Here is a 115,343-nt window from a genome sequence, read left to right as displayed (position 1 = left end):
GCGCGAAGCGTATACGCTTGCGCAGGAACAGGAACTCGACCTCGTCGAGATATCGCCAGCAGCAAATCCGCCCGTCTGCAAAATAGTCGACTGGGGTAAGTTCAATTACCAGAAGACCAAGCAGGCACAAAAAAACCGCCTGAACAACAAAATTCTTGACATGAAGCAAATGCGTTTCGGACTCAAAATTGGCGACCATGACCTTGGTGTCAAAATGAAAAAAGTTACCGGTTTTCTCGAAGCCGGACACAAAGTGAAAATCACACTTTTTTTCCGTGGACGCGAGCTAGCACACAAAGATATTGGCTTCAAACTTGCCGAACGAGTCATCGACAGCTTTGGCGACACTATTGCCGTCGACCAACAACCGCAGCTCACAGGTAAACAACTTTCATTTGTTATCCGCGGCGTCGCCGTGAAGGCTCCAAAGCCTGCAAGCGACCCAACTGATAAATCATTATTAAATTAAACGAGTCTAGGGAGATAATATGCCAAAACTCAAGTCTCATAGCGGCACTAAAGACCGCGTACGAGTAACCAAGAACGGACGTGTTCGTGTCCGTCACTCACACGCTAGCCACTTCTTGCAGAAGAAAAGCGGCGCACGCAAGCGCAAGCTGGCTGGTTTGGAGACATTGAACGCAACCAACAGCAAAATAATACGTAAGAAGCTGGGGGTCTAGCCATGCGAGTCAAACGAGGCGTGCCAGGTCACGCAAAACACGTCAAAATCCGCAAAGCTACAAAGGGCATGAGTCACCCAAACAGGGTAAGCGTAAAGCGGGGCAAGCAGGCCACAACTCGTGCCTTGCAATTTGCCTACCGCGATCGCCGCAATCGTAAGCGCACCTTCCGCTCCCTGTGGAACGTCCGTATCAATGCCGCTGCCCGCGAGAACGGTACGACATACAGCCGTCTTATCTCTGGTCTGAAGGCAGCTAATATCGAGCTAGACCGTAAGGTTCTAGCCGAGCTAGCAGTCAACGAACCAAAGGCTTTCACCGCAGTCGTCAAAGCCGCCAAACTCGAAAAATAACCTTTTGCTTGGTTAAAAATACCCCTATCTTGGGGTATTTTTTATACGTAAATATTGACTGATATGCTAATGTTTTGTATAATATGATAAATTATGCCCGATCGTTTACGCATAAGTCCCGATCTTGTACCTGCAAACCCTCTCTCGAGGTTGTCTGGTAAGGGTTTAGCTTTGGCGGGTGAAGCTGCGCTCGGAGAAACTACGTCTAAAAAAAAGCCCCTCGTACCTAAGGATTTTGTTCTGCCACCCGAAACGGTGGTACAAATCGATAAACGAGTAGCATCAATAGCCACCGGAGCCACCGGCTTGACCGAATACACCGACCCTTCTGACAGAGTTACGCCTGGCATGCTATTCGATTCACGAGACGATATGGAAAGGCGGCGACTGGTGGTAACAATACATGAAACCCCAAAAGGTAAACCTATTGTCGGTGTATGTATCGAAGGTCTGCCGGGCGTCAACAACGTTGCTCTGCCCACTCTGCATGCAAAGCTAGATAGTGGCGAATTAATCCCTACGGAACGGACATCATAAGAAATAGTATTAGCTAGGTTTAGCAAAACACCCCGCTACTCGAGCGAGGTGTTTTTATAACTGGTAGATTACCGGTAAGCCGGGTTTTGTGTCTTTCTTACGAAAGCGCTAATCATCTATCTAGGCCTGCAATTGCTTGCAGGCTCAAGCGGGGTCAAACGTGAGCATCGCGGGAACGTATTTAGCTCACTCCTTGCAGCAGACAGGGTTTACCTCTCTCGCATGTTACCATGCGCGACTACGAGCTCTTACCTCGCGCGTTTCACCTTTACCTGGTAAAACCAGGAAGTATCGTTTCTGTGGCACTTTCCCTAGGGTCACCCCCGGCCGCCGTTAGCGGCTGTCATTCCCTATGCTGCCCGGACTTTCCTCTGGCACATAAATGTACAAGCGATTAGCTAGCAATCTAACCCCTATAGTATACCACCTCTGTTATGTTCAAAGACAACCTTTTCAGCAAAGAACAGGCTCAGGGGTTATTTATCGAGTTAAAATATCGGAATCGGTAATAGTGACAGTCTGACCAGGCTGGGCTGTGCCTTCCAGTATCCGTTTAGCAACTAAGTCCTCGACACTGCGCTGCACAACGCGGCGCATTGGGCGAGCGCCGAGCCTTGGATCGTAGCCAATCGCAGCAAGGCGCTGAACCGCCTCGGGCGTGAGTTGCACCTGGATTTTTTGGGTTTTCAACGTACTATTTACCTCTGTTATCATGCGCTCAACCACCTGCCCAAGCTCCTCCTCTGTCAATGGGCGAAACACGACAATTTCGTCAAATCTGTTGAGAAATTCTGGCCGAAACTGCTGCCTGTCTATAAGCTCATCTACAATGCTGTCTTCAAATTCTTCAAGTTTTTTACCCTCGTCTATAAGCTGGCGAATCTGCTCTGCTCCGGCATTGCTCGTCGCAATCACTATTGCGTCGCGGAAGCTGACCTCGCGGTTGTTCACATCCCTAAGCACACCTTCATCAAGGAGCTGCAGAAGCGTTGTCAAAACCTGTGGATGGGCTTTTTCGACTTCATCTAGCAACACTACTGAAAACGGCTGTTTCAATATGCTCGCTGTTAGGCCATGCGGTTCGTTTGCGCCATCCGCAATTAAGCGCGAAACGTCTTCGAGCCTAACAAATTCATTGAGGTCAATGCGCACAATTCTATCTTCCCCGCCGAAATACACCGCCGCCAAAGCTTTGGCGAGCTCTGTTTTGCCAACACCTGTCGGGCCCAGAAACAGAAACGTACCTATCGGTCGCTTTTCATTTCTTACCCCTGCCCGAGCCCGCCTAAGTGCATTACTCACCGCCGTAACGGCCCGCGACTGGTTGACCATCCGCTGGTGAATCAGATCTTCCATGTTCAGTAATCTGTCGCGCTCTGCAGTGTCATTGGCGGGTGGAGCAACTTTCACACCGCTTGATAGTTCAATGGCTGCGGCCACAGACTCTGCCGTCACAAAACCATTATTGGCTTGTCGCGCTGCTTGTTCGAGCAAGCGGACAGCGCGCCCTGGCTGAGCAAGGTCATACATGTACCGCTCGCTCAGCCGATAACCTTCCTTCAAACCCTGGTGAGTAAACGTAACCTTGTGTTCGCTCTCTAGACGAATAATCTGTTCCTGCAAAACGGACATGGTGTCGGCCTCATTGCCCGAGGTCACGTTTATACGGTTAAGCGCACTCACGAGCGCAGGATTACGCTGTGAAATCCGTAAATACGCCTGTTCGTCCATAGCCATAAATATTCTTAGTCGCCCGCTCTCTATAATCGGCATGAGCGCCGAGCTAAGATCAACCGAACCATTGCTTTCTTCAAAAAACAACTGCGCATCATCAAGAAACAAAATGATGTTTTTGGCACGAAATGCCTCTACAAACAAACGTTGCACAATGTCCTCAAGCTCAGTACGATTGCGCGCAAATCGAATAAGCGTACCGGCGTCGAGTCGAATAACCTGGCTGTACCGTAGGTTTCCAGGGACATTACCGCCACCCGTCATAACATTTGTGGCAAATGCCTGTGCAATAGTCGTCTTGCCTACCCCCAGCTTGCCAACAATTGCTGCATTCTGACGCCCTTCCCCGGCAAAAACAGACTGAAGCTGTGCGGTTACAGCGTGGTGCGACTCCAGATTTGCGTTAAACATGCCGCCATGTGCTCCCTGCTGACTCATGTTAACCCCAAATCGTTCGAGTAAATTTGCGTATCCGAAGTTCCAGTCGCGAGCAATACCACCATTTTGGCGTGGCATATGAGCCTGTTTGATAATTTCCTGGATGCGACTATACCACCGCATACCAAGAATTAAATCGGCAGGCTCTAGCTGGAGGTGCGGCAGCAACTGCGCGAGACCCGGCTGTGTCACGCACAAAGCTGCTACGAGCATATCGCCCCGCAAAATATCACTCTTCAGCTGCACCCTATACTGTTCGGCTAGCTGCCAGACTGCTTCAGCATCTGCGGGTTTATCTGAGGCAAGATCGCTGAGTACTTTAGCAGAAAGCTCAAACCGTACAATCATAAACCGCGCCGCCGCCGAGTGCGGTGCAGCCAACGCAATAGCCTTTGGCGTCACATCCTGTGGCAATTTGCCAAGCACACTGCTCTCTAAAATCTGATCAATGCCCGCCCCAGTCCCTGCAGGAATATCGTTAAGGTCATACGTATCCCATACTCCGCACATAACGGGGATCGCTGCAAGCCCAACAAATAACCAACCGACTGCAATATTACTAAAGAGCAGCGCCAGACCGCACAGAACAAGTAGTACCCCTGCAGCAAACAAAACCATGACGAACACAGGACTGATAGATGCACCAAGCCGAGCTTTGCGGGCTCTAGTTGCATGTAATGTTATCTCTGCCACGGTACCCACCCCACAATGCTTACCACTCCCCCAATAACTGGGAGTAAGGGTACGACTATCCAGAGCGTAAGTTGCAGCAGACTAAGCAACCCTATGAGCACCATGCAACCTGTACCGAAAACGAGCGTCACTACGCGTACAAAAAAGCCGACAACTCGCGAAAACGTCCGATCACTCCACTGCCGAAACTGTACGGCAAGCGACCCACCATGAGCCTCGTTCCCTATCTGACGAAAAGGGGCAAAAAGTGTTCGAATTAAAATACTAAAGGAAAAATAATCTACCCAGCGAAGCCAGCGTCGAGATACCGCCTGCAGCTGCAACCGCCATCCAAGCCCATACCACCATACAACTAATGCACTTATCATAACCACTATTCTACCAGACTATGCCCCTCTTGTACTCCCAGGGGATACTTAAGACTGTAGCTCGACGTCAAGCGCTTTGTTGACCTCGGCGTCTGCTAGTTTGTTAAGCTCCCGCGGGACATGGTCAAACGTCACTTTTTCAAACTTGGGCAAAATCTGCTGGATGGCGTCATGTATCGGCCACAGGTCGCGGTTTTTTACTTTAAAAATCCGTTTCATTTGATTTACTACCAGCAAGCTATCCATGTACACATGCACCTCGCGAGCCTGGCATTTCTGAAGCGCTGCTTCCAGCCCGTGCTTGAGTGCAAGGTATTCGGCTTGATTGTTTGTTGTAATTCCAAGAAAAATGCCCTGCGAAAAAAGCACCCTTCCGCTCATATCGAGCACAACATAACCACTTGCCGAAGGCCCCGGATTACCACGAGACCCACCATCGGCATACAGCTGCACCTCTGTTACATGTGTTGTTGTTTTGTCATCATCCCCTGCCACCCCCGATTCATGACTTCCATCGGCGAGCCTATCAATTGCACGCGCAAGCTCCCAATCTTTGTCTGAAATACACTGCGTCGGTTCGTGTGTACTCAGCCAAAACTCCACAACGTTCCATTCGTTCTGCCAGCGCGGATGATGCCCTAGCCTATTCACAACCGCACTCACTTGCTCCATAAACGACCACGCTAGGCGGAAGTCAGAAAATACAAATTGCTTGTATAGGCCGTGTTTTGTTTCAGTCCACATGAACCTATGGTACCACGTAACCTCTACTGAGCAGTCTGCAAGTTTCGGGGTCGCCGTAGGTGACCGTGAGGAACGAACGGCCAAAATCACAGCACATTTGATACAATACAAACGCACACTATCGGGGTGTGGCGCAGTTGGTAGCGCGTACGGCTGGGGGCCGTGAGGTCGCAGGTTCAAGTCCTGTCACCCCGACCAGAAGAAACTTTTTCTAAATCCACCATCAAAACGTATGGTAAATTTAGCTTTATAGCCTAGAAAATTTATACGTACTTCACACATTGTTTGTAATATGTTAAAAACAATACCCTATGCTAGATAGATATTTTGTCAAGAACAACACACCAAAGGATGTATTTACAAGGCAATATAAACCCGAGCATGCTATCACTAGACGTAGGTTCGTTAATGAGAGCGGGCGCAATCTGCACGTTATTTTTCCGCCGTGGCACGGTGGTGGACAGCTTTACGAGCGGTTAATAGATGGGTTAGCCCGCAAAGGCGACGCCGTGTTGGCTTATTACTTCCACGACGAGATTCTAAAGCCCAACACAGAGCTTGTCAGGGCTTCCTATGCACACATGAGAGATACGATTTCAGCCGAATTAACACACACGGTTGAGAAACGCAGTTACGCTAAGGTGCGGCTAATTGGTATGAGTATAGGCAATACCGTGCTAGCTACGACAACCAGTAAATTCCCCGCTTTTGATAGTGCAGTACTTGTATGCACCGCAAGTAGCCTAGCCCGAAGTATGTGGGACGGGACAAGAACGCAGCACGTTAGAGCGGGTATTGAGCAGAGTGGCCAAGACTTAGCTTATGTCGAGAATGCGTGGCACGACGCTGCACCCGCTACGCACATTGGTGCTTTGGCAGGTAAAGACGTACGCATACTGGTATCTAATAGGGATGATATTATTCCTACTCGCTATCAAATGGAGTTTGTACAAGCGGCACAAGAAGCAGGGGTTAACCCAAATGTGCAAACAACACGAGTTGGACATTACGCTGCAATTGGCGGGTTCTGTCTTAACGGCAAGGTCTAAAATACTAACCCCTCTATCATCCGCGATTTAGTAGTCGGCAAAATTGACATATAATCATTAGTATGACAAAGTTAATGTATGTTCAGGACTACCCACTACATGCCTTACTGTGATAATACAACCTCTTGAGTGAAAGTGCTGTAGCCATGCCGGAAGTCACCAGCGGTCTCTCTATAACCAGCGGGCCAATGCAAGGATTGCTGGAACGTCTACTAGCTGTGCCCCAGCGATCGTCGAATGACGAGTTTGGACAGCAGGAATTCGTAGGCTCGCTAGCATTGAGTGCAACAAAACCAGAGCATTTACCAGCAATGGCCTTGCCAGTTCTAGAGTTTATGGAAGATGTAAAGCCACATATTGTTATTGCCTGTGATAGAGGTGGCCGCTTATTTGGTTTAGCTGTGCACGCTGCATGGCAGCGAACAAGGGGCGGCCAACCATTTCCAACACTTGACGGTAAGCTTCATTTTGCACGGATCAGTAAGACAGAAGACTATGATGTGCTTCAAGCAAAGATAGATATAATTATTGAGGCTAGTAGGCGCTTTGGCCAACAGCACGGAAATGAACCTGCCGATAACGAACAACTTCGAGTGCTATTTGTAGACGATTGGGTAACAGGTGGTGGCACTAAGCAATTAGCTCAGCTCTTAATGGAAAAGCACAGTGCACAAACATACTACGGTGTAATGCACGGCGAAGATGCAGATGTAACAGGAAAACGAGAACCAGATAAAAACGTTAGTTGGCGCGATAGACCTGAAGAAAGCGGCATAAATTATCTTTCAGCTATTTGGGAAAAACCAGACGGAACAATTGCTCAAACACTAACAGCAGTTGCTGTACCTGGTGTAAAAGCAAGACACAATCGTTGGCTTATACAAGAGGCAGCACGGCGATTACCTACTGCTCTCGTTCTTGGAGCTGCCATTTGCTACCCTACTTCTACCTCTCGTTGATATTCAACACCTATTAACTCTTTAGCTGACAATGACTAGATTAGTGCTGGGCGGCCACATGATTAGCCCTGAAAAAGATTCAAGGTGGGTGCTCGCACGCTGCAACCAAGGTTTCAGACAAATATTGAGCTCCCCTATGATTAGTATTCAGATAATCATATAGTGGCCACTCCGCCTGAGGCGGGGCTTACCCAGCTAGTCTATTATAACTCTCGTTGGCTTATTGTAACAGGGCTGGTAACACGTTATACTGAAAAGCATGACAATACTTTTCGTCCAAACGGGTGGCACAATAGACAAAGACTACCCCGAAAACGATAACAATCACGGATACTACTTTGAGATAGGTGATCCTAGTTTTTTACGTACACTAGAACGAGCAAACCCTGATTTTTCATACCAAACAATGTCTGTACTGAGAAAAGATAGCCTAGACATGACCGATCTAGATAGAAAACTTGTCAAAAAGGCAGTCGATAGCGTCAAAGAAGAACGTATTGTTATAACACACGGTACCGACACCATTCATAAGACCGCCAAAGAACTATCAAACATAAAAGGCAAAACAATTATACTAACCGGCGCTCGCCTACCAGAGAAATTCTACGATTCAGAAGCAGATTTTAACCTTGGTATGGCCATTGCCGGCGCCCAGGTACTGCCACACGGCATATACATTGCATTATTCGGTTTACTGATTCCTTGGGATAAATTTAATAATAAGTAACCCGGCTATTTTATACAATTGCCTGCAACACCGCTTGGTTGAGAGTACCCAGCCACCCGCCCAAACCACCCATAACAACGAGCGCCAGTATAATCACAAAACCGTAGGGCTCGATACGTTCCATAAACTCTTGTACGGGTTCTGGTGCAAATGCATAGAGCACACGCGAACCATCTAGGGGCGGAATGGGCAGAAGATTAAACACAAAAAGCCCAACATTTAAAAATAAAAATGTCGTCATGACGTCATACGCAAAACCGCTTAACGCTACTGTTTTTAGTACAAATGCCGTAACAATGGCCAATAACAGATTAGACACTGGCCCCGCGGCGGCTATCATAGCAGCTCCGTACTCTTCGTACTTTACTCTCCCGGGGTTAAACGGAACTGGCTTCGCGGCTAGAAACAATACATTAAAAATTGCCCAGGTTATGGCTGGCAATACGACTGTCATAAATGGATCAATATGACTAAGCGGGTTAAGAGACACCCTGCCCTCGTCCCGGGCGGTCGAGTCCCCTAGCTTAAAGCCAATATACGCATGCATAAACTCATGCACCGTCATAGCCCCTAGCAGGCATATAATCACGATAAACAGGTAGTAAGGAGAAAACTCTGTCATTACCCTACTAGTATAGCAGCGTTGACTTCAGGGGTGAAACTATGTACAATACCAACTTGAATCTAATCCTAACTCGGAGCAATCATGCAAAAATGTGATCTTACCGGCAAAGGCAAGCAGTACGGCAGCAATGTCAGCTTCTCGCAGCGCCACACCAAAAAAGTCTGGAAGCCAAATCTTCAGACCAAAACTGTTGAAGTTGACGGTAAAAAAGTAAAACTAAAAATCAGTACTCAAGCTATTCGCACCCTCAAGAAAAAAGGCCTCCTCGCGTAAAAGGCTGATAGTTGGTAGTTTACCCAAACTCGCCCACCTAACGTGTCAAGGCACTAAAAGTGATGCTTATTACCGAGCTGGGATTATAAAGACTATTAAAAACCAGCCTGTTAGGCTTTTTCTAGTATAACTAGTTGCGTGGTATCGGACATCTCGGCTGGCTTAAACTGATACTTTTTAGTCGTTTCCTTTGGCTCCATGCCAAAAGCCTTGAGAGCATCCTCTAGAGATTGCTGAGGAACTTCGTATTGTAGCTCACTATCCGCATAGTGTGTTGGCACAAACACCTTTGGCTCTATTTCTTTGACTACCTGCAAGGCACCCGTCGGATCCATGGTGTAGCCAGTGCCGCCAACAGGAACCAACAGTATATCTACTAAGCCAATTTTTTCGAGCTTTGATTCGCTTAGCTTTGGATAGATATGCCCAATAACAAGCACCCTGACATCACCGGCCGTAACTTTGTACATAGTTGCGTTACGCTCGGAGTCACCATCCATGTGCGCCCGAGCCTGTATACCCAGTATGTTGACACCGCTCACCTCGTATTCACCGGCCATATCTATGGTCATTTTTGTTCCTTTGACTGGCTCAGGGTGGGCTGCAGTAAATAAACAAACATCGCCTTCGCGCGACACGGGCTTTGCACCAAGCTGAACCAAGTTATCATCAAAAACCAAACGAACGTTTTTAGTAGTTATCGTAACGCAATTTGCACCGTAAAATTGTATATCCATTGTCTCTTGGCTCCAGTACTTAGAAGTTGGTAGTGAGGAGTTAGGAAATTCCAAAACCCATTACCATTACTATACCGTACCAAGGAGTATCCGCCAACCTATCCGAGTAGGTTTTGTTTGTCGAGCAACACCTGCTTTTTCGAAAGCAGGACGTTTGATATAAATCGATCCTTTATCTGAACTCGGTAACGAAAATCTTCGAGCGAAAAAACAGTATAACGCAGCTCTTTACCTTCTTTTTCTTCAAGTTCGGTTACGTACTTCTGTAAAGCATTGCGATTCACATTTCCCACAATCAATACATCTACACCACTCGTTTCGTCCCGCGTAAACTGTCCCATCAGCGCAGCAATTTCAACGTTGCCTAGTTGTTTCAACTCGGCTGGCTCATCAACTTCGACTTGTACGGGAGCCTCTGTAACTGCTTGTACCTCACCAGCTGCCTCGTCCGAAGACGGGGCTACTGCGGGGATGGCTGTCGCTTTGCGAAGCTTCCGCGGTTTTTGCCCACCAAAAATTTCTTGTAAAGGCACGTAGTACGAGTACTTTTGATTAACCTCGTAGTAAACTTTGTTATTGCTAGAGTCGCTCGTGATAATACCGATGTTCAGTAGATTAGCCAACTCGCGCCGCACCGAGTTGATTTGCTCGTCTATCTTGCGCGTGATTTCACGAACATAGAATGACCGGTTCGGGTTTTCATAAAAAAGATGTAGAAGCTTTACGCGCGTTTTTGATCCAAATAGCTGTTCAATCATGTTGCACCTCCCTTATTCAGTGCTGTTCATAGTGTAGCAGATTTTGCGCTGAACAAAAAACCTATTTGTTCAGAAATGTTGTTATAATTTCTACAGCAGAACTGGGGTCAGAAACCCACTGAATACTATTATTGCGCTTAAACCATGTCCTTTGTTTCTTTGCGAGTTGCATAGTAGAAACACATATCTGGGCAGCCGTCTCGGAAAGACTGGCCTCCCCCGCGAAATAGTACCGCCATTCGCGGTAGCCGACAGATTTCATCGACTCGCAGTCCCATTTGTACAGTGCGCTCAGTTTTTCTACTTCATTTTCAAGCCCCACTTCAAGCATGGCTGCAACTCGTTTTTCCACCTGTGATTTTAAAGTAGCGGGGTCAACTTTTAGACCAACTACACAAGTATTTATCCGCATTTTTGAACGCGTTGACTGCTCACCATTTGTTTCAATCAGGCGTATTAACCGCCTCGGGTTGGCAGTATCTACCCGCGTAATATCCAACCTCCGTTTCACGGCAAGAGAACGTAGCTCGGAAAGTGACATTGTATTTAATACATCTCTTTCACTAGTGTTAGGTGCCGAATTAAACTGATAATCATACAAGACACTATCGACGTAAAGGCCGCTTCCGCCAACCAATATCGGCAACTTTCCCTTGGACGTTATGCTAGCAATCGCCTGCTCGGCCAGTTTTTTGAACTCAGCCACAGTGAATGGCTCTGCGGCATTTGCGACGTCGAGCAAATGATGCGTTATCATAGCCTGATCTGCCTTGCTTGGTTTTGCGGAGCCTATGTCGAACCCCCTATAGACAGTGACCGAATCGGCGCAGATTATTTCACCATTAAAACGTTTTGCTATCTCCATACCAAGCGCCGACTTACCGCCGGCAGTTTCGCCAACAACCACTACCAGCGCTGGCTGAGTGATTGTTAGTTGGTCGTAGGTGGCTGGGATATACATATTGCCTACATACTAACGACTGGCCACAAAATACGCTAGCCCTCCGGCCACCACAGCAGATTTTCGACATCCACTTTCATGTCTTCAGAAACAATGACTTTTTCTCTACGCAAGTGTTCTGCGTGTGCGCGGCGACCACCCGGGTAGCCACTCGCCAAACCACCGCTTTTGTTAACCACTCTTTGCCAGGGTAAATCCGGGTCGCCAAAATGGGCGGTACCACCCACAACCCGCGCCGCCCGCGCATTACCACACAACGCCGCAATCTGCCCATATGTCATAACCCGCCCCCAAGGAATCTGCCGTACTACCGACTCCACTCGCTCCCGAAACCCAACTTCAAAATTTACGGTAAACATTTTTTCGGTACCCGACTTTTTTATAGCGAGGTTTTACTGACACGGGACTTGGCTTCGTTGGCAACGGTTCTAAAGAATTCTTCGGCCGTGTATGATTTCAAATCTTCCGACACGACAAGGTCTTTACGGATACGCGGTGTCAGCTCCCCGCCCCCAATCTCTTTCTCACCTATCACTATTGTATATGGAACCTTCCACACTTCGGCGGCACGAATCTTTTTACCAACAGATTCGTTGTTGTTGTCTGCTTCAATGCGCAGGCCAAGCGCCTTGCCTGCCTGCTGCAAACTCTCAACAAACGCAAGTGTTGCTGGCTCTTGGTTAACGCTCAGTATCCGCACCTGTTCCGGCGCGCACCACACAGGAAACTTTCCGGCGGTATGTTCTATGTAAATGCTTAAGAAACGCTCATGCGAACCCATTACGGCACAGTGCAACATGACAATACGCTCGTCTCCACCATCCTCATTGGTGCAAGTCAGATCAAACCCCTCCGGCTGATTGAAATCCAGCTGAATTGTTGCTACCTGGTGCTCTCGACCGATGGCATCATGCCCCATAAAATCAATTTTCGGACCATAAAAAGCTGCCTCTCCTACCCCAACATAGTATTTGTCGCCAACTTTAGTTTTTAGGATATTTTCTAGCTGAGTGACAGATGAATCCCATTTGTCTATTCCGCCAGCGTACTGGCTCATATCTTCTGGGTCGTGCGTTGACAGCCGATACTCCAAATCTTCAAAGCCAACCGTTTTATAGAATGTCTCAATAATATCCCATAGCTTTTGCACTTCGCCCTCAATCTGACCCGTTCGGCAAAAAACATGCGCGTCGTCCTGGGTAATCCCCCGAACCCGACTAAGCCCGCCCAGTTCCCCGCTCTGTTCGTCGCGGTAAACCATGGTGGATTCGCGGTAACGGATGGGTAAATCTCGGTAGCTCCGCGGTTGTGACGCGTAAATTTGTGTGTGATGAGGACAGTTCATGGGCTTCATGGCGAACTCGTGCCCCTCACGGGTGGTTATCCGAAATAATTCGTCTTTGAACTTTGTCCAGTGGCCACTTTTTTCATACAGTTCTTTCTTGGTAATATGCGGCACTGATATCTGCTGAAAACCTCGCTCGTCACGCAAATCTTGTACGAAACGGTCGAGTTCATTCTTGAGTACCGTGCCCCTGGGGGTCCACAGCGGCAAACCTTGACCGACGAGCTCGGAAAAGACAAAAAGATCTAGTTCCGCACCCAGCTTGCGGTGATCGCGTTTTTTGGCTTCTTCCAACATACCTAGGTAGCTGCGTAGCTCCTTTTCGGTCTCAAATGCCACACCATAAACGCGCTGCATCTGAGGATTATCCTCTTTGCCACGCCAGTACGCCCCAGCTACGCGCATGAGCTTGAACGCCCCGACTTTGTCGGTCGACTCTACGTGTGGACCCCTACAAAGGTCAGAAAAGTCGCCGTTACGGTAAAATGATACTTCAGTAACCGTTTGCGTCGCAGTCACTCCGCCTATGCCAGCCGGAAGCCCCATCATGGCACTATCTAGTTCTTTGGCCAGGGTTGTTCCCTCTCGCCGCAGATCATTGAGCAATTCTTCCTTATAAGGCTGGCCGTTGTCGCGCGCCCATAACAGAGCTTGTTCCACGGGCATCATATATTTATCAAATGGCTGCGCGTCTGCAATGATTTTGCGCATTTCATCCTCCACTCGCCCAAAATCTTCCTCGCTGAGTTTTGCCTCTGTCCCGAGGTCTATGTCGTAATAAAACCCGTTCTCGACCACCGGCCCCACGCCAAGTTTGACCTCTGGCCACAGGTGTTGAATTGCCCCTGCCATTATATGTGCCAAGCTATGCCTCATGGCATGTAGGCTATCGTTTTCTGCCGTCATATCAATACTCCTCGTTTTACAAAAATAAAAACACGCCTTCAAACGTTGGTACGTTCTGTAGCGTGCTCGGGTCCGATACTTTGACCGGAGGTTCCACCTAAGCATTTAACTCTTGCAACTGTAGTTAACGTACTCTGTTGCCACACAGACGAAGCTCAGTGGTTGGTTAATCCACGTCAGCGCTTACAGTCAGTATACACCGCTGAAACTATCAGTCACAAACATCCACGCATTTGGTGCGATATGCGTTCATAACAAAAAAACGCTTGGGTGCTCTCGCAAAGACATCCAAGCGCTTTTTAGTTCGGTAAAACCTCTCGGCAAAACCTCACCTCACAAGCTAGTATACACTGCCTAGCTGCATGATGCTAGTACTTTTTTGGGTATTTTTCTGCTGCCTGTGGAAAAGTCTATATATCAGTTTCATCCCTTTTATACTATATATGCGATAGCACTTCTAGGCCCCTGGCGTAGCTGTCACGAACCCGTGTGACGTTTGAAAAGGCTCCGGGCTTTTGTTATAGTCTTTATGTCCGGGTTCGGGCGATTAGCTCATTTGGCTAGAGCGCCACATTGACGTTGTGGAGGTGATAGGTTCGAATCCTATATCGCCCACCACGATAAGAGGTCAGCATATGCTGACCTTTTTTCGTGGTGAAACAGGCCGATTCCACGAAGTGATATCGTAAAGAGTATTGCTTTTGATACCCCTGTTATTATGCTTATGTATACAATGTATTGGCTTGACTTGCAATACTGATTTTGCTAGTATATCTGAGTTAAGCGAGGTGTGTTGGTGAGTACAAAACAACCAAGCTCATTACAGAGCTTCCAGTTGTTTTATGAAGAACTCCCGAATGTAAAACGCGTTTCACGCGTCCGTCGGGTAAGGACTGCATAGGTATAAACCTTTAGCCCTATTCATAAGGCAATGCCCCGGTCTTCGATAAGAAGGCCGGGTTTTCGTTTATCCACGGGTTTTTATAAGTTTTCCACTAGATATTTTCCCAGCGTTATGTCAACATGTTGTCATGGTATGCATATATTGCGGCAGTAAAACTGAAGTCACAAATTCTCGCTTGCAAAAACGGTTAAACCAAACGTGGCGGCGGCGAGCCTGTAGCAACTGCAATACGGTATTTACTACTCTTGAACACCCCGATCTTGCAGCAAGCATCGTAGTACGGAAACCTGACAAAACAGAGCCCTTTTGCCGTGATAAGCTGTTCATTAGTCTCGTTGCCTCTCTTGGACACCGTAGCGGCGCTGTGGTGGAGGCAGGAGCCCTCGCTGGGACAATCATCAACCAATTGCTTAGAACGCGTCCCGGCGCCCTCATCGAAGTCCGCGACATCGCACTCGAAACTTACGCTGTGCTAGAGCGCTATGATGCAGCTGCCGCCACACACTACTCCGCCTACCACAGCGGGGTTTTGGATAAGTCGAGGCTATAACTGCTTAACCGTGCTACCGTCGGCGGCTTGAGATATTACCGCTTTATCCGTTACATCGAACTTGGAGATGTACTTACCCAAAAGCAATCTGGTTTGTGAATACAGAGCAGCAAACGAGTTAAAAATCAGTGTCGTAAAAGGTAAATAAGCCCACTGAAGCACCATAAAATGTTTTTACTCCGTTTATAGCGTGCCGGTTTGGGCGGGAGCGTTCTGAGAGAAAGAAATACGGTTACAACGGCTACGACAATCGCGACCGTTTGGATCCGGCTCACTATCAGCGGTAGCTCAAGGGCTGCATAGCTCTTTGGGTGGAACAGTACCGGTATAAACCCGCCAAAAAGCACCAGTATAGGACCAACCGCCCACGTCACGTGACCCTCAAGCAAACGCCACGTTTTTTGCTATCAGGTCTCGCTTTGAAATCGTATTTTTTCGGAAAAAACCCATATGCACAACATACGCAACATCAGATACACCGTAAGTCCAGCGACGGTACTGTAAAAACTGAGCCTTCAGCGTCTTCCAGTAGGTGTCAGATAACACGGCATCTTGGTAAATAGGCAGATGCAGAGGTAGCGCTCGGTAGTTGCCCTCAAAGCGAAAATAGGAGCGCCAAAATTGATGACCGTCCTCGGCTATAGTGCGCACGCTCCAAAAATCAGTTTTTTGCAACGCAACCATAGGCTGAGCATGTGCCGAAAAGTTCCTGAGTGCATGTGACCTCAGTGAAAAAACGAGATGTGATATGGAATTGCCTGTTGCAAGTACACGCATGGGAGCAGGTGGGTCCCATATGTTATTTGAGAAAAGCGCCACGGGCTGAAATGATGAATGAACCGGATCTGGGCAAACTATATACGCGTAGCTCAGCGCAGTCAGGTAGTGTTTGTCGGGGCGGTTATCTGCGTCAAGCGTGGTGACAAGCACTCGAAGTGGATCAATCCCCTTTTTACGAAGGTACTTTTCCAGCTCACGACCCGCGTAAGTTACATTACCTCCCTTACCGATGATTTCGCCAGGTATGTTGGCTGGGTGACGAACAGCCATAGTGTCCATGAACTTGTGTTTATACGTTTGCATAAGCTCTTTGGCCTGATGCTCGGTTGTTTCACCTGCACGGCCTTCGTATGCCAAGATGCAAATGACTTGCTTCATGTTGTACTGGGAAGCCAAAACAGCTTCAATGGTCGGAGCAAGTACTTCGCGAGATTCTTTGTATGTAGCGATTATGACTGCGTGGATAACTTGGTCTGGCGGCATAAGCAACGGGCGCTCTTTTGTTTGTTCAATGGCATAATGGTGCCACCTGGGACGAGTTGAGCGAGCGGGCACGTTGCCGCTGGCAAGCTCACTGAGCATAGTTGGCCACGGCAGTTTTTGATGCTGTTTCACTGTTCGAAATCCTTGCACAGAACGCACTGCTCCCGAAATACCTCGCGAAAAATTGATAAGCACATAGACAAACATAAAGAGCGCTGCCATGCGCACATCTATAAAACTCAGGATAAACGGCAGCGCCAACATACCCCAACTGAGCGCTCCAGGCAATATCTCAAAAAATCGGTAATGCCCTTTTCTGTTTTTTTCCAGTGGTATATCTAGGCTGACCATGGATTATCGTAAGAGAAGCAAGGCATTACTTACAATTATTACCAGTAACAAAAGCGGCACGGTGAGCGAAAGAACAGCCAAGGACAGTTCTCGCTTGATCGGATATGTCCGGTAGCTGAGTATGAGGCCTATAAAAAAGAGCACGACAGCCGCCGCCATAAAGCTTGCAACATCTAATCCGGTCCCTTGAGTATAGCCGTCAAAACCCAGCGACGAACGAAACGAAACTATGTAATTTGTAGTTCCCTTGCTTGCCTCGAGCTTGAGCGCAACAAGGACAATAGCCGCGAGCGTCAAAAATGCGTTCACGCTTACCAAAAGCAGTGCGGTACGATCTTGAATAAAATGTTTTGTTGAACTCATAAATGCTCTCGATATTGTACCAGACTATAGAGAAGCCAGCGATAGCAACATGGCTGCTGTGAATCTTTATGGGATTTGGTATAATCAGTGCGTCTTAACCCTATTGCCACCTTAGCTCAGTTGGTAGAGCATCTCATTCGTAACGAGAAGGTCGCCGGTTCGATTCCGGCAGGTGGCTCCAGGATTTGCTTGAGACAAAGCATTTTTACGTGTAGTCGTTGCAAAATGATACATAAAAATTGAAAATTGTTTTTGTCTGGGCGAAACGAATAAGCGGGTGTCGTATAACGGCCATTATGTAGCCTTCCCAAGGCTGAGACGGGGGTTCGACTCCCCCCACCCGCACCACGAGTTAATTCTTGAACCCAAATACATTTCTAAATCAAGAAAAGCTGCGTTCTGATCTAGCGTTCTGATCTAATTTATATGTGAACCAGATTATTTTCAGCAATCGACATTCCATATCTGCTAAATGTGCAGAGCCGATAGTTATAACCGACCGCGCTGTTATTGATTATTCCCTAAAACATAGTTAAATTTAAGTTATGTTTCTCAACTTTGAAAATTCAGAGCTTCAGCTCGTACCGTACGACCCTAAATATCAGCCAAGTTTTGCAAGCCTGGTAAACGATAGCCATAGTGAGTTTGGGTTTGCGCTCAATCCTAGCCTCGATCAAGATTTGTCCCAACCTGAAGCATTTTATCGTAATATTTGGGTCTTGGTTTATGACGACAAAGTAGTAGGCTCAGTGGCACTCAAAAGTGACACAATTGACGAGGTTGTTCTAAAGCGGATGTACTTAAGGCCACCATTTCGTGGCAAGGGTTTCGGGAACCTACTGCTACGTACTGCTCTAGCAGAGGCCAAAGAAGCTGGCTTCCATAAAATAACATTGGATACCAATCGCAAGCAACTAAGTGCACAAAGAACATATGAAGCGGCCGGTTTTAAACTTACAAAAGAAGACGGCGAAGTAATGTTTTACGAGCTAGATTTAAGCTCAAGAGATGTGTAGATTAGAGCGTGTCTAGCTGCTAGTTACAGAGGTAATGGACTAAAATCAGATAGCAGTATCGTCCTAACCTGTTTAATGATGCTGCATCAACAAAAAACGGAGCAGTTGCGCCGTTTTTTTATAAGTCGACTAGCTAACCATTGTAGTTAGTCCTTTTTCTTATCTATACGGTCAAGTTTAGCAAGGTGAACAAGCTGGTATACCACAAAAGCTGTTGCGAGTAGTGTTATGATGGCACCCAATATAGCACCCCAGCCAAAAACAAGGTCTTCACCGCCTCGACTAAGACCGGTATTCCATTTCAGCTTAGCCAAATCGGCGCCGCCGAGAATGTATCCAACAAGTGGATTAATAAATTGGTCAACAATTTCCTTAACTGCGGTACCTGCTGCAACACCAATAGCTAGACCAACTGCCAAACCTACTACACCCTGCTCCCGTACAAAATCTGCGAATCCCTTTACGTTACTGGTTTTTCCCATTGCATGTCTCCTTCTTATTATCCCCGTTGTAATTCGAAGTATACGTTAGCACTTTTTTAAGCGCAATAAAAAGCGGCCGTTCTCGCTTTGGCTTAAGTAAACACACCGGCATTGCTGGTTATCACCGGTTCAAAACCAACAGACATACCAGAAAAATACCCCAGCTTTCGCTGAGGTATTTTTCTGGCGCGCCCGACCGGATTCGAACCGGCGATCTCCTCCGTGACAGGGAGGCGTGATAGGCCTCTTCACTACGGGCGCTTAACTCTGATTGTATCAGATTATTTGTAAAATGGTCGGAACCGACCGGATATCGCGCACCTTTGGCGCGCTCCTTCCTGCGGGACTCGCTTAAAACATGCAAGCCTATTTTCGGCTACGGGCGCTCGTCAGAGTATGCCAACACGAAGTCCGTTGTGACGAAACAAATTTGATACTTCTCTCGTCGAGCTCCAGTCCCAAATAGTTACACCTCAGCATGCGAGGCACAAGCTAACAGAGGTCAGTGTACCAAGTAGGCACAAAAAAAGCAACTATTTAAGCGGCTGAACGTTAATAAACTTCTTGGGAGGATTTTTTTTCTCGAGTGGTTGAATGTACTTATCTATGCTCGAAAAGTTTATTTGTATATGCGCAGCCTTATATTTCCCATTCTCACTGCCCACGAGTTTTACAATTTCAAAAGCGTTTGGGGTAACAATGATGTCAGAGAGCTGCCCGGGTTGCAGCTTTGCGAGCTCACGTACAACCTGCGGGGGAACCTCCTGGCTCTTCATAGTTATTGCAATGTCAGCGTAAATACCGCCGGTGGCCTTGGTAGCTGTGTCGTCCGAAACCTGTGCAGCGAGCGCGGCAAAATCTGCTCCATTTTGTAGTTGCAAAAGTACATTTTGTGCCCTTGAGTATGCAGCCGTATCAAGCTTGGCGGCAACCTTTTGTGCTAAAAGTTCTTCCTTCAGCCGACGGCTTAAGTCAGAAACAGACCAACCGAAAAATTTTTGCATGATAGCTTCAAGCTCGTCATCATCATCAGACGTAAGCTGGTTTTGTGCCTGTAACATTGTAATAGCATCGCTAACTTCTTGCTCGGTGACGGATAGTTTGTTTTTGGCTGCCAGTTCTTTTACGTAAGCCACGTCAATAACTTGCTGCAGGGCGACTGAGCGGTAAGCATCAAGCTGTGCCTTACCCTTTGTTTTGCCAGGTTCAGTGTCAGTAAAGTCAACATTTTGTTGGGTTTCGTAGTAGTGTATGGAATGCCTAAGTTCAAAAAGATAGCTTTCGTATGAAACCCACTTGCTCCCAGCCTTTGCAACCGGAAACGGTATAATCTGCGTGACTCGGTACATAAAAAGTGAAGTTGTCTTATACCTATATAGACTGAGCCCGGTGTAAATAAAAAATCCAACAACAGCGAGAATGAGTATGGTCGATGACACTGCGACAATTTTGCGTTTCGAATGCTCAAGTGGATACTTGTACTTCCGTGCGCCCTTCAGGACTTCTTCACGGTGTTCCGCTACAGTCTCGTTTGTTATGCGTGGCACCTCACTAAGCGCTGTCTCTGTTTGTTGTTGCAGCGTTGGCTTGCGAAAACGTCGTGCCACTTGCGGAACAATAGCACGAACTTTTTTTGCGTGTTTTGCTTGAGAGTAATTCCGCATTTGTAGTTTTTTCATATATCTATCCTTGACCCTGCGGCATCCCAGCCGCTGCCACCCCCTGTGTGCGCAATATTTCGAGCAGACGTTTTTGGGTTTTTGACGGGTGATGTATGTAGTGTATAAGCAGGTCGCCCACAAACGTTTGCATCATAATAGTACCATAGCCGAGCAATGTTTCTTGCAGTCCTTTCACCTGGTAATTAACCATTTGTATCTGGCTCAGGCCCATATCAACCACGCTTCGATGAAAAAAACCTTTTTGTGTAATCTGTATAAAGCGCTCGTTCGTAACAATAAACACACTAAAATGCCAGCTCATCCATGATGGGAAGAACAATAAAGCGCTAAGCGCAAGACTACCCAAGAAACTCAAGTAAAAAAACGTCATACTCGGCGGATCATTGGGCTGTGTATAGGTCAAAATAAGAGTGTACAGAGGCCCGACTAGCAAACCCAGTGAGCCCACAATGAGCCCTTTACGCATAACAATTGGGTGCTTACGAAATACATAAAGTACTTCTTCGTCATCCATCTGGTCTTCAAAATATTTTGTTTGCCCTTTTGGGGTCACGGCTGTCTGCGTATCTTTGGCCATAAGCGTATTGTAACAGATTATGTCACGCGTTGCGGCCATTTCCTACGTGCTCAGCGGCGACGGCAACGGCATGTTCAACAGAGGTTACTAGTGCTTTTTTCGCAGATACGGCCCATAAAAAGCCTGCATTAAAGGCATCGCCGGCTCCAGTAATATTTTGCGCGTATGTAACGCTACGAGCCGCAACGTGCCACACCTTGCCGTCTGCCCAATAGTGAGCACCGTTACCGCCATCTTTTACTACGGTGGTCAAGTCTTTCGCTTGACTATGAAGTCGCCGCAGTCCTTCTTCAATGGTATTTACTTGCCACATTTCAAGAAACTCTGCCTTGCTTGGAAGGTAGTAATCCGCCGCCAATACCACTGTTTGCACTTGAGAATAACGATCGGCTGGCGCTCCAGGGGAGATGCGGCCGTGATCAACCACAATTTTCGAACCTTTCAGTCTCGCAAGGCGAAGAACTTTATAAAAATCGGGCGCAAGCCCATCAAGTTTAAAAAGTGTCCCCATATAGAGAAAGGATTTTTCCGTTAGTATTTCACTTAGTGCAGGGAGAAGCATGTCAGATGTAAGCATTTGATTGGCGCTACCGAGACTAAACAGCACGTGGCTGCTCTCCTGGCCAACCATATTGAGCCCAAAGTTAGTCTGGCGACCGTCGGCTTGAAACAGTTTTACAGTAAGATTTTCGTTTGTACATTGCTGTTCCAATAATCTACCGGTGACGTCATCACCCTTTACTCCAATAAATATACCCTTGCCACCCAGTTTTTGGAGAGTTCTAAGCATGTTGATAGCCGACCCTCCAGGCTGGGCCAGATAGCTATTGCCTCGCATTTCTCGCTCCACGGGGACACCTGCTGCCTCGAAGGGCAAACCCGTAGAAATAATGTCTAGGTAGCATCCGCCAAATGCAATAACGTCATAGTGAGTTGAGTTCATAGTCGTTTTTTGGTATCCCGAGCTGGAATCGAACCAACATCTGCTCCTTAGGACGGAGTTATTCTATCCGTTGAACTATCGGGACTCGTGAGCACAAAATGTGCTCAGTTTTCAAGGTGTTATTTAGCCTTTTTGCGCGGTTGAGTAAAGAAATCGTGCACCGTTTGGTAGTCAAACAATTCGCTCTCGCTAAACCAATGTGCAATCTCTTTTTCTGCCTCCTCCGTTGTTGCCGAAGCATGCACAAGATTAGCCACACCCATTCCAGCAGATGCTGCTTGCCCATAAGTGACGTGTGCATAGTCACCGCGAATAGTGCCTGGGAGAGCTGTTTTTGGTTGCGTATCACCTACCATTTTGCGCACAAACTCGACCGATTCGACCCCCTCGAGTACCATGGCAATAACAGGCCCAACCTGCATGGCTGCTAGTTGGCTCTCAAATATTTCGTCGCCTTTGCGCGTTTTCAGCGTGCCGATTCCCTCATAATGACCGTGGAAATGTTCGTAATCCGGCTGCACCATTTTCATACCTACAACTTTAAATCCGGCTCGTTCAAAGCGCGTCAAAATTTCCCCTACTATGCCACGCATCACGGCATCTGGCTTAAAAACTACAAGCGTTTGTTCCATCAAAATCCTTTCTTTTCCTCGCATTGTAACAGATAGACACGCATATGGAAACCTCTGGATGCAGTACGCAAGGCCCAATTATTTCTAAGCACGCTGCAAACCCAAACTCAGTGTAAGCGCCAAGTTATTGACGCGTGATTGGCGTAGCCTACAGACCAACCATAACAGGAACATCCAAAAGTCAGACCTCACCCTCTGTTAACTGAGTTTACTAAATATGAAAATCGTAACAATTAGTAAACTTGTAGCCGGTTGGGGTGTGGTGCGCACTTGATACTTCCCCTCCAATACCCGATACTGTATAAGTATATGCAGTTTACAAAAGCGAAGACAGATTTTTTGGAATATCTAGAAATTGAGCAAAATCGCTCACAAAAAACTATTCGCAACTATGACCATTACCTGACTCGTCTTGCTGACTACGCGGGAGATATTACTGTGCAAGATGTAAACCAGGAACTTGTGCGCAAATGGCGACTGTGGCTCAACCGGCTCGGCACAAACGTAAACGACGAATTGCAAAAAACCACATTAAATTACCATCTTATAGCGCTCAGAAGTTTCCTCAAATTTTGCCATAAGCGCGGCATAGAGTGTATGCCACCAGACACAATCGAACTTTCCCGTACAACACGGCCGCAAGTAACTTTTTTAAATGAAGACGAGCTAGCCCGTGTTTTTGAACAGCCTGACACCAGCACAGAAGCAGGTTTACGCGACAGAGCCATACTTGAGCTACTATTTAGCTCGGGGCTACGCGTGTCGGAGCTTGTCGGGCTTGATAAAGACCACATAAATCTCAAACGACGCGAATTTATGGTGCGCGGAAAAGGTCAAAAGGACAGACCCATTTTCATCAGCACCGAAGCTGCAGAATGGCTGCAACGTTACGTCGAAAAACGAAACGATACGGTGAAGCCGCTTTTTATTCGTTACGGTGGGCGCAAAACGGTCGACCGCAGCGGCAACTTTCATCGCCTAACTGCTCGCAGTATTCAACGCCTTGTCGCCCACTACGCCTTGCTCGCAGGTATTACCAAACACGTTAGCCCTCACACCTTACGGCACTCTTTCGCTACCAACCTACTCATGAATGGTGCTGACTTGCGCTCCGTGCAGGCCATGCTTGGGCATAGCAACATAGCAACCACGCAAATCTATACTCATGTCACTGACCCACACCTAAAAGCAGTGCACGAAAAATTCCACCATAAATAACCCCGACTCGTTGGTAAAAACGATTATCAGCGCTTCGAGCTATCAAGCGAGAGCGAAGCCTTCCGGGGCCACCGAACCCGCACCACTTTAGTACTTAGTCTTTGCGTCGAGCTAGGTTCACTGACTGCTTAGGGAACCGGCGTAAATACCATACCGTAAATGTGAACGCTATTGCCATCTATCCAGTCGACACCGGTAGGAGATGCTATGGGTGCGTGCACTAACCGTAAGAATGACGTGCTATCAGTAGCCCCCGGAATTGTCACTGTACCGCTTAAACTTAACCGGCTACTACCGTCTGATCTACCGACATTATCTGGAACATCTCCTGAGGTTGCCAATGTCGCAAGTACTTGGCCGGTGCTAGTAACAGCCTGTGAATAAAAACGCTCCTCTGGCTGATGCCACACGTCACATGCACCCCTATCACCTGCGTTACACGCATTTCGAGAGCTCTCATGATTATCGTCTCCGTAAGTAATTACATAGTTATAGGTACAGCCTGCTTTCAGTGGTCCGTTTAGCGGTGCGTTAGCCGTAGCTACCCCATGCCCAGGTCCAAATACGGTTACGTCACCAGAAAATGTCCCCCTTACTGTTTCACAGGTCACAGTCGGTCCAGGTCCAGGGCCAGGACCTGGCCCCGGTCCAGGGCCAGGGCCAGGACCAGGGCCAGGGCCAGGGCCAGGTGGAACAGGTGCCGGTGCACACTCATCCCGAACAAACGAATTGTTTACCGTAAACCGCTTGCAGACTGTTGACTGTGATTGCACCCCACCTAGTGGCAAGTTCTCGGTCGCAAAGTCTCTGAGCGGTACACGTACTTTTATACGGCGCAGCGTGTCTTGTGCCTTTCCGGTTACATCAATACTTGCTTGTGCGCCGCTGAAATAAGCATTTCCGGCAGTCCCACCGTCAATCATAACTAACGGGCTATCTCTGTACATAGCACTTACTCGGGCTGTGTAGCGCGAGGGATTTTTTGCAGAGCCAGTCATATCAAGGGTGGCCGTACAGGTTTGTGCTGCCGCGTTGCAAGCAGCGGGCACAATAGTGGCTTTTGGAGCTCCAAAATTGCTAAAACTGGACGAACTCGCGCCTGATGAAACTGGCTGCATATAGAATGTTTTTGTGTTGTTAGCAGCGGATGTTGCGTCAGAAAAAGCTTCCATTTGCATCAGGTCGACGCGTAGCAGCGCATAGCCACACTGGTTGGCAGCGTTATTTGGGACAAAGTTACCGCTTGTCTGACACAGCGCAGGATCTGGGTTTGCACTGGCCGCCACCTTCCATGTAAACGTGAGGGGGACGGTTGCGGTTGGCGGTAAGTTACCGCCGGTGGAATCGGTAAGATTCAGTGGCACAACCATTGAAGCCTGGGTCGTAGCTACTGTTTCAATATTTGGTACCGTCGGGTTGACGAGCACACAGGTGTACTTTACTAGCGGGTCGTTGTTTAACGTTGCATTGGTGGAGTATGTCGTGTCATCACAGTTATCTTGGGCGAGAATCGGTGATCCGGATGCCTGGGCTGCACGTATCACCCGTATAGCGTCGTTTACACCAGATTCGGCGGCGTAAAACGCCTGCGTACTAAGCTGCCTGTCAAGCGCTTGGCGGCGATTGCGGTTTGCAACTTGTGTAAAACCAATCACAATGAGAGAAATAACCACCATCATGACAATGGTAATCATAAACGATACCAGTCCTCGTTCATCTTGTCGTTTTACTCTGCTCATGCTTATTTTCATTATACCTTCTATTTTAGCTCGGCACTACTCTTTTTTGAACACTTGCCTTCAGCCGACTGACTGCACAATACTGATTACCATTGCCCGGTTTACACGTAATATCTGGCAGATTAATAAAACTAGGGGCGGTGTAACTAGCGGTTTCCTGACATTGCTGCGGTAACGAAGGTGCGCATAGAACCGTATCGTCCCCGTACGCAACAACAACACTTACCTGGTACATATTTGGGACTCCACCCAGTGGAGCAACGCTTATAGAAGCCACCCGCATACGGTTGCCTAGTAGCTGCCTGCCTCCAGTTACAGCCTGGTCAACACAGGCATCCCCCGTCTTTGGGGTGACATAGACACCCCTTTGGCCGGGCGTATTATTGAACATAACGCCGTTAGTATCGAACAGAAAAACAGATCCTCCGGCGCAAAAAAAGTTATTGCTACCGCTTGGTGTAACTGTGGCCGAACCAAACTGAATTGATTGCGTAATCGTGTCCATAATTGACCGCGCAGCAGATTGGGTAGCCGAAGTATGCACTCCCTTGTAGTAGCGATTACTAAACGAAATAACCCCCATAGTCACCACAGTAAGAATAACCGAGAAAACCATTGTTGCAATCATCAGTTCAACAATGGTAAAGCCTCCAGAATGGCGTCGCACAGAATGTCTAGTCATTACGGTGCCACCTTATAATACACAGTTACCTTCGCAGTACGACCGCTTAACGTATCCCAGGTCACCCTCACGCTGTACTTTTCAGGTACAACCGAATCTCTGGCTACTTCAATGCTGTAGTTTACGTTGCCCACTGTAGGTCTGCAGGCTACACTAATCAGTGCCAATGTTGCCCCTGTATTCGGGTCAAAACAGCTGCTCGCTGTTGGCTTTGGGTTAGAAGCGCGCAGTAATTCAACCTGTTGTTCGGCAAGTTTCTGAGCGTAGCTTTGTTCTTGAACTTCTTGAGTGGCACGGACATTTTTATTCGTAAGAGCATAAGCAGATGTTAAAACCAAACTAACTAAAGCAATTGCAATAAGCACCTCTACAATGGTGTCGCCACGCTGATTTGTTGTATGAAATCTTGTGGCCATGAGTCGGTTTATTACGTGCATGTGATTCCTGCTTTTATCTTATAGCTAACTGCAAGCCCACTGGAAATAGTCACAATGGCGGATTGATTAGTGCCATTACTACGGAAACAATATTCAACACCATTTGGGAAAAGTGGGTACCGTCCTGGACCGGGGATTGCTTCCCTGTCGATGGCATCGGCGTCGCTGACACCAGTTGACCAGTTTGCAAACCCCCGCAGCTCAAGCCGCTGGGAGCCCCCAGTTTCCTCCCCACTACCTTCGAAATTTGCGAACCCACTTAAGAAACTAGCCGCAACTTCCCCGGAAGCCCACCCCAACCCTACCGGACGCGCAGAGACAAAGGTGAGCGCATTCGGTATAGGCTTAGTGATTTGCGTATCGGGAGAACTACCATTAGCCGAGCTAGGAGCTATTGCCGTCACCATGGCTTCTGCTGGATTACGCACCTCTGTCACACCGTCGTCCAGCACACGCCGTGCTGCCAAGGAGAAAACACTGTAGTTATCTAAATGATCAGGGCCTCCGACTACCAAAGCTTTGCCAACAAACGTGCATGCCTCGTTGCTACCCTGCTCATTCGACCCGCCGCCCTGTAGCCTAACGTTATCACCACCCCCGATAAGGCTACACCGGAAGGAAGAGCTTACCGGATAATAGCCCGTTGCGGCCTCAGTAATAATTTGCTGAAACTGCTGCTGTAGATTTCGTATACCTACTTGAAACTCTGTTTTTTGCTGGCGGCCATTTATAGCCACGGCGGTAATAACAAATAAACCACTTGTGACAGCCAAAACAATCAACGTCTCTACGACGGTAAAGCCATGGGTAGATATATTTTTGCCACCCCTTTTCATATATTTCAGTATACCACAAGCGTTATCTGCGCAAACAAAATACCTCTTGCAAAATAACCCGTAGAACCAGAACGTGATGATTATTGTCCCACAGTGATCAAAGAAGAATAAGCCCGTTGTACCATGACAGTATTCGCTCGCCGTAGAGCATTACGATAAAACAGCCCGCCAAAAGGTAAGGGCCAAACGGAATATGCTGGCGCAGGCCACCTTTTTGCTGCATGAGCAGTGGTATACTCACCAGAGTCCCTAAAAATGACGCTACAAAAAGCACCATCATTGCTTCTAGCGGACCTCCTGCTATAAACCCGAGCGCCGCTGCTAGTTTTACGTCGCCGCCGCCAATCCATTTGCCTGCCGAAACTTGGTACAACACCCAAAAAAGACCAAAAAACAGCCCAGCCCCCACTACTGGCAGCCACAGGTTGCGCCAACTCTCAGTCCAAACAGCCGTGACCACCACTTCACTGGCTGCCAGAGAAATCAGTGGGAAAACCAGTTTGTCTGGCAGTAGAAACCACTTAAAGTCATACAGCGCCAGTGCCACAAAATATACTAGATACACTAAGCCATACACAAACCAAACCAACTCAAGCCCAATGAGTGAAAATGGCCATCCCAGGTAAAACACAGCAAAAATCACTCCGGTAAGAAGCTCGACCAGCGGGTACTGCGCCGAGATTGGCTTTTGACAGTACCGGCACCTGCCGCGTAAGCTCAGCCAGCTCAGCACCGGAACAAGGTCGCGAGCCGCTAAAGTATGGTGGCACTGCGGGCACATACTTCTTCCTGTGAGGATTGAGTAATCCTCTGGCACTTGTTTGCGTGGTTTCTTGACTCCTTGCTGTTGACTCTTGATTCTCTTATTCCCTTGCTCGTGCAGACGCCAGACAAGCGCGTTTATAAAACTCCCAAAAATAAGTCCATAGCCAAACAGTATAACTAGAAGCATCATTACAGCTATAGTAGCATAAAAAAGACCCGCTCAGTTGCGGGTCTTTTCTGGCTAAACGATAATCCTAGCTATCAACACACTTGTACTGTGGTGTCGCGCTTGAGTTCTCTGTAGAGTACCAAACAGCAATTGCTCGTCCGCTTGCGGCGCCATCACATCGAAAACCAATTCGTGCGCTTATAGTACCCAGTGGTGGGGTTGTGTTGCCCGCAGAGTTTACCACCGTACCACCCTGTACTTTCGCAGATGTGTTTGTTCCGGTTCCAGAGATAGTGACAACACCAGCAGCTGCAGTAATTGAGTTAGGCACGATACCGTCGTTATTTGACTCGTATTCAGAAATGCCACCAGCTACTGCTGACGCGTCATTCTTAATGGCCGTGTTACGGGCGTTGCGCTGCAGAGCCGGTACGGCTAGCAGTACGACCAATATGATTAAACCGGCAATAGCCAGGACGATGAGGACTTCAACTATGGTGAAGCCGCTCTCTTTACGGTGTTGAAGTTTTTTTTGCATTGTGCAAGTGCCCCTTTGCTCTTATATTACTCTTATGCTTACAAATATACGATGCCTGCGCCCCAAATGCAAGCCCTAAAACGGCAGCTTATTTAATAACTGTAATATATCTCACAGTATCCTTAACCTGCCAGGTTGTCACTGCCTGCAAGCCCGTATATTGGCAGCAGGACTGCGGCAACAATCATAAACGCCACAATACCAAGCGCTACCATCATAACCGGCTCAATAAGTGCGGATATGTTATCAACCTCGGTATCGACCTCTTTTTCGTAGTAGTCTGCCACTTTTGCCATCATTTCCTCAATTGCACCCGACTGCTCACCGATGCGCAGCATGTTCGGGACAAGCGGCAAGAAATTTGGGTCACCTTCCATACTATCTGCTAGGCTTTTCCCACCTTTTACTTTGTCGGCCGCACGCATGATTGCTGCATGTATGTGCACGTTATTTACCGCTTGAGCAGTAATGTTAAGCATTTGCAGCAGTGGTACACCGCTTGCAACCAATGTCGTACCCGTACGTGCAAATCGTGCCATGTAGACCTTCATAAAAAGTGGTCCTATCGGCCATGCTTTCATTTTAATCTTATCGATTACTTGTTTACCGGGCCCAGTCCGAGCCCAACGAGTTGTAAAGAACACCATAAAACTAATCACCAGAGCAATAACCCACCAGTAGGCAATAACAGAATCAGAAACGGCCAACATTATACGTGTCAACAAAGGTAATTCAGTGCCTTGCATACCTTCGTAAATGCTCTTCACTTGCGGGAGAACTTTTACAACCATAAAGCCGATAACAAGAATCATCACTCCCAGCACCACAATGGGGTAAATCATAGCCCCACGAATCTTGCTGTTTAGGTCGGCTTCTTTTTCCTGCTGTACGGCCAGCCGGTCGAGTGCCTGGTCAAGGGTACCAGAAGATTCACCAGCTGCGATGAGGCTAAGATATACTTGGTTGAACACGCGCGGATGTTTACCCATGGCATTTGCCAGCGTGCCGCCACCTTCGACATCGCCAATCACTTGACTCAGTACTACTGTTAGAGGTTTACTGGTTGTTTGGTTATTGACGCTTCTGAGCGCTTGTAGCAGCGGTAGACCAGCATTAATAAGCGTGCTCAGCTGACGACTAAATAGCACACGGTCCTTGGCTCTCACCTTTGACTTAAACCCAAAGCCACGGCCCTCACTCTGAAGCGTCACATCTGTCGCAACCAGTCCCTGTGCGCTAATGAGCTTTGCCGCAGCGTATTCGCTATCGGCCTGCACTGTTGCCTTGACTTGCTTGCCAGTCTGCGGGTTCCGAGCTATGTAGCTGTAACTTAACATCGTGAAATCTCCGGCTTCAATGCTGTTGTCATAACTCTCATGTTAGTCCCTCATAAGCCTATCTAGTTCATCAATGTCTATGGCGTAGTTACGAGCTTCATCGTAGCTGATGGTGCCGGTATGTATAAGCTGCACCAGCTGCTTGTCCATGCTCTGCATGCCAAACTCTGCTCCGGTCTGAATAACTGCATCGAGCTGGTGTGTTTTACCTTCGCGGATAATGTTGCGCACCGCCGGGGTTGCAATGAGTATCTCGGCTGCCGCCATACGGCCGCCGCCAATGGCTGGTATAAGCCGCTGCGAACAAATTGCCATCAGAATGTTACTCAGCTGAGCACGAATTTGCGGTTGCTGGTGTGGCGGGAAAACGTCAACCATGCGGTCAATAGACTGTGCCGCGCTGTTTGTATGGAGTGTAGCAAAAACAAGGTGCCCCGTTTCGGCGATGGTAATGGCGCTGGCAATAGTTTCAAGGTCGCGCATCTCACCTATTAGCACCACGTCAGGGTCTTCACGAAGGCTTGAGCGCAGTGCGGCGCTAAAAGAATACGTGTCATAGTGCACTTCTCGCTGGACAATAATTGATTTCTTACTTTTGTGCGTGTACTCGATAGGGTCTTCGATGGTAATAATATGCTTGCCCTGTTCCATGTTTATCTTATGGATAAGTGCCGCCAAGCTTGTTGACTTACCGGAACCGGTTGGTCCCGTCACAAGCACAAGACCCCTCGGGTACTCCGAAAACTTTGAGACTATTGGTGGCAGACCCAACTGCTCAATTGTTAGCATTTCGTTCGGTATAAGACGCAGCGCGGCCGCTAGGTTTCCTCTTTCGTGGAAGGCGTTGACGCGGAACCGACCCAGATCCCCAAACGCAAAGCTAAAGTCAAATTCTTTGTCTTTGAGTAAAATCTGCTTTTGGTCTTCGTCCAAAATGGCAAAAATGAGCGTTTCAACACTTTCTTCAGTCAGAATATCTGCGGCAGCGACCGGTACGAGTGCACCGTCAACTCGGAGCATAGGAGGCAGCCCAACTTGCAGGTGAAGGTCAGAGGCTTTTTTCTTGACAACTTCCTCTAGGAGTATTTCAATTCGTGGTTGACCGCTCATTACTTCACCCCTTTCAGTCGTGGCAATATGAGATAGGAGAAAATAGACAAGAACTGGGTATTCTTATCGTCTGCGTTGTATTGATTTTGTCTCATGTCATCCACCCTTTTTTTAAAGCTTAACTCATGTCTCTTGGCTATATCCTTACGCGCTGTCCGCTGATGCAACTCGGTTTACTTCCTGGACGGTCGTTTGGCCTGCGAGTGCCTTTAGGTACCCGTCTTGGCGCATCGTTACCATGCCTTCTCTTTCTGCCTGAGCCTGAATCTCAGAGCTGGTTGACCGTTTCAAGATAAGCTGTTGAATTTCTTCACTTACCTCAAAAACTTCATACAACCCCATGCGACCTTTGTAGCCTCCAGGGGAACCAGGGCTGTCCTTGCCCTTGGTTAAAGTATAAGCGTTATCCCCCGCTAATGGCAAGGTTTCGTAACCAAAGTCCTCTGCAACTTCCGCAACGTGCTCTTTATCTTGAGGCAACAAGCCGGCGAGGGCTTCTTTGATTGCGGCCGCTTCTACAGCAGTCGACTGATATTGCTCACTGTTCTTGCCTATCCGACGTACCAGACGCTGGCCAATGACAACATGTACTGTACTTGCTATCAGAAACGGCTCGACACCCATATCAAGTAGCCGCGGCAGAATTCCAGCGGCACTATTTGTGTGCAAGGTACTAAATACAAGGTGGCCCGTTAGGCTTGCCTGCACTGCCAGTTCGGCCGTTTCTTTGTCGCGAATTTCTCCCACCATGACAATGTCGGGATCTTGGCGAAGAATCGAGCGCAGCCCACTACTAAATGTCAGTCCAACATCAGCGTTTACCTGAATCTGGTTTATACCGTCCATTTTGTACTCAACAGGGTCTTCTAGGGTAACGATGTTTACGCCGTCGTTCTTTACTTCTTGGAGGAGCGCATACAAACTGGTTGATTTACCAGAACCGGTGGGCCCAGACGTAAGAATCATGCCATTGGTACGTTCAAGGCCAGTTCGGATTGCTCTGAGGCTTCGGCCATGGTAGCCCATGTCCTCTAGCTTGAAGCTAGTGCCGCTTTTGTCGAGCAGTCGTATAACCACTTGCTCACCCCATATAACAGGGCTAATTGAAATACGCAGGTCGATGTCTTTCCCTGCTACCTGGATTGTGAACTCACCGTCTTGAGGTATGCGATGTTCATCAATTTTTAGGTTTGCCAAAATTTTTATACGTGAAACAAGTGGTGGCTCAGTCGACTTTGGTAAACTCATAATTTCCCGCAATATACCATCAATTCGGCACCGGATTTTGAGACTTTCTTTAAGTGGTTCTATATGCACATCGCTCGCTCGATTTTTTGCTGCATATTCCAAAATGGTCGAAAGCGCTTTACTAATTGGCGAGTCCTGCACAATAGTTGTGATGTTTTCGGCGGCTTTCTGCGCTCTTTTTTCATCTGACAGAGAAGTGTCAATCCGTAAGCCTTCACCCATTTTGCCTATTTCGTCGACAAGATTATTTGAAAGCTGCGCCGAATACTGATGCAAAACCTGTCGAATCCCCTCTTCGCTGGCAGCATACACCTTAAGCGGTCTACCAATACGGTTACTTAAGAAGTCGACTGCTTGTACGTTGTCGGCGTCAAGCATGGCGACAACGAGTCGGTGCTGCATTTCACCAAGTGGCACCGCCATGTAACGCTCGGCAATATCATGGGGCAACATTTCTAGTACTTTTGCCTCAATTTTTGCTTCAAGCAGATTGACGTACGGGATTTTTGCAACATGAGCAATAGTTTTTGTCAGCTCTTCATTGGATACTTTGCCACTCGCAACCAGTAGGCCAAACAAAGGCGTACCCGTGTCTTTTGACTGTGTTTTCAGTTCGGCCAAATCAGCTCGGGTTAAGGTCCCGTCTTCAACAAGTTTATCCTCGACTTGCGTCTGCGCGGAAGCAGATAGAACACTCATAACGCCCTCTACTGTTTCGTGGCATTAAACGGCGTTTGGTTCGTACTGTTCAGCTGGCTGTTCTGAGTCGGGTTAATGCTTTCCAAGTTAAAATAACGCGGATCTGGTTGCTTGAAGTCGGTCTTTATAACATCGACCACTTCGACCTGCTGCTGTCTATTCTCAGGTGTATAAAAAAGCTTGTTGGATAGCAAAAAGGAAACAATCGCACTCAAAAAAGCAACCGCTACAATGATGCCAATGTCTTTTTGTTTCATCTCACAACCTTTGTAGTTACGTTGAGCGACTTAGCTGGCTGGAAGTACGTTCGCGCTCCTACAACCATTGTCAGGCCTTCTCTGTCACCTGATATATCTAAAGTCACGAGTTCGATAGGACGAATAGATTTTTCAAAGGCCGTAATTACGCCCTGAATTTTCCCGTAGTCAGAAGAAACCGAGAGTTCAAACGGCATGCCAATCGGCACAGGGTTGGTACTTGTAATATTTGCGGCCTGAGCAATTTCATCGTCAGTACCATTGAAGCTATTTATCTTGACTCCTTCGGTCGCCACAAGCGATTCCATGCTGGTTGCAAGCGCTGGAAAATCATAGTTGCTAGGCAACGCATCGAGAACAATTTTGGTATTGTCACCGTCTTTTTTATCCAGTCCACCGCGACTTCCCCCGATAGAGTTCGGATCCGTACTAACAAAAGAATTGTATGACTTACGGAGTTTTTTGACCGCTTCTTTGTCATCCTTTAGTTGTTCGCGGGCTTCACGTTTGGCGGCAATGACACGGTTTTGATACCCAGCCTTACTTATAAATGTCTTTGTGGAAACTGCCGAAAAAACAAATAAGAACACGGCCAAGCTTACGGCTATCACAACAGTAGTGTTAGCCTTGTCTATGAGAAGTCGTTTTGTAGAAAGCACATCTGCCATAGTTATACTCCAACCTCAAATAAGTTTGCCTGGTTAGTCTGTATACCCGAAGGTACGAGGAGCTGCACCGCTTTTGTGTCGTCAAAAATGTCTGGGTTATATTTGAATGTAATGTTAAATGTTGCGCCCTTATCGTCACGACCAAATTTCTCCAAAACAACAGTACTAAACGCTTTCGGCGCGCTAACACAGTTGAAGTCTTTATCAATCATCATCCGTGCGGGAACACTTGTTTGGTCGCCTTCAATATTTGGACAAACGTCGCTTAAGGACTTTGGAGCAACGTCAGGACCTATTTTGTACGTGGTTGCTTTTAGCGTGTCCGTATATACACTAACCGCGTCGAGTGTCGGTGCCTTGCCGCCGATTGACATGGTTGTCTGCGAAAAATCTACAGTCAGCTTTGTCAAGCTGGCTTGATCTGGGGTAATTTGTGTTAGGTAACTAAAGAGCCGACTTGCAACCGGTTTCTTCTGGTGTAAGTTAGTTAGCGCACCCAGCTGATTTTGAACGGTTAAGATTTTGTCTAGGTTTTTCTCATTTTTCAAATCATTGCTGTACTGCTTAATGTCTTTCTGTAAATCGCTGAGGGTGTTTTTTTGTACGACATTCACGAACAAAAACGCAAAGATAAAGACAGAAATAGCTATTCCGCCAACCAGAAGCGACGTAACAATCATAAGGTATTTTGTGCGGCGAGCCTTAACAAACTCAAGCTTAATATCGGGTAGTAGATTAAACTGAACCATTACTCGTTCCTCTCCGCCAAGCCTACGGCTACGCCAAACAGATTTGAAACAGCCAGAAGCTCATTTTGCCGATCTGCGGCAAATGCTACGTTTCTCCAAGCATTACCAATTTCTACATTGACACCAAACTTATTTGCAAGATAAAGCGGGAATTCTGGTATGGTTGACGCGCCACCGGTTACAATCATGCGTTCAATCGGAACCTCTGGGTACCGGGCTTGAAAAAACTTAACTGACTTGTCAATTTCACTCACCAGAAGGTCTATGGTACCGATGATTGCTTGGTACACCTGCCCCTCAAGCTTGTCCTTACTGACGCCAAACTTATAAACAAATTGTTGTGCTTGTTTCTCGTCTATGTTGAGATTTTGCGTGGCGGAACGAACAACCGCCTCGACGCCTGTTGGGATAGACCGTGTCAGACGAGGCGCCTCACCCATGGTAATAACTAGGTCGGTGCTGAGCTGACCCATGTCAAGTACTAGTTGTGGCGCTACGGTTCCGGCCGGAACCAGTGCCCGAGATATAGCAAGGTTGTCAGGCTCAAAGGCAATGACGTTGAGACCAATTGACTCAATCATATCCAGTCGTTGTTCTACGTATCCGTTACTGACACTGCTTAGCAGTATTTCAACTTTCGTTTTGTCCTTTAGCGAGTCACCTGTGACTGCCCAATCGATTTTACTTTCTGCCGGAGGAGTTGGTATGAGCGACTCAGCCTGGTAGCGTATGGCCTTGCCCATTTCAGCTTGCGGTAAACGATCAAAATCTGTAACGGTGGTAAAGACTTTACTGCTTGGTAGGCCAACGGCGACGTTACGAGTCGATAGCCGAGCTTCAGATATGAGGTTCGAGAGAACCTGTGCAAGTTTCTGCTGGTCAGCCTTACTATCACTCTGAGCCAGCTTTACGTCTATCGGGACGTATGCATACTTAACCAGGCTTCTCGTTGGACCAGAACCGCGAAGCTCAACAATGCGGATGCCTGTTGTCCCAATGTCGAGCCCGAAGAAAGATGATACCCCACTCAATATACTCATGTTGCTTCGATTATAGCATGAGCGTTATGAGATAGAGCAAGCATTTTTATTTTTTCCACACATTACTCCTTAATATGTCTAAAGCACTGGCGGCAAGCTAACGTATGAATCGTACCTAACATTGCTACCGGCGGCCGTATTCCCACCTTCTGCAAGCCACAGCTCGGGGCTGTAGAAAAATTCTTCGGCGGAGCTGGCGGGTATACCGGCAGCTGGCACGGCCACCAAGGAACCGTACGTACGACTCAGAATAAGCCTGTTGGCGGCCACTGCTCCGTGTACAGTAAGTTTATTGCGACAGGTGGCATAGGCTCCTACGGCTGCCAAATCGTACGGTGTCGTCCCAGATGCACAGCTATAGAAGTTACCGCTTGCGCTGTAAACACCGTGCATCTCCGTTACACCACTGCCGACAAATATGTCGCCGCTTTGGACAACGAGTGTCAGCCGTGGTATTTCTGCGGGGCTAGCATATGCACCGTAGGTAGTGTTGCCGGCAATAATTGCGCTTCCGCTTGTCAATACAACCGTTATATTTTTGCCTGTCGGTAACTGGCCCGTAATCGTTAGGTCACCGGCGTGTGAGTAGGTTGCGTTGTCTGCTAGTAACGGATCTCCAAGATTCAGCGTGCTGCTTGCCCAGTTCGAAGTTGTGCCGGATACCACGGGCGTAAACGCAGAAACTGTAAAACCACCGCCATAAGTCGTACCGCTCGCTGTCGAATTGGCAAACGCCAAGCCACTGCCCCCTCGCGTCGCTGCACCGCCAGGAAGTCCTTTGCCAGTTACAAAGTTTTGGATATTGCCCGTAGCTATCGCCGCTAGGCTCGTTCCGCCACCGCCGTATCCCACTCCTCCAGAATTATCACGATTCCAAGTACGTATGTCGCCACCAGACAGAATATCTCCGCCGACAACCTCAAAGTATGGTCGATAGCCTGCGTCAGCGTGTTCTTCGTCTCCGTCACCGCCGCCACCGCCGCCACCAGCACCGCTACCGTCACAGTTAACGCTCACGGCTCCTCGTAGCGACCACGCCAGACCATATCGGCCCGCGGTTAATGGCGTAAATCCAATTCCAGGGTCGCCGACCGTTCCGGTTGGGTTTGCTGTCAAAAGACGCCCAGCCACAGGAGAACCAGCATCGTATTTAACGTCTTGATCATACACCACTACGCCCGTTGAATCGTTGCGTATTCGTACATGCATGGTTGGGTTATAATCGCTTCCCGTTGCCCCTGTTGTGTACGGCGGCATTGCCCATGCATAAGTGAGTAGGATTTGAGGCTTCAAGTAGTACGTTTCGCCCACGCCCATTGTAGCTGGGAAATTCGACGGCAACACACACTGCGCCGAATTACACGGTCCCATGCTTACCGGAGCACCCCCGTTGTATGCCGTGGACGTTCCGTTATTAGTACCCGACGCATTGACACCTATGGCGTATATATAGTAAGTATGTCCAGCCGTAGCCATCCCGGCGGCATCAGAGTCATTGAAAGTAAACCGGTGCCCCACTGTCGTAACTATCCAACCGGGTGCTCCGCTGCCGTACGGACCGCCAACATACACATGAACCTGAATCTCTCCCCCCCAATCTGGGTCACTGGCTGTACCAGATATAGTGTTGGTAGCACAGTCTACCCTGTCGACGTTAATGCTTGGGGGTGCGTCAGGAACATAGCAATTACCGGCCGCGTCACGCACCATACCAGGAGGCACCGATATTTGGTCACCGGCTATATTGACGCACAAATCAACCGCTGCAGCAGGCAGCCCCGGTAAATCACCTATAGGGTTACCGCAGTTTACCTTGAGCATATACACTACCGGCGCACCGGCTATAGCGTTATTACGAAATACATATGCCGAAGCATTTCCTGAGTCTGGCCAAAAAGCGTCATCAGGCTCTGCCACGAACTTCTGGTACCCGCTGTTAAGGTTAAACGGCGTACTCGGGGAGTACGACATAGATATGTTTGGGTTACGAATGCGGTTTTTCCAGTCTTGAATGTCAGCAGCCGAGGGAAATGCTATCGGGTTTCCAGCCACTGCGCTTACACCACGCATTGTTTGAATGACAAACGCTGCCCCCACGCCGTCTCTCCCCCCCGCATAATAAGTGTTCTCGATAAATGTTATGTAGGCCTCTTTATCGCTGGCACCAACCGCTAAAGCAGTAGCAGGTATACCCGACTCTGTTGTGCAGTAACTTGTATTTGCAAGTAGCCCGCAGCTGATAACCTGGCCGTAGTTACACGTCCCCCCAGAGCAAGTTGCAGCTAAGTATCTGTTGTGAAAGTAGCCATACATATTGGTACGGCCATAGGCAGCAAACGCTTTTGCACCAAAGAAGAAGCTAGCCAGCAGCACGGCTCCTAGGAATAAGCCCGCCAGGCGAGCAGTGTTTGTTGCTGATATACCTTTAGTCATTGCGGTGTACCTCGTAGTGTCGCTATTTTTTGTCGTATGCCAGGTCCGGCAAGCTCGCGCTGTTCCGGAGACAGTCTGTTGAGCAGTTTTTCGTAGTAGCTGGAGGCGAGAACCTTATTTCCCAGCGTTTCCGCATGCTGTGCCGCGAGCCGAGCGGAACCGGCGGTAGGCTGTATGCTCTCGGCTTTTTCGGCGTACTCAAGTGCGGTTTTTGAATCGACTGCAAGCTTGGCTTTCATCTCGTAAAGGCTGCCTTTTGCCACCTTGTCGGTCGATTTGGCAATGGCATCATCTAGCAGTTTTTGCGCTTCGGCATTTTTACCAGCTAGCCACAAATCTTCTGCTCTATCCTGCACCTCATGCGTGCCGCCGGTTGTTTCGCGAACAGTATTTGCGCTAATGAGAGGCTTATTTTTTTTATCGTCGCCTGTCTTTTGACGCCCAAGCAGGAAATAACCACCTACTGCTATGGCTGCAACCACAATGAAACATGCTATGACAAACAGCGGTCGCTTTTTTCCCCGAAGTTTTCTCTTTGCCGTATGTGTGTCAATCACTACTGCGCTCTCATCGGACTGCGTAGAGCCCCGTTCTGCATTGTTATTTTTTATCATATGCTAACTATACCAAACCACAAGCATCATGTGAATAATATATATACCCTGGCGGAAACCTACCCCTGTTATAAACTCGACATACGTGTAGGTACCACCGATTTTCCTTACTTTTTGACGCAATGAGCGAAGTCAGCGAGCCTGTGGGCGAGTTTTAGGGAAGGTGGAGGAAGTGAACACTGAATAATCTGTGCTGATAATGCTGGTTAGGGCGAAAACCTCGGCACATATGCCTTTGGTAACAGTTCCGGAAAAAACCGCTCAACGACGAAGTAGTAGGCGTCTCCGAGCATGTCAGACCCTTCTTCGCATAGCCGTATGAGCTCGCGAACAGAAAATGTATGTATAGCAACCGCCTCTGAGCCAAGCATAATCTTGTCGGCGGTTCGGATTTCGTAGACATAAAACAAGTGGTTTTCATCCCGCCCAATCACTTGGCGGTGGAACCGAGCCACGCCAAGCAACGTATGCGTTACGTTACGCGTGCCGATTTCCTCCTCGCACTCCCGCAGCAGCGCGGCATCGTTGGATTCCCCAGCCTGCACGTGCCCTCCGACGGGGTTCACCCATTGCCCAGCATCTTGGCGGTCAGCTGCTTGCTGGACAAGCGCAAAATCATCACCATACCGCAAGCAGCCGATGACCGTTTTATGCAACCACCCATGCTCATGCGCCTGCGTCTTCAAAACCTGGCGCTGAACAATTCCCTGCTCATTTACGACATCCACTATTTCGTCGTCACTCATAACACCATTCTACCACCCCCCTTACAATGCCGATGTATGAGTTTAGGGCTTAAGAACAAATCTGGACTGCTCCTCTAATCTGTTCTCCCAGAGAAGAAACTACAAAGCATCGTAATAGTACGTTGTTTCGAGCAGCCTCGATGTGGTATTAGCTTGTCCTTCCAAACACCAAATCTACCGTCTAATGGGCTAGTAGTATTGGCTACTTTCTTGCCAGTTTCTGTCGTGTATTCCTGTAGGTAATCTGCTTGGTACGTGAACAAGTAAGGCAGGTTTCTGACTAGGCTGAAGTAGGCTCGTCTGGTTCGCTGGTGTGAGTATTGCTTTGTCACACTGTCTTGTTCTTTGAGCCATTTACCATGCTTTTAGGATATACGACGGGCCATGGCTGTCCGTTATTTATATTTTATGGGCTAATAGCAGTCCGGATTTGTTCTTAAGCCGAGTTTAGCAATAGGCTTGATAACTGTATAACCCAACTACCTTTTGAACTAAAACTGACGATGCCACCGACTGATAGCGGTGAACGCGGCTACTCTGACTAATTAGTTGCCGAGGTAACGGTTGATTAGCAAAGTTAACACATTAACACTGGCGATAAACTACTTATAGAGCTGGTTATGGGTGCCACAAGCCACGAACCACGCTATCGTATCATCGTCAGTCAGCTCAAAGTGCGCTCGCCAATCTCCACCAAAAGCAATCGATCGGTAGCCGTTCCATTCGCCGGTTAATGGGTGATTATACAGATTAGGATGTCCCGGATGCTCTTGAAAAAGCTCCATAGCTGCCTGAAGCCGTTTTTTTTGGGCTGGCTTCAAGTTCGCCACCTGTTTGACGAAGTCCTTATGCAGCTTGATAGTTATCATATGGACTTGAAGAAGACTTCTAATTCCGCTTTATTGGTTACTGTCGTGTAGTTACGACCCGCCTTGCGATCTACCTTGGCCTTACGCATAGTTTCCTCTAAGTAAGGGGTCGGTTCAAGGGCTGGGGTTAACAGTACTCGCTGCTCACGTACCGCCTGTAACAATATGGCAGTCGCAAAAGCGCTGGTAGACAAACCAACCGAGGCAGCAAAATCTGCTATGGTCTTCTTGGTCTTAGGATCGGTTCTGATGGTTAAAGCTGCGCTATTCATAATGTCTACATTGTAGTACAGAACGATGCATTATGCAAAACTAGAAATTGCGACAACCATTGAAAGTCTAGGTTTTCAGTAACAAACACCTCTGTTACAATAAGTCGTATGACAAAATTGAAATTTAAACCGGACAAAGAGTGGCGGCAACTTCACACAAATATCACCGCGATTGCCTTGCATATTCCTTCGTGTCAGGATCTAGATTTGAACAAAGTTGGCAATGATTTATTTTTGGATAAGGTAATTATGCCATCCGAGCAGCTTGAGAACTGGCTCAGTGAAGCGACCAAAAAACAAGCCAAGGAGTTTGTCGACCTATATATGCGGTTCTGGAACCAGACGCCCCGAAAAGCCCTAAGTGGAGACACGCCTGAGCAACAAGCAGCAAAACAGCGGTCAACCAACAAAGGCAAAGTAGCAACCGGCAATCAATGGACGAAAATTTCCGACTTGCTCATGACTATTCAGGGCAAGTTTCAAGCCGAACTGTACGAGATACTAGATAACTATCCCTTGAAATCCTGGAAACCGGTCATCAACAACGTGCACCGGCTTTTCGAGCGCTATTACTACACAGTGATCGAAGATTTTCTGCCTGACGAAACTGTAGCCCCCGCCGACTTAGTAGACGGCGAACTAATCGGCAGAAAAGTACGGCTAACCAAGGGTGAACAAATCCTTATACGCTTATTCAAAAGTCCCTCGCGGCACCAGGATCCATACAAACAAATTCGAATGATGGTGGGTCAAGAAAGTTTGGAACGTTCGCCCCTGATGCTCGATTTAGCAGAAGGTCATGATAAAAGTCAGTATTTTCCTCATGATTATTCGTACAACCAATGTCTCAAGTATGTCAAGAAGCAAGCTCCGGATGGTACATTGCCTTCAGTTACCAGAGAATTATGGCTTTACAGCCTACTTGCATGGCGCGAGCGCAATGTGGTACTCAAAAAGGCTTTTGAAGTGCCCGAATGGATAACATTGTGGCAAGAAATCTTTGAAAAAGCCGCTACTGAATGGCAAACATCCGACGAAATATTTGAGATACTCATTAAACGAATACACAATCAAGCAATGCCGATGGACGCTGCCATGCAAATAATGAATGCCCCCGGAGAGCGCTACATTGAGCCGCTAGACAGAGACGAATTTTTGCAGCACATGGCTCTCTACGACCTGCAAAATACTTTCCATAACCTGTTTTTAAGCCCGCTGGTAAGCTACTTACCGATACTGGAGGTCCGATTCGTCGAGCCGCTTGATATCGCACAAGAAGTCAGCGATTTTATGGAATTTGGCGTGGATTTCACCAATGAAATTAGTAAGCCACCTAGTTACTTTCGTCTCCGCCAACCAGTTGCCGCGAAACTCTGGAAAGGGACCTTTTTATGAGCTTACAAATTGGCATGATGACTTTATAACCCAACTACCTTTTGAACTAAAACTGACCATGCCACCGTCTGATAGGGGTGGGCGTAATACTTGACAAACTAGTTGCCGAAGGCCAAAAAGAGTTACAGTTGGGCTAAGTTGTAAACCGTATCTAGAGTTATAGCCAGTCGTCAGTGGCTGGTTTTTTAGCTTGTTCGTGTCGTTGCAGCTTCCATTCGTGGCCTTGAGCACCAATCAGGGTAGAATAGTTCACTACTGATTCTTGCGCACTCTGTAACTTTTTATCTATTTGTTTTAGAGCTGTTTGTTGAGTTTCGCCTGTAAGTTTCTGTTCAACAATAGAACGGTAACGCATCATTACATCTAAGTTGGCTTTTATAAACTCTAAATCGTGAGCATCTTCCTCGGTAGTTTTATCGTAATTAGGCTGCTTACCGTAAAAGCCAGCGCTACCAATGAATGTTGCCATCCAGCCAACTATGGTGCCCAGGTCTTGGTCAGCGGACTCCTTTCCTGCAACTTTTGAAGAGTGGTAGTCCACTATGCCGTAGCCTTCTTTGGGGTCATAAAAAATGTTAGAGGGCTTAGGGTCAATTTCAATTCCTTGATCACTTACAGCCACCAGAGTATCTACAAGCTCCACAAGTTGTTCATCAGTTACGCCTTTAATTTCATCCACAGTAAGATGACCAACTTCTCTGCCTGGCATTACTTCGGCTACAGTAACTCCGTCTTTATATGACGCAGCGACTATTTGCTCTAGGTGCGGAATACCCTTGCCAAGAACAGCACCCGCAAGATGACTATCTATAGCTCCTGGACTAATCTCCTTGCCGTTCGGCACACGAACAGCGTATGACTTATCGCCTTCGATAATTGAAAAAACTGTTGCGTTTGAACCGTTACCTAAGAAATTAGGGTGTTCTTTACGAGTTGCAAGCTCTGATAATTCGGCTCTAAGTGTTGCGATAGTACGCTCAAAACGGCTATATCCTTTCAGCATTTCAGCACGACCTTGAATCGCTTTGTATCGTGAGCCACCTACTGAACGCAAGAAATCCGTATACTCGACTGCTGTTGCGACAGTCCATTCAGTACCGACTGGAACTCGTAGCTTATTGTTGCCGTCCAGACCCTGATGATCTTCAGCAGAGGTAGTAACTCGTGTAACATCTCCCGCTTCACCTAGCGCAAGGTTGCCGAGGTTAATAAATATATGTCCACTGTCTTTATGATGCTCAACCCGCTCCGCAGCAAAAGTAGCCATTTGAGCTTGAATTACTTCTAATGGTTTAGGGGTAATTTCGAACATAATTTTTATTAGTACTTAACAGATTACATAATAGCATAAGTTTTATTATTTTGCAAGTATGTTATTAACTGAATATGTTATGATTAACAGATGGAAAAGACTGATTGGGTTAGATGTTAAGTATAGGTATTGTTGGGTTGCCGAATGTTGGGAAATCAACACTGTTTAATGCGCTCACCGACAGCAACATTCTTGCAGCAAATTACCCGTTTGCGACCATCGAGCCAAACACCGGCATTGTGCCAGTGCCAGATGAACGCTTAACGACACTGAGTAAGCTGTACCACGACGCCCCTGTCAAACCTGCTACCGTCACATTCGTAGATATCGCCGGACTGGTTGCAGGTGCAAGCAAGGGCGAAGGTCTCGGCAACCAGTTTCTCGCTCACATTCGCACTTGCAGCGCAATTGTCCAGGTGGTTCGTGCTTTCGACGACAGCAACGTAATCCACGTAGACGATGCTCATGACACCGCCAAAGATATTGACGTCATTAACACCGAGCTGGTACTGGCAGATCTGCAAACCGTTACAAACCGCTTGCCACGCCTCGAAAAAGAAGCAAAAGCAAATGCGAAGCTAAAGTCGCTGGTTGAGTTTGTAGAACAAGTGAAGGCTGTTTTGGATGAAGGACGACCTTTGTGGGGCGAACCTGAAATCATAAACAATGAATCACGCGGCTGGCTGCAGCAGGAGCTGCAACTGCTAACTTTGAAACCAATACTTTACTTGTTCAATCTTGATGAAGTAAAGCTCACAGATACAGAAATGCAATCCCGGGTAAAATCACTCGTTTCCCCTGCCCCGGCACTGTTCGTCTGCGCTAAGCTGGAAGATGAGCTCCGCAGCCTCGACGCAGCCGATCGAACCGAATTACTCGAAAGTTACGGCGTACACGAAAGCGGCCTAGTACAGCTCATCCACACCGCTTACAAAACACTCGGGTTGCAAAGCTACCTAACTGCCGGCGACAAGGAAGTCCGCGCCTGGACTATTCCGCGAGGCGCCACCGCCCCACAAGCAGCTGGCGTAATTCACGGAGACTTTGAGCGCGGCTTCATTGCCGCTGATGTCGTAAGCTATCCTGATCTCGTCGACGCCGGTTCCCTTGCCACCGCCCGTGCTGCTGGCAAACTCCGTACCGAAGGCAAAACTTACATAATGCAACCTGACGACGTTGTCGAGTTCAAATTCAACGTCAGTAAGTAATTCATCCCGTCAACGGCGGGGCAGCTATGCCTGCGACCACAGGAACCACGTTGGTAGAAGCGGGGCGAGCTCTGTTGCCTCATAGAAAACAACCCCTACATCCTATTCAATTGCTCATTGATTTGCCGCGCTGCATCGGCAATCTGCGCCCACGTGCTTCCCTGCGACATAATCGTCAGCATGTATGTTTTACTGCCATACACAATTGCCGCATCATGCAGCTTACCATCGATAAACCCGACTTTATCTGCCACCGTTACCATGGTGCCCGCCGGAATCCCTTGCCGGTATACCTGCCGCTTCATAACGTCAAGCAGGCGCGCGCGTTCAGCATCACCGAGAATATTTCCATATTGTAGTTTATGAAGAAACAGCGTTTCGTCATCTGTAGTCGAATACATGGCACCTCTTATGGTACTTGTGTTGCTCAAGCCGAGCGCGCGCACTTCGTGCTGAATGTTTGCCCAGCCAATCTTATCACCCAGCCACTCGGCACAGGTATTGTCGGAATTTATGATCATCATGTCGAAGCATTGGCTCATGTTTTTCCCTGCTGTCGCCGCGTCATCCCACTTAATACTGCCGTTCTCTATTCGCTTCAAAAAACTGTAGGCCACATACATTTTGTACGTACTTGCCGGATGATACCGCTTCGTACCGTTTGCACTCACGGCCGATCCGTCACTTAGCCGAACCGTAATTGCGTAGTCGCCTTTGTCTTTTGCGATGTCGTTGACAAGTGCCTGCAAACCAGCCCGCGTTGCCGAATACGTACGCTGGTACGCGACGCGGGGCTGGAGGGTAATTATCTCTGCACTCACCACACCATCTCCGCCTAGTAATTGCTTCTTTAGCGCATCTGCCGTAGTTGTAAAGTTTAATCCCCGCCCAGAAGTTCCTTCACTGCGACCAGTTTCGACACCATCAGCCGTCCTAACCGTGGTGATGCCAGGCGTAATATATATCTTTTTCTGCATTTCCGTCAGATAGTCCCGAATAGGCTTGGTGTCGAAATCGACCGTCAACTTCTTTTTGTCTTTAGTATCTTCAGATATTACCAGCCAGGCTGCAATGGTTGCCTTTTCTACTCGGTACTCCGTGTCAATAAGCTGGAGCGACAGTTTGCGTTCGGTAAGCACTTGCGCTTCTTTCAACTTGGTCGCAACATCTTTATCCGACCGCACAGGCTTAATTGTATCGGCTTCTACATACGCATCCACTCCTTTTGACTCAAGTGAAAGACGTTTCAATTCTTTTCGCAGTGCCTCTTGTGTGCAGGCTTGACCGTCTTTGGCTGCGTCGAGTACAACACTGCCACTTCGCACAGTTACGCCGGCATTTTTCGGCTCAACTCGGCATGCTGCCAGCTCACTGTTCGCATATTCTTTAAAACGCTGTTCGTCAAAAGTTACTGGAACGGACTGGTTCTTTGTCATGCCCTTTACGAGCCCGCTAAACGGAATCACTCGCTGCCACCACGGGTATGCCTTCAGCTCACGAAGCGTTCGATCAATATCTGGCTCCAGCCCAGCGGGTGCAATGGTAGTCTTTCGTGACTGGTCTTTTGCGGGTCCGTCGACATGGAGAGTCAGGGGCACATTGCTATATGTATCTATGAGCATTTGAGTTATTTGTTTCTCCGACTGCGCCCCTACCCTTGTGCCGTTGAGCCGAACGAAAGGTAACACACGGCTCGAAGGATACGCAAACTGCGCTACTATCACTGCCAGCAAAACACCACCCACCACATACACCGGCTTTGGGTGCCGAACGGCATACCGTTTCATAAACATTGGCAACTTCTTTAGTCTCTGTTTCATACTGCTTATGACAGTATAGCAAACTTACGCTTTATGTTCAGGTTAGAGTGGCCCACGCCGAGTTCGCGTTGACTAGTAAAAACTGGGGTATTTGCGGCGACGAGTCAAAAGCGGAACTTTTGTGTAAGGGTTCACAAGCGGTTTTACAGCCGGGCGGTAGGTATCGAAGTCTGCTGCTGGCTGCGTGCTGGCAGCAGAAGTGGGCACCATTTGCGGCACAGTCTGGCGCTGCCAACGCTTGCCGGAAAGAAACTTCGGTGTTGGTTGCTGCTTTTGCTGCATGAACTGATTCATGAGATAGTCGTTGTTGCGCAGCTCCATGACACGTTGCTGAACATAGTTCATACTAGCGCGAAGTTTGCTCATACTCCAGCTCGTAAAAATGAGTGTCCGCATGGGTGTAAATATGTGCATCACTGACGTAAATATGCGAGAACTGAAATCGACTTCTGCAATCATGTCGTAGCGTAAATCTTCTACGGTCAGCGCCAAAGGTTTTTTGTCAACAATAAGCACACGGTAGTTCGTGACACACAGCATGGCAAACCCGCCATCATAATAGCCGTTGACAGCCTGTAAAATCTTTTCATCGTCCATGAGGATATTGGTCAGCTCACGGATTTCGCTCCTGCCCCACACTGCGTAGTCACATCCAATTTGTCGTAATTGATTGGTGATATGTTTCATACTAACCATATCTGCCTCCCTAGAGAGTCTCAGTCTGTTGACCGGTAATTCCCTGTGTGGACTCTATTATGCCGGAGTGACGGCTGGCATGCAGTATGCTTCATCACAATATGACTGAGATATTTATCACACTGGCAGAACAAGTATACATTTCGCACTTTGAGCTCATTTGTGGACAGGTGTAGCACACTATGGGATAATGTACGCATGTTAGCCGATGATGCACAGCTGACGGCATTGGTTGATTTATTTCATACCGGTACCAGGCAGGAATATTCCAAAGGTGAGTTCCTTGTACGACCAGGCGGTTCTCCTCGTGGGGTATTTTACATTGAGAGCGGCCTAGTAAAAGCTTATGACATTACTAAGTACGGTGAAGAAAACCTGCTTATCATCCGCCAGTCCGGAGAGCTACTTGGGCTTACCTGGGCACTTTCCCACCGGGAACGAGAAATTATATATACTGCACTTGCCCCGACAACCGTTTGGCTAATAAGCCGAGATACCTTTATTGAACACCTGCACTCGCACCCTGAAACTGCCGTTCCGGTTGTGAGCATTCTTGCAGACATGTTCCGTTTGCACGGCGAACGTATTATGACTCTTGAGTACCGTACAGTGCGCGAGCGCCTCGCGTCATTCTTGCTGGGTATGGCGGATCGTTTTGGCGTGAAAACCGAAAAAGGCACCCGCATAGATGCGCCGCTCCGGCATCAGGACATTGCAAGTTCCATCAGCGCAACCCGGGAAACAACAAGTCGCACACTTTCAGAGCTTGAGCGAAAAGGTTTTATTACAAGTGAACAATCAAAAATTATCCTTTTAGACATTCCTGCACTCGAAGATTTTATACAATAAACCGGCTATACCCAGTGTAGGACTATGTCTTCAAGTATGCGAATAACTGCTTCGTGCGCGGGCAGCGAATTGTCATCATAATAGTGGTCTATAGATATAATGTCTTCGATAACGTTCAGGCAAACAATTTCGTCTGCAAGCATATGCATCTGGTCGACTGCCGCCACACTTGCAAACGGAGACACCATGATTACTTTCTTCGTTTTTACTGGTTTTAAAAATTCGTAGGCTGCTCGCATTGAAAAACCATTACTCAAGCCGTCTGACACAACAATAACCACCCTGTTGTGAAGGAACCTTGTGTCTAAAACACCACCTTGGCCAAGGAGCTCGTTCATTTCAAAAAGCTTTTGTAGTTTTTGCTGCTCAATATAGTTAAAGTACTCGCTCTTAATCTCTTCTAGTTCCCCAGGGCTAAACATGTCGTTATACGTCACCCCACCAAAGTTGTCTATGGACGCCAAAGCCTCAACTTCACGCGGTAGCTGTATTGCAGATGAGAGGAGCATGTTTATAACGCAGTGCAGCCGTTTAGCTATTTCCGCGCCTACTACAACTGCCCCGTCGCTTAGGGCAATCACCGCGCAATCTTGGTAGCGGTATTTTTTCTCGAGCTGATCGACAATTAAGCCACCGGCAACCGTGCGATTTGGAAAATAATACATAAGCACTATTGTACAAGCAAGTGAGGCAAGAGCGAAGGAACAATCCATCCATCGCCGCCATTTTTCAGCTGGGCTAGCGTGATAACAAAAGGTTCCTAGCTAAAAGACTTCGCTCTTGCTCGCCTAACATCTGAAGCCTCTAACAGTGGTGCTTGCACCGAACAAGATTACACAAACTCGCACTTCCTCCAGAGCCATTCGCGAGTGATTCAGTAGGCAGTTTACGAAAGTTTTTTAAGTAAATAAAATCGCTCAACATTTCCTTTGCCGCCAGCCACTTCCGAATCTTTTTTATCCAAAATTTTGAACTTGTCTTGTACCCATATTTCAAATTCTTTTAGTATGTCCCGGCGCATTCGGTCATTTTTTATAACCCCTTTATGCTTAAGATTGCTTTGCCCCGCCTCAAACTGCGGTTTAACCATAATGATTAGTTGCGAGTCTGAAGTCACGAGCTTGGAAACTGTCGGAAGAATTTCTCTTAAACTTATGAAGCTAACGTCTGCGAGCACAATATCAACTGGTGAGTTAAGGATGACGGATGTCGTTGGCTGCGAGTTTTTTTGCTTCCGGAGCGGTATATCATTCATTTTTTGCACATCTCTGATGTCAGTTTTTTCATATAATTCAATCCGGCTATCATTACGCAGGCTTGGGTGCAGTTGGTCAGTACCGACATCAACCGCAATGACCTTTTGCGCGCCGTGCAGCAGCGCATACTGCGTGAAGCCACCCGTGCTACTGCCTACGTCCAAAACTGTTTTACCCTGCCATTCAATACCAAACACATCATCAGCACTTTTTAGCTTCAGCGCCGCTCGGCTAACGTACTGCTCTTCCTGAGAGATCTGTAACGAGTCTTCTGCGGCAGCTAAAAATCCTGCCTTTGTTATCACGCGTCCATTTACCTTAATTTTACCAAGGCGTATGTATGACTCTGCCTGCGACCGAGAAGCAACGAGCCCTCGAGCGGCAAGCTCTACATCAAGACGTCGTTTCACGAAGCTACTCCTTTACGCGCTCACGGTAGGCGCCGTTGCTTGTGTCTACCGAGATAACGTCGCCTTGTTTAATAAAGGCCGGTACTTTTATGGTGATGCCTGTTTCGAGCGTTGCATCTTTTGTGATGGAGCTGCTTGTGTCGCCTTTCACTGCATGTTCAGTGTAAGTGACCAGCAGCGGTACGTTTTTGGGCAGTTCAACGTTTATCGGCACACCGTTAAAAAACTGCAGATTGACCATGTCACCCTCTTTTATGTAGCCTGCGCCGTCGCCCATCAGCTCATTGCTGACTTCAAACTGCTCAAAGCTTTCTTGATTCATAAAATGGAAAATCGTGCCATCACTGTACAGGTACTGCACGGTTTGGTTGGAAACATCGGCTGTTTCAAGCTGCTCATTGCCTTTAAATGTCTTCTCTAGAACCTTTCCGTCCAACAAACTGCGAACACGTACATTTACAATACTACCGCCACGTCCCATTACTTTCTGATTATACTCAACAACCCGATACGGTTCACCGTCCAGCTGAAACACCACACCTTTTTTGAGGTTAGTAATCGACAATGCCATTTGTTCTCCTTTGTGAGCTCAGTATATGCTTAAAAAACAGTATACCACCTCTGTTAACACAATACCACCACCGATTTACCTTAATCTAAGCGCTAGAGGTTTCGTTCTCGCTCGCTTGGGTAAAATTACACAAGCGCTGTTTGGAGAAAGTCTATGCGTGCGCCAATTTCGGCAACATCTGCTGGGCCGAAAACACTGTCGAGCCGAAGTATCAAGGTGTTCAGAACTCGCAGATTATGCTGGCCAATTTTTGCCCACCGTAGCTGTTCGTCACGGGTTTCGGCATATTCATAGTCGCGAACATCAAGTCTGATTTCGTTTAGAGCGTGCTTAAGCTTTGCCATATACTCTCTTTGATCCCTTGGCACGCTCTCTATATCGACATCACGAAGAGTTACTTTTACTCCCCGCTCAAGCTGCAGCATGACACTGGTGAGTGATTCACGCATGGACGGCTAAAACGGTATGTCATCGAGGTTGATTGGCTCGTCACCAACATCCTCAATTACTACATCGTCTTTTTTCTTTGCCGCTGGTCGACTAGTTGAACTGCCGCTGTTTGAGTTGGTATTTTGGTTATTACCGTTGCCGGCATCTCCGCCGCGTCCACCCAAAAATGTAACATCCTGAGCATTGACCTCAACTTTACTGCGTTTTTGACCCTCCTGCTCCCAACTGCGAGATTGCAAGCGACCATTGACCAAACACTGGCTGCCCTTGTTCAAATACTGTGCTACGCGCTCGCCCAGTGGCCCCCAGGCGACAACATCAACATAGTCAGTCGCTTCCTGCCATTCGCCATCAGCGCTCTTGTAAGCCCTGTTAAGAGCAAGTGAAAAACTACAGACATTCTGGCCGTTTGGCGTTTGCCTGAGCTCTGGATCCCGAGTGAGATTCCCCATTAAGATTACTTGGTTGAAACTACGTGCCACAACAGCAACTCCCCTCCGAGGAAACTACGTCCTCATTAATTTGTACTACTCACCGTACGCCCGTAGCTGGCGTACGTCAAGGCAGATTGATTATTTTACATTAATCGTTGATCGTTTCTTGGCCGGTCTCGTGAATACGTTTAATCAATGCAAACTGCCGTAGATCAAAGATCAACCTGCTCTAGGCAGTTGCCACAAATGGCAGAAGTGCAATATGTCGTGCTCGCTTAATCGCAACTGCTAGATGGCGTTGCTCAGATTCAGTGAGGCCTGTTTTTTTGCGGGACTCTATGCGACCGTACTGGTCTACATAGCGCTGCAACGTTTTGAAATCTTTGTAGTCAAAATAAGCAACGTCTGTTCGGTGTTTAAAAATCTTCGCCATAGTTTATTCCTCTTCCTCTTCCTTGTCTTCACGGTCGCCACGTTTATTTGCTTGCTCTGCCTTGCGCGCTTTTTCAGCCTCAGCTTTGGCAATCTTTTTCTCGTCAGGTCGCACAATCAAAAACCGTATTACTTCGTCCGTAATGTTCAGTGTATATTCTACTTTGCGCACGCCTTCACCCGGCAAGTCAACTGTATAAAAAACGTAGACGGCACTATCGTGTTTTTTAATTACGTAGGCAAGTTTTTTCTTGCCCCAGTTGTCAACTTTGGCAACCTTACCGCCATTGTCTGTAAATATTTTTTCGACCTTTTTGGTCGCTTGATCCAAGTCTACTTCTAGACCTGGGTCAAAAAGAATTGCTATTTCGTAATTATTCACGAAACACTCCTTTGGTTAAAACCTGCACTCCTGAAGATGCAAGTTGAGTTGATAGTACTGAAAATTATAGCGTAATATCTTTATCCGGTCAACAAAAAAACCTGCTCTAGCAGGTGTTAATTTATTTGAGCCTGGAGGGAGATGATGTAGTCGCGTTGTAGTCTCTCAATACAGTACGACTATTTCACCACCTCGCTCCATTTGGCTTGTTTGTTTTAACTCCATGGTAGACCCGCAAAATTCAAAACGCAAGCAAAATGTGTAGTAAAATTCTCTATCCCAATCTGTTATTCAAAATCGAACCGTTGCACTGCCCACAACAAAATATATAAGTGGCCCGACCAAAATTGAATACATTTGTTGCAGTCACCATAATTATAGCTCTACACCATTGAGCAATAAAAGTGCTACCGAGCGAGGTATTCGTCGCGATCGTTGGGTTCAACGGGAACACCATATTCGTCGAGGTCTGAGCCAGATTCATCACCATTTGCAGTAGCTCCGCCGCCAAATACTTGATCTAAGCTACTCACCAATACATCTCGTGGTCGGCTGCCGTCTGCTGCGCCTATTATGCCCTGCTCTTCCATTTCTTCCATGAGCCGCGCCGCACGCCCATAGCCAATACGTAGGCGACGTTGTAGCAACGAAGTGGATGCTTTGCGGCTATCTATGACCACACGCACTGCATCGCGGAACATGTCTTCGTCTGCATTACTGCCGTGGTCATCCGTGACCACAACACCACCCTTACCAATCTGCACCGGCTGACTGACAACCTCATCGTTGTAGTCCGGTGCACGCTGCTCGCGGATAAAGTCGTTTACCTTCATTGATTCGCCGTCACTGACAAAAGCTGCTTGAACGCGCTTTGGGGCCGGCATATCAGACGTCTGATAAAGCATATCCCCTCGCCCCAAGAGTTTTTCGGCTCCCATTTGATCAATTATGGTGCGGCTGTCTACCTGGCTCACCGTGGTGAAGGCAATTCGAGCCGGAACGTTAGCTTTTATCAGCCCCGTTATTACATTCACACTGGGGCGCTGGGTTGCGAGTATCAGGTGTATGCCTGCCGCACGAGCTTTTTGGGCAATGCGGACAACAAGTGCTTCCACATCTCGAGCCGCCATCATCATAAGGTCAGAGAGCTCATCAATGACAATGACAACATATGGCATTTTTTCATCTGGTTTGATTTTGTTGTACTCTTCTATATTTCGCTTGCTAACTTCTGCCATGGTACGCAGGCGGCGTTCCATTTCTGCCACCGCCCATTTGAGTGCCGATATGCACTTTTCAGGCTCATGTATTACTGGCGTTAAGAGGTGCGGGAGGTCATTGTACGGTGTCAGCTCAACTTGCTTCGGATCGACGAGTATAAGTTTGAGGTCACTTGGGCTGTTGCGGTACAGCAAGCTGGTCAATATGTCGTTTATCATGACAGACTTACCCGAACCAGTCTGCCCTGCCACGAGCAAGTGCGGCATACGAGCCAAATCTGCCACTACCGATTTCCCAACAATGTCTTTACCAATAGCAAAGGTGAGAGGACCTGTGCTCTCTGCCCACCCGCGCGACTGAAAAATTGAGCTTAGGCGCACAGTAGCGCCTTTGACATTTGGTACCTCTATACCGACCGCCCGCTTACCTGGAATAGGCGCCTCCATGCGAATGGTTGTAGCGGCCAAGTCAAGCGCAAGGTTGTTTTCAAGCGCAGTAATTTTGGTCAGTTTAACTCCGGTGGGTGGTCGCAGCGTATACTGTGTCACCCGGGGGCCAATGTTTGCCCCTTCCATTTCGACATCTATAGCAAAGTTGGCGAAGGTTTCTTTGATAATCCGTGCATTTCCTTCGACATTGCCAGCGTCTGCTTTGTCTTGCTTTTGGTCTAGCAGCTCTATGCTCGGCAGCACCCAGCCGGGATCGCTTGTCGTTGTCAGGGCTTCGTGGCTTTCATTTGCAGAAAGTTTTGCGGCCGTGTTTTTGAAAGACGCATGATGAATTTGCTCTTTCGTAAACATACCCTCACTGTGCTTCACTACTGGCACGCCCTCGTTAAGCTGGAAGCCCGTTTCGGCGGCCTTTGCTTTTAAGGCAGCTAGCTCACCCTCCTCCTCGACCGCACGGCGATGAAACAGTCTGCCAAGATTCAGTAGTACTTTGGGTGATATGCCAAATGCAAAGAAAAACGTCAGTAGGCCAAATGCAAAAAACAACAGACTGGCCGGCACCTTATCGAGCGCAGCAAGCACGGCATCGCCGACTGCGACGCCGATGTGACCACCGTTACCGCCAACCGTCTGAGTCGCCAAACCTGGTTCTTCGTGTGTGCTGGCAAAGGCGGTAAAAAACCATGCGGACATGAGCACAAGATACATATACATGCTAAAAACGCGCCCACGAGGTACTCGGTGATCATCATTAGTAAATTTGTAGAACCCCCAATAAAGAAGGCTGATAGGCACCAGCCAGGCACCCCAACCAAACAGCCAGCTCATGGCACCAAATAGACCTTTTGGTAGACTACCGCCGGCGTTAAACCCACCTAGGAAAATAAACAGTGCGGACAGCACAAACACAACAGCTAGCACATAGCCCATCACAGGTGACGGCTCGCGTACTACTGGTTTTGCAACTTTTTTTCTACTTTGTTTTTTCTTTTTTGCCATAACGCTTTTGATTATACTGTTTATTCGTGTTCTGGTCTACTCTCCTGAGCATAGCTGGTCGGTCCTCCAGCGCTTGGGTCAATGTCCAGTGAACGCTGGCGCCTGTGTATATTGCTATGTGTGTAATCAACTGCAGCTTCAACAACTTCCACCGTTCCAAGTAATTCACCCCCTCTAATCCCGCCTAGCCACCACATCAACTCTTCCTTTAAACCCAATAGCTTCTCCAGTCGCTCATCACCCCCTGCTTCGGCAGCAAGCCAGACATCTGGCGGCCTGGGAGAAGTTTGAGGATTTACATTTGTCATGATAACCAAGCCTTAAACTGTTTTGCGAATTGCGTAAGATAATCTGTGTACATTACTCGCGGGCGCAATCTTGTGGTATGGAATCTTGTGGACCTGCGGTGGATCTTGTGTTGCCAGGCACTCCCTCGATGGCCATATCGCCGATACCTGTAACCACCGCTTTGTATGCGCCAAATGCTTCAGCTTGTCTCGCTGCCTGCTCATCTCCTGGAGTACGTGGGTAACAATGCCCCGTACGACCCTTTAACATCTCATCGACGCCTAATACAGCAGCGATCTGTGGGGCCGTATTCCACCCAGACAGCCATGCAACTTTGAGCGCTGCTTTAAGATCCTCGCCGGTCCTTGGGTAAGTTGTATATTCGTCATCCCATACGTTATTACCCCTTGTATGTCCGGCTGGAGTGTTTGTTTTTTTTCTACGAAAAGACATGATACATATGTTAGCGAATTATTGACGTTTTGTCAATAGTAGTTATGGTTTTAGGTACTCCTGCGGGGCTAGTCAACGCGGGGGTCTTGGTTCAGGAGACGTTCACGCATGGCCTGGAAACGAGCTTGCTGTTCGGCGGCAATTTCCTCAGATGTTTTTACTTTCTCGACAGGCTTTTCGCTGTCTGCTGCACGCCCTGCCGCTGCGGGTTTTTCACTTTTGCCTCCAAGTATATTTACAACTGGTATGACAATGGGGCTACGACCAGTCTGCTCAAAGAGGTAGTGCGTAATGTGGTCTTTTATTTCTGCCTTAAACCGATCAATGTCTATGCGCTTGAACCGTTGCTGTACAGCGCGGCGCACCTCATTTCGTAAGCCATTCATAATTTCCTCTTGCTCACGCATATATATAAACCCGCGGCTAATAATATCTGGGCTGGTCATAAGACCACCAGTTCTTTTATCTACCGTTATAACCACTGCCACCAGGCCTTCTTCTGCTAAAAGTACCCTGTCTTTTACCACGACATTACTTACAAGTGCACCGGTTTGGTCAACCAAAATGGTTCCGGAAGGCACTTCGCCAATAACTTCCATTTTATCGGGTGTCAGAGCAATGACTTCCCCGTTTAGGGCATTGAGGCAGTTTGCGCGCGGAATCCCCTGCTCCACAGCGAGTTCTATGTGACGCTGCTTGACACGGTATGCGCCGTAGATAGGAATGAAAAACTTTGGTTTTGTCATTTGAATCATCTCGGCGTATTCGTCACGGCTAGCGTGCCCAGAAACATGGAGTGGCCCAACATTGTCTAGGTCGTGATTACGGTGTTCAAAAACATGGACATTTTTCTTGGTCAAGTCGTCGACCATCTGTCCAATTAACGCGTCGTTACCGCTTTCGGGAATAGGCGTGCTAGAAAGGATTACTGTGTCTTGTTCTTTGAGTTTAATATGCCTGTGCTCGCCATTTGCCATGCGCTGCAGCGCCGAAGAAGGTTCGCCTTGGCTACCTGTACAGATCACGACGAGCTTATCATCGCTCAAGCCGGGCACTGAAGCAATCGGAACAAACGTGCCCTTGGGAATTTTCATATACCCATGCCTGACCGCCATTTCGAGCGTACTCACCATGCTGCGGCCGTCTATGGCCACCTTGCGACCATGGTGCACGGCAGCGTTGACAATCATCTGTATGCGGTTCATGTTTGTACTAAACACACCAACAAATATCCGCCCTGGGGCTTGGTTCATAATGTCAACATAGCTCTGCTCGATGGTGCTTTCTGAAGGCGTGCGACCTATGCGCTCAACCGTGGTACTTTCACTAAGTAGCGCCAGTACACCTTCGTTGCCCAGTTCTATCAGGCGTTCCATATCGGTACGTTCATGATCAAGTGGGCTCGGGTCAAACCGGAAATCTCCAGTGTTTATGATACGTCCAACGGGAGTATCGAGCACCACAATGGTACTACCCGGGATGGAGTGTGTCACTCGCACGAGCTCAACGAAAAATTCGCCGATTTTGAGCCGTTCGTGCGTGTTTTCGTTCATTTCCACTGTCTGTAGCTCAAACCCGTCAGGCATAGGAAGCCCAAAGTTTTCAAATATTTCGTGCACGCGGCCAATCGTAAACTTGCTGCCGTAAATAGGCGCTGGAAACCTTGGTACAATGTGCGGCAAACCACCTATGTGGTCAAGATGCCCGTGGGTAATTATGTAGGCGCGCAGTTTGTGGCGTACCGTCTCCATGTAGGCCGTGTCGGCAATGCCGTAGTTAATGCCCGGCAAGTCAACACTAAGGTCATTGCCGGCATCTATCACGACTGCGTCGTTGACATACTCTACGAGAATCATGTTCTTTGAACCACCACCGTCCATACCACCAAGACCGATAACCTTCAGGCGCGGTGAATCGTCTATAAAGTTGGCCCGTTTTGATTCATCTACCTGCGCCGGCATCCAGTGGTTTGCGACACGCTGTGCATCCATTTGTGTCCGCTTTTGCGCCCGCACCGCCGCCCCGCGGCTTACTGTCGGCCGTTTTTCGGTCGCCTGGCCATTTTGACCAGCGCTGTTCTGCGGCATTCGTGCTTTTTGGTTTGATCGCCGCTGATTGCCATTATTCTGGCCGCCCCGCGGTCTGTTGTCTCTTGACTCTTGTCTGTTGTCTCTATTTCCATTATTTTCCATTGTTTCTCCCTTTCTTAGTTTGTTTGAGAGTTAATTTTTCTAAAATAGTTGGGATGAGGCTAAAATCCTCCACGAGGACTTTACGCATGCTCCCATTGTATAGTGCCGCAGCCGGGTGATAGAGCGGCAGTACCACGACGGCAAAACTCTTTGTCTTGTCATCATGGAACTGTAGCTTAAGCCGTTTGGGCTGACCGTGGTCGTTACTTATGTGCAAATCTGGGAGAAAGCACCCGCCACTGTGTCGCCCCAGTGTCACCACAATTTTTGGTTGAATAATCTCTAGCTGCTCCTGCAAATACGGCAGGAAAGCCTTTTTTTCTTCTGGCAACGGATCTCTGTTGTTGGGCGGGCGATATTTCACTATGTTGGTAATGAATACATCTTCCCTTTTCATGCCAATGCTACCAAGCATTTCGTTTAAGAATTTGCCGGCAGCGCCGACGAATGGTTCGCCAGTGAGGTCTTCTTTTTTACCCGGAGCCTCACCGATAAACACAACATCGGCGCTAGGGTTACCCGCCCCAAAAACCAGCTGGGTAGCTTGGTTTTTGAGCTCAGGGGTAACGTCAGATGCCTGTATTCGATTTTTTAGTTCATCAAGTCTAAGTTGTGTTTTACTGTCGGTCATAAGAGTGTTCTTTCTGGAGTTGTTTTGCGAAACTCTCTAGCTCTTCCCGGTGTGTGGCGCTTTTTTCGCGGTTACTACGTCGCTCATGCACAAACAATTGCCAGTAGGTTTGTTTGTGCATGAGCGCGGACGCACTTAAAGCTAGGATCGATAGAACTGCGAATCCAGTGATTAGCTTAGTTTGGAATCCAAACAAAAGCCCAAGAACAATGACCACCATAACGACGCCGAAGGCAATTACCTGCAGTTTATATTGCCGCAGGTACGCTACCTTCTGATTTTCAGATAGCGATGCATAGAAAGGGCTGTTAAGCTTCATCGCTTTATTCAACCGACTTTCAAAAAAACTACTTTGGTCTGACTCTGATTTTAATGGAATGGTCATGGGCTCTCTGCTTCTTATTTGCTGAGTTCGCGGGCGGCTGCTTTCATGCTCAGTTGCAAGCGGCCACGGTCATCTATGGCCACTAGTTTTACCGTGACGAGGTCGCCTTCTTTGACGACATCGCTTGGCTTGTTTACGCGTTCTTCGCTCATTTCACTGACGTGTACTAAGCCATCTTTGCCTGGCATAATTTGTACGAATGCACCAAAGTCTAGGACAGATACGACTGGCTTGTCGACATATATTTTGCCGACTTCTGGGTCTTCAACAATGCTAGCAATCCAGTCTTTTGCCTTCTGAATGGCCGCGCCGTCTGGACTCGCAATCATTATGGTACCGTCGTCTTTAATGTCAATTTCGGTACCTGTTTCGGCGGTTATTTTCTGGATGGTTTCGCCACCCTTGCCAATGATTTCACGAATTTTATCTGGGTTAATGGTAATACTCTCTACGCGCGGTGCATACGGGCTAAGTTCGGCGCGAGGCTCCGGCATAGTTGTTATCATGTGTTCAAGTATGTGGGCTCGGCCCTCTTTGCCCTGTGCAAGTGCCTTTGCAAGCACCGCAATAGGCAGTCCGTGTACTTTCATGTCCATTTGAAGCGCAGTAATACCCACTGCGGTGCCGGCCACCTTAAAGTCCATGTCGCCCGCAAAGTCCTCGGCGTCGGCAATGTCGCTTAGTATGTACGTCTTGTCACCGTCTACCATGAGTCCCATGGCAATACCCGATACGGGTGCTTTCAGAGGTACGCCTGCGTCCATGAGCGCAAGACAGCTTGAGCAGGTTGCGGCCATACTAGTTGAACCGTTTTGGCTCATAATCTCGGTTACCGAACGAATAGCATACGGAAAATCTGCTTCAGAAGGCAGTACCGCAGTCAAGGCGCGCTCTGCGAGATACCCATGGCCAATTTCGCGGCGACCCGGTGAACCCAAACGGCGCACTTCGCCAACCGTATAGCCCGGCGCGTTGTAGTGGTGCATGTAGCGGCGCTCTTCGTTCTTTTCCATGGTGTCGACAAACTGCGCATATGAAAGCGGCGCGAGCGTGACAATGTTCATCCCCTGAGTCATACCGCGGGTAAATATGCTCGAGCCATGCGCCCGAGGTAATAAACCAACCTCTGAGCTAAGCGGACGAATATCGGTCAGTTTGCGGCCATCAGGACGAGTCCCGTCTTTGACAATGCCAGCCCTCACATCCTTATGCAGTGCCATTTGAAATGCTTCGTCATACTCAGTACGTACTACGGTGTACTCTTGTTCGCCCAGTTCCTTAGCAAAAGCAATGTGAAACTGCTCTTTCAAAACTCCAATCATTTCATTGCGTTCTGGGTATGGCAGGCGCAAACCCTCACCGAGCTTGTCGGATACCCATGCGTCAACGGCTGCTTGGACTTTTTCATCTGGGAGGATCAATTCATATTCGGCGGGTTTCACTCCGACCTTCTTAGCAAGCTCTGCCTGAACGGCGAGTGCAGGCTGTATAGCTTCCTCGGCAAACTTGAGCGCTGCTACTACTTCTTCTTCGGTTGCTTCATTGGCACCAGCTTCTACCATCATGACTCCGCCTTCACGGGCAGCCACAACGAGGTCAAGTTTACTTGCATTTAGTTCTTCAGCGCTCATAAAGGCTTTGAACTCACCACTATCTGTCATGCCAACGCGCACACCGGCCACTGGACCATCAAACGGTGCTCCCGTAAGCATAAGTGCCGCACTCATGGCGATCATAGCAACCATGTCTGGGCGAAATGCCGGATCCATACTAAGTACGCTGGCCACACCCTGAACTTCGTTACGATAGCCTTTCGGGAACAGCGGACGGATTGGTCTGTCTATGAGACGACCAATCAGGATAGCATCGTCACTTGGGCGACCTTCGCGCTTTACGAACCGCGAACCACTGATTTTGCCGGCTGCGTAGAATTTTTCTTCATAATCAATACTTAACGGAAAATAGTCCATGCCCTGTATGGGCTTGCCAAGCATAGTCGTCCCAAGCACAACCGTGTCTCCGTAGCGTACAAGCACACTCGCCGTCGTACGAAAACCAACGCGGTTAACTTCTAGTGTCAGTGTTCGGCCACAAAACTCAGTCTCGACGACAACAAGATCTTTGCCGTAAGGGTTTATGGTTTTTGTCGTGATTTGGCTCATTTATGAACCTCCTTCTGGTGAGCAACAAGGTTCAAGCATCCACTCTTTGAGATACAAAGTGGAAACCTGCTCTTTATCACCCACCGATAGTTAATGTAGCTAGAATTTTGGTTCTAGATGTTGGAATTTACCACTGTACATTCCAATGTCCGGAGCAAAATTTGGTGATGCCCTAGTTTCCGTACACTTACCGAGCAGCAGTGAAGCTCAGAGCGAGCCGTATTGTAGTACGGTGAGCGAGAGCTGGAACTACTAACAACGAAATGTGCGAAAAATAGGGCATGAGCCCTAGCGGCGAATGCCGAGTTTCTTTATAAGGTTAAGGTACGCTTGACCGTCTTGTGCTGCAATATACTGCAACAACCGCTTGCGTTTGCCGACGAGCTGCAACAGCCCGCGACGAGCTGCAAAATCTTTCTTGTTGACCTTCAGGTGCTCGGTAAGCTCCTTGATACGCTCAGTAAATATACCGACTTGTACAGCCGAGCTACCGGTGTCTGCCTTACTGGCTTGTAAATCATTTACAATTTTGTCTTTTTTCTCCGCTGCTATCATACTCGCTAGTACGTCCTTCCTTATTGTTCCAAAACTATTACTCAAGAGATTACTGATGGCGTTACATGCAATTGTATCAGAAGACCACCTCTTATGCAACACTCTGTGGAGGTTCAATACTTCGAGGACGCTTCTGTCTCCAGTTTGGCCTGGTATTCATCGGGTGTCAAATAGCCGAGTGCTTGGTGCGGACGGTAGTTGTGGCATTTGGTGAGCCACTGGTCAATAATCTCTCGCTGGTCAACTATTAACCTCCCATACATCTTGCACACTTTCATCACCTCACTAAAGTAGAAAGGAGTGAAAGTGAGATACCGCAAGATGACAGAGAAACAATTGCTCGTGTATGGAGCACGGATTCGTTTAGGGTGGTTTCGTAAAGCCGAAGAACTCGGGAATGTTGCGGCAGCCTGCCGGTTCTACGGCATTCCTCGACGAACATATTACTACTGGCATAGTCGCTGGGTGAGTCAGGGCAAAGCCCTGACGAGCCTGTACGATATGCCTCGTACGCCAAAGAGCCACACTAATGACGCCGATGACGAGGTAGTGAGTCTCGTCGTGCAGCTTCGCCTTGGTCTTGGTTACGGCGAAAATGCTCTTGCGCATGTCCTCAGGCGGGATTACGGCGTCGCCACATCTGTGCACGGTGTCCACAACATCCTGAGCCGAGCAAAGTTACTAGAAGAGCGCAAAAGAAGGTACGCAAAACCCGCCAGCTCAGTGACCGTGAGTATTACCCGGGCGAAGTCGGACAGATGGATGTCAAACATTGGAAGCGCAAAGGCTACCAGTATGACATCGTCGACTGTGCTACGAGGATAAAATACAAACGGATCTATCCTGGATGCGACCCTGCGACAACGGTAGATTTTCTTGAGCATGCGGTCAGGTTCTTTGACCCAGCTTTCAGGTTCAAAGGGATTCAGACCGACAATGGCACAGAGTTCACCTACGACCATTTGCCGCAAGTGAGACCGGAAACAGAGTGCCCGACTGTCCGGTGGCTCAGAGAACATGGGATTGAGCACCTCCGCATCCCGCCGTCATCGCCACATCTCAACGGTCGAGTCGAGCGACCGCACGGAGTAGACAAGGATAGATACAAACGGCTAACAACGAATTCGCACACACTTGTCGAATTAAGAGAGTTTTGTAACGAAGATTGTCTCGACTACAACTTTTACCGACCGCATAGTATGCTAGACATGATGACACCGATTGAATACCTGCAAAGCTTGAAGGGTTACGAGCAGGCGACGGTGGATACTAGTGTGCTAGATGTTCGGTAGGTGGACCCTCTCGCTGGTCAACCAGGTCGCTGGCAACGCCGCTTCAACGGATACACTCCCGTTCTGGGCTGCCAATAAAACGCTCGACAACGGACGTGTATAATAATAGGTCAATGAGTGGTTTTACAAGACGCATGTTTCTTGGGTCTGCGGGACGATACAACATCCCGACTGAGTTTGCGATTTGGGGTTCCTCGTCTGCACAGGGTTATGGTGGGGGCGGTGTTAGTGTTGGCAGCGAGCTACAGGCTCGATTTGGTATACCGATGTACAATGGAGGTGTTGGCGGTCAGTGGTCGACACACGTTGCCGCTCGTCAAGGTGGGCGACCAGCTCTCCTTAGTTTGAGTGGTGGCTCTATTCCAGCCTCCGGAACAATTGCCGCTACGACGCCGACTATGCACATACTATCTTTCTCAGCAGCGGGCAGTTTACAGGGAGTAAGTGGTACACTGGCGTCTTCGGGCGACCTCACGACTTACCAGTTTACCCGTTCAGCAAGCGGTAGCGTCACGAGTGTACCAAATGATACACCATTTATACCCACTCAGGGTAGCCAGCGCCGTGCAGACGGGACAATCATATGGTCGGGAAAAAACGACATCACCAGTGGCACTGGCAACATGGCAATTTGCGCCGAATCGGTTGATGCTACGGTGGCATATCTATTACCTCGAACACAGTATTTGGTAATGGGACATTTTGCAAATAGCACAATGCCCGTCGGCACCTCTGCCCGGACGCGGATGGACGCTGAAAACGCACGGTTAGCAAGCATATACGGCGATCGTTATGTCGACGTCTATGCTTACCTGAAGTCCGCTCAGGTTTGGGTTGACTCAGGCGTAACGCCAAATGCTACCGATTTATCCGATCAAGCAGATGGTGTTATCCCTATAAGTTTACGGTCCGATACAGGTCACCTGAATGGAGCGGGCTATGCTGCGGTTGCGGTTCTGGTAGGCGACACAATTGTTGCCCAGGGCTGGCTAGGGTAGAGACCGTCTTGTTGGATTAGCACGCACTTGGTGTGCTGTATAATAAAATTATGAGCATTTCGGCACGAAGACTACAAAAAGTAGGTCCTAGAACTACGGCAACCGGCACAAATCCAACGGCTAACGCTGGCTCGGTGGCGGTCGGTGCGGCCAGTTACGCTGTACCTGGTGATGCTATTTATGTTGCGACGGGTGGCAACGATACGACCGGCGTAGGTACGATCGGCGCGCCGTACCGCACACTCGTGCGAGCCATTACTGCGGCAACCAGCGGAAAAACCATCGTATTACGAGCCGGTACGTACCATGAAGGCGGCTCAAATCACACTTCGGCTATCGGCATCGAGGTGAACAGAAACAACTTGACGATTCAAAACTACCCCGGTGAAGCGGTTTGGTTTGATGGTTCGAGCGTCCAAACTGGTTGGTCGCAGAGCGGTGCAACTTGGTCTATCCCATGGACAAAAGTATTTGACCATAGCCCCACCAGCACGAGTGGTGCTGCGGACGGCTCAACCCCAGGTTGGCAATGGATCAACGCCAATTATCCGCAGGCGCCATTCCCTGAGCAGGTGTTCGTAGATGGTGTCGCGCTGACGCAAGTCGGATCATTGGGAGCGTGCGTAGCCGGTACTTTCTATGTGCAGGGTACAACTAGCAACATGATTTTCACGCCGTCCACACTTTACATCGGGACAAATCCGGCCGGCAAAACAGTCAATGTGACCGATATGCACATCTTTTTAAACCTTGGTACTGGCTATACCGGCCTGACAATCCGTGGTTTTGGCATTCGTCGATATGGCAATTCCCTGCCGCAGTATTCAGTGCTGCGCTTTGACGGCAATAACAACACAACTAACTGTCTGGCTGAAAACATTGTCATGGAAGATATCGCGACCGCAGCACTAACCTCAAACCAGTGCCATGGCAACACCATCCGAAACGTGACAATCCGACGCGCAGGCTACCGAGCTTCGGGCGGCTACCGATCAGACAATTTGTTGTTCGACAATATTTTGATCGAGTACACCAACACCGAAAACTTCAACTCATCGCCTGACTCAGGGGTGATTAAGGTCACACAGTCCCAACACGTCACCGTCCGAAACAGTATCTTCCGCGACAACAAATGCAAAGTTGTTTGGTTCGACATGTCGGTCTACGACATGGAAGTCTACGGCAACGATTTCTTACGCAACAAAGACACTGATGCGTTCTTTGAAATCAGTGGCACCGGAATCTGCACCAACAACCTGTTTGTCGACAACCCGGCCGAGGCGATCAAGGTCAACAACACAGACAACATGGAAGTATGGAACAACACAATCGTGCGCTGCGGTAGCCTCTCTCAGCGGCTCAACCCCGACACGTCCAACCATGGTAACGGCGATCGTCGCCCTCTGGCGGTCTACCAGGAAAGCCGACGACCCGCCAACACGAGTTACGGTCTAGACGGTCGTTACCCGCTCGGGCACGCTATGTATAGCAGCTATATGACATGGCAGATCAACAACGTTACTATCCATAACAACGTCGTGGTTGGCACACCGTCAAACGCGTACGCTATGTTTTGTATCGATGACCAACAGATTCAGTCCGGTGGCACAAATCAGCTGCTAGCCGCCTACGGCACTGTCATGGACGGCAACGTATTTCACTGGGCGACTGCGCCGAGCACTACCTATCCCTACCCGTATATATTCCCGCCGACATCTGTCGGCAGCTCAACACCTATCGTCTATTCGACGCATGCCGCTATGGTCAGCGCTACCTCACTCAACCCAAATGGCACCGAAATCAACCCGAAAAGTTCAGGCACTTCAAACCCATCGCCGATTGACGCCAACTATGTCGTCACCGGTGGCTACGCCGTTCTACACACCAAAGCTGTTGCGCTTTCCGCGTCAATTGCTGGACTGGCTGGACAACCAACCGGCACGAAACACGCTGGCTGCTGGCGCAGTTAGTTCAAAAAGTGGCGGGCTCGCCCGCCCCGCTTGAGACAAATGGAGTTAACCCAATTGTCTTAAGCACCCCACTCCTGAAGGCTCCGCTCTCGCTCACTTAACCCCGGAAAGCGCCAACAGTACTGCTTACAGCAACTCGACGTAACTAACCCGCAGGGTAGCATGAACGACTCGCAAAGTATGAAGTCCGACTGATCAGCTGAGAAGGTATGAACTAGTTTTCTACTATATAGCCGACAATGTCTACTACCGCGTCAGCACTACCAGAACCTGAGAATCCGACTGTGATCGTACCTGTTGACTGGTCTATAGGTACAACAAGTGAATTTGACACTGGGCGGCTCGGAGATAAGATCAATGAGGCTCCGGCGCGCATAGCTGTGCGAAAATCTTTAGGATATGCGAACATATACCCGCCTGGCGCATTCAGACCGGTCACAATTACCATAGCTTTGGAAGCATTACGCGGAATACCGAAGCGGCCAGTTACTTGAACATTTTTGTCTTGATCAGACGCTAATTTGCCAAAAATCGAATCCGCACTATTACGCGTATCGGCGATACGGCTAGGGGTGATGGTGACTATTTTACTTCTCAATTGAGTCGTCGGTTGTGGCTGCGTAATTGTTGGGTCGACATATGCTGTTATCTCGTCAACCACAATATGTGCGCTGGAACCATGATTATAGAATACTGTTGACGGACAGGCTCCTCCCCCCATGGTTGCGACCAGACTATGCGCCGTCATCTCTCCGTTGTTATAGCTGAACTGTGAGATTGGGTATTTTTGCACTCCAACTGGCGTAGTCGTGATGTAACCTGAACCACTTACTGGTATGACAGTGACATTGTATTTCATAGCTCTGAGTCTACTGTCACATACTCCACTCGCGGCTAACGTACGAGCGCCACCAGGTGCAATTGGTGCATAATTATTGGCTGGGTCATAACGGGAATCGTATATACGTGTCCGACCAGTTGAGCTCATGACGTACGAGCCGTTACTGGAATAGTACCCTACGATATCTACTACTACATTTGTATTGCCAAACGCATTATACAACTGCATGGCGCCAGTCGATGACAAGCGAACGCTGGCTCCATTATCGACGATAACACCTGGAACCGCGCTCAAAAGTGCCGTCGATGGAGGGGTTCTGCTCGGGTCAGATGGCCCAACTGATACATACGTTGACTGAGTTGCAGACGCAACGGCGATATTTAACTCGACCATTTCTACGCCACTCGTCGGCACGCCAGCCCTTCCGGCTACCTGTATGTCTAGAAAAGAATTGGCAGCCATCGGGCTAGACTGACGAGTATCTAACAGCCGCGCACCTGTAACAGGGGTGTACTTTGTCGATACTGTCGTATTGGGGCCAAAACGTACTAAACCGACATGCGAAGCTCCTCTTACATGCGTAAATTCGCCACCGATCGCAAGATATGAACCGTTGCCTGTTACGCTCCAGCCATTTTGACAAGCACCAGAATAACTCGTACCGCATATCGCATTGCTAAAGTTTGGATACCAACTGAGTACAGAGGAACGAGGTTGATTTGCGAAACTCCAGTATCGGTTGCCCGGGTGAGTAGTGTTGACCGCTAGGTTGCCATTTACATCAAAGCCGCGAGTAACTCTCTCGGCAACTGCATGTCGTAGTGGACCATCTGCAAACGAACCGGCGTCGATACATTCATGCGCATGACCAACACTGTAGAGAACACCATTCATAGGATATGTATCATAGCTATCGCCATGACAATCGTTGAGCCATACTAGCTTCCCGTCGACAGGGCTAATAGCAGCGCGGCCTTCGATCGCTCCAGGACGGCCAAATAGTCTGAAATTATAACCTGTTAGATATATGTTTGTCCCGTCCGTTGTCAGACTACCGATGGCGGCCTCTGAAGCAACTGGGTCTTCATTATTGATCGGGAAACGGCTTAGGTCGGTAGTCGGCCAGCCTGTGCTTGACCACTGAGTACTTGCCCAGTTTGGTTGTGGTACTCCAGTTACGGCGTCGACTGCTGCAATCGAGTGATACGGTAGATTATTTACTGTCGAAAAGCTGCCGCCAAATATCACTTTAGTATTGCCTGGTGCCATCACCATGGAGAGGACCTGAGCGTTGGCAGTAGGCGACCAGTTGTTCACAACACCATTGGTGGTCGAGAACGCCGCTAATTTGTCTCGCCATACTCCGCCAGCCTTACCAAAACTACCCCCTATGTACACTGTGCTGTTTGATGCTGCTATGGCACGAACTACGTTTGTTACGCCGCCGTAGCCAGCCAGCAACGCGCCGTTAGGACTTGTCGGAGATATATCGAAGCCCGCGAATCGTTCTTTTGTCACCCCATCGACAGTCGTAAACGTACCGCCTACGAAGAGCTTATTGCCATCGGGCGATAGCGCTAATACGCGTCCTTCGTTCGGGTTGGCGCTCCTCACACAACTAGTTGTAGCGCTCGCGCCACTGAGACTATGGACAAAATTGCGGTCGAGATAGCCCGTTGTTATGTCAAAAGCTAAGATATTTTTACGGCTATGAACACTGCCGTCTAAGTCTGTCACACTATTAAAGCAGCCGGTTGCGTAGACTTTGTTCCCTTTTGTGACTACATCCCAGACAATACCATCGTTAATTTTTACAGTTGGAAGCGGCATGGACGAGACGGTACCTGGGGCACTTAGGGTAGGATTTACTTCTGCCGAGGCACTTGCAGCGATAGACGTGGCACACAAAAGTGACACAAGCACAGTTAGCAACGATAGCCTATAACCACCTCTGTTGAATATTTTCATTGTCTACTCCCTTCCCACGCACTTATTACCCTGCACTAATATACATACTTATACACTCATTTCTTTGAATAGTAAATGTTGCCGTACTAACTCACCACCTTTGCAACCTAAAAGGTAGGCATCCTAAACTGTAAGAGCATTACATCTAACAGGAAGGAGCCTACCATGGCCTATTCTATCAACCCTAACCTACCTAAAGCGAGAGCTTTGGCAATGCGGTTGCTTGTGTGTGAGGGAATACCCTTGCAGATTGTTGCCAACCGTTGCGGTGTACACCGTACCACCATCTGGAGATGGAAGCAGAAGTGGGACAAGCTCAATGAGCATGTTCAGTTCGACAATCCCAACCGCCCAGCCCGTGTGTACAGCAAAGCAAACCACCTACTGCGATGTACATGGCTCATCCCTACGTACACATCTCGGCCCCATACAAGCCCTCAGGCAATAGGCGAGCAACTCATGACTCGGATACTTGAATTACGACATAGACTCAAACGTTGTGCTGAGGTGGTGTGGTACCACCTGACACGAGTTGGCGATGCCTACGGCACAGCCATTGTTAGCCTTAGCAGTGTGCGCCGTATATTACGGCGACACTACTGCTTTGATGGAGCCAGGAAGAAGCGAGTACGACCAGATAACCCGAGACGTCCACAAGCCACAGGGCCTGGTGAGCTCGTACAGACAGATACTATCCACCATGTCGATCCACACAGCGGTAAGCGTCTGTATTACTACACGGTCATTGACCTATTCACTAGAATGACGTACGTCATTCTAGCAACCCGGCTCAGCCCAGGGCTTGCTGCACGGGCGGTCCTGGAAGCACAAGACCAATGGGGCTTTACTATTTCCATGGTGCAGGCAGACAATGGTCCAGAGTACGGACGCTACTTTGAGCAAGTGCTTCGCTCACGAGGTATTACCACTAGACACTCCCGATTGCACCGACCCAATGACAATGCTCACATAGAGCGATACAACCGAACTATCCAGACAGAATGTATTGGATACTACTGGCGCAGGAGCGTACCGCTCCAAAGCCAGCGAGATAAGCTTACTGCGTATCTCGACTACTACAACACGAAGCGAGTACACTTAGGCATACAGATGCAGGTGCCTGCTGCAATGTTGCAAAGGTCTTGAGTTCTATACGTGTTGCGAACGTTTCGATAAAGTGAAAACGGTCAGTTTGTCAGGTAGTAGCAAGCTCGAAAAGACAACTACGTAACCCAGGTTATACCAGTAAAATTAAGGATGGTACTGGCTCGCCAGCTGTCTGTTTTGGGATCGTACACCTGGGTCGATACTGTGCCAGCGGGAATATCAAACGTACAGACACGCGTCGGATTACTAGAATAGTCATGCCAACAATCCATGAGGTTGTATGTTTTGTGGCCAGTCGTAGCGCTCGTAGAAACAGAGCTTGACCATACAGGCAAATGACCAGAAAACGTGAATTTAACATTTGGGTTATTCTTGATGATTGTATCGTACATGGTTTGTGGGCTCGTATCGCCGTAACCGGCGTTACTACCACTGACTGCACCGTTACCTTCGAGATACATGTGTGTCAGGATGATGACATTGTGATTAGGATGAGCCTGTATGACACCATTTGCCCAAGGGTACACCCCCGCGCGTGGACAAAACTCAACATTCATGACCAGCCAGTTGAGCCCAGCTGCTTGAAACGTGCGGTAGGCATTGTCAACTTTTCCAGTTTCATACACACCGGCAATATTCGGAAAGCGTGAGACGGGAAAATAGCTGTTAAACGTACTCGTATTGCGAAGGTTCGCGTTAACGTCACCAGGTGCGGCACTACCGCCATATTGCACGGCGGCTGTATCGTGGTTGCCGATACAAAGTGCGTAGGGAAAATTTACAGCGTCCAGAATATCGAGACCGGTATCGGCTCGCACATAATGGCTATGAGTTTCGTCGTCCCAGTCGACAAGGTCGCCGACTTGTACCATGAACTTAATATTGAGTGCCTCACGGTTATCTCGTATCCAGGTCATACGCTCGGCAAACACGGCGGTACGTACAGCGCTGCTGTTGTCTTGCTGAGTGTCAGGAATCGAAATAAACGTAAACTGAGTTTCAGTCGTAAGTAACGCTCCAGCTGCGGCTTGTTGTGCTCGTCGTTTTAACACACTTTTCCCCTTTAGATACATTATAGCGCATATGTTTGTATTAGGTGTTATAGTGAAAACATGGATGAAAGCACATGGTATCGTTACTTAGTTTTACTCGATGGTATTAAGAATGATTCTGGGTTGGTGGTTCCTGTTGAGCGAATCGCCTATACTTTTCATACTTTTTCACTCCACGATGAACATGTCTATGAACCGACCGGAGATGTCACATTTATCTCACCAAATCCCGATACGCAGAGCCTTGAGCAAGGTGTTGAGCGTATGATCGATGCCGTGCTTCATATCAAAGTCACTGCACGCGTGCTGAACGTCCAACAAGCCGAGCAACTGCTTGCATCGACCGACGATACAACAGTGGTTTATGCCGGTTTTACTAGACAAAGAAATGACATACAATCACTGATTGAGTCAACTCGTTAGATTTTTTGGTTGGCTATAAACTAGAATTATGGAACCATCGACATATCTGGGCAGTAGAAAACATTTTCACCACTGTTCGGACCAGTCGCCACTCCCCCTCCGAGAAGATACTTCGGACGTGTTGTCCAAGCTTCTTGGTCGTCGTTGCGTGTAGCACCTTCTACCAATACACGGCCTCCAGAAACATAGATCATCGGCACAGTATCGGCAGCTGGTGTGCGATAAAAAGTCGGTGAGTAAAACGCCCACTCCCCACCAGTTATGTGTACGAGGCCTAGCTCGGCAGCATCTGGACTTTGCATGCCCTGGCCGAGGCTTGGGCTGAAGAATGCTCCTTTGCCTCCCTCTAGTCGAATAACCGTACCTGGTGCGGCGAGGTTGTCGTTGCTACTTTTATAGCCTTCGTAGGTTCCGCCGAAAAAACGAAGTCCGTGACCGGCACTGCCGGAAACCTTGAGGCCACGCCAGCCGTTGAGAGCTGACATAAAGATATAACCTACGTTGGTCTTGCTCAGGCTGTCAAAAATGAGTTCGTAGTCATTGTCTGCATAGGTACCGGTTTGTGCAGGGCTCGAACTCGGGCCAATGTTTAAGAAACCATCCATCCAGAGATTACAGTCAGCACCACCGAGCATGAACTGTGTGTCCCACAGGTTATTTGCCGTCCAGTGGCCAGAAAATATAACTTGCGTCACCAAGCATTTGCGATCCTTGCGTCCAAAAACGCTCCGCATAAAGTTGAAACTCAGTGCATGGAACTGGCAGGCATATAGGGAACCCGTAGTGACATCGATAAATTGGTGTACGGATGATCCCGCATTACCGGAAACCGCAAAATCAGCCATATATATATCGAACAAGTTTCCTCCAGGTGTGACCCACCATGAACTCGCACCAGACGATATGGCTGCTCCGAGGTTGATCCTGGTCGGTACAAACACACCGCCACTTTGCTCGAGGTTGCGAGGACCTGCCGGTGTACCAATAATCTTGAGGCCACTATACAGCTGCCTCGTTTGGTTAAACGTATGAATACGCGAACCTAAGCGAATCGCAGGCATGCGAGAATGTCCCTGCTGCCAGGCAATAGCAGCAGTCAGTTTGTCGTCGTCGGTCGCACCAGCAAATGAATCAAGCAACCTTGTTCCGTCATCTACCCCCGTGCTTTGTGTCACCCAGGTAATATTAGAGCCATCCCAGCTCAGTACTTGGTTGGTACTCGGCGCGTTGCTGGCGCCTAGTTTTGGTTCGGTTACTGCTCCGTCAGCGATTTGAGTAGTGCCGACGGCATTGGCAGCTATCTGAGCATTGCTGGCAGTGCCAGTCAGATCACCACCAAGTACTGGGTCGCTGGTATTTGCGGCATTAACCCATTTCGCAGTCGTACTGTTGTACTCAAGGATCTGGCCATCAGCAAGGACATTGAAGAATACGTCGTTTGCGTTTTGGATGCCGGTGCCGGTTCCTGTGAATGGCATAGTTGTCTCACTTCCCTTTAGATAATAGTTTAACTGGTTATGATTATAACAGAGATATTAGAAGTGAAAAGATTATGGATTAACCCCAGCTAGCTGTAAGCGCCGAGCTGGGGTTAATTATCATTTAAATTTACTAGATTGCTAGGAAATGTTTAGGTGACGTTCATAGAAAGATCGGGAACGTATGTCGTGTAGGTTCCTGTACCAGCTGTATTTCCACCTGCAGCTCCAGTATCTAGTACAGGGCGTGCAGTCCAAGTCTCACTCTGGCGGCGTGTTGCCCCTGTGACGTGAACACGGCCCCCAGATTGGTAGATACAAGGGGTTGTGTCTGTCATGTTACCTCGGTAAAATATCGGTCCGTAGAAGTTCCATTCACCACCGGTGATGTGAACAAGACCACCTTCAGCCGCATCCGGGCTGCCCATTCCCTGACCGATGTTAGGACCATAGAATGAACCAACTCCACCTTCAAGACGTATAACTGTACCCGGTGCAGGTGTCCCCGCGTTGTAACCCTCATATACACCACCATAGAACGTCAGGAAAGAAGAAGTTCCTTGAACACGAATACCTCGCCATCCGTTAAGTGCAGTCATGTATATGTACCCTACATTTGTCTTTGACATATTGTTAAACATAAATTCGTAATCATTATCGGCATAGGTTCCTGTCTGTGCTGGGGATGCTGATGGTCCCATGTTAATCATGCCACCCATCCACAGTGAGTTATCTGACCCACCGAGGTGAAACTGCGTATCCCACAGATTATTTGCTGTCCAGTGGCCAGAAAGTACAACTTGTGTCATTAAGAAGGTGCGATCTTTGCGTCCCAATACTGATCGCATGAAGTCAAATGCCAAGCTATGGAACTCACACGCGTATAGTGTTCCACTGTTTACATCCATGAACTGGTGGACAGAGGCGCCTTCGTTACCGTTTACAGCAAAATCTGCCATGTATATGTCAAATAAGTTTCCTCCTGGGGTCACCCACCAACTGCTTGCGCCTGATGAGACTGCCGCACCTAGTACAATACGAGAGGTTACAAAGTTAGGGTTTTGTTCAAGGTTTTTTGGACCAGTAGATTGGCCTATAAGCTTAAGCCCAGAGTATAGAGTACGAGTCTGGTTAAAGGAATGACTCCTGGCACCTAGTACAATAGGTGGCATACCGTTGGTAGATTGCTGTGCGGCAATGGCAGCGGTCAGTTTATCATCGTCAGTAGCACCGGCTTGATCGTCAAGGAAGATGTAGCCAAACTGCCCTGATGAGCCACCACCTGCAAGTGCATACCAACCCTTCGTACCGCCAACATTTGTACCATAGTACCTATCAGCACCTGGACTTGCGTTGTCATTGACAAGCGTTAGTGTTCGGTTAGCAGATAAGTCGCCGCCTCCTGTTAGTGAAGTAGTCCCAGTTATGGTTGTTGTTGTGCTAGCCTTGGCGTTTAAGGCAGTCTGCGTCGCAGTCGAAACCGGTTTACTAGCATCTGAAGTATTATCGACGTTAGCAAGGCCAACAGCTGACTTATCTAGGGTTTGCCATGATTTATCACCACGATAATATTGAGAAGTAGTCCCAGCTGTGATTGTCGCCTCTTTGGCGGCAAGTGAAGCGACTAGTCCTGTGACGTCAGCTTGAGCATGCGTATGCACCGTCGCTGCTTTACCAGCCAGTCCTGGTACAGTTGGTGCAGCAGCAGTACCAGCGAGATCACCGGCTAGTTGGACAATACCTTTTGTGGTAGTGGTTGCATCTGCTCCAGTGGCTTGAGCAACCCAGGTCATGGCTGAACCATTCCAGCTAAGGACGTAGTTGGTAGTAGGTGCGTTGCTAATAGATAGCTTTGGTTCGGTAACTGAGTTATCGGTTAGGGCTGTTGTCGCTACTGAGAGAGGAATATTAATCCATTTGGCAGTAGCGTTGTCATAACGAAGGATATGGTCTTGAGCAAGGACGCTGAAGAATACGTCGTTTGCGTTTTGGATGCCGGTGCCGGTTCCTGTGAATGGCATAGTTGTCTCACTTCCCTTTAGATAATAGTTTAACTGGTTATGATTATAACAGAGATATTGGAAGCGCACAGACCAAAACACCATCAACATTAGCGTCTTCAGGGCTACCAAGATTAATCAATGGATTATTTCAGCTCTTTAAGTAGGCCAAGCTCGGTTATATTATCCCTGGTTAAAAAGTTCTACCGATTTAGCAGCGATGAAATTATTGCGTATTGAGTAGCCGTATCTTGTCATGTGAGTTCCGTCTGTCCACCAGTTGGTTTGATCGGCAGTATTTTCGACAACACTGTACCAGTCAGCTAACATTGAATATGGTCGTGACGATATCATCGAGGCGATAGTATTGTTAATGTCTGAATCGGGTGGAACCCACCAATCACCTTTATTGACCCAGAGTAGGCGTGCCGACGAGCCAAGTGCATTAAATACCAGTTGCATATCGCTAGTTATTTTTTGCACCGAGTCACTACCATTATTTGTACAAAGCGCAATAACCCAAACATCTGGCTCGCCAATATCCAAACGACATTGCGCAATATTTTGCATGGTAGTAAGATTGCCCCAATCTGACTCGGCTATTTTCTTGCCGTCCCAAGAGTAAAACCAGGTAGCATCAGTTGGCCAGCCAGCCGAGGTAAAGGCCGCCGGTATATCATATTGACCATTATCTGCCTGATAGGTCAAAGAGTCACCGATGATCGCGACCTTTGTACCAGCAAACGTGCCAGCGGAGCCGCTGACTGTCAGGTTTTGAGTTGCTGCAACTTTAGAAACATATCCAGCTGCATTGCGAGCTGAAGCTGTCAACGTATAGGCATTGCCTTGTGTCAGCGTATCTACGACTACGATTGACCATACTCCACTACCGTTGGTCGAACTAGAATATACATGGTTATTTATGCTGATCTCTACAGTTGTCCCAAGCTCAGCCGTCCCATTGATGGTCGGTGTAGTAGTTGTTGCAGTAGCGCTGCTGGTAATTATCGGCGCAGCTGGTCGCAAACTGTCGCTAAAGCCACTCACTCCCTGTTGAAGCCGTCTCGTAAACCTGCTCATGGTAACTATTATATAGCTCAGATTAGCGGTAATCTAGCTTATCCTGCCCAGTCAGAACCATGCCCGCCAGTCGAAGCGCCATCTGTTGGCCACCAGTAACCCCCCGTGTCCCAAGTGTTCCCCTGCCATACATTTGTGCCAGTAAACCCTGACCAATCATTTTTAAATGGACCCCAGTCACATACTATAGATGTGTCAAACACATTGTTCGTAAGGGTAATGTTATTACCACCAAAACTATCGCCAATATTGACTGTATATCCAAACCCGCCGAGCAAACAGTTGTTCACTACAATTTTCGACCATTGGCCTCCAGTTGACTGGAAAGCGATGGCGTTAGTGTTGCCGCCGGAGACTATCCGACAGTGATCAACACTCACCCATGACGATGCATAAGACGACAATATACCGTCGTGATGATAAGTATCACCACTCTGGTCGGCCGCGTCGTGCATCCAACAGTCCTCTACAAGAATCGGGTTAGCCTGGGTTGCGCTCGATGGTTCAAATTCGATAGCATTTCCAAAGCCCCAAAACTCACATCGCCGGACCGTAAGGCCGACACCATTGATCATTTTGATTCCCTGCTGATATGAGGCCGCCAAACTCACCGGGGGCATCACACCAACTGCGGGCGTAAACCGGCAATCTTCGAATGTCGTGTTCGTGCCGTCCAGTCGCAACAAAAAACCATTGGGATACGTTTCTCGAATGATACAACCACGAAATGTTACGTTGTTTCCGGTCACCTGAGGCCCAATGCCGTCGAAAATCTTGCCACTGATCACCGTGTTTGAATAGGTCGGTCCGATCAGGTAGCCGTCTGTCCAGGCGGTTAAGTTGGTGTAGCCAGCAGCTTCCGGTCCAGTGTTCGTCGCATCTGGCCAGCCACCCAGTGCCGGCGGAGAAACCGCAGGAACTCGTTGTATTCGTCTGGTAAAACTACTCATAATCCTAGTGTATTAAATTCACCTCAGATGACCAATCGCCTTGACTCGACTTACGAAAACCCCAACGTCTTCGGGGTCGGCCAAGAGTAAACCAGAAAGCGGTTTGTCTGGGGAAGGTAGAGCCCGTAAACCCCAAACCGAAAAAAGCGGCATATGTATGCTCCTACATAAGTCTGAGGGGGAGTTTTTTGCAAGTATATATTTACTGGCCATAGGTGTTGGCCATCAGACTAAGGTCTAAAAAGCTAACCGTGCCATCGAGGTTAATATCGGTCCGCCCCAAGCCACCCCCACTTTGGTTGTATTTGCTCGCGAGACGGCTAAAGTCTAGGAAGTTGACGCTACCGTTTTGATCGATATCAGCCGCAAAGTAGATGCTGGCGCAGTTACTGCCAGTACCTGTCGGGGTACATGTAGTGTCTTTGGTAAGCAGCACTCGGTCAATTACAACACCCGGACCATTGCCGATTAGCTTTACTGTGTGATTGCCCGTAGTAAAAGATACGTCTATATTTGTCCCGCCAGTAGTCTTACTGATCCAGTTTGTCTTGTTGTTAACGAAGTAATTTGTAGCGCCACTGGCATAGGTCGGGACGCTGCTACCACCTACGACATAGCAAGTGTTGCCATCGATTTCGAGCAGAACAGTATTGTCCGTGCTATTAGCTGCCGCCATTCGCGTCCAGATGCGGTAGGTGCCGGCCGAGCTGATGTTGGATGTTTGAGTTACCGTACCGTAATTGGTTCCTGGCGGCGTACAAGCAGCGGCGTACACCGATGGCGTTGGTACGGCTGCAACCACCATAACCACGCTAACGAGTGCCAGAGCAAATTTACTCCAGTACAGCTGTAGTTTATTCGACATGATTGTCTCCCTGTTTGTGAATAATGGGTTTATTTTTATCTAAGCCCAGTACACGTCGACGCCTAGCAAGAAAGCGGTAAAGCGCATAGCCGAAGCCACTAGCCACACAAACACCGAGACAAATTGCTAACACAGGCGCGACTGCTGCGGCTTTGTATTCGGAAAGACCTATCGAAGTTAGAAGAGACTTGGTTAATTGTACTGGTGCGCTAGCAGTAGTCCTGGATGCCGTTTCAGTTTGCCTAGCTACACCTGTAACTGGTTGCCCAGCCGAAGCTGGCGTGGAGTTACTTGTAGTTATGGGTACTACCTCGCCCATAATTGTCGGGTGAGTGGCCACACCAGCATAGGCAGCGTCACCACTTAGCGTCAGTTCCGCTACTCCAGTTTGTTTGGCAGTAAATGTGACCTGCGCAATCAACGAATCAGCCGTCACGGGGCCGTTACCAAATTTTGCACTCTCTACCGTGACGCGGTTGCTGGTGACGACTATCGGTATTTGGGTAGCAAATGGTGAATTTTGATACGAAACCGATGTATAGGTCAACTGGTCGGGGTTAAATTGTAGCCTTGCGACCACTGTATCTATCGGCGTACCAGGTTCAATCCGCACGTTGACAGCCAAAGGATCACCTTGCTTGGCTTGCGGCGCCTCCGGTGCTAGATACATATTGCCCATCGACGTTGCCGGTAGGACTTGTTGTGACTCAGATGTTGTCATATATACTACCAACGATGGCATGACTAGAATTGTTAGGAAAGCCATAACAACCATCACTTTTCGCGATATTTTTGCTTTCCATTTTGTTTTTAAGTAATCAACAGCTGGTAATCTCATACGATCTTCTTTCTTCAATTCTACGGCAGCAAGATAGTGCCGTCATCCCATCTATTATTAATCCATTGATTGCCTGGCCGGTTACTATCAAAACTCGTTATCGGTCCCCAATACCCACAGACAAAGCCACGGTTGTTTTCGCCTTGCACTGTACCCCGTTTAAATACATTATCCTTAAAGACAATATCGTGTACCGCAGCTAGGTCTCCAGATGTAGAACCACCATAAGCGCAGTACCCGCCTGTCGTCGGCATATAAAGGTTCTTCTCTATGGTGCTGTTGTAGGGAGGTGCGCCGTCATGACTATAGGCAGTTTGATTTGCCGAACATCCCGAGGCATCCAACCCATCTGGTTGAGGGTACTCAACTACATTACACCACAAAGTATTGTGTATGAGATTTGCATATTTTGAAACACGAACTGTAGAATTATGAGCGGCGTGATTGGCAGCTGCTCCTCGGGATCCTCAAGTGGGTTATGGAGATATGAGTCTTGAATTGTACAAGTGTCACACCAAGCCATACTTTGCCCGCCAGAAACATCCACTCTAGTGGCAATGTAGTCTGAGTACAATAAACCGCGATAATTAATATCAGCAACGTGAATTGTGCTATCTGTCACTGCGTAATTATAAGAAGTGCCACTATCATTAGAGGTTTCAATATAGCCATTGATCATAGATCTCGTGATAGTAACATTTTGTGCCCTAACATGCAGATCGCAGTTAACCGTTTTAGCGTCAATTACAGTGTTATTGGTGGTGATTGTGCAGGGGCCGGTATAGTTGGTTAGCGTAGTACCATCCGGTACGCCCGTATTGTTCGGCCCCGGCCAACAACCGCCAAAGCCATCAGTTCCATCGGGTACATGACCAGCATAGGTACAGCTACCAGCCGCCCCGAACTTAACCGCCTGACCACCTGAAGCCGACGCATCACCGACAACTATGGCGGTTGCAACAGTACCACTTTCTGTCTCTAGACTGGTATAGACATTGGCCGCCCAGACAACCACGCTAACTGTTAAGGCTAGGCAACCAGCCACTACTAGAACGGGGCTAAGGCTGTGAATACGGATGGCTTTTTGGATTTTATGATAGAGCATGATCTAGTCCTTAGGTTATTGTATACGCTGCTCCGCGCTTTTGAGTACAGATATCGACTGCATCGGCAGTTCTGGCAATACCAGAACCAGCGTTAAAAGTCACTGTCGCAGCACCAGCAGCAGTCGCAGTAAACGTAATAACCCCTACGAGCTGATCACCAAAAGTCGAACCAGCCAATATGCCGACGCCAAGCTGGACAGAACCACTTCCGCCGTTGCTCTGAATTGTGGTCGTAAACGGACTACCGACAGTACTGATACTGCCAAATTGCAGCTGAGCGGTAGGGTAAGTAAGATTTGCCTGTACAGTATTAACAAGCGTGCTGCCACTTGTCATACGGATAGCCACGTTTACCGTCGAACCGCCGCTATAACTGCCGGACATAGGCGATAAATATAGCACACCGCCTTTTCCAACTGCACTCCTAAGCCTCTGTGCAAACCTGCTCATGGTTTCCAGTTTAGCATAATCCTACCAGCGGTAAATGTGGTGAATATATTCAGCGGCAAAAGAATATTGCTATTTGAGGAGGTAGTCAGAGAAAATTTACTCGGCAGGTGGTATGATCGTGCCATCGTTTTCGTAGGTATTGTTAGACCAAACATTACCCGTTCCACTACTCAAAAAAGACGTGACTGTGCCGTAGACACCACATATGCCGGTCGGGCCGCGCTGGAAGACATTGTTTGTAACTACAATATAGCTCGGGTTGCTCCCGTATGGCTTAGCCGGATTATAGCCAAATGTACCACCGTAGCCGCCAGTTGTTGGCATAAAAAGATTGTTATCGAAAGTGACATCGGTCATCGTAGCAAAATCACCAAGATTGAAGCATCGGCGGTTGGTCCACCACCCGAACCATTCAGCGGTACCGAACAATCCAACCGATTATGCCTCACCATGATATTGCTGCCACCGTTCGAAATAAAAGCGTTATTGTGATAAGAGCTGCCGACTGGGCCACCGTACTGATCATGTAGCCAACTGTCTTCTACCGTGACATTATCTGAGGCCAAAACGCTATGCTGAGCACCAGTGATGTTACAGCGTGTAATGTGAATGTTGTACCCCGTCACCGCCGCCCCCTGCCACTCTCCAGCATCAATCTGGCAGTCAGTAAGGGTGATCGGTTGATCGGCATAATCACCATCAATAAAGCCACCATCCACCCAGCAGTTGTTTAGTGTGAGTGTCGCTCCCGAAAAGACCTGAAGCGCTGTTGAAATCCTCTTATTCACCAGAGTTGTGCTAACGAGAATTGACGAGCCGCCGCTGTAATTTGTCAGCGTTCCTCTGTAACCAGTATTGGTCGCATCTGGCCAGATTGCTGAGGTTGTCTGTTGGGTTCTTTGTAGCCGTCTTGTTGTTATGCTCATGGTATTAATAATACATACCCATATTCATCCCACCAACCTACCAACCATACAAGTCGAGGGTATTCCCTGACTAGCTGCGGCACTAGCCGACCGGTTGAGTCTGCATCCACAAAATCATCCAGCTAAACAGTACTCATACATGCAGCTACAGCGGCAACGAACAATAACTTAGTTTCTACCTATACCAGTTTGTTCCGTCGCTCCAGTATTCAGCGCTGTCATAAGCGTTATTCAGTACGTCCGAGCCTACTGCAGGTGCATCAAGAAAAGAACCAGCCGGAGCCACAACCTGTACGCTATTTGCATTAGTCGACATTCGTTTCACGCGTACATATGCGTTATTTTGTGGAGCAGGAAGCGTAATAGTAATCCCAGTTGCTGTAGCATCTGCTAACACATACTGAAACGAAGCTGTAACTGTATAGTTCGTCGAGACACTGACTTTTGTAAATGCAAATGCCAGTGCACCAGCCCAAGCCATGTTTGTACCATCCCAGCTCAGTACCTGGCCGGTTGAAGGACTATTAGCTACATCCAACTTCGGTTCAGTGACGTTACTATCAAGAATTTTTATTGTCGTGACCGCATTACTAGCTATTTCTGTCGCCGTGACGGCATTGGCAGCTATCTGCGCAGTGCTAGCAGTGCCAGTTAAGTCGCCGCCCATACTTGGGTCACCTGCCGGAATAGTATAAAACCCTTTTGTGCCTGTGCCGTCCGTACCGTAGTATCTGTTGTTGCCAGGTGTGGCCGCGTCATTGACAAGGGTAAGAGTTCGATTGGCTGTAAGGACGCCGCCACCGGTCAGAGAAGTAGCACCAGTCACGCTTATGGTCTCGTCGACTTTCAAATCAAGAGCAGTCTGTGTGGCGGTCGAAACCGGCTTGCTAGCATCTGACGTGTTATCGACGTTTGCAAGGCCGACGTCGCCTTTGACGAGCGTGACAACTCCTGTTTTACCCGCAACCGAACTTACGATTGGATCTGCCCACTTTATTCCGTTAGCGAGGGTACTATCGGCCGTGAGTATCTGTCCGTTTAGGCCTACCCCTTGACGCGTAAGTGTCGAGGCTGCTGTTGCCACCAACAAGTCGCCCTTGGATGTCGCTGTCGATTTATCCACCTTGCCTGAAAGCGCTGTAGTTGTCGCAGTCGAAACCGGTTTACTAGCATCTGAAGTATTATCGACGTTAGCAAGGCCAACAGCTGACTTATCTAGGGTTTGCCATGATTTATCACCACGATAATATTGAGAAGTAGTCCCAGCTGTGATTGTCGCCTCTTTGGCGGCAAGTGAAGCGACTAGTCCTGTGACGTCAGCTTGAGCATGCGTATGCACCGTCGCTGCTTTACCAGCCAGTCCTGGTACAGTTGGTGCAGCAGCAGTACCAGCGAGATCACCGGCTAGTTGGACAATACCTTTGTGGTAGTGGTTGCATCGGCTCCAGTGGCTTGAGCAACACAGGTCATGGCTGAACCATTCCAGCTAAGGACGTAGTTGGTAGTAGGTGCGTTGCTAATAGATAGCTTTGGTTCGGTAACTGAGTTATCGGTTAGGGCTGTTGTCGCTACTGAGAGAGGAATATTAATCCATTTGGCAGTAGCGTTGTCATAACGAAGGATATGGTCTTGAGCAAGGACGCTGAAGAATACGTCGTTTGCGTTTTGGATGCCGGTGCCGGTTCCTGTGAATGGCATAAATATGCTCCAGTTGTTAGGTTACTAATTGTGAATAAGTACGATCGCCCGGATAACATATGTCCCGTATACGCACTACTACACCGTCAAATGGTGTAGTAGTAATAGAGCTTGAACATCCCAAATCCCTACTCTTAGGCAAAGTTGGTACCTACAAGAGAGCCGAACCACGTCGTTCCCCCGTCGATACTTTCAAACACGACAATATCGATTGCGTTCGCACTCGTAGTTAACGTCGGTGCACCACCTGACCATTTTACCGAAGCTGGCCATGTGACTGCGCGGTTACCACTAGCATCCTGTTTCAGGTAGACCGCAAAAGAGCAAGCTCTACCAGCAGTCGCACCGCTAAATGTAAACGTCGTCGTCGCAACAGCTAGTGTGACATTAAAGACATTACCGTTACTAAGGTTAAGTGTCGTGGAAGCAGTACTCGTCTGGGTAGATACTGTTTCCAGACCGCCATTATAGGCGAGTGCTGAGAAACCGACCACAGGAGTGTTATTCCACTTGGCAGTTGTATTGTTGAATTTTAAAACGTTATCCTGTGCCACGCCACTGAAAAAGACATCATTTGCGTTTTGTATTCCGGTACCTGTTCCTGTAAATGGCATATTTTTATCCTTCCCTTATCCTCTGTACCAGTTAGTACCATCACTGACATATTCCATTGAATCCCATTGGTTACCCAGTACGTCTGAGCCGACACCCGAACCATCAATTAGAGCTGGTGCTTGAGGAACCATCTGAACACTATTAGAACCGGCTGTCATGCGTTTTACCCGCACAACTCCACCGCTTACAGCGACAGGCAAGGTAATAGTCACTCCGACGGTCGAGGTATCAACCAGTACATAATCACCGTTTGAGGCGGTCGAGTTCGCGCTGACCGATACAAAATTCCAAGAGCTACCTCCGCCACCCGTAGCGTCAGCTTGCCATGAGGCAGCAGAGGCACTAGTGGCTTTCAGGACTTGTCCGGCAGATGGCGTTCCACTCACTGCTACACCATTCACTTTCGCGACGCTAGGTGACGTGGCCGAACCAGCCAAATCTCCGGCAAGTTGGACGATACCCTTTGTCGATGGCGAAGCGTCAGCGACAGTGCCGCCCGCTGGTGCTACCCATGTACCATCACCCCGTAGGAAAGTAGTGTTATCGGCCGTACCTGACCCGAGCCTAGCGGTCGCTACTGTACCAGAAGCAATATCAGCTGCAGCGTGAGTATGAGCCGTGTCTGCTTTTCCGGCTAGACCTGGAACTGTTGGCAATGCGGCCGTTCCACCGAGATCTCCGGCGAGTTGTACTACACCTTTGTTAGTGGTGGTTGCATCGATGACAGATCCACCCGTCCCGACAGTGCCGGGACCCCAAGTGCCACCGTTATAGACGAGCGACTGTCCGTCATTAGCTCCAGATGCACTCACGTCGCTTAAAGCGTCAAGCGTGTGCGTGTGGCTTGTGTCAGATTTGCCATTAAGAGCAGTTTGAGTTGCACTTGAAACAGGTTTGCTCGCGTCACTTGTGTTGTCAACATTTGCAAGGCCAACATCGGTTTTCGTGAGAACAACATCGCCGGTACGTCCGGCAACAGTCGTTACCGCACCGCCACCCGAGACTGCAGCCCATGTGCCATCACCACGGAGATACGTCGTGTTATTTGCTGTACCCGAACCAAGTCGAGCCGCTGTAAAGGTTCCCGATGCAACATCACCAGCAGCCAACGTAACGACTCCGGTCTTACCAGCTACACTAGTCACGCCACCGCCAGCTGCAGGCGTCTGCCAACTTGCGGCAGTACCACCAGATGCCGTCAGAACTTGACCGTTTGTTGGTACACCCGAGACAGTTACTCCGTTCACCTTACCGACAACTGTTGCTGTACTTGCACCTGTTACATCACCGGCAAGCGTCAACGAACCGCCTCCGCCAAGACCGTTCACCTTAACCTGAAGTGCTGAGTCAAGTTTTGCTTCAGAAATAGTCGCATCGGCGATTCCCACTGCAGTTACTGCACCTGAAGCCAAAGCGGCAGCGGTGACGACGTTATCCTTCAGGGAACCATCGGTTTTATGTGCCTGTGCTAAATAATCGTTTAGGATGGCCCCCCAGGTACCGTCATCCCCTCCTGGTGTTGGTAATCGTGATGCCATATGCTTGCCCCTTTTTTGCTTTTACTATACTGACTGTAGCTACACGTATGAAACGTTAGTTGTATCATAAAACGCTACTGCCCTCCATGTCAACGCTTATGTTACTATTTCAAACACATGCGAAACGAAGTTATCATCATCTACACCTGTCGCCATATCGAGTTTATACTCTCCGACACGGGTACGCTGTAGATCAGACATATACGCTCCGGTTCCTAACTGAGCGCCAATATCCTCAACCAGCGACCGAACATATGTGCCGCTGCTAACATCGCACATAAAGTGAACAAATGGGTATGAATATTCTGTTAACTGAGTTTTGTAAATAGTAACACGCCTCGGCTCCAACTCAACTGGCTTGCCTGTACGAGCGAGCTTGTAGGCTCGTTGGCCGTGAATCTTTATTGCCGAATACGCTGGAGGTATTTGCATGCTCTCGCCCTCAAACGATTGCAAAGCTTTTTCCACCTCACTTTTACTTGGGATGCGGGTACTAACAGGGTTCTTCTCCCCCTCGTCGTCACCCGTCGTTGACGTTTCACCGAGCTTCATGGTAACAACATATGTTTTGTCATGTTTACTGAGTTCTGCCGACCGCCGTGTATATTCTTTGCCAATCATAAGCACTAGTAGACCTGTTGCCAGTGGGTCGAGCGTACCCGCATGGCCTACCTTACAGTTTTTCGGTTTTTTTCCTTCCAGCGCTGCTACTTGTTTACGCACATAGTTGACAACGTCAAACGATGTCCAGCCTTTCGGCTTATCAATTAGTAATACGCCCTGCATCAGCAGTAGCATAGCATGTTACGCAGTTGGGAAAATGGGTGGAGGCGGTACTGGAGGCGGGGGCGCAAGCGATGCGTCCGATCCGGCACTATTCTGAACCGAGCCCGGAAATACGCTCGATACCAGCGGCAACTGAGCAGAAGTAGCAGAAGGGACAGGCATATCCAGCGTTTGGTCTGCCGGAGAGCCACCAGGGAGAGGTTCAGACACAAGTGGTGTTGGCAATGCGCCAAACCCTGGCGCGGGCTGAAGCGTCGGCTGAACCACTTCTGGCGCATGCAGATCTGGCCCAAGCGGTTGTGCATTGAGAGCTGTTATTGGGTCTGTAGGTTGTGTTACAGGGTTAGCTGCAAAAGCTGCTTTGACAGCGCTACGTGCGTCATCCACTGTTGTTTCGCCAGAAACATCGGGCGCATCTTCCGCGCGTGAACTACCAACCGCGCTTTCTATCTCGGTCAATGTTTGAGTTTCGGTGTCGATAACTGTGTCGGGTGCACTATCACCAGTCGAGTCTGAAGTATTGGCCTGGTCTACCGTAGCATCGTCTAGCCCAGCAGACGGAGTATCGGTGACCGGCTGTGGATTATCGAGAAAATCTGGCTTGGGCGACTCTAGACCGGGGTCTGTGTGAGACAACATTGGCGTATCAAAAGGTGGCAATGTCAGTTCTTCAGCAGAGGCATCAAGGCCTTCTTCCTGTGTATTTGCGGTTAGGTCACCGCTCCTCGATGGAGGCTCAACCATCCGCCCTCGGGTAACAGGCTCGTCGTGAGTTAATGGCGGTTGTATATCGCCAACGGCTCGAGCTTGACCAAGCAAAGGTCGCTCTGCATCAAGGGATTCATCTTCCGAGATAATTTTACCGTTTTCATCCACCTGGATTTGTGGCGGCTGCTGTTCGGTGGCTTCCGGCAACATTGCCTCTTCCACTGCTTCGGAATCTGCTTGTTCATCTGACGGCGTACTCTCGGTAAGATCCTCAGCACCACTCGTGCCATCATGGCTTATTTCAAGAGTGCCGGGTTCTTTTTGCGAAGTGGCAACCGGTGCGTTAACCGAGCTCTCATCCGTCTGTTCTTGATCTTTCAGAGGAGATGAAAGTTCGTTGGCAATCAGCTGTTGGTTTGCACCTGCCGCCATAAGAGTAGCGCTTAAACGCATTGTCTCAGGCGTTGTACGGTCGTTACTAAACCGCTCGGTCATAGCCACAATGCCCGTCAGTAAGGCGGTGGCAATTTGACTATCCAGCATGTCTTTGCCCAGCTCAACGACCAACTTTGTTGTCACCTCACATAAACTGCTTGCGCTCGCATTTACAACATTCAGCGTGCCTAATTCAGACTTTTCTCCTATTGAGACAGTCGAGATAGTCGCGTCGTGCAATATGCGTCCATGTGCTTGAATTGCATCGTCAAAATCAACCTGCTGATGCACACCCAAAGCTACCACCACATCTACGTTAAAGTCGCCTTGACTAAAGTCAAGATCCTGCTCAGATATTGAGGTTCTGTAGGGAGTTATAAAAATACGGACAACCTGATCTTCAACTTTATAGCGCAGCTTATCTGCCTTTGATTTGTCGAGCGCAATGATAAAATCACGCAAACTGTCGGTGTTACCCTCGAGCGTGTCTTCAGGCTTTAGGAACTCAATAGTGCTCGGCGTCTGCCCGCTATACACTGCTGTTGCGTGTTTATCGAGCTTGTTGAGGGCAAGCGTCAGGCCGATAGCTGCTGATAACTGGTCAACAGAAGGGTTTTTGCTCACAGTAACTAAGACGTTCTGAGCGTCTTTGAGTTTGGCTACAAGTTGTTTTTGTTGGTCTTCCATTGATTGTTTGGTTGTTTGATTTTTGAACAGAGTTTTCCGCACCTATCATATCACCAAGCGCAAGCTTTTCGCAAATAAAAACAGGCGGCACACTTTACAATCTCTTCTCACCCCTGTATAGTCTCCAAAGAGAAATCATAACTTGAAAATAAGGAACTAGAGGAAATATATGCCTATCATCAAATCAGCTAAAAAACGTGTGAAAGTCGCAACAAAAGCTACCATTCGTAATAGCAAAACCAAGCGCAGCCTAAAAACCGCTATTAAAGCCTTCGGCAAAGCGCTGACAGCCACCGACAAGAAAAAAGCCGTCAAGGCACTCGACAAAGTACAGAGCGAACTCGACAAGGCTGCTAAAAAAGGCATTATGCACAAAAACAAGGCCGCCCGTAAAAAGTCCCAAGCCGCCCGTAACGCACGTGCCGCCGGAGTTCCCAGCGGCGTCAAGAACGACAAGGTTAAAGCTACTCCTGTGAAAAAAGCTCCAGCCAAGAAAACTCCCGTCAAGAAAGCTCCCGCAAAAAAAGCTGCTCCTGCCAAAAAACCAGCCGCCAAAAAGGCTCCAGCCAAGAAAAAATAGCTGCCGGCTACCACAGCAAAAGAAGTTACTTATAAGCCGCTCGTAGCGGGTCTGTAGGCGGCGGAAGTTTTGCGTGAGTCTATTATACTTCTGCTAATTGTATAAGGTAGTAGCGCATCAGATCATCTGGCATAACACCCTCAGTTTTCATACGGATGTCAAATTCACGCAACATCGTGACAAGCTGCTTAAGCCGTACGAGACTTAAATTCTGTGATAAATGCTGCGTTTTACGTACAACATACGGATTCAGCTTTGCCTCACGCGCAATGTCGTCGGCGCTGCGATTCTTGGCCGTTTTTACCAGCGCCAGCACATGCAATTGCCACGCCAGCATTCCAACAATTTGCTTCGGATCAACCTTGAGCGCACGCTGCTCGGCATACATGGCCATTGTTCGCTTTTTGTCACCCCGAAAAGCCGCGTCCACAAGGTCAAAAATGCTGCTTTGCGGTGTTTTTTCGGTCAGAAGCTCAATGCTTTCCTTCGTTACATTTGTGCTATAGGTAAGCAACTTGTCAATTTCGTTTTGCAGCGAAATTTGGCTGATACCAACACGCTCAACGAGCAAGTTTGCATCATTTGTTGTCAGCGTGCCCCCTTGCTCTTTCGTATACCGAACCGCAAAACGTACAAGGCCATTTGCATCGAGTACGGGAAATTCCCTAAATTCTGTCAGTTTTTTCAGTCGCTTATAATAGCCGAACCGCTTGTCTAGCTTCGGTTCGATGATAATAACGTCGTTTGTGTCGGCAGCGGCATTAAGAAAGTCCTCAAACTTATCAGTAAACTCGCTATTCGCACTCGGCGCCCGCAGCACTACTAACTTCCGGCTTACCAAAAACGGCAAGCTCTGTACCGCTTCGCACATCCGATCATAACTTGCCTCTTCCCCGTCCACCCGTTCCACAGCCATATCACCATATTCTTTCTCAAAGTCAGCAACACGCCGCCGTAGCTCCGCAGCCCGTTCAACCTCATTCTCCCCAGTCAGCGTCGTAATCATTAACACTATTCTACATCATAGCCATACGGCCGAGGGCTCCAAAAGATGTATTACTGATGTAATGCCACTCTCCGGCGGGCATCACATCTTCACCGCCCCCGGAGCGTACAACCCGCTGCCAAGGTATTACAACTGTATCAGCTTCCCCGTCTACAATCTTTTTGACGTTCGGCGCGGCTTTGCTTACACCTTGCTCGAGGTACTCTGTAAGCTTAGGGTTCGCCGGATCATACAGATATTTTGCCCCTGCGGTGCCTTCCACTATGAGGTAAGCATGCCCCTCAATCTTCAGTAGTTTTCCTTCGTTGTCATATTTTTTAAGTTTGCCGTTGAAGTACTCTGTTGGGACGCCAAGGAGCATTAGACTGTTATGCACAATACCCGCTCGCTCCATACACATAGCACTATCGCCAAGCTCTGACACCGAAACATTTCTTAACGTGTCTGCTTTTTGCTCCAGTTTATTAAGCCGCTCCATTGTGGAACCGTAGTATGAGCCAAAATATAGCGCCTGCGCCTCAAACGTACCCCACACGGCAGCATTAAGAAATGCCTTGGCCACATTGGGACTCTTGTCCTGGCGCAGGACACGATGCAAATATGACGAACGTACACGGGCAATAGCTGCTTGGTAGGCGTTAGGATCATCTAGCAAGAATGGTTGCTGGTCAATTACATCCTCGGCGGGGAACAATGGTCTATCAGGAGGGATGAATGTCGAAAAAGGCGGAGTTGAGCCAGTAACGGTATCCCGGCTTACCCCCTCTGACAGCTGCGCGATACGCTGCTCGACAAAACCAGGCAATGCATCTTCAAACTCTTTGTCGGGAAGTTCAAATAACTTTACTGCGGCAAGCTGAGCCTCTGAAAGCTCATATAAAGTTGGGTCAAGGTTGTTAATCGATACGTTTGTTTCAGACATATTATTTTGTTTTATTATCCAATACATACAATAGCAAAAAGGTTGTGGTTTGTCAATGTTTGTGGTTTTGTACATACTTTATGTGAACTTGGTTACGGCGGTTCGAAGGATGTGAGATAATGAGTGCATATGCCGAAAGTTGTGATTGTTTCCAACCGGCTGCCAGTGAGTGTCAAAAAGGTGGATGGCAAGCTAAAGTATTACCCTTCTGCAGGAGGGCTGGCCACCGGCTTATCTTCGTACGCAAATGCCGGTGCTAACCGCTGGATAGGCTGGCCAGGCATAGCCAGCGACGACCTCACTGAGGCTGAGGAAGCAAATATCTCCAAAGAGCTCAAAAAAAGTCACTGCTACCCTGTTTTCCTAACCCAAAAACAGTTAGATGGCTTTTACAACGGCTACAGTAACAGCGTTCTCTGGCCACTATTTCATCACATGCAAGTTAGCACCGGCGACACCGCAACAAACTGGCGTATATACACAGAGGTGAACCGAAAGTACGCCGAGGCGACACTTGCCCTGAGCAAAGAAGCAGATAGACTCTGGCTGCACGACTACCAGCTCATGCTGCTACCCGAAATGCTCCGAGTCGCCCGCCCAAAGGGTCGCATTGGCTTCTTTTTGCATATTCCTTTTCCGTCGCCAGATCTCTTTCTCGCCTCTAAACATGCTGCATCTATTACGAAAGGCCTCCTAGGAGCAGATCTAGTCGGCATGCACACCTCTGGCTACACTGAAAATTTCCTCTCAGCCTGCCATCATCTTGGCATCGGTGTGGTTGGACCACGCAAAGTAGTCTTGCCTGAAAGAGTTGTCCGCGTAACTGACCTACCTATTGGCATAGACTACAAAAAGTTCGCCGATGCGAGCCGCTCAATTGACGTGAGTATTGAACACAAAAAGTTACTCTGGAAATACCGCGGCAGAAAAGTCATTCTTACGATAGACCGACTTGACCCTTCAAAAGGTCTTGTCGGCCGGCTAAAAGCCTACCGTGTGCTAATTGCCGAAAACCCAGAACTCCGCGGCAAGGTAGTAATGGTCATGCAGGCAATGCCCTCCCGCACTGAAATTGCCGCCTACCAACAGCTTCGTGTCGATGTTGAAAAACTAGTCCAGCAAATTAATACCCAGTATGGCACACGCCGCTGGCAACCAGTTGAGGTTATCTTTGCGACACAGGCTTTTGCAGAGTACGCTGCTTTATATCAACGTGCGGATGTTGCATTTATCGCCCCCATCCGCGACGGTATGAATTTAGTTGCAAAAGAGTATCTGGCCAGCCACCCAAAGAGCGATGGCATACTTGTTCTCAGCGAAACAGCTGGAGCGGCGGAAGAGCTAAAAGACGCTGTACTCGTCAATCCCTACAAACTTCGCAGCCTCGTGTCTGGGCTCAGTGAAGCGCTCAACATGACGCCCGGTGGCTTCTTGCGCCGAACCCGCAAAATGCAAAAACAGCTTCGCAGAAACACCATCGATAAATGGGCGTCCGGGTTTATAGACCTGCTTGAACGACCCATACCAACTCCAAGCATCCGCCTTGCACGCAACTTAGGCCCGGTACAAACAAAAGAGCTTGTTGCCGATTACCATCAAGCTCGCAAACGACTTATCCTCTTTGATTACGACGGGACACTCGAACCCATTAAAAAACGGCCTCAAGATGCTGAACCGTCGCGTTCAACCATCGCCGTACTCAAACGGCTTGCAAAAGATCCTCGTAATCACGTTGCGGTTATCAGCGGGCGTGACCGGTTAAATCTTATGGATTGGCTCGGTTCGCTCCCCATAACTCTCGTTGCCGAGCACGGCGGGTTTATCCGGTTACGCGACCATAAAACATGGCGCAAAACCAATCAACACTCTTTACGCTGGGAGAAGGCAGTCACAAAAATTTTTAAGCACTATGCCCAGCAAACCCCGGGTGCTTTCGTGGAGCGCAAGGAATGGAGCCTTGCGTGGCATTACCGCAACGCCGCGCCATTTGCCGCGCAAAAAAACCTTGTCATACTAAAAAAACTATTGCGACCGATTGCACAGCGCGAAACACTGGGTGTTGTTGACGGAAATATGGTGCTGGAGGTTCATCATCTCGACGTCAGCAAGGGTCATATCACCCAGGAATGGCTTTTGCATGACCAGGACTTTATTCTAGCCATAGGTGATGATACCACTGACGAAGATATGTTTGCCGCCCTACCGACGTCCAGCTACACCATAAAAGTCGGGCGCGGTCGCACTCTAGCCAACTACCGCCTCCCCAACAGCCCCGCCGTCCACCATCTCCTCCGAAAGCTATAGTTGTATCTGCTGTCTATATTATAAATTGTGCCTGCCAAGCACGAAGGCTAGTAGCGAGCGCAGGATGCCTGGAAGTGATGGTCGTATAAGTAGCATTGATTGCGGCATATACTGCATTTCGTTCGTTTGCATTTAAACCAGATATGAGTTGTTTTAGCTCAGCCGGATTACTGAGCGATACGTCAAACACCGTAGCCATCAGCTCATGTGCGTTGTCACGCGAATGCCCTAAATACTCTTTCGTCCATGAATCAGTTCGCACAAATGATGCCTCATTCAAACGTCTAAACAGAGAGTACTTACTGACAGCATCATCCCAGCCCTTAACCACTGCATAAAAGTCCGGGTCATTACTTTCCGTACTCGCGGGTGTCGCAGTCGCGTTACCGCTAGTCGGCGTAGGGCCTGAGAGAGCATCAGGCATATATTTTTCTTGGATATTTTTATATACAGATCTGGGATTGGACAAACCCGCATCATATCCTAGCGCCACCGCAAAGTCACCGAAAGTATGGTCATTACAATCAGTCCAATTAATGTCCGTTTCCGTAACCACACTTTCCGCCATACTGCTTTCAGCTATCTCGGAAAGGCTTCCAGTATCGACGCGCTCTTTTAGATTCAAAAAAAATTTCTGGGCATCGCCACTTGTCTTATCAATCAACCGTTGCACAGCTTCGGGGCTAAGTTTTAGTGCTTGGGTGTATTGTGAATATGCTTCATTCGTGAGTAGCCTGCAGGCGTTTTTAACGAGACTAGCTTCATGTTTACTGATTATTTCTTCGCCAAATGCGGCATCTACCATCGAGTGCGTTACCTCGTGGACTAGACCTTGACGTAGCTGTTCTTCGCTCAACGGATCAACGTCAGAAAGTACCATATGCACTTCCTTAGCGCGAAGAACAAAATATGGGTTATAAGTATTTCCTATTATGAATCGTACGGTTACGAGATCACCAGCCTGAAATGCGTGGGCAAGCAGGGGTGAGACATCACCAACGATCTTTTGCATTTGTGCAGCCGCTTCCGATGTAACATTACTACCCTCCTCAAACCGAAATGCGACATTGCCATTCTGCACATATACTTCAGCAAACTGGGCAAGCGGCGGCTTGCTTGGATCCAGCGTAGAATAGTACTTCTTCGGCCCCTTGACCTGTTTTAAATCAATTTTTTTGGATGGATTATCGAGAGGATGAAAAGTTACTTCTTGAGGAGCGACAATACCTGCGTTGTGATTGATAATAACTTCCCGTGCAGCGGCATCTACGAGTTTACCAGCCGCCAGATAGCGTCTTTCAACCTCAAATTTCGTGAAATATGAATCACTTGCTGCCTCCGCAACTTTTATTGCTTCATCACCCTGCGTGCTCAGCTCTTTATATAATTTCCTGCTAGCGCTGCTACCGGTTTGTGTATTGGCATATTTGGTAGCTTTTTCCTTAAGTGCAAGGCTTCGTACATCGGTAATATCTTCTAAAATAGCGGCTGGGTCGTAGTATTTTCGAATAACTGCGCCCGAGACATCAAGGTCATCTAGGGTTTTTGAATATTTTTCCGATAATTTGGGCTCCACACTATCCAGTGATGCACGAGCTTCGTCTTGTTCTATATCATCAAACCTCACGCCATTTAAAACTTTCGTAACAATACCGCTTTTGAAGATTTCTTGGTATGATTTCCGAATATCAGGGTCGGTGATTTGATTTGATGCCTTTTGAAATTGGATGTTGTCTATCATAGTTTTGTCATACCGTGACTGATCCGGAAACGGTAACGTCTTTTCTGCCATCTTAAACTGGATTGTCTTTTTAAGAGCCGCCGCCCCTACCGCTAAAGTGCCCGTGTTAGCCTCAAGTGCCGCTAGGTCAGCTCCTTTTTCCATTGTTTTTGCGCGCATAGCTTGTGTTTGTGCAAGCTGGTTTGCGAGGGTATCGGTAGGAGACGCAGAACCTTCACCAACATATAGGACATGTCCATCGCTTGGTCTAGAGGTAGCTACATCGGAAGATACAGAAGAACCTTCAGTACATCCACTGAGGAAAATACCTAGACTAGCTGCAGCTGCAATGCCTTTTACCGCTAACGGAGTGTTATTTTCTGACATGATGATAATACTATATTTTGGTTAGTTCTAGATAAAGGTTATCACACTTATGTTTATTTGTCAATAATCTGACATGAATAGCAAATGTGGGTACCACGGCTGGCGACACGAATTTTGTTGATAGTTGAGCCGCAACGTGGACACGGTTGGCCTTCGCGGCGGAACACATTTGCAAATGAAAGGTAGCTGCCTTTCTTGCCTTCGGCATTGACATAGTTTTTATCCGTGCTGCCGCCCTTTTCTATACTCAAATTCATCACAGCCTTAATTGCTATAGCCAATTTTTTTACCGATGCTTTAGGTACATTTTTCACAAGAGTTGCCGGATGTAACTTTACTGCCCACAATGACTCATCTGCATAAATATTCCCGACACCCGCCAGAACAGTCTGGTCGAGTAATGCAGCCTTTATGGTGGTGTTCTTCCGCCGCTGCAGCCGCTCGTATAGAACATCGCCCGTAAACGAATTTTCCAGTGGCTCTGGCCCAACTTTTTGCATAAATGCAAGGTTAGCTACTTCTGCCGTAGGTAAAAGCTTCATCCAGCCAAATTTACGCAAATCGTTAAAATACAGATGACTTTCGCCTAGGAAAACCAAAGCTACTCTGGTACTTTTGTCTGGTAGCCGAGCAACGAGACTATCATTTGGGTGTCCGGCGCCAAAACGCTGCTCGCCAACAAAGACAAGCTGCCCTGTCATCTTCAAATGCGTCACCAGCGTGTAGCCAGAAGAAAGATCAATCATCAGCACTTTTGCTCGCCGACGTACAGCTATCACCTTTGCGCCAACCAGAAAACGCTTCACTTCGCTAGGTACGTTTGGAAAGCTCTTTGGAGAATCTATACAAGTTACGCTTTCTACGCACCGCTCAACAATGAGCTTCTCTAGGCCACGACGCACAGTTTCAACTTCTGGTAACTCTGGCATACCTAAACCCTTAACTCTTAACTCTTAACTCTTAACTCTTAACTCTTAACTCTATATACTATATCCCCATGGATGAAATTGCAGACATACTCAGTAAAAAAGATTTTGATATGCCGCCTGAGGTACGCGCAATCAAAGACTATGTACGGCGACACTACGACCACGAAGTCCAGGTAACCGTGCAGCCACGCACCCTACTCATTGCGGCTCGCAGTGCCGCCCTTATCGGCACGCTACGCCTAAATGCCCCTGCCTTACAAAAAGCAGCCGCAACAGAGAAAAAACTAGTCTTTCGTATTTGCTAAAATGTGCTCGAGCTCATGCTTAAATTGAGCAAAATCTGTATACACTATAGCTTTCATGCCATGAGCTTGCGCTGCACTACAAAAATGATCTCGGTCGTCAATAAACACACATTCACTCGGCAGTACGCCAAGTGCCTGTATAGCAAACTCGTACGCTTCTGGCTCTGGCTTGGCGTAGCCAATATCGCCGGAAGCAACAATTTTATCAAAGTATATATTCAGTTCATTGTCCGGAAAGCGGCGGCGCAGACTACTGCCCGCAATATTGCTCAACATAGCAGTGAGATAGGTTTTACGAAGCTTAAGTATATACGATAAAAGTTGCTCGTTGCGTACCTCACCTTCTGCTACTCGCCCGCGAAACTCCTCTGTACTCAGCCCCAATATGTGTGCTATTCGTTCATTTGACTCCGCGGGGTGTAACAGGCCACGATTATTTGCCGCGACAAGCCCGGCGACCTCTTTTGCGCCCTCAGGGTCGACGCGCTCAAGATCAGCGCGTATTTGCTGCAGTGCATCGGTCAACACAACACCAAAACAGTCAAAAAGAATTGCTTTTATCATGATGACAATAGTCTGTTTACGTCCCGTTTAGTCTGTTCAACAGAGGTATAAAGCACTGTTTTTAACCCCATTTTGCCAGCGGCATCAATGTGACGTTGCTGGTCGTCAATCATAATTGCTTGCGTAGGGTCAACACCCAAACGCTCGCACATGAGGCGGAACATACGTGGGTTCGGCTTTGTCAGCCCGACATGGAACGAGCTCATGGCTTCATCAAATAATTCTAGTTGGTCGTGAGAAAAAAGGCTATCAAACACATCATAACTTGCGTTGCTCAGTAGACCAATTTTGTAGTCAGGCTTAAGCACATCACTAATGTAGTCAAGGAGCTCAGAGTTTAGTGTTGTATGCTCAAACTGGTAGCGTACGGCCGCTGGCTCCTCGCCAGTCACCCGAGCAACCGCTGCAACAAATGTATCCTGGTCTTCAAGTCCGGCGTCAACGCGTTGCCCGAGCGCCCTTAGCCGTTCCCACTCTTCAGGCCTTGTGCTAAAATGATGCGCCTTAAAGCTTTGCCAGCCATTTAGGCCTAACACACCGTATAGATCGAAGATAATTGCGCGTATACTCACGCTAACATTGTAACCCTTGCTATGCCTAAGCACTACATCTCGCTACAAGTGACCGAAAGCTACCCTGACCAGGCTTACCGATTTCAAACCAGTCGTTTTTCCCAGTAGAAAAAACTGTCCGCTAAGACCGCGCCGAGAAACCGCGCATAAATTCATTATAGACTTTAGGTGGTATCTGACGTTGAAAAAGCGTTCGCACTGATATTCGGTTGCCACCAAAGTTGCCCGTTCCACAAGATGTTGACCAATATCTAACGACATCGCTGCCATTGTCCTTCAGGGAGTATACGTAGCGACTCTGGAGCGGACACTGCCCCCGCTCATCCTTGAGCGCCGTTTTATTTCCTTTGGTATAGCCTAGAGTGTCAAGCCCCTTCAAAAAGCTTAAATACCCCTCTTGCGTATTAGGGAATACCTCTTGGCGAATGACTTGCCCTTCGTAGCCGCTAATAAGCTCTATCTTGCTCTGTGCCGCTTCAACGGTTATCCGAATACTTCTATGTTCTTGGTTTACAACAATTGGTCCGTCAGTCATTAGTTCGACACTTGTGCCACTCCGAGCATATGAACTAAGCTGAGTTGTTGTAACCGGCGCCGTTTGGTTACCTCCACTTAGAACCTTGCTAAAAAGAAATACTATCAGCCAAATAAGCCCAATAATGACCAGTAGAAACACTACTATTCTGATAATACGCGGACTGTCACTCACCATAATACAAGCATTATAGCATAATTGGTTTAGTTTTGCAATACTTGCGTAATTTAAAGATTTTCATCCCTGTACTCGGGGTGTGCTTTCAAGTACTGCGCGCTGTCACCGCATTTATTTTCATCGGCGCATACCTTGTGCTCCCCTATTTGTAGGTAGCCACCGTGTGTATCTGCGTAATCCTGCACACGCGGCGCATAGGTGCTAGTGAAAGCAAAGACAGTGACCGCTGCGAGCACAATCCCCACAACGATTGTACTGTTCGCAATATTGGTATTGATTCCGGGTATCTCTTTTTCACGGTTAGCAACCTTACGCATGGCTCGCACAGAGACAAAAATAGGCAGGGCGACCACCACATACACCGCCGTTGCAAAAACCACCTGTTTCCATCCATTCAGAACAGCAAGCTGGTCAGAGAACTGTAGCGTACCGAGACCGATTGCCCAGAGCAGCCATACCCAAACTACCGTTACTGCTACGAACCCCGCCGCAAAAACGGTCATCAGTACTAGCGCGACTGATTTTCCAACCAGAGAAATAACCGTCCCAATTTTTGTAACCAAATCTGCATCTGTTGCTGCTTGCTTTACTTTATCGACTATTTCTTTTGCGGTCCCAGGCTTGCCATGCGCCTCTGCGATTGCTTCAGGTGTTTTTGCTGCTGGCATTGCAATAGCCATGGCAAAGTACACAAGAATCATTAACCCTTGCGTCAAGAAAAGGAGAAGCACAAATAAAAGACGCATAATTGTAACGTCAACCGTAAAATAGGCCGCAAGCCCCGCACAAACACCAGCTATTTCTCCTTCCTTTGGAAGAGCGTACAGCTTGCGAGGGTTGTCGGAAACGGATTCGCTCTCTCTAACCTCATCCTCCGAGCCGCCCTCTACCGTCCCGACTTGAGCCAGCGCCTTTTCCACGACACCGGCTGCAATTACATTTTTCCCAGCTGTAAGCGATACGGCGCATTTGTCTGCAATGGACTGCTCAATATCAGCCATAATGTCTTCTTTGTCAGGATTGTTTTTGAGCCGTTTTTCAGCGTCGCTTAAATAACCCTCTAGCTGGCTATAGCCTTCTTCCTCGACCTGATACGACCTTCCCGCCAAACTAATACTAATTACCTTTTTCATCGTTTTCCTCCTAGTTGCTCTAAACTTATGTATAAATCTTGCCAATATGCATGCAGCTCGTTTAGTCGTGTCCTTCCGGCCGCTGTTAATTGGTAGTACTTCCTGGGCGGTCCGGTTTCACTTTCTGCCCACTTATACGCTACCCATTGCTCCCGTTTTAGGCGCGATAGCAATGGGTACAAGGTACCTTCACTCGTTGCAAAAGCAGTATCGCTTAGACTTTCGAGAATATCTGCGGCGTAGGCTTCATGACGAGAAATCACGCTCAGTACAGCAAACTCAAGCAACCCTTTTCGCAACGAGGCAAAACTGTCATCTACTATTTTCAAATCAGACATGTTTAAAGCTACCTTTCTATAACAAGGTACCATGCCACAACTTACTTGTCAAATCTCTGCGTCAAGGACGGACCCTGACGCGTACAAAAAGCGAACGGAGTGTTGGGGTGTGTCTATTTTTTGCAGTAGCTACTGCTACCTAGGAGGCTGTTTTTACACAAGTCGTCTTTGACGTTGAGCGTTTGAGTTGTTTTGTTGCGGAGGTCAGTTACCTTTTGCTCTGTGCTTTGGACAAATGTGACCATCTTGAAGACAAGAAATCCTAAAATCAGCAGTGTAATAACAACCATGGTGCCGAATAAAGTTATCCAAAAATTGATCACCTTTAGCTGCCGAATTAATTGCCGCGTCAGCTCTTCATTCATAATGTACTTATTTTGTTGTTCCATATGTATCCAGTATAGCGCGAATGGTGCGGCCAAGCTCACTCGGATCTGCAAAGCTGAAACCAGTGATGTTTCCGTATCTCTCTCGCTCAATTCGCCACAAAACAACTTCTGTCCTGTCGCTACCGCGCCCATTCAGCCCGGCAATATAGCCAAGTGCCTCAGCCGCTGTAACTTCCTCCCCGCTCAGCCTCCCTTCGCGCAATAAATCATAAATACGGTGGCGATACGCCGAGGGCGCCTTGCAGTCGATATTAACCACTTTTTTGGTCTGCGGATCGGTAATAACCATGTCAATGCCGAGAGCATCACTAGCACGAGAGGTCATATGCGCTTCGAAACCTTCCTTTTGCACCCCTAAAAACACGGCGATTTCCCGTCCAAGCCCCTGCACAATAGCTTCGTATTGTTCGGCCGAGAAGCCGTGCACCCCTACTCGCTTACAAAACCAGTCCATCAGCCTCTTGGCTTCATCTGAAAAACCCGTGAGAAGCGGTTCATCGAGGGCAAGCACTGTCGAAACGAATGCGTCGTTGAAGTCTATGAGCTCGAATAAACGGTTCCCGCGCGCCGAGAAGCCGTGCTGGTGTTTGTCCATCTGCCCCTGCGCCATTGCAGCTTGGGGAGCCTGCAGAACGAGGACTCGCAACCAGTGCCATGCCTTTGCCCCGCTGAGTGCATCTGAGTTTTGTGTTTCGTTTGCTTCAATTTTTGCTTGTTCGATAAGTGGTTTCAAGTACTGAACGTCTGACTGCCCACGCCACCGCCGCGAAGCAATTGGCACTTCATTGCGAAGCGATTGCTGGACGTCCTGATAAAGCGTCAAAGCACCACTCTGTTGCTTCCGCGCCCGATAATCCCCAAACCGCTGCCACATTCTGCTCATGCCTTACATTCTAGCAGCATGGCTAGATAACCCGAACTCGGCGTAAGCACCGAGTTATAAAGCGACGGGCTCGCTCACCTATCGCCTAAGGCCGCTAACAGCGGTACTTACACTTAAGACCTCTGCAAAATAACCCGTAGAATCAGAACGTGGTGATTGTTGTTCCACGGTGATCAAAGAAGACGAAGCGTAACCGGGGATTACGGTGAGGAGGCTTTGACTCAGTGTGAGGCAACAAGAGCACCGCCTGGACTGCGGGGTTATTTTGCAATACGTCTTAAGCTAGGGTTAGATATAACCAAGGACTCCAATGCACAAAAAATAGACCGATATATACATACCTTGAAATAGTGCAAACTTTGCATACATCCCTTGTACACCGTAAAAAACTGCGAGTAACGTCATTTGCACAATAAACCCTGCGAGGGCCAGTAAGCTTTCCGCTGCATACCAGCTATAAACAGCTTGCAGTAGCAGCGTCAGCGACATCAGCACCACCATTACCCACGAAGTGAACGCGTGCACCCTGCCCTGCCATCTGCCCTCATAGTGTGGCACAAGCGCCAGGCACACTAAACAAACTACTGCTGCCCAGAGTGCCAAACGAATTGGCCAGCCATAATCGTACTTTGGTATAAGCCAACTTTGAAAGTACACCGCCAGTAGTACACTCGCAGCCAGAAGTCCGGTGCCAAAAGCCTTAGTGCTGTCGGAGTGCGCCGAAGCGTGCAAGCTTATAGACCAAAACTTCCCAAACCGCTCTCGACGAAACACATACCACAGCACCGGCACCATAACCGCCGCCCCCAGAACCAAACTTTCTCTAGCAAATATCATAAGCCTTGCCGCCAAAAACACATAACTTATACCCTATAATTCGCCATCATATCAAACATCAGACTTGCTTGCACTAATTTGTATAAGATCGTCCTTGTGAGATGCAAGCTTATCGCGTTCAAAACCAGGGGCAAGCGCTTCTGAAACATGACTAATTGACTGAACCACGAAGCCGTGTCGCTGGAGCACGTCAGAAATTGATCCATCTGAATGAAAATATCGTTGAGCGGTTGCATGCGGATAATCAATCGTTTTATATGTCGTTAGGCAAGTCTCTGGATCAAAAACAGAGCTAGGGTCTTTCGCTTCAATGCACTGCGTTGAACGAACTACAATATAAAACACCCCTGTTTTACGAATAATACGGCTGACATTCTTTATCGCTATCTCAAGTTGTTGCCTTGTAAGATAATGGAGAACGAGACGCGCGTAAACAAAATCAAAACTTTCAGCCTCGTATGGCAGTTCACTACTTGCTATATCCTCAACTCTTACTTCTATTTGGTCACTAAAACCCGCGCTAGCAATGGTTTTAATCGTTTGTTCTGCGCCAGTTTTATCAATGGTTGTGGCAATAATATGTCTACCACTTTCTTTTTGGGCCATTCTAATCTCCGAGGCACCTGCAGTGGAAATACCTATACTCAGAACAGAGCAGTCGGTACCCCGCAACAAACTAAGTCCAAATTCTTCACTAGGAGAGTACAGGTTCACTAAAGTTCGCCCCAGTTGTCGCCTATAGAGGTATCGACGGCAAGTTTGACCGAAAGGTCTGGACGGATGGCCTCCATAGTTGCTTTGAGTATCCCGGCAACTGTTTCTGCATCTTCTTGGGCGCATTCAATGAGTATAGAATCGTGAATTTGCAAAAGTTGCTGAGCACTCGGAACATTCGCCGCCAATTTTTTGTCCACCGCAACCATCGCTAGCTTCATCAGATCTGCTTCTGTGCCCTGTATAGGCATATTCATGGCGGCGCGTTCGGCGGCCTGTCGAACAACAAAATTAGACGAATGGATGTCCGGCATCGGCCGCCGCCGCCCAAGTAGTGTTTCGACATAACCGTCTTTGCGTGCCTGCTCTTTGAGCCCATCGAGATAGCCAAGCAAAGGCGCCCGCAGCTTGAAGTACTCATCAATGAATACTTTTGCCTGGCCAAACGTCATGCCCGTAGCCGCCGCAAGCCCGTGCGGACTCATACCGTATAGCACACCAAAGTTTATGGCTTTTACCGCTGAGCGCATCTGTTTTGTAACGTCTTCGGGACTACGCCCATATATTTGCGCAGCGGTCTGAACATGTATGTCTGCCCCACGATTAAACATATCTACCATCTCACTATCTCCGCTCATGGCTGCCGCCAGCCGCAACTCAAACTGGCTGTAGTCGGCACTGACAAACTTTCTGCCCTTCCCCGCTACAAATGCAGCCCGTATGTGTTTACCAAGCTCGGTGCGCACTGGTATGTTTTGTAAGTTCGGGTCAGTGCTGCTGAGCCGTCCCGTTTGAGCAATAGTAAGGTTGAAAGTGGTATGTACGCGGCCATGACCATCAACCAGTTTAGGCAGCGTATCGACGTACGTGTTTTTGAGCTTTGTCACTTCGCGGTACTGGCTGATGAGGTCAATGATGGGATGTGCCGGACGAAGTTTATCGAGCTCGCTTGCCGCCGTGCTGTAACCAGTTTTACCTCGCTTAATACCCTGGGTTGGCAACCCAAGTTTTACAAACAGAATATCTGCGAGCTGTGCTGGGCTGGCGATATTGAACTCATGGTCGGCGTGCCCGTAAATTTCTTGTTCAAGGTCAGATATAGTGTCTTCAATTTGTTCAGAAAACTGGGCAAGATACAGCGTATCCAACTGTATTCCGGTGTATTCCATACGCGCAAGCACCGGAATTACCGGCATATCTACAGTAGAGTTAAGACTTTGAAATGTAGTATTTTCAGCCATTTCTGAACGTTGCCGTGCCATTATTGCCCGCGTGACGGCTGCAATCTCTGCACCCCGCCCAAGTAACTCCTCGTCACTCAAATTTTCAAAAGAAGATCCCTCGTAGCCCAGCACATCTGTGGCTAAGTCGGTGAGAGACTGTGCGCGTATCAGACTATTTAGTATAAATGCTGCTACAAGCACGTCATGAGCCACCTCCGGAAGCTCGGTTACACCCATACCAAGCAGTGTCTTCAAGCTGGATTTCACGTCGTATCCCACAAGCTTTGCTTCAGAGATAAGAGTTAAGAGGTGCGCGTTAAGCGATATTTTGCTTAGGTCAAAGGCGTAGGTAAGTTTGTCGTCAGCCGACACAATCAGTACCCTAGGATCGCGGCCAGCCACGCCTGCCGAGCGACCATAAACTACTACTTCCGCCCGAGATGGCATTTTTACTTCGGCGAGCTTAACCTCGGTATCAATAATCCGGTTTTCTCCGACCTTAATTCCCTGATTCATAATTCCCGATTCATGATTATACAAATCCACATGAAGCACCTCAGGAACTTGCCGGGCAAGCGAGCGAAACTCAAGCTTTTCAAACAAATGCAAAATCCGTTCGGCGTCTGCCCCGACGTGCCCATCCATGCGCTCCAAATCAAGCGGCACCGGAGCGTCCGTCCAAAGCGCTGCCAACTTTTTGCTCATGTAGGCACTCTTCTTGCCTGCCTCAAGTTTTTTACGTACCGAGTCTTTAACCTGCCACAGGTTTTCGTACACACCGTCGAGAGTTTTGTAGTCTTGCAGTAGTTGTATGGCTGTCTTTTCGCCTATCCCCGGCACACCCGGAATGTTATCGGATGAGTCGCCTTTTAGTGATTTAAGGTCCAAAAATTGTTCAGGTTCAATAGCGTATTTTGCCGTAAATGACTCTGGCGAGTACAATTCAATGTCACTCAAACCCTTCTTGAGCCGAAACATCTTCGTGTGCGAACCAACACACTGTAGTGCGTCCATATCTGAGGTAATAAGCAGCGTTTCAATGTCTTTTTTGGCTGCCTTGACGGCCAAGGTGGCCATAATGTCATCTGCCTCGTAATCATCTAGCTCATATAACGGCCAGCCAAAGGCTTCGAGTAGTTCGTGCAACACCGGAATTTGTTCGTAAAAATCGGGTGGGGCTGGCTTGCGACCAGCTTTGTACTCAGGGTATATCGCGAGCCGTGAGCGGATGTTTGTCTTGGGCTTATCCCACGCCACTGCCACGTAATCAGGCTTGAGCCGTTTGATAACCTCCAGCGCCATAGTAGCAAACCCAAACACCCCACCAGTCGGGGTACCATCTTTAGTGCTTAAATTAGGCATAGCATAGTACCCACGGTAAAAAACAGACTTGCCGTCGATGATAGCTAAACGTTTCTTCATATACTTCAAGTATACTCGACTTTTGTCGGTATGTCGGCTCAGGCTTTATCTGTCACACATTTCGCGTTCCAAAAGCTCACATCACGCATCTTCTCCTCAAAAAGCGTAAGGAGCGGTATCGCAGCAGCACAGTAAAGAGGCGCAGACGATGTACTGGAACGGAAAAAATACATGAGCATAAAAACTTGAACGAGGCGTAAACGCTCAGTTATTAAGGAGCCGGCTCGCTCGCCTAACGCCTAAACCGCTAGTAGTGGCGCCTACACCGAGCTGAGATTAATACGCAAACCCTAAACACCCTACCAGCCCGGGTACCGTGTTTAGTGCCAAAATTTGGCAAAGCGTGAAGTAAAACACGTGTACGCTGGTACTCTTCACTTACGGACTAACCCAGGCGAAAGTCTGGGTTAGGTGCCGGTATTGTGCCACGAGAAATTGTACGCACCTGTTGCGTTGGAGCGGAGGGAGCGCCGTCAGTAACATTTGTTACACCATGCGCAAGTACCTCACTAGAAACAGTTGAAGTTACCGTTGCAGCTACAGCGGGGACGCCAGCTGCCAAATCTTCGCCTAGCTTGTGGGCGCATGAAAGCTGTGTATTCTTCGAAAGTTAATATGGGATGCATTGCCTCGAATGCTTTCGCAGCTATTCGTTGTTCCTCTGGGTTCATTTTAAAGAATGGATTTTGTCGCATATTCTTCCTTTTATGTAATATTTCTAACAGAAGTATAGTACTATTTACTCGGTTTGTCAATACCCTTACGGTTACAGGGGAAAAAGCTTATACTTATAGGCATGGAACGAGTGGAAGACACGCATCTTCATTATTATCGGCTTAGTCTCGATGAGGTTTTAGCGCAGGTACATAGCACCGAACGCGGTCTCTCGGCGGCCGAAGCGGCCGAACGATACGAGCAGTTTGGGCCAAATGCGCTAAATGTCAAAAAAAGAGAATCACGGTTCTTGGCTTACTTGCGTCAATTTAAAGATTTTATGATTTTACTACTCGTAGCCAGCTCGGTGCTGGCTTTTTACCTCGGCGACAAACGCGCGGGGAGTGTGCTGCTGGCACTCGTGTTTTTCAACACCATGATTGGCTACCTCCAGGAGTACAATGCCGAAAAGCTCATCGAATCCCTAGAAAAACTGGTCGTCGCAAAAGCAAAAGTGCTGCGCGGTGGCAAAGAACTAGAAATCGCTTCGTCGGAGCTGGTTGTCGGCGACGTGGTGAGAATAGAGGCTGGCGATAGCGTTCCGGCCGATCTCCGTGTCCTAAGTGAGGATGAACTGAGCACAAACGACTTTGCTCTCACCGGGGAAAGCAATCCTACCCGCAAGTTTAAGCACGCTATTACTTCCAATGTGCCGCTTTCTTCGCGTCAAAATCTTGTCTATATGGGAACAACAGTTGCGACGGGCGTAGGTTACGGCGTGGTCGTTGCGACTGGGATGCACACCGAACTCGGCCGTATCGCCAGCCTTAGCCAAGAAACGAAAAAAACGCTCAGCCCACTGCAACTGGAGATGAATAATATTGCTACCAAAGTCACTTGGGGAACCATCATACTGTGTGTCATTCTCCTGCCAATAGCTATTGCGGCTGACCTCGGCATAAAAGACGCTGTGCTCTTCGCGATTGGCATTGCCAGTTCTATGATTCCGCAGGGCTTACCGGCAGAAATAAACACGGCGCTGGCCGGAGCTGCCGGACAGCTTGCCCGCGCCCGGGCACTCGTGAAAAAACTGAGCGCCGTGGAAACACTGGGCGCGACCAACGTTATCCTCACCGATAAAACCGGCACGCTGACAAAAAACGAAATGACCGTAGAGCAGCTGCTCGTCGGCAAGACCGAATACACCGTCACAGGTACTGGTTATGAAGCAAATGGGGTTGTCGTGAACATAGGCGGAAAAGCTATCCCAGGTAAAACGCTCGAGGAACTACGTATTGTATTTGAGGCCGCCGCTCTCGCCAGTAACGCCCAAGTAAATCCGCCGGACGATGAACATGGTACGTGGCACGTCATAGGCGACCCCACAGAAGGGGCACTCATAACGCTTGCGCGGAAAGGCGGCGTTGACCCACTCGAACTAAATAAAGTCCACCCCGAGAGTAAAGAGTACGCCTTTGACTCTGCCCGCAAACGCATGAGTAGTGTGCGTGAGTATAACGGCAAACAGTACTTGTTTGTAAAAGGTGCACCGGAAAGCATTGTTGAGCTGTCGACAAGCCTCTGGGATCACAGCTTAACTCGCAAGCTGACTGCAAACGACAGAAAGCGGCTGCTGGAGTACCACGAAACGCACGCCACGCACGCCCAGCGGAACCTTGCCCTTGCCTACCGCGAGCTGCCAAAAGACTTCGACGCTACCAAACAACCACTGGAGATTGCTGAGCAAGACCTGACCTTCCTCGGCATGGTGAGCATGATTGATCCGCTGCGCGAAGAGGTCCCCGCTGCAATGGTTGCTGCCCGACAAGCTCACATGGCAATATCTATCATAACGGGCGACTTTGCTGCGACTGCCCGGGCGATTGCCGTGCGAGCAAAGCTTGCCGATAAACCTGAGCACTTGGTTGTCGTGGCAGGCGAAGACTTGCCAGGCTTGAGCGACGAGCAGATTTTGCAGCACGTGCGCCGCGGTGGCACCATCTTTAGCAGAGTCGCGCCGGAAGATAAGCTGCGTATTGTCGAACTCACCCAAAAAAGTGGCTTTGTAGTAGCCGTTACGGGCGACGGCATAAATGACGCGCCGGCTCTGAAACGCGCCGATATAGGTGTTGCTATGGGCGTCACTGGCACAGACGTGGCGAAACAGTCGGCCGATATCGTACTACTAGACGATAGCTTCCACACACTGGTCGGTGCCGTCCAACAAGGGCGAACCATTTTCCGCAACATCCAAAAAGGAACCGTCAGCTGTTTTACGAGCAACTATGCCGAACTTGCCGCCAACCTCGCTAGCCTAGCTGCGGCAGCACTGTTTCATGTACCGCTCGCCATTACGGTCATGCAGATACTCGCCATCGACCTTATAGCGGAGATATTCCCCCTTGCGGCACTTGGTCGTGATAAAGCCGAAGGAAAACTTATGCGCGAAGCTCCACGCAATTTGAAACATCACATTTTAAACCGCGTCAGTATAACCGATTTTGTGTGGGCAGGCGTGCTGATGGGTGGCCTAGCCTTTGCTAATTACCTGCTGTTCTACTGGCGCAATGGCGTCGCCGCTTCGTTCATTGAACCCGGCAGCGACTTGCATATGGCGGCAACGAGCATGACGTACCTCACCATTGTGCTTTGTCAGCTAGCTAATATTTTGCAACGGCGCAGCGAACATGGCCTTTTTACACGGTACCAGTTTCACAACCGCGCTCTCTGGGGTGCCTACGCACTGTCACTAGTGCTTGTTTCGCTCATCATCTACAGCCCCGTAAACACCTACTTCGGCAGCGCACCGCTCGGCGTTATGGACTGGCTCTGTGCCATTTTGGCGGCAGTCATTTTTATATTTGTCCGCGAGTTGCACCTGCACGCTGGGCACCACTCGCGTGCCACCCTCTTTAGCCGACACGGCCACGAAACAGTCCGCAAACACCTGCAAAGAGTTTAGCAAACTGGTACAATACTTCGTATGAATGGTGTAAAAATAATTGCGCTGGTAGGAATGCCTGGAGCTGGCAAAGGACTTTGTGTTGAATATTTGGAGAAAAAGGGCTGGCCAAGTGTATATTTTGGTGGGATCACAGTAGACGAGGTTAAAGCTCGAGACCTTGAAGTGAATGAAGTGAATGAAAGAATGGTGCGCGAAGCCCTGCGTGCTAGCGAAGGTCCAGCGGTGATGGCAAAAAGAATGATCCCTAAGATAGAAGAATTGGCTACCGCTGGCAATGAGGTTATTGTTGCCGATGGACTATACAGTTGGAGTGAATACAAGCTTCTCAAGGAAAAATACGGCGATAACATCTTGGTCATAGCCGTAGCAGCCAAGCGCAAACTTCGTCATGCGCGACTTGCTAGTCGTCCAGTTCGCCCGCTTAACGAAGAGCAGGCCACTGCCCGTGAGTATGCCGAGATCGAAAATATTGAAAAAGGCGGTCCTATAGCCAATGCTGATTACACTGTGCTAAACGATAACGCACCGGAAGAGACATACGCTCAACTCGATATTATTATACAAAAAAGCTTAGTCTAACCAACCAGCTAACGCCTGATGGCGCTATAACAATATGCCAAGCGTGGTTGCGAAGTCGACGTAACTTTCGCGAATAAGGTCAGGGGCGCACTCACCATTTAACAACGCAGTCCTGTCAAAACGAGAGGTAATAGCACACACACATAACCCCGCTTGTTTAGCCGAAGTAACTCCCTTTGGGTCGTCTTCAAATGCTAGTACCAAACCTCTCTGTTTGTCGGGCAAATCAAGCGATTGAAACGCTTTTTCGAAAGATTCGGGATTGGGTTTGGCTTGGGCAAAATCTTCCCGCGCAATTACCCTTCGGTTTTCAAATAAAGCCTCCATGCCGCTCATCTGCAAAAAAGCAGCTACGTCTGCCCTGCGCGCACCACTCGCAATGGCAATTTTGCCATTAGTCAAAACATAGACTGCCCGCACAAACTCAACCGCTTTCGGCAGTGGTGCCCCAAACTCACGCAACACCGGTTCGTAAAGCTCATGCTTCCGAACAGCAACTTCTCTTAGCAAAGCATGCTCGTGCTCTATTATTGGGGTGCCGACCAAACCAAACTCATAAAAAAGCTGCCAAATGTTACCCTCTATGCTGTGTTCGTACGCCCGCGCGAGCACCGTTCTGTTTTGCTCTTCGCTAAGTTCTGCAAGCTGCCGCAAGCCATACTTATTGCCAATTTCCCGCATAGCGAGCAAGCGTGCATACTCATGTAACCCATACTTGTGCTGCTTGGGATAGTTATCCAGCAATGTATCGTCTACATCAAAGATTGCACCAAGGGGTTGAGAGTCGAATGTATCTGACACTACAGGGTGCTACTGGAACCTGTTTGTAGGATGGCGATGAAGACGCCGAGCGCTATGAGCAAAAAAGCCCAGACAAAAGACCACTCACGTCGACGACTACGTATGGGCTTTGGCTGCCCGTCTACGTCTATTCGGCGCAATATCAAGGACGATGCAATACTTCTGTAAAACCAGCCCGTTGCAACCGAGGGTTGACCGAGCAACTTTTTTACCTTTTTCAGCGCAAAAAATATGTTCCCAAAAAAACTGAAGGCAGAGTGGTAATCCATAAAAATCAGTCCCGTTTTGTCTTGATACATCAAGTCCTCGCCAAAAACAAAGCCAGGAACACCGCGACCAACGGCCGCACCCTGCAAAGACACGTATTTACCTCTAAGCGGAGATGCGTATGGGTTGCGCATCTCACCAAGCACCGAGGTTTGTGCTGGGGTGCCGCTCGGGTACCTGTACATGGTTTTTAACACAAGCGCGATTCCAAATGTCGCAATACCAATACCCCAGTTCCTAGAAACAAGTCCTACCGCAATAGCCACGGCGTAGGGCATGCCCATGACAGCAAGATCGCTCCAAAGCACATTCCACAGTCGCCGCTTATCGAGCATTACTCGACTGGCCGCTGCTTCTACGTTGTAACTAAACGGACGGCCAGATTTGCTTGGCATCTTGCTCAGTGCCTTTATGCGATTGCCTGTCAACGGATGCGTAGAGTTCAGCTCAATCAGTTTCGCCCATGGGCTGTAGGCGTCAAAGAGCATTGCTTCTGTAACGGCCTGGCTGTCGTTGTTCGTGATGTATGAAACACCACCAGCATGTTTGGCATCTTTAACATCGACCAGCCCCATGTGCCGAGTACTGTGCAGTAGTCTGGTTGTTGCACCGCTGTCTTCCTCGCTCACAATGCCGTAGGCTATTTTTATAAGCGCATTACTGAGATCTTCAGGATCAGCAACCTGAGCGCCAAAGATATCTGCGAGTTTCTCACGCGTCCGGCTCAGATAAAGTAGCAAATATGAGGCGATTACATACAGGATATAGGCAATAAACCCAATCGCCGCCAGATTATTTTTTCTATCGCCCTTACTCCTCGTAAGCCAATAATACATTTCGTACAGCAGCTGAACCAGCGTACTCGCAACCATCATCACAATAAAGTCACGGTTCACAATGTGTCCCATTTCGTGTGCTACGACCGCGCGCTGTTCGCCCTCGTTTAGGTATTTAAAAAGACCCTGTGTCACAACCAGCCGTGAGTTATATCGCCCGCTCCCATAGCAAAAGGCTGTCGGGTTGTTATCTGGTATTATCCCGACTTTTGGATATTTAAAATTGTACTCACTACTCACCTGCTGAATCGTAGGTGCAATTGTCGGATACCGCTGCGCAACCTGCTCCGGAGTCAAAAACTCAACTTTATAGAAAAACTTATTAATCCAGTCCGTTACCCATGGCCCGACCAGCCACATGATGAAGTTGAACACAACCGTGAGGCCCATCGCCAGCCAAACATTCATTGCGTCCTGCTGGAGCAAAATGAGTACAATTATGAAAAATACAAAAGAAAAAATTAGCCCGAGCGTCACGAGCGATGCACCAAAAAGTTTCATACTTCCTCCCTTAAATACTACTTTTCAAGTGTAACACGGCGTCAAACATTTAGGCCAGGGGGAAACTGGAGCCCGTACTAACTTTGCTTAACCTTGGAATCAATTGTTTTGGATGTCTTGCTTATGCGTCGGGGCACAGCGCCATTGTCTTGTCGTATGCTCGGGTACGGGGTGTCAGGTACCTGCTCCTCTGGTCTCGGGTTTTGTGCCCTATCACTAAACCATTTGATGACAAAAAAGATACCGAGCCATAAGAAAACAGGTACAATGATACTGACCCCGATTAAGAATGTGGGGATAAATATAACTGCTAACACAAAACAAATTCCCGCGAACAGTAGATATTTTTTTCGTCCCATACTTCTTGACCCCCTTCTACTTGATATAGTCGTGTAGTTTGCGTGCGTCTTTGTGCTTGCGGAGTTTTGCGAGAGCCTTAGCTTCGATTTGTCGTATGCGCTCACGGGTAACCGAGAACTCTTGCCCCACCTCTTCAAGGGTGTGCTGCTTGCCGTCTTCTAGGCCAAAACGGAGTTTGAGAATTTTCTGCTCGCGTTCGGTCAACGCCGACAGCATGTCTTTTACTTGCTCTTTTAGCAACTGCCCTGTGGCCGATTCTTCGGGCGTGATCGTGTCTTCGTCTTCGATAAAGTCGGAGAGGACTGACTCTTCCTCGTCGTCGCGTATGCTGGCGTCGAGTGAAGAAATATCCTGCTTAATTTTCATAATATGCTCAACTTTTGCTTCGTCGATTTCCATTTCGCGGGCAATCTCGGCGTTGGTTGGCTCGCGGTTGTACTCCTGGGTCAAACGACGCTGCGTGCGGAGCAGCTTGTTGATGGTTTCGACCATGTGTACCGGTATGCGAATGGTGCGGGCTTGGTCAGCTATGGCACGGGTAATTGCCTGCCTAATCCACCAGGTAGCATACGTGCTAAACTTAAACCCTTTATCTGGGTCAAATTTCTCGACTGCGCGCAGAAGCCCCGTGTTGCCTTCTTGAATGAGATCAAGTAAATCAAGCCCCCGACCAACATAGCGCTTAGCAATTGAAACTACAAGCCGCATATTTGCTTCCGCCATCTGGTCTTTGGCCTCTTTTTCGCCAGCAACAACGCGCTGCGCCAGCGCCAATTCTTCCTCAGCGTTTAGCAGTGGAATCTTACCAATTTCACGCAAGTACAGCCGCACCGAATCATCGGCAATATCATCGAGATATGTCTGATCCTCAAGTACAATTTCTTCCTCTTCTTCGATGAGCCACTCGTCACTGAGGTCGGTCAAAGCCGGCTCTTCCGGTGCTATGACATCTACGCCCGCCTCCGTCAGCTCGGTGTACAGCGCATCTAGCGCTTCCACATTTACAGGCGTGTCGGGAAGCAAGTCCGAGATTTCTTTTGCTTCGATACTTCCAGCTTTTTCGCCTTCTCTAATAAAGTCGCTCTCGCTTGCACAAACTTTGCCTTATCATCATATTTCGGTGCCACTCGTGTCTCCTTGCTCTATTCGTAATAAATGGTCGAGGTCGCGTGCTTGTTTAAGCAATTCGCTTTCTTCCTCGGAATTGGCTGTTTGCAATGCTGCGCTCAGCTTTTGTTTTTGCATTTTCACATATTGGTGTATCAGCGCAGCCTGCAAACGTTTCGCTTCGGCTCGAAGCTCGAGCGGCTCGATATCCTGATACAGCGTCTCATAGACTAATGACAATATTTTAGCATACTCTGCAATCTGTTGCACCTCGTCTTGATCACTCCCGTCAAACTCGGGGTGACTGGCCAGAAACTCAAAAGCATGTCGGGCATCGTCATCAGTGAACATATCAGGGTCGAGTGGGTACAACATGGTGCGCAGGTTTGGCTTCATGAGCGTGAGTGCCATAAGGTGTTCTTCTGTTTTCACTTTGTCTGAGATGGCTTTTTCAACAGGGGTGAGTTTCACCTGGGATGCCCGACGGCGCACCGGTCCAGTTTCGTCAGGCGTACTAGCGAGCTTGGTTGCAAGCGCCTCTTTACTCACTTGTAGTAGCCCGGCCAGGCGAGCAACATAGTGATCTTGTTCAACTTTATCAGGCAATTGTCTCACAACACGCAACACGACATCGCTCAGCTCACGCTTGCCGAGTGCCGTAGAGAGATCCAATATCGAACCGTAGCGATCTATCAGCCAATCCACCGCGTAGTGTGGTTGCTCGATGATACTTTGCCAAACCTGCACATCTTGTTTAATGAGTTCATCTGGGTCTTTACCGCTCGGTATATTGATAACACTGAGCTGTATGCCTCCCACTTTCCCGGCGATAGGTATTGCCCGCTCGGTTGCGGCTAGACCAGCCTTATCGGCGTCAAAACACAGACGTATGTCACCCGACAAACGCGACAGTGCCTTAAGGTTTGGTTCGGTTAGCGCCGTCCCAGCCGTCGCCACTACTTGCCTTACACCCGCTTGGTGGCTCTGTATAACGTCAAGATTACCTTCGGTGAGTACTGCGTATTTTCCTTTGCGTATGGCTTCTTTCGCAAAATGCAGCCCAAAAATGTGTCGGCTTTTATCATAAAGTGGCGTTCCCGGAGTGTTGATGTACTTTGGCGCAGCGGGGTCATCGTCGAGCAGACGTGCCGTAAAGCCAACTACTCGCCCCTGCGGGTCGCACAATGGGATCATAAGCCTCCCGCGGAACATATCTTGCAACCCACCGCGGTACGCCTGGCTCGTCAGTCCCGCCAATTTGATTTCCTTCTCAGTGAATGCTTTACCCAGCAGAAAATCCAGTAGTGCCCGACCAGTGTTCGGCGAGTATCCCAGCCGCCACTGGAGGGCGGTTTCTTTCGTAAACTCCCGCTGCCGTAGTACGTACTGCAGTGCAGTTATATTTTTACTAAACTGCATTTGGTAAAACTTGCATGCCCATTCATTTGCCTCATACAGGCGCTCCTTAGTTTGTGAAGTTGGGCCTTTCACCCCTACCTGACGGTATTGTTCAAGGTCAATTCCAGCGCGGCGAGCTAAAATATCAAGCGCGCCAACAAAATCAACGCCTTCAACTTCCTGGATGAATGTAAAAATATCACCACCGCGACCACTGCTAAAATCGTGCCATATCTGTTTGTCTGGGCTCACCACAAAGCTCGGCGTTTTCTCACTGGTAAATGGACTGAGGCCTTTCCATGTCCGCCCGGCACGCTTAAGCTGGACGTATTCACCAATAACGTCTTCTATCGCCAGCCGCTCCCGTACCTCTTCCTTTGCATCCATCTATATAGTAGATAGTAGTTAGTAGTTTGTAGTTAGGCAAGCGTTACAGATTAAAATACCACGCAAACGTCTTGTGCCTTGACTGTTACCTCTGAACTCCCGTACCATAAGCATGATGAATCCAAAAGAACCAAATTATGGGCAGTCGCCGCCGGCGCCGCCGGCATACCCCAGCTATGGGTCGACGCAGCAAATCGCACCATCATATAATCAAACACCTCCCGCGGCGGTAAACCCATACGATTTTATCGTAAACCCGCAGGGCTCAAGTCACAAATCGAGTCTAAGCGGTCGCAGCCAAACAAAAAAACTCCTGCTTATAACAGTGGTTATTGCGAGCATCATACTAGTCGTGGGTATGGTAGTTGTAATGCTTCTGCCAAAAGGGACTTCTTCTACTAACCTCGTTGGTATTGCTCAGCAGCAACAAGAAATTGTTCGCATTGCAGCGCTCTGTGAACGGCAAGCGGCTACCGAGGACACAAAAGGATTTTGCTACACCACAGAGCTAAGCATTAGCACAAGTCTATCCCAACTAACTGAGTACATAAATGATACAGGGGCTGATTTGGATTTGAAGCAAATGAATCTCAAACAAGACCCTGCCACAGATAAAACTTTAGATGCAGCCAAGGCAACTAGTACATTCGATGCGGCACTACACAAAGTGCTCACCGCTGAGCTTGAAACATATTTGAGCGATGTTCAAGATATTTACAAAAGCACCAATAATCAAAAGCTCAGGGAGCTTCTCCGCCAAAGTTTTGATTCTGGTAAGGTACTCTACGACCAAGCAAAAACCTTGCAAAGTCGATAACCGTTTACCGGTTTTAGGCAAAACCCCAGACGTCAGACTCACCATCTACTAGGTTAATTTACCCCTGTAACGAGTTGGTAGCTGTGGCGAATAAGTCCTAGGATTTCTTCTTTGGGTAGTTGGCCAGACAGAACGAGAGTGTTCCAATGTTTTTTGTTTAAGTGATAGCCCGGTAACACCGTTTCGTACTTTTCTCTCAGCACCTCGGCGAGTTGAGGATCGCACTTCAGGCTCAAGTTGAGTGGAGTTTTACCCTCCGCAATCAGCGCAAACATCTTACCTTCTTTTGCT

At 48.5% G+C, this 115,343-nt stretch carries 118 protein-coding genes, 6 tRNA genes and 1 other RNA gene (2 of these 125 cut by a window edge); 30 read left to right on the top strand and 95 right to left on the bottom strand.

The genetic code is table 11. The features are described 5' to 3' along the window. The 4 genes from IPL85_03015 to IPL85_03000 all read left to right on the top strand — a co-directional run. Positions 1-469, top strand: partial view of a translation initiation factor IF-3 gene (locus IPL85_03015; protein QQS20386.1) — the 3' portion only. 122 nt of this gene lie to the left of the window's left edge; only the last 469 of its 591 coding nucleotides appear in the window; the start codon falls outside the window, past its left edge; its stop codon occupies positions 467-469. Between the two features lie 19 nt (positions 470-488). Beyond that, positions 489-683, top strand: a complete 195-nt coding sequence (gene rpmI / locus IPL85_03010) for a 50S ribosomal protein L35 (protein ID QQS20385.1) — start codon at positions 489-491, stop codon at positions 681-683. A 2-nt stretch (positions 684-685) separates the two neighbouring features. After that, the gene (gene rplT, locus IPL85_03005; GenBank protein ID QQS20384.1) at positions 686-1,036 is read left to right on the top strand and encodes a 50S ribosomal protein L20; all 351 of its coding nucleotides are present in this window, start codon (positions 686-688) and stop codon (positions 1,034-1,036) included. Positions 1,037-1,129: 93 nt separating this feature from the next. Next, the gene (locus tag IPL85_03000) at positions 1,130-1,573 is read left to right on the top strand and encodes a hypothetical protein (GenBank protein ID QQS20383.1); all 444 of its coding nucleotides are present in this window, start codon (positions 1,130-1,132) and stop codon (positions 1,571-1,573) included. Positions 1,574-1,632: 59 nt separating this feature from the next. On the opposite strand, the gene rnpB is transcribed toward IPL85_03000, so the two are convergent. The 4 genes from rnpB to IPL85_02980 form a co-directional block, all read right to left on the bottom strand. After that, an RNA gene (gene rnpB / locus IPL85_02995) (RNase P RNA component class A) lies at positions 1,633-1,983 on the bottom strand. Positions 1,984-2,053: 70 nt separating this feature from the next. After that, positions 2,054-4,438 carry an ATP-dependent Clp protease ATP-binding subunit gene (locus IPL85_02990; protein ID QQS20382.1) on the bottom strand — a complete coding sequence of 795 codons (2,385 nt, stop codon included), beginning with the start codon at positions 4,436-4,438 and terminating at the stop codon, positions 2,054-2,056. After that, positions 4,426-4,806 carry a hypothetical protein gene (locus IPL85_02985; GenBank protein ID QQS20381.1) on the bottom strand — a complete coding sequence of 127 codons (381 nt, stop codon included), beginning with the start codon at positions 4,804-4,806 and terminating at the stop codon, positions 4,426-4,428. Before IPL85_02985 ends, IPL85_02990 begins: the two co-directional genes overlap by 13 nt. A 48-nt stretch (positions 4,807-4,854) precedes the next feature. Continuing rightward, complete coding sequence (locus IPL85_02980; GenBank protein ID QQS20380.1) at positions 4,855-5,550, bottom strand: reverse transcriptase-like protein; 696 nt, start codon at positions 5,548-5,550, stop codon at positions 4,855-4,857. Positions 5,551-5,672: 122 nt separating this feature from the next. Between IPL85_02980 and IPL85_02975 the strand changes: the two genes are divergently transcribed. From IPL85_02975 to IPL85_02960, 4 genes are all read left to right on the top strand, one after another. Continuing rightward, a tRNA-Pro gene (locus IPL85_02975) sits at positions 5,673-5,748 on the top strand. A 113-nt stretch (positions 5,749-5,861) separates the two neighbouring features. Further along, positions 5,862-6,599 carry a hypothetical protein gene (locus IPL85_02970; protein QQS20379.1) on the top strand — a complete coding sequence of 246 codons (738 nt, stop codon included), beginning with the start codon at positions 5,862-5,864 and terminating at the stop codon, positions 6,597-6,599. Between the two features lie 125 nt (positions 6,600-6,724). Continuing rightward, entirely contained in the window at positions 6,725-7,558 is an 834-nt protein-coding gene (locus tag IPL85_02965) for a phosphoribosyltransferase (protein QQS20378.1), read from the top strand. A 259-nt stretch (positions 7,559-7,817) separates the two neighbouring features. Further along, positions 7,818-8,285 carry an asparaginase gene (locus IPL85_02960; protein QQS20377.1) on the top strand — a complete coding sequence of 156 codons (468 nt, stop codon included), beginning with the start codon at positions 7,818-7,820 and terminating at the stop codon, positions 8,283-8,285. A 10-nt stretch (positions 8,286-8,295) separates the two neighbouring features. On the opposite strand, the gene IPL85_02955 is transcribed toward IPL85_02960, so the two are convergent. After that, a complete protein-coding gene (locus IPL85_02955; GenBank protein QQS20376.1) occupies positions 8,296-8,907 on the bottom strand; it encodes a site-2 protease family protein in 612 nt (203 codons plus the stop codon). An 81-nt stretch (positions 8,908-8,988) separates the two neighbouring features. On the opposite strand from IPL85_02955, the gene IPL85_02950 reads away from it, so the two are divergent. Continuing rightward, positions 8,989-9,183: a 50S ribosomal protein L28 gene (locus IPL85_02950; GenBank protein ID QQS20429.1), complete on the top strand. Its 195-nt coding sequence runs from the start codon at positions 8,989-8,991 to the stop codon at positions 9,181-9,183. A gap of 110 nt (positions 9,184-9,293) precedes the next feature. Here the strand turns inward: IPL85_02950 and IPL85_02945 are convergent, their stop codons facing one another. From IPL85_02945 to thrS, 5 genes are all read right to left on the bottom strand, one after another. Then, positions 9,294-9,920: an MBL fold metallo-hydrolase gene (locus IPL85_02945; GenBank protein QQS20375.1), complete on the bottom strand. Its 627-nt coding sequence runs from the start codon at positions 9,918-9,920 to the stop codon at positions 9,294-9,296. Positions 9,921-10,018: 98 nt separating this feature from the next. Continuing rightward, the gene (locus IPL85_02940) at positions 10,019-10,678 is read right to left on the bottom strand and encodes a transcriptional regulator (protein ID QQS20374.1); all 660 of its coding nucleotides are present in this window, start codon (positions 10,676-10,678) and stop codon (positions 10,019-10,021) included. A 61-nt stretch (positions 10,679-10,739) separates the two neighbouring features. Beyond that, positions 10,740-11,639, bottom strand: coding sequence for a tRNA (adenosine(37)-N6)-dimethylallyltransferase MiaA (gene miaA, locus IPL85_02935; GenBank protein QQS20373.1), 900 nt, complete (start codon positions 11,637-11,639; stop codon positions 10,740-10,742). Between the two features lie 35 nt (positions 11,640-11,674). Continuing rightward, positions 11,675-11,998, bottom strand: coding sequence for an MGMT family protein (locus tag IPL85_02930; GenBank protein ID QQS20372.1), 324 nt, complete (start codon positions 11,996-11,998; stop codon positions 11,675-11,677). A 20-nt stretch (positions 11,999-12,018) separates the two neighbouring features. Continuing rightward, entirely contained in the window at positions 12,019-13,890 is a 1,872-nt protein-coding gene (gene thrS / locus IPL85_02925; GenBank protein ID QQS20371.1) for a threonine--tRNA ligase, read from the bottom strand. A 541-nt stretch (positions 13,891-14,431) separates the two neighbouring features. Between thrS and IPL85_02920 the strand changes: the two genes are divergently transcribed. Continuing rightward, a tRNA-Val gene (locus IPL85_02920) sits at positions 14,432-14,508 on the top strand. Positions 14,509-14,921: 413 nt separating this feature from the next. Beyond that, positions 14,922-15,344 carry a hypothetical protein gene (locus IPL85_02915; protein ID QQS20370.1) on the top strand — a complete coding sequence of 141 codons (423 nt, stop codon included), beginning with the start codon at positions 14,922-14,924 and terminating at the stop codon, positions 15,342-15,344. 381 nt (positions 15,345-15,725) lie between these two features. Here IPL85_02915 and IPL85_02910 read toward each other — a convergent pair whose 3' ends face one another. Further along, the gene (locus IPL85_02910) at positions 15,726-16,958 is read right to left on the bottom strand and encodes a hypothetical protein (protein QQS20369.1); all 1,233 of its coding nucleotides are present in this window, start codon (positions 16,956-16,958) and stop codon (positions 15,726-15,728) included. Between the two features lie 3 nt (positions 16,959-16,961). Further along, the gene (locus tag IPL85_02905; protein ID QQS20368.1) at positions 16,962-17,321 is read right to left on the bottom strand and encodes a hypothetical protein; all 360 of its coding nucleotides are present in this window, start codon (positions 17,319-17,321) and stop codon (positions 16,962-16,964) included. Between the two features lie 105 nt (positions 17,322-17,426). Here IPL85_02905 and IPL85_02900 point away from each other — a divergent pair. The 3 genes from IPL85_02900 (at position 17,427) to IPL85_02890 (ending at position 18,337) form a co-directional block, all read left to right on the top strand. Further along, positions 17,427-17,502: transfer RNA gene (locus tag IPL85_02900), tRNA-Thr, on the top strand. Between the two features lie 92 nt (positions 17,503-17,594). Beyond that, a tRNA-Gly gene (locus tag IPL85_02895) sits at positions 17,595-17,669 on the top strand. Positions 17,670-17,866: 197 nt separating this feature from the next. Next, entirely contained in the window at positions 17,867-18,337 is a 471-nt protein-coding gene (locus IPL85_02890; protein ID QQS20367.1) for a GNAT family N-acetyltransferase, read from the top strand. Positions 18,338-18,483: 146 nt separating this feature from the next. Here the strand turns inward: IPL85_02890 and IPL85_02885 are convergent, their stop codons facing one another. From IPL85_02885 to IPL85_02855, 7 genes are all read right to left on the bottom strand, one after another. Further along, complete coding sequence (locus tag IPL85_02885) at positions 18,484-18,819, bottom strand: MscL family protein (protein ID QQS20366.1); 336 nt, start codon at positions 18,817-18,819, stop codon at positions 18,484-18,486. Positions 18,820-19,003: 184 nt separating this feature from the next. After that, a tRNA-Asp gene (locus tag IPL85_02880) sits at positions 19,004-19,080 on the bottom strand. 272 nt (positions 19,081-19,352) lie between these two features. After that, positions 19,353-20,498: a peptidylprolyl isomerase gene (locus IPL85_02875; protein ID QQS20365.1), complete on the bottom strand. Its 1,146-nt coding sequence runs from the start codon at positions 20,496-20,498 to the stop codon at positions 19,353-19,355. 4 nt (positions 20,499-20,502) lie between these two features. Continuing rightward, positions 20,503-21,078 (bottom strand): PH domain-containing protein, encoded by a 576-nt coding sequence (locus tag IPL85_02870; protein QQS20364.1) that lies wholly within the window; start codon positions 21,076-21,078, stop codon positions 20,503-20,505. 22 nt (positions 21,079-21,100) lie between these two features. Then, a complete protein-coding gene (locus IPL85_02865; GenBank protein QQS20363.1) occupies positions 21,101-22,021 on the bottom strand; it encodes a hypothetical protein in 921 nt (306 codons plus the stop codon). A gap of 10 nt (positions 22,022-22,031) precedes the next feature. After that, positions 22,032-22,106 (bottom strand) — tRNA-Arg (locus IPL85_02860). Between the two features lie 34 nt (positions 22,107-22,140). Then, entirely contained in the window at positions 22,141-22,653 is a 513-nt protein-coding gene (locus tag IPL85_02855) for a nucleoside-diphosphate kinase (GenBank protein QQS20362.1), read from the bottom strand. A gap of 309 nt (positions 22,654-22,962) precedes the next feature. On the opposite strand from IPL85_02855, the gene IPL85_02850 reads away from it, so the two are divergent. After that, on the top strand, positions 22,963-23,871 hold the full coding sequence (locus tag IPL85_02850) for a tyrosine-type recombinase/integrase (GenBank protein QQS20361.1): 909 nt from the start codon (positions 22,963-22,965) through the stop codon (positions 23,869-23,871). Positions 23,872-23,999: 128 nt separating this feature from the next. Here the strand turns inward: IPL85_02850 and IPL85_02845 are convergent, their stop codons facing one another. The 18 genes from IPL85_02845 to IPL85_02760 all read right to left on the bottom strand — a co-directional run bounded on the left by IPL85_02845 (position 24,000) and on the right by IPL85_02760 (position 41,079). Beyond that, entirely contained in the window at positions 24,000-25,610 is a 1,611-nt protein-coding gene (locus tag IPL85_02845; protein ID QQS20360.1) for a hypothetical protein, read from the bottom strand. 25 nt (positions 25,611-25,635) lie between these two features. Then, the gene (locus IPL85_02840) at positions 25,636-26,292 is read right to left on the bottom strand and encodes a prepilin-type N-terminal cleavage/methylation domain-containing protein (protein QQS20359.1); all 657 of its coding nucleotides are present in this window, start codon (positions 26,290-26,292) and stop codon (positions 25,636-25,638) included. Further along, positions 26,292-26,729 carry a prepilin-type N-terminal cleavage/methylation domain-containing protein gene (locus IPL85_02835; protein QQS20358.1) on the bottom strand — a complete coding sequence of 146 codons (438 nt, stop codon included), beginning with the start codon at positions 26,727-26,729 and terminating at the stop codon, positions 26,292-26,294. Before IPL85_02835 ends, IPL85_02840 begins: the two co-directional genes overlap by 1 nt. Then, positions 26,720-27,565, bottom strand: coding sequence for a type II secretion system protein (locus IPL85_02830; GenBank protein ID QQS20357.1), 846 nt, complete (start codon positions 27,563-27,565; stop codon positions 26,720-26,722). The genes IPL85_02835 and IPL85_02830 overlap by 10 nt, the downstream gene beginning before the upstream one ends. 97 nt (positions 27,566-27,662) lie before the next feature. After that, on the bottom strand, positions 27,663-28,520 hold the full coding sequence (locus IPL85_02825) for a prepilin peptidase (protein ID QQS20356.1): 858 nt from the start codon (positions 28,518-28,520) through the stop codon (positions 27,663-27,665). A gap of 64 nt (positions 28,521-28,584) precedes the next feature. Next, positions 28,585-29,037: a type II secretion system protein gene (locus IPL85_02820; GenBank protein QQS20355.1), complete on the bottom strand. Its 453-nt coding sequence runs from the start codon at positions 29,035-29,037 to the stop codon at positions 28,585-28,587. 122 nt (positions 29,038-29,159) lie between these two features. After that, complete coding sequence (locus IPL85_02815; protein QQS20354.1) at positions 29,160-30,374, bottom strand: type II secretion system F family protein; 1,215 nt, start codon at positions 30,372-30,374, stop codon at positions 29,160-29,162. A gap of 42 nt (positions 30,375-30,416) precedes the next feature. Continuing rightward, positions 30,417-31,484, bottom strand: coding sequence for a type IV pilus twitching motility protein PilT (locus tag IPL85_02810; GenBank protein ID QQS20353.1), 1,068 nt, complete (start codon positions 31,482-31,484; stop codon positions 30,417-30,419). Positions 31,485-31,628: 144 nt separating this feature from the next. After that, a complete protein-coding gene (tadA, locus tag IPL85_02805; GenBank protein QQS20352.1) occupies positions 31,629-33,431 on the bottom strand; it encodes a Flp pilus assembly complex ATPase component TadA in 1,803 nt (600 codons plus the stop codon). Between the two features lie 8 nt (positions 33,432-33,439). After that, the gene (locus tag IPL85_02800) at positions 33,440-33,688 is read right to left on the bottom strand and encodes a hypothetical protein (GenBank protein ID QQS20351.1); all 249 of its coding nucleotides are present in this window, start codon (positions 33,686-33,688) and stop codon (positions 33,440-33,442) included. Next, a complete protein-coding gene (locus IPL85_02795; protein ID QQS20350.1) occupies positions 33,685-34,356 on the bottom strand; it encodes a hypothetical protein in 672 nt (223 codons plus the stop codon). Before IPL85_02795 ends, IPL85_02800 begins: the two co-directional genes overlap by 4 nt. 2 nt (positions 34,357-34,358) lie before the next feature. Continuing rightward, positions 34,359-35,105: a hypothetical protein gene (locus IPL85_02790; GenBank protein ID QQS20349.1), complete on the bottom strand. Its 747-nt coding sequence runs from the start codon at positions 35,103-35,105 to the stop codon at positions 34,359-34,361. Then, positions 35,105-36,145, bottom strand: coding sequence for a type IV pilus assembly protein PilM (gene pilM / locus IPL85_02785; protein QQS20348.1), 1,041 nt, complete (start codon positions 36,143-36,145; stop codon positions 35,105-35,107). The genes IPL85_02790 and pilM overlap by 1 nt, the downstream gene beginning before the upstream one ends. A 78-nt stretch (positions 36,146-36,223) precedes the next feature. Then, a complete protein-coding gene (locus IPL85_02780) occupies positions 36,224-38,578 on the bottom strand; it encodes a hypothetical protein (GenBank protein QQS20347.1) in 2,355 nt (784 codons plus the stop codon). Next, on the bottom strand, positions 38,575-39,192 hold the full coding sequence (locus IPL85_02775; protein ID QQS20346.1) for a hypothetical protein: 618 nt from the start codon (positions 39,190-39,192) through the stop codon (positions 38,575-38,577). The genes IPL85_02780 and IPL85_02775 overlap by 4 nt, the downstream gene beginning before the upstream one ends. Before the next feature lie 206 nt (positions 39,193-39,398). Beyond that, on the bottom strand, positions 39,399-39,938 hold the full coding sequence (locus IPL85_02770) for an NUDIX domain-containing protein (protein ID QQS20345.1): 540 nt from the start codon (positions 39,936-39,938) through the stop codon (positions 39,399-39,401). A 602-nt stretch (positions 39,939-40,540) separates the two neighbouring features. Next, on the bottom strand, positions 40,541-40,807 hold the full coding sequence (locus IPL85_02765; protein QQS20344.1) for a type II toxin-antitoxin system mRNA interferase toxin, RelE/StbE family: 267 nt from the start codon (positions 40,805-40,807) through the stop codon (positions 40,541-40,543). Further along, positions 40,804-41,079 (bottom strand): hypothetical protein, encoded by a 276-nt coding sequence (locus IPL85_02760; protein ID QQS20343.1) that lies wholly within the window; start codon positions 41,077-41,079, stop codon positions 40,804-40,806. The genes IPL85_02765 and IPL85_02760 overlap by 4 nt, the downstream gene beginning before the upstream one ends. Positions 41,080-41,187: 108 nt before the next feature. On the opposite strand from IPL85_02760, the gene IPL85_02755 reads away from it, so the two are divergent. Beyond that, positions 41,188-42,474: a hypothetical protein gene (locus IPL85_02755; GenBank protein ID QQS20342.1), complete on the top strand. Its 1,287-nt coding sequence runs from the start codon at positions 41,188-41,190 to the stop codon at positions 42,472-42,474. Between the two features lie 157 nt (positions 42,475-42,631). Here IPL85_02755 and IPL85_02750 read toward each other — a convergent pair whose 3' ends face one another. After that, positions 42,632-43,786 (bottom strand): hypothetical protein, encoded by a 1,155-nt coding sequence (locus IPL85_02750; protein QQS20341.1) that lies wholly within the window; start codon positions 43,784-43,786, stop codon positions 42,632-42,634. 113 nt (positions 43,787-43,899) lie between these two features. On the opposite strand from IPL85_02750, the gene ychF reads away from it, so the two are divergent. Further along, positions 43,900-44,994, top strand: coding sequence for a redox-regulated ATPase YchF (gene ychF / locus IPL85_02745; GenBank protein ID QQS20340.1), 1,095 nt, complete (start codon positions 43,900-43,902; stop codon positions 44,992-44,994). 95 nt (positions 44,995-45,089) lie between these two features. Here ychF and IPL85_02740 read toward each other — a convergent pair whose 3' ends face one another. Beyond that, entirely contained in the window at positions 45,090-46,814 is a 1,725-nt protein-coding gene (locus IPL85_02740; protein ID QQS20339.1) for a serine hydrolase, read from the bottom strand. A 72-nt stretch (positions 46,815-46,886) separates the two neighbouring features. Then, complete coding sequence (locus tag IPL85_02735; protein ID QQS20338.1) at positions 46,887-47,510, bottom strand: PH domain-containing protein; 624 nt, start codon at positions 47,508-47,510, stop codon at positions 46,887-46,889. Positions 47,511-47,708: 198 nt separating this feature from the next. Between IPL85_02735 and IPL85_02730 the strand changes: the two genes are divergently transcribed. Further along, positions 47,709-48,359, top strand: coding sequence for a Crp/Fnr family transcriptional regulator (locus IPL85_02730; protein ID QQS20337.1), 651 nt, complete (start codon positions 47,709-47,711; stop codon positions 48,357-48,359). Between the two features lie 5 nt (positions 48,360-48,364). On the opposite strand, the gene IPL85_02725 is transcribed toward IPL85_02730, so the two are convergent. The 16 genes from IPL85_02725 to IPL85_02650 form a co-directional block, all read right to left on the bottom strand. After that, positions 48,365-49,024 carry a hypothetical protein gene (locus tag IPL85_02725; protein QQS20336.1) on the bottom strand — a complete coding sequence of 220 codons (660 nt, stop codon included), beginning with the start codon at positions 49,022-49,024 and terminating at the stop codon, positions 48,365-48,367. A 221-nt stretch (positions 49,025-49,245) separates the two neighbouring features. After that, a complete protein-coding gene (locus tag IPL85_02720) occupies positions 49,246-50,025 on the bottom strand; it encodes a TlyA family RNA methyltransferase (GenBank protein QQS20335.1) in 780 nt (259 codons plus the stop codon). A gap of 4 nt (positions 50,026-50,029) precedes the next feature. Further along, positions 50,030-50,596 carry an elongation factor P gene (efp, locus tag IPL85_02715; GenBank protein ID QQS20334.1) on the bottom strand — a complete coding sequence of 189 codons (567 nt, stop codon included), beginning with the start codon at positions 50,594-50,596 and terminating at the stop codon, positions 50,030-50,032. A gap of 125 nt (positions 50,597-50,721) precedes the next feature. After that, a complete protein-coding gene (locus IPL85_02710) occupies positions 50,722-51,045 on the bottom strand; it encodes a hypothetical protein (protein QQS20333.1) in 324 nt (107 codons plus the stop codon). Between the two features lie 6 nt (positions 51,046-51,051). Continuing rightward, complete coding sequence (locus IPL85_02705) at positions 51,052-51,528, bottom strand: single-stranded DNA-binding protein (protein QQS20332.1); 477 nt, start codon at positions 51,526-51,528, stop codon at positions 51,052-51,054. A 181-nt stretch (positions 51,529-51,709) separates the two neighbouring features. Beyond that, positions 51,710-51,913 carry a 30S ribosomal protein S18 gene (locus tag IPL85_02700; GenBank protein ID QQS20331.1) on the bottom strand — a complete coding sequence of 68 codons (204 nt, stop codon included), beginning with the start codon at positions 51,911-51,913 and terminating at the stop codon, positions 51,710-51,712. 3 nt (positions 51,914-51,916) lie between these two features. Then, the gene (gene rpsF, locus IPL85_02695; protein QQS20330.1) at positions 51,917-52,294 is read right to left on the bottom strand and encodes a 30S ribosomal protein S6; all 378 of its coding nucleotides are present in this window, start codon (positions 52,292-52,294) and stop codon (positions 51,917-51,919) included. A 407-nt stretch (positions 52,295-52,701) separates the two neighbouring features. After that, positions 52,702-54,963 carry a DNA translocase FtsK 4TM domain-containing protein gene (locus IPL85_02690; GenBank protein QQS20329.1) on the bottom strand — a complete coding sequence of 754 codons (2,262 nt, stop codon included), beginning with the start codon at positions 54,961-54,963 and terminating at the stop codon, positions 52,702-52,704. A gap of 20 nt (positions 54,964-54,983) precedes the next feature. Continuing rightward, on the bottom strand, positions 54,984-55,271 hold the full coding sequence (locus tag IPL85_02685; GenBank protein QQS20328.1) for a hypothetical protein: 288 nt from the start codon (positions 55,269-55,271) through the stop codon (positions 54,984-54,986). A 52-nt stretch (positions 55,272-55,323) separates the two neighbouring features. Beyond that, on the bottom strand, positions 55,324-55,704 hold the full coding sequence (locus tag IPL85_02680) for a hypothetical protein (GenBank protein ID QQS20327.1): 381 nt from the start codon (positions 55,702-55,704) through the stop codon (positions 55,324-55,326). A 68-nt stretch (positions 55,705-55,772) separates the two neighbouring features. Further along, entirely contained in the window at positions 55,773-57,896 is a 2,124-nt protein-coding gene (locus IPL85_02675) for a ribonuclease J (protein ID QQS20326.1), read from the bottom strand. Further along, entirely contained in the window at positions 57,886-58,527 is a 642-nt protein-coding gene (locus tag IPL85_02670; GenBank protein QQS20325.1) for a uracil-DNA glycosylase, read from the bottom strand. The genes IPL85_02675 and IPL85_02670 overlap by 11 nt, the downstream gene beginning before the upstream one ends. Next, positions 58,514-58,912, bottom strand: a complete 399-nt coding sequence (locus IPL85_02665) for a hypothetical protein (GenBank protein ID QQS20324.1) — start codon at positions 58,910-58,912, stop codon at positions 58,514-58,516. Before IPL85_02665 ends, IPL85_02670 begins: the two co-directional genes overlap by 14 nt. Before the next feature lie 14 nt (positions 58,913-58,926). Next, positions 58,927-61,074: a polyribonucleotide nucleotidyltransferase gene (pnp, locus tag IPL85_02660; protein QQS20323.1), complete on the bottom strand. Its 2,148-nt coding sequence runs from the start codon at positions 61,072-61,074 to the stop codon at positions 58,927-58,929. Between the two features lie 288 nt (positions 61,075-61,362). After that, complete coding sequence (gene rpsO, locus IPL85_02655; protein QQS20322.1) at positions 61,363-61,629, bottom strand: 30S ribosomal protein S15; 267 nt, start codon at positions 61,627-61,629, stop codon at positions 61,363-61,365. A gap of 113 nt (positions 61,630-61,742) precedes the next feature. Next, positions 61,743-61,901 carry a hypothetical protein gene (locus IPL85_02650; GenBank protein QQS20321.1) on the bottom strand — a complete coding sequence of 53 codons (159 nt, stop codon included), beginning with the start codon at positions 61,899-61,901 and terminating at the stop codon, positions 61,743-61,745. A 49-nt stretch (positions 61,902-61,950) separates the two neighbouring features. On the opposite strand from IPL85_02650, the gene IPL85_02645 reads away from it, so the two are divergent. The 4 genes from IPL85_02645 (at position 61,951) to IPL85_02630 (ending at position 65,889) form a co-directional block, all read left to right on the top strand. Next, positions 61,951-62,454 (top strand): helix-turn-helix domain-containing protein, encoded by a 504-nt coding sequence (locus IPL85_02645; protein QQS20320.1) that lies wholly within the window; start codon positions 61,951-61,953, stop codon positions 62,452-62,454. Then, entirely contained in the window at positions 62,388-62,921 is a 534-nt protein-coding gene (locus tag IPL85_02640) for a transposase (protein ID QQS20319.1), read from the top strand. The genes IPL85_02645 and IPL85_02640 overlap by 67 nt, the downstream gene beginning before the upstream one ends. A 113-nt stretch (positions 62,922-63,034) precedes the next feature. Then, a complete protein-coding gene (locus IPL85_02635; protein ID QQS20318.1) occupies positions 63,035-63,919 on the top strand; it encodes a hypothetical protein in 885 nt (294 codons plus the stop codon). Positions 63,920-63,969: 50 nt separating this feature from the next. Beyond that, complete coding sequence (locus IPL85_02630; GenBank protein ID QQS20317.1) at positions 63,970-65,889, top strand: right-handed parallel beta-helix repeat-containing protein; 1,920 nt, start codon at positions 63,970-63,972, stop codon at positions 65,887-65,889. A gap of 214 nt (positions 65,890-66,103) precedes the next feature. On the opposite strand, the gene IPL85_02625 is transcribed toward IPL85_02630, so the two are convergent. Continuing rightward, positions 66,104-68,560, bottom strand: a complete 2,457-nt coding sequence (locus tag IPL85_02625) for a hypothetical protein (GenBank protein QQS20316.1) — start codon at positions 68,558-68,560, stop codon at positions 66,104-66,106. Between the two features lie 303 nt (positions 68,561-68,863). On the opposite strand from IPL85_02625, the gene IPL85_02620 reads away from it, so the two are divergent. After that, a complete protein-coding gene (locus tag IPL85_02620; protein QQS20315.1) occupies positions 68,864-69,844 on the top strand; it encodes a DDE-type integrase/transposase/recombinase in 981 nt (326 codons plus the stop codon). Between the two features lie 77 nt (positions 69,845-69,921). On the opposite strand, the gene IPL85_02615 is transcribed toward IPL85_02620, so the two are convergent. After that, entirely contained in the window at positions 69,922-70,857 is a 936-nt protein-coding gene (locus IPL85_02615) for a metallophosphoesterase (GenBank protein QQS20314.1), read from the bottom strand. A gap of 60 nt (positions 70,858-70,917) precedes the next feature. Between IPL85_02615 and IPL85_02610 the strand changes: the two genes are divergently transcribed. After that, complete coding sequence (locus IPL85_02610; protein QQS20313.1) at positions 70,918-71,280, top strand: hypothetical protein; 363 nt, start codon at positions 70,918-70,920, stop codon at positions 71,278-71,280. 26 nt (positions 71,281-71,306) lie between these two features. Here the strand turns inward: IPL85_02610 and IPL85_02605 are convergent, their stop codons facing one another. From IPL85_02605 to IPL85_02525, 17 genes are all read right to left on the bottom strand, one after another. Beyond that, positions 71,307-72,758, bottom strand: a complete 1,452-nt coding sequence (locus IPL85_02605; GenBank protein QQS20312.1) for a hypothetical protein — start codon at positions 72,756-72,758, stop codon at positions 71,307-71,309. Positions 72,759-72,910: 152 nt separating this feature from the next. Continuing rightward, on the bottom strand, positions 72,911-74,779 hold the full coding sequence (locus IPL85_02600) for a hypothetical protein (GenBank protein ID QQS20457.1): 1,869 nt from the start codon (positions 74,777-74,779) through the stop codon (positions 72,911-72,913). 162 nt (positions 74,780-74,941) lie between these two features. Further along, positions 74,942-75,838, bottom strand: coding sequence for a hypothetical protein (locus IPL85_02595; GenBank protein QQS20311.1), 897 nt, complete (start codon positions 75,836-75,838; stop codon positions 74,942-74,944). 38 nt (positions 75,839-75,876) lie between these two features. Continuing rightward, positions 75,877-76,788, bottom strand: coding sequence for a right-handed parallel beta-helix repeat-containing protein (locus tag IPL85_02590; protein QQS20310.1), 912 nt, complete (start codon positions 76,786-76,788; stop codon positions 75,877-75,879). Between the two features lie 202 nt (positions 76,789-76,990). Next, positions 76,991-77,653, bottom strand: coding sequence for a hypothetical protein (locus tag IPL85_02585; protein ID QQS20309.1), 663 nt, complete (start codon positions 77,651-77,653; stop codon positions 76,991-76,993). Next, positions 77,643-78,491, bottom strand: coding sequence for a hypothetical protein (locus tag IPL85_02580; protein ID QQS20308.1), 849 nt, complete (start codon positions 78,489-78,491; stop codon positions 77,643-77,645). Before IPL85_02580 ends, IPL85_02585 begins: the two co-directional genes overlap by 11 nt. 20 nt (positions 78,492-78,511) lie before the next feature. Then, entirely contained in the window at positions 78,512-78,874 is a 363-nt protein-coding gene (locus IPL85_02575; GenBank protein QQS20307.1) for a hypothetical protein, read from the bottom strand. Then, positions 78,859-79,596, bottom strand: coding sequence for a hypothetical protein (locus IPL85_02570; GenBank protein QQS20306.1), 738 nt, complete (start codon positions 79,594-79,596; stop codon positions 78,859-78,861). Before IPL85_02570 ends, IPL85_02575 begins: the two co-directional genes overlap by 16 nt. A gap of 10 nt (positions 79,597-79,606) precedes the next feature. Beyond that, positions 79,607-80,047: a hypothetical protein gene (locus IPL85_02565; protein QQS20305.1), complete on the bottom strand. Its 441-nt coding sequence runs from the start codon at positions 80,045-80,047 to the stop codon at positions 79,607-79,609. 96 nt (positions 80,048-80,143) lie between these two features. Then, the gene (locus IPL85_02560; protein ID QQS20304.1) at positions 80,144-80,404 is read right to left on the bottom strand and encodes a hypothetical protein; all 261 of its coding nucleotides are present in this window, start codon (positions 80,402-80,404) and stop codon (positions 80,144-80,146) included. Next, positions 80,401-80,973 (bottom strand): hypothetical protein, encoded by a 573-nt coding sequence (locus IPL85_02555; GenBank protein QQS20303.1) that lies wholly within the window; start codon positions 80,971-80,973, stop codon positions 80,401-80,403. Before IPL85_02555 ends, IPL85_02560 begins: the two co-directional genes overlap by 4 nt. A gap of 175 nt (positions 80,974-81,148) precedes the next feature. Next, the gene (locus IPL85_02550; protein ID QQS20456.1) at positions 81,149-82,312 is read right to left on the bottom strand and encodes a hypothetical protein; all 1,164 of its coding nucleotides are present in this window, start codon (positions 82,310-82,312) and stop codon (positions 81,149-81,151) included. 65 nt (positions 82,313-82,377) lie between these two features. After that, entirely contained in the window at positions 82,378-82,671 is a 294-nt protein-coding gene (locus IPL85_02545; GenBank protein ID QQS20302.1) for a hypothetical protein, read from the bottom strand. A 134-nt stretch (positions 82,672-82,805) separates the two neighbouring features. Continuing rightward, a complete protein-coding gene (locus tag IPL85_02540) occupies positions 82,806-83,129 on the bottom strand; it encodes a hypothetical protein (GenBank protein ID QQS20428.1) in 324 nt (107 codons plus the stop codon). Positions 83,130-83,300: 171 nt separating this feature from the next. Next, a complete protein-coding gene (locus IPL85_02535; protein QQS20301.1) occupies positions 83,301-84,824 on the bottom strand; it encodes a hypothetical protein in 1,524 nt (507 codons plus the stop codon). A gap of 96 nt (positions 84,825-84,920) precedes the next feature. After that, on the bottom strand, positions 84,921-85,610 hold the full coding sequence (gene truB, locus IPL85_02530) for a tRNA pseudouridine(55) synthase TruB (GenBank protein QQS20300.1): 690 nt from the start codon (positions 85,608-85,610) through the stop codon (positions 84,921-84,923). An 18-nt stretch (positions 85,611-85,628) separates the two neighbouring features. Further along, entirely contained in the window at positions 85,629-87,440 is a 1,812-nt protein-coding gene (locus tag IPL85_02525; protein QQS20299.1) for a hypothetical protein, read from the bottom strand. 169 nt (positions 87,441-87,609) lie between these two features. On the opposite strand from IPL85_02525, the gene rpsT reads away from it, so the two are divergent. After that, positions 87,610-88,020, top strand: coding sequence for a 30S ribosomal protein S20 (rpsT, locus tag IPL85_02520; GenBank protein QQS20298.1), 411 nt, complete (start codon positions 87,610-87,612; stop codon positions 88,018-88,020). Positions 88,021-88,102: 82 nt separating this feature from the next. Here rpsT and holA read toward each other — a convergent pair whose 3' ends face one another. Further along, the gene (gene holA, locus IPL85_02515; protein QQS20297.1) at positions 88,103-89,026 is read right to left on the bottom strand and encodes a DNA polymerase III subunit delta; all 924 of its coding nucleotides are present in this window, start codon (positions 89,024-89,026) and stop codon (positions 88,103-88,105) included. Between the two features lie 10 nt (positions 89,027-89,036). Continuing rightward, positions 89,037-89,948: a hypothetical protein gene (locus IPL85_02510; GenBank protein ID QQS20296.1), complete on the bottom strand. Its 912-nt coding sequence runs from the start codon at positions 89,946-89,948 to the stop codon at positions 89,037-89,039. 129 nt (positions 89,949-90,077) lie between these two features. On the opposite strand from IPL85_02510, the gene IPL85_02505 reads away from it, so the two are divergent. Further along, positions 90,078-92,252, top strand: coding sequence for a bifunctional alpha,alpha-trehalose-phosphate synthase (UDP-forming)/trehalose-phosphatase (locus IPL85_02505; protein ID QQS20295.1), 2,175 nt, complete (start codon positions 90,078-90,080; stop codon positions 92,250-92,252). Positions 92,253-92,265: 13 nt separating this feature from the next. Here the strand turns inward: IPL85_02505 and IPL85_02500 are convergent, their stop codons facing one another. Together IPL85_02500 and mutM are read right to left on the bottom strand one after the other, a co-directional pair. Next, positions 92,266-94,359 carry a hypothetical protein gene (locus IPL85_02500; protein QQS20294.1) on the bottom strand — a complete coding sequence of 698 codons (2,094 nt, stop codon included), beginning with the start codon at positions 94,357-94,359 and terminating at the stop codon, positions 92,266-92,268. A 53-nt stretch (positions 94,360-94,412) separates the two neighbouring features. Then, on the bottom strand, positions 94,413-95,288 hold the full coding sequence (gene mutM, locus IPL85_02495) for a bifunctional DNA-formamidopyrimidine glycosylase/DNA-(apurinic or apyrimidinic site) lyase (protein ID QQS20293.1): 876 nt from the start codon (positions 95,286-95,288) through the stop codon (positions 94,413-94,415). Between the two features lie 68 nt (positions 95,289-95,356). Here mutM and IPL85_02490 point away from each other — a divergent pair, with 68 nt between their 5' ends. Then, positions 95,357-95,593, top strand: coding sequence for a hypothetical protein (locus IPL85_02490; GenBank protein ID QQS20292.1), 237 nt, complete (start codon positions 95,357-95,359; stop codon positions 95,591-95,593). On the opposite strand, the gene IPL85_02485 is transcribed toward IPL85_02490, so the two are convergent. The 11 genes from IPL85_02485 to IPL85_02435 form a co-directional block, all read right to left on the bottom strand. Next, positions 95,573-96,157, bottom strand: coding sequence for an HAD family phosphatase (locus tag IPL85_02485; protein QQS20291.1), 585 nt, complete (start codon positions 96,155-96,157; stop codon positions 95,573-95,575). The two genes, IPL85_02490 and IPL85_02485, sit on opposite strands and share 21 nt — an antisense overlap. Beyond that, positions 96,154-96,729, bottom strand: coding sequence for an HAD family phosphatase (locus IPL85_02480; protein ID QQS20290.1), 576 nt, complete (start codon positions 96,727-96,729; stop codon positions 96,154-96,156). Before IPL85_02480 ends, IPL85_02485 begins: the two co-directional genes overlap by 4 nt. A gap of 121 nt (positions 96,730-96,850) precedes the next feature. Continuing rightward, complete coding sequence (locus IPL85_02475) at positions 96,851-97,441, bottom strand: hypothetical protein (protein ID QQS20289.1); 591 nt, start codon at positions 97,439-97,441, stop codon at positions 96,851-96,853. Between the two features lie 50 nt (positions 97,442-97,491). Further along, complete coding sequence (locus IPL85_02470) at positions 97,492-98,574, bottom strand: PspC domain-containing protein (GenBank protein ID QQS20288.1); 1,083 nt, start codon at positions 98,572-98,574, stop codon at positions 97,492-97,494. Further along, the gene (locus IPL85_02465) at positions 98,571-98,912 is read right to left on the bottom strand and encodes a PadR family transcriptional regulator (protein QQS20287.1); all 342 of its coding nucleotides are present in this window, start codon (positions 98,910-98,912) and stop codon (positions 98,571-98,573) included. Before IPL85_02465 ends, IPL85_02470 begins: the two co-directional genes overlap by 4 nt. 113 nt (positions 98,913-99,025) lie before the next feature. Then, positions 99,026-99,301 carry a hypothetical protein gene (locus IPL85_02460; protein ID QQS20286.1) on the bottom strand — a complete coding sequence of 92 codons (276 nt, stop codon included), beginning with the start codon at positions 99,299-99,301 and terminating at the stop codon, positions 99,026-99,028. Further along, positions 99,285-100,184: a hypothetical protein gene (locus tag IPL85_02455; GenBank protein ID QQS20285.1), complete on the bottom strand. Its 900-nt coding sequence runs from the start codon at positions 100,182-100,184 to the stop codon at positions 99,285-99,287. The genes IPL85_02460 and IPL85_02455 overlap by 17 nt, the downstream gene beginning before the upstream one ends. 288 nt (positions 100,185-100,472) lie before the next feature. Next, complete coding sequence (locus IPL85_02450; GenBank protein QQS20284.1) at positions 100,473-101,021, bottom strand: hypothetical protein; 549 nt, start codon at positions 101,019-101,021, stop codon at positions 100,473-100,475. Positions 101,022-101,072: 51 nt separating this feature from the next. Continuing rightward, complete coding sequence (locus IPL85_02445) at positions 101,073-101,735, bottom strand: methyltransferase domain-containing protein (GenBank protein QQS20283.1); 663 nt, start codon at positions 101,733-101,735, stop codon at positions 101,073-101,075. Continuing rightward, complete coding sequence (gene polA, locus IPL85_02440; protein QQS20282.1) at positions 101,735-104,380, bottom strand: DNA polymerase I; 2,646 nt, start codon at positions 104,378-104,380, stop codon at positions 101,735-101,737. Before polA ends, IPL85_02445 begins: the two co-directional genes overlap by 1 nt. 385 nt (positions 104,381-104,765) lie before the next feature. After that, a complete protein-coding gene (locus IPL85_02435; protein QQS20281.1) occupies positions 104,766-104,942 on the bottom strand; it encodes a hypothetical protein in 177 nt (58 codons plus the stop codon). Between the two features lie 234 nt (positions 104,943-105,176). Here IPL85_02435 and IPL85_02430 point away from each other — a divergent pair, with 234 nt between their 5' ends. Together IPL85_02430 and IPL85_02425 are read left to right on the top strand one after the other, a co-directional pair. After that, positions 105,177-107,996: a cation-transporting P-type ATPase gene (locus IPL85_02430; GenBank protein QQS20280.1), complete on the top strand. Its 2,820-nt coding sequence runs from the start codon at positions 105,177-105,179 to the stop codon at positions 107,994-107,996. Between the two features lie 21 nt (positions 107,997-108,017). Further along, positions 108,018-108,578, top strand: a complete 561-nt coding sequence (locus tag IPL85_02425; protein ID QQS20279.1) for an AAA family ATPase — start codon at positions 108,018-108,020, stop codon at positions 108,576-108,578. Between the two features lie 24 nt (positions 108,579-108,602). Here IPL85_02425 and IPL85_02420 read toward each other — a convergent pair whose 3' ends face one another. From IPL85_02420 to IPL85_02405, 4 genes are all read right to left on the bottom strand, one after another. Further along, entirely contained in the window at positions 108,603-109,379 is a 777-nt protein-coding gene (locus tag IPL85_02420) for an HAD family phosphatase (protein QQS20278.1), read from the bottom strand. Further along, the gene (locus IPL85_02415) at positions 109,379-110,983 is read right to left on the bottom strand and encodes a M48 family metalloprotease (protein QQS20277.1); all 1,605 of its coding nucleotides are present in this window, start codon (positions 110,981-110,983) and stop codon (positions 109,379-109,381) included. The genes IPL85_02420 and IPL85_02415 overlap by 1 nt, the downstream gene beginning before the upstream one ends. Positions 110,984-111,358: 375 nt before the next feature. Next, complete coding sequence (gene rpoD, locus IPL85_02410) at positions 111,359-112,417, bottom strand: RNA polymerase sigma factor RpoD (protein ID QQS20427.1); 1,059 nt, start codon at positions 112,415-112,417, stop codon at positions 111,359-111,361. Between the two features lie 36 nt (positions 112,418-112,453). Beyond that, a complete protein-coding gene (locus IPL85_02405; protein QQS20276.1) occupies positions 112,454-114,235 on the bottom strand; it encodes a DNA primase in 1,782 nt (593 codons plus the stop codon). A gap of 112 nt (positions 114,236-114,347) precedes the next feature. Here IPL85_02405 and IPL85_02400 point away from each other — a divergent pair, with 112 nt between their 5' ends. Beyond that, positions 114,348-115,052, top strand: coding sequence for a hypothetical protein (locus IPL85_02400; protein QQS20275.1), 705 nt, complete (start codon positions 114,348-114,350; stop codon positions 115,050-115,052). Positions 115,053-115,105: 53 nt separating this feature from the next. Here the strand turns inward: IPL85_02400 and IPL85_02395 are convergent, their stop codons facing one another. Beyond that, positions 115,106-115,343 carry the 3' portion of an MmcQ/YjbR family DNA-binding protein gene (locus IPL85_02395; GenBank protein QQS20274.1) on the bottom strand. The gene runs 107 nt beyond the window's last position, so the window shows 238 of its 345 coding nt (coding positions 108-345); the start codon falls outside the window, past its right edge; it ends in the stop codon at positions 115,106-115,108.

This window comes from Candidatus Saccharibacteria bacterium, assembly GCA_016699955.1.
GTDB lineage: Bacteria > Patescibacteriota > Saccharimonadia > Saccharimonadales > UBA4665 > JAGXIT01.
This window is presented reverse-complemented; position numbering and strand designations above follow the sequence as displayed.

What these genes read in the sequence shown, in the direction of transcription:
- IPL85_02960 (QQS20377.1), top strand. Translation starts at nt 7,818, where the DNA reads ATGACAATACTTTTCGTCCAAACGGGTGGCACAATAGACAAAGACTAC.
- IPL85_02735 (QQS20338.1), bottom strand. Translation starts at nt 47,510, where the DNA reads ATGGTTAGTATGAAACATATCACCAATCAATTACGACAAATTGGATGT.
- IPL85_02570 (QQS20306.1), bottom strand. Translation starts at nt 79,596, where the DNA reads ATGCTCTATCATAAAATCCAAAAAGCCATCCGTATTCACAGCCTTAGC.
- IPL85_02565 (QQS20305.1), bottom strand. Translation starts at nt 80,047, where the DNA reads ATGAGCAGGTTTGCACAGAGGCTTAGGAGTGCAGTTGGAAAAGGCGGT.
- IPL85_02430 (QQS20280.1), top strand. Translation starts at nt 105,177, where the DNA reads ATGGAACGAGTGGAAGACACGCATCTTCATTATTATCGGCTTAGTCTC.
- polA (QQS20282.1), bottom strand. Translation starts at nt 104,380, where the DNA reads ATGAAGAAACGTTTAGCTATCATCGACGGCAAGTCTGTTTTTTACCGT.
- rpmI (QQS20385.1), top strand. Translation starts at nt 489, where the DNA reads ATGCCAAAACTCAAGTCTCATAGCGGCACTAAAGACCGCGTACGAGTA.
- IPL85_02415 (QQS20277.1), bottom strand. Translation starts at nt 110,983, where the DNA reads ATGAAACTTTTTGGTGCATCGCTCGTGACGCTCGGGCTAATTTTTTCT.
- IPL85_02585 (QQS20309.1), bottom strand. Translation starts at nt 77,653, where the DNA reads ATGTCGAATAAACTACAGCTGTACTGGAGTAAATTTGCTCTGGCACTC.
- IPL85_02455 (QQS20285.1), bottom strand. Translation starts at nt 100,184, where the DNA reads ATGAGCAGAATGTGGCAGCGGTTTGGGGATTATCGGGCGCGGAAGCAA.
- IPL85_02635 (QQS20318.1), top strand. Translation starts at nt 63,035, where the DNA reads ATGAGTGGTTTTACAAGACGCATGTTTCTTGGGTCTGCGGGACGATAC.
- IPL85_02470 (QQS20288.1), bottom strand. Translation starts at nt 98,574, where the DNA reads ATGAAAAAGGTAATTAGTATTAGTTTGGCGGGAAGGTCGTATCAGGTC.
- IPL85_02740 (QQS20339.1), bottom strand. Translation starts at nt 46,814, where the DNA reads ATGAAACAGAGACTAAAGAAGTTGCCAATGTTTATGAAACGGTATGCC.
- IPL85_02930 (QQS20372.1), bottom strand. Translation starts at nt 11,998, where the DNA reads ATGTTTACCGTAAATTTTGAAGTTGGGTTTCGGGAGCGAGTGGAGTCG.
- IPL85_02690 (QQS20329.1), bottom strand. Translation starts at nt 54,963, where the DNA reads ATGGCAAAAAAGAAAAAACAAAGTAGAAAAAAAGTTGCAAAACCAGTA.
- pnp (QQS20323.1), bottom strand. Translation starts at nt 61,074, where the DNA reads ATGAGCCAAATCACGACAAAAACCATAAACCCTTACGGCAAAGATCTT.
- IPL85_02845 (QQS20360.1), bottom strand. Translation starts at nt 25,610, where the DNA reads ATGAGCAGAGTAAAACGACAAGATGAACGAGGACTGGTATCGTTTATG.
- IPL85_02870 (QQS20364.1), bottom strand. Translation starts at nt 21,078, where the DNA reads ATGGCCAAAGATACGCAGACAGCCGTGACCCCAAAAGGGCAAACAAAA.
- IPL85_02800 (QQS20351.1), bottom strand. Translation starts at nt 33,688, where the DNA reads ATGAAACAAAAAGACATTGGCATCATTGTAGCGGTTGCTTTTTTGAGT.
- IPL85_02610 (QQS20313.1), top strand. Translation starts at nt 70,918, where the DNA reads ATGGATGAAAGCACATGGTATCGTTACTTAGTTTTACTCGATGGTATT.
- IPL85_02560 (QQS20304.1), bottom strand. Translation starts at nt 80,404, where the DNA reads ATGACCGATGTCACTTTCGATAACAATCTTTTTATGCCAACAACTGGC.
- IPL85_02600 (QQS20457.1), bottom strand. Translation starts at nt 74,779, where the DNA reads ATGCCATTCACAGGAACCGGCACCGGCATCCAAAACGCAAACGACGTA.
- IPL85_02780 (QQS20347.1), bottom strand. Translation starts at nt 38,578, where the DNA reads ATGACTAAAGGTATATCAGCAACAAACACTGCTCGCCTGGCGGGCTTA.
- IPL85_02555 (QQS20303.1), bottom strand. Translation starts at nt 80,973, where the DNA reads ATGAGCATAACAACAAGACGGCTACAAAGAACCCAACAGACAACCTCA.
- IPL85_02795 (QQS20350.1), bottom strand. Translation starts at nt 34,356, where the DNA reads ATGGCAGATGTGCTTTCTACAAAACGACTTCTCATAGACAAGGCTAAC.
- IPL85_02765 (QQS20344.1), bottom strand. Translation starts at nt 40,807, where the DNA reads ATGATAACTATCAAGCTGCATAAGGACTTCGTCAAACAGGTGGCGAAC.
- IPL85_02890 (QQS20367.1), top strand. Translation starts at nt 17,867, where the DNA reads ATGTTTCTCAACTTTGAAAATTCAGAGCTTCAGCTCGTACCGTACGAC.
- IPL85_02685 (QQS20328.1), bottom strand. Translation starts at nt 55,271, where the DNA reads ATGACAAATGTAAATCCTCAAACTTCTCCCAGGCCGCCAGATGTCTGG.
- IPL85_02505 (QQS20295.1), top strand. Translation starts at nt 90,078, where the DNA reads ATGCCGAAAGTTGTGATTGTTTCCAACCGGCTGCCAGTGAGTGTCAAA.
- IPL85_02665 (QQS20324.1), bottom strand. Translation starts at nt 58,912, where the DNA reads ATGACCATTCCATTAAAATCAGAGTCAGACCAAAGTAGTTTTTTTGAA.
- IPL85_02535 (QQS20301.1), bottom strand. Translation starts at nt 84,824, where the DNA reads ATGGCATCACGATTACCAACACCAGGAGGGGATGACGGTACCTGGGGG.
- IPL85_02980 (QQS20380.1), bottom strand. Translation starts at nt 5,550, where the DNA reads ATGTGGACTGAAACAAAACACGGCCTATACAAGCAATTTGTATTTTCT.
- IPL85_02885 (QQS20366.1), bottom strand. Translation starts at nt 18,819, where the DNA reads ATGGGAAAAACCAGTAACGTAAAGGGATTCGCAGATTTTGTACGGGAG.
- IPL85_02985 (QQS20381.1), bottom strand. Translation starts at nt 4,806, where the DNA reads ATGATAAGTGCATTAGTTGTATGGTGGTATGGGCTTGGATGGCGGTTG.
- IPL85_02730 (QQS20337.1), top strand. Translation starts at nt 47,709, where the DNA reads ATGTTAGCCGATGATGCACAGCTGACGGCATTGGTTGATTTATTTCAT.
- IPL85_02725 (QQS20336.1), bottom strand. Translation starts at nt 49,024, where the DNA reads ATGTATTATTTTCCAAATCGCACGGTTGCCGGTGGCTTAATTGTCGAT.
- pilM (QQS20348.1), bottom strand. Translation starts at nt 36,145, where the DNA reads ATGAGTATATTGAGTGGGGTATCATCTTTCTTCGGGCTCGACATTGGG.
- IPL85_02580 (QQS20308.1), bottom strand. Translation starts at nt 78,491, where the DNA reads ATGAGATTACCAGCTGTTGATTACTTAAAAACAAAATGGAAAGCAAAA.
- IPL85_02905 (QQS20368.1), bottom strand. Translation starts at nt 17,321, where the DNA reads ATGAGTTCAACAAAACATTTTATTCAAGATCGTACCGCACTGCTTTTG.
- IPL85_02865 (QQS20363.1), bottom strand. Translation starts at nt 22,021, where the DNA reads ATGAACTCAACTCACTATGACGTTATTGCATTTGGCGGATGCTACCTA.
- IPL85_02400 (QQS20275.1), top strand. Translation starts at nt 114,348, where the DNA reads ATGATGAATCCAAAAGAACCAAATTATGGGCAGTCGCCGCCGGCGCCG.
- IPL85_02955 (QQS20376.1), bottom strand. Translation starts at nt 8,907, where the DNA reads ATGACAGAGTTTTCTCCTTACTACCTGTTTATCGTGATTATATGCCTG.
- IPL85_02630 (QQS20317.1), top strand. Translation starts at nt 63,970, where the DNA reads ATGAGCATTTCGGCACGAAGACTACAAAAAGTAGGTCCTAGAACTACG.
- IPL85_02545 (QQS20302.1), bottom strand. Translation starts at nt 82,671, where the DNA reads ATGCCATTCACAGGAACCGGCACCGGCATCCAAAACGCAAACGACGTA.
- IPL85_02945 (QQS20375.1), bottom strand. Translation starts at nt 9,920, where the DNA reads ATGGATATACAATTTTACGGTGCAAATTGCGTTACGATAACTACTAAA.
- IPL85_02490 (QQS20292.1), top strand. Translation starts at nt 95,357, where the DNA reads ATGGATGAAATTGCAGACATACTCAGTAAAAAAGATTTTGATATGCCG.
- thrS (QQS20371.1), bottom strand. Translation starts at nt 13,890, where the DNA reads ATGACGGCAGAAAACGATAGCCTACATGCCATGAGGCATAGCTTGGCA.
- IPL85_02755 (QQS20342.1), top strand. Translation starts at nt 41,188, where the DNA reads ATGACAAAATTGAAATTTAAACCGGACAAAGAGTGGCGGCAACTTCAC.
- IPL85_02645 (QQS20320.1), top strand. Translation starts at nt 61,951, where the DNA reads ATGACAGAGAAACAATTGCTCGTGTATGGAGCACGGATTCGTTTAGGG.
- IPL85_02475 (QQS20289.1), bottom strand. Translation starts at nt 97,441, where the DNA reads ATGGTGAGTGACAGTCCGCGTATTATCAGAATAGTAGTGTTTCTACTG.
- efp (QQS20334.1), bottom strand. Translation starts at nt 50,596, where the DNA reads ATGGCATTGTCGATTACTAACCTCAAAAAAGGTGTGGTGTTTCAGCTG.
- IPL85_02710 (QQS20333.1), bottom strand. Translation starts at nt 51,045, where the DNA reads ATGCGTGAATCACTCACCAGTGTCATGCTGCAGCTTGAGCGGGGAGTA.
- IPL85_02460 (QQS20286.1), bottom strand. Translation starts at nt 99,301, where the DNA reads ATGGAACAACAAAATAAGTACATTATGAATGAAGAGCTGACGCGGCAA.
- tadA (QQS20352.1), bottom strand. Translation starts at nt 33,431, where the DNA reads ATGAGTGTTCTATCTGCTTCCGCGCAGACGCAAGTCGAGGATAAACTT.
- IPL85_02465 (QQS20287.1), bottom strand. Translation starts at nt 98,912, where the DNA reads ATGTCTGATTTGAAAATAGTAGATGACAGTTTTGCCTCGTTGCGAAAA.
- IPL85_02485 (QQS20291.1), bottom strand. Translation starts at nt 96,157, where the DNA reads ATGATAAAAGCAATTCTTTTTGACTGTTTTGGTGTTGTGTTGACCGAT.
- IPL85_02830 (QQS20357.1), bottom strand. Translation starts at nt 27,565, where the DNA reads ATGAAAAGGGGTGGCAAAAATATATCTACCCATGGCTTTACCGTCGTA.
- IPL85_02510 (QQS20296.1), bottom strand. Translation starts at nt 89,948, where the DNA reads ATGTCTGAAACAAACGTATCGATTAACAACCTTGACCCAACTTTATAT.
- IPL85_02825 (QQS20356.1), bottom strand. Translation starts at nt 28,520, where the DNA reads ATGATGCTTCTAGTTATACTGTTTGGCTATGGACTTATTTTTGGGAGT.
- IPL85_02620 (QQS20315.1), top strand. Translation starts at nt 68,864, where the DNA reads ATGGCCTATTCTATCAACCCTAACCTACCTAAAGCGAGAGCTTTGGCA.
- IPL85_02775 (QQS20346.1), bottom strand. Translation starts at nt 39,192, where the DNA reads ATGATAAAAAATAACAATGCAGAACGGGGCTCTACGCAGTCCGATGAG.
- truB (QQS20300.1), bottom strand. Translation starts at nt 85,610, where the DNA reads ATGCAGGGCGTATTACTAATTGATAAGCCGAAAGGCTGGACATCGTTT.
- IPL85_02790 (QQS20349.1), bottom strand. Translation starts at nt 35,105, where the DNA reads ATGGTTCAGTTTAATCTACTACCCGATATTAAGCTTGAGTTTGTTAAG.
- IPL85_02840 (QQS20359.1), bottom strand. Translation starts at nt 26,292, where the DNA reads ATGACTAGACATTCTGTGCGACGCCATTCTGGAGGCTTTACCATTGTT.
- mutM (QQS20293.1), bottom strand. Translation starts at nt 95,288, where the DNA reads ATGCCAGAGTTACCAGAAGTTGAAACTGTGCGTCGTGGCCTAGAGAAG.
- IPL85_02425 (QQS20279.1), top strand. Translation starts at nt 108,018, where the DNA reads ATGAATGGTGTAAAAATAATTGCGCTGGTAGGAATGCCTGGAGCTGGC.
- IPL85_02760 (QQS20343.1), bottom strand. Translation starts at nt 41,079, where the DNA reads ATGAATAGCGCAGCTTTAACCATCAGAACCGATCCTAAGACCAAGAAG.
- miaA (QQS20373.1), bottom strand. Translation starts at nt 11,639, where the DNA reads ATGTATATCCCAGCCACCTACGACCAACTAACAATCACTCAGCCAGCG.
- IPL85_02590 (QQS20310.1), bottom strand. Translation starts at nt 76,788, where the DNA reads ATGAGTAGTTTTACCAGACGAATACAACGAGTTCCTGCGGTTTCTCCG.
- IPL85_02500 (QQS20294.1), bottom strand. Translation starts at nt 94,359, where the DNA reads ATGTCAGAAAATAACACTCCGTTAGCGGTAAAAGGCATTGCAGCTGCA.
- IPL85_02750 (QQS20341.1), bottom strand. Translation starts at nt 43,786, where the DNA reads ATGTTCGAAATTACCCCTAAACCATTAGAAGTAATTCAAGCTCAAATG.
- ychF (QQS20340.1), top strand. Translation starts at nt 43,900, where the DNA reads ATGTTAAGTATAGGTATTGTTGGGTTGCCGAATGTTGGGAAATCAACA.
- IPL85_02595 (QQS20311.1), bottom strand. Translation starts at nt 75,838, where the DNA reads ATGAGCAGGTTTACGAGACGGCTTCAACAGGGAGTGAGTGGCTTTAGC.
- IPL85_03000 (QQS20383.1), top strand. Translation starts at nt 1,130, where the DNA reads ATGCCCGATCGTTTACGCATAAGTCCCGATCTTGTACCTGCAAACCCT.
- IPL85_02910 (QQS20369.1), bottom strand. Translation starts at nt 16,958, where the DNA reads ATGGTCAGCCTAGATATACCACTGGAAAAAAACAGAAAAGGGCATTAC.
- holA (QQS20297.1), bottom strand. Translation starts at nt 89,026, where the DNA reads ATGATTACGACGCTGACTGGGGAGAATGAGGTTGAACGGGCTGCGGAG.
- IPL85_02970 (QQS20379.1), top strand. Translation starts at nt 5,862, where the DNA reads ATGCTAGATAGATATTTTGTCAAGAACAACACACCAAAGGATGTATTT.
- IPL85_02850 (QQS20361.1), top strand. Translation starts at nt 22,963, where the DNA reads ATGCAGTTTACAAAAGCGAAGACAGATTTTTTGGAATATCTAGAAATT.
- IPL85_02855 (QQS20362.1), bottom strand. Translation starts at nt 22,653, where the DNA reads ATGGAACAAACGCTTGTAGTTTTTAAGCCAGATGCCGTGATGCGTGGC.
- IPL85_02835 (QQS20358.1), bottom strand. Translation starts at nt 26,729, where the DNA reads ATGCACGTAATAAACCGACTCATGGCCACAAGATTTCATACAACAAAT.
- IPL85_02815 (QQS20354.1), bottom strand. Translation starts at nt 30,374, where the DNA reads ATGTTAAGTTACAGCTACATAGCTCGGAACCCGCAGACTGGCAAGCAA.
- IPL85_02675 (QQS20326.1), bottom strand. Translation starts at nt 57,896, where the DNA reads ATGGAAAATAATGGAAATAGAGACAACAGACAAGAGTCAAGAGACAAC.
- IPL85_02605 (QQS20312.1), bottom strand. Translation starts at nt 72,758, where the DNA reads ATGCCATTCACAGGAACCGGCACCGGCATCCAAAACGCAAACGACGTA.
- IPL85_02770 (QQS20345.1), bottom strand. Translation starts at nt 39,938, where the DNA reads ATGAGTGACGACGAAATAGTGGATGTCGTAAATGAGCAGGGAATTGTT.
- rplT (QQS20384.1), top strand. Translation starts at nt 686, where the DNA reads ATGCGAGTCAAACGAGGCGTGCCAGGTCACGCAAAACACGTCAAAATC.
- IPL85_02450 (QQS20284.1), bottom strand. Translation starts at nt 101,021, where the DNA reads ATGATATTTGCTAGAGAAAGTTTGGTTCTGGGGGCGGCGGTTATGGTG.
- IPL85_02525 (QQS20299.1), bottom strand. Translation starts at nt 87,440, where the DNA reads ATGGAAGACCAACAAAAACAACTTGTAGCCAAACTCAAAGACGCTCAG.
- IPL85_02680 (QQS20327.1), bottom strand. Translation starts at nt 55,704, where the DNA reads ATGTCTTTTCGTAGAAAAAAAACAAACACTCCAGCCGGACATACAAGG.
- IPL85_02700 (QQS20331.1), bottom strand. Translation starts at nt 51,913, where the DNA reads ATGGCGAAGATTTTTAAACACCGAACAGACGTTGCTTATTTTGACTAC.
- IPL85_02820 (QQS20355.1), bottom strand. Translation starts at nt 29,037, where the DNA reads ATGCAAAAAAAACTTCAACACCGTAAAGAGAGCGGCTTCACCATAGTT.
- IPL85_02940 (QQS20374.1), bottom strand. Translation starts at nt 10,678, where the DNA reads ATGATTGAACAGCTATTTGGATCAAAAACGCGCGTAAAGCTTCTACAT.
- rpsT (QQS20298.1), top strand. Translation starts at nt 87,610, where the DNA reads ATGCCTATCATCAAATCAGCTAAAAAACGTGTGAAAGTCGCAACAAAA.
- IPL85_02810 (QQS20353.1), bottom strand. Translation starts at nt 31,484, where the DNA reads ATGAGCGGTCAACCACGAATTGAAATACTCCTAGAGGAAGTTGTCAAG.
- IPL85_02875 (QQS20365.1), bottom strand. Translation starts at nt 20,498, where the DNA reads ATGAAAAAACTACAAATGCGGAATTACTCTCAAGCAAAACACGCAAAA.
- rpsO (QQS20322.1), bottom strand. Translation starts at nt 61,629, where the DNA reads ATGATAGCAGCGGAGAAAAAAGACAAAATTGTAAATGATTTACAAGCC.
- IPL85_02915 (QQS20370.1), top strand. Translation starts at nt 14,922, where the DNA reads ATGGTATGCATATATTGCGGCAGTAAAACTGAAGTCACAAATTCTCGC.
- IPL85_02670 (QQS20325.1), bottom strand. Translation starts at nt 58,527, where the DNA reads ATGACCGACAGTAAAACACAACTTAGACTTGATGAACTAAAAAATCGA.
- IPL85_02640 (QQS20319.1), top strand. Translation starts at nt 62,388, where the DNA reads ATGGATGTCAAACATTGGAAGCGCAAAGGCTACCAGTATGACATCGTC.
- IPL85_02625 (QQS20316.1), bottom strand. Translation starts at nt 68,560, where the DNA reads ATGCCGCTTCCAACTGTAAAAATTAACGATGGTATTGTCTGGGATGTA.
- IPL85_02405 (QQS20276.1), bottom strand. Translation starts at nt 114,235, where the DNA reads ATGGATGCAAAGGAAGAGGTACGGGAGCGGCTGGCGATAGAAGACGTT.